Genomic DNA, 113470 nt, shown 5'->3' with positions numbered 1-113470 from the left:
CGCGACAGGCGGTGCCACGACGGTGCCATCCTCCGCCGCCTGCGCTTCGAACGTCCACCCGGCGCCTGCGGGTACGGCGCCCGTGATGTCGGACCCCGTCGTGGTCGCAGGAACGATCTGCTTCACCACCGACAGGGTCCCGGTGCATCCGGCGAGGGCGAGCTGCCCGAGCTGCGCAGCGGCCGATGCATAGTCAGCCGTCTGGAAGTAGTCGGCCGAGGCGACGTTGGTGCCGTCGAAGGCCGTCTGCCCGGAGATCGCGGCGAGGTTGAGCGAGCTGATGCCCTCCACGCCCGATCCGATACCGAACGACACGACCCGCGTCCCCTTCGCCTTGATCGTGTTGGCCGAGAACACGGCGGCCTCCACGTCGGTGAAGTGCGTGTTGGAACCGTCGCCATGCGTGGCACCCCATCGGTCCGGATTCCCATCGGTGAGGACCACGACGACGTCGTACTGCTCGGGAGAGCCGGCGACCTGCTGCAGCGCCTGGTCCCAGTTCGTGCCCGACCCCAGCCCCCACGACGCGTAGTGAGAAGTGAACGCGTCGGCACCCGCCTGAGTGGACAGTGAGATCAGCCCTGGACGGTTCTCGCTGACCTGACCCGTCGCCGCCTCCACGCTCGGCGACTGACGGGAGAAGCTGAACACCGCCCCGCGCGACGGGGTGCCCACCAGCGCGTTCGCGAAAGCGTCCGCGGCCTGCTTCAACTGCGGCAACGCGGAACCCACCGAAGCGGAGAGGTCCATGACGATCGCCACGTCCGAACCGCATTGCGCATCCAGGGAGGGGTTGACGCGGGACTGCTGCCAGACGCCGTTCGATCGCGTCGGCAGCGAGTTCGACGAGGAGATCATGAACTCGCTCGTGGACCGATAGGTCTGCCCCGCTTGTACAGCAGGTGTCTGGAACCGGTACGCCGAAGCGACCGATTCGGATCCGCTCGCCCGCCCCGTCCGCAGCGTGGGGTTGGCGTACCAACCGGCCGGGACATCCACCTGCCCGACCCAGTACGACGAGCCGAGGAGAGGGTCCGCGAGGACGAAACTGCAGTCCCCATCTGTGTCGGAGGTGCACAGTGCGACCGGAACCGTATCGGTCTCGGAGGTGAACAGACCGAGTTGCACGCCGGCGAGACCGGCGACTTGCGTGTCGCTCACCCGGTCCCCGCCCGTGCGGACTGTCACCACGGCTGATCCCGCATCAGGCACCGGCACCGCCGCCACCGCAGCCGCGGGAACCGACCCCAGGACGAGCGCGCACAGAGCACTGACTATCCCCACCACCCGCTTGGACATGGTTAGACGGTAGACGAGACCCGCGCGTGCGGTCCACCCTGCTTCTGACTAGCGCCACGATCAGGAACCTCGACGTCTGGCCACCACGGGACGACGTCGGACACCCGCGTCGCGGATCGCGCTCCGGTCTTCGATCACGATGAGTGCTCTCCACCGCCATCCGGAATGCACACCGAACGGGCGGCTTCCTCGGGGTCAGCTGGCGAGCTCGTCGATCCAGCTCGAACGCATTCGCAGGGCTCGCTCCGTGCTGCCGAGGACAGCGGCGAGACCGACGAGCAGATTGAGCGGGAGCGGGAGTCGGATAGGAGACGTGAAGGTGCCGATCGAGTCGGCGATCAGGGGGATCTTCGAGAGAGCCTCGATGATCTGAGGGACCTCGACTGTGAGGCCGGCCACGACGAACACGACGGAGACGATGCCGATCACGCGGCTCACTCCGGGATGCCGCTCGTGCAGGCGAGCGCGACGCCCTTCGGCGGATCGAGAATCGGGCGACAGCTGCTGTTCCACACCGTCTGCCCGCACATAGTGGCACCGTTTGAGCCCGAACCCGGTGATCGCCACCTCGATGTGTCCGCCGGGCACCGCGAAGCGCGTGGGCATCTTCGCGTAGGACTGCAAGGCTCCATCGATGTAGAGACGGGCACGGATCTCGCCGTCGGTCATATCCCCGGCGTGACGGACGTCGATCGTGTACGTCGATGTCGTGCCGGCCGCTGAGCGCAGCGTGATCGATCGGAGAGACCTGCCGAACATCTGCCACCAGCGATAGCGGCGCAGCGGTTCGCCGGAGCCGACGCGGACTCGACGGTTGCGCCAGTTCTTTCTCGCCATCATCTCGACCTCCAGAAATCTAATACAGTGTGATAGCCGACGACGGGCTAAACTAGCACACCGTTATAGACGGGCGGCTATGAGGGAAAATGGACGAAGCATCGAAGGAACCGGGAACGCGGGAGAAGATCCTCATCGCTGCGGCAACCATGTTGGGCGAGAACCCCACCGCACGTCTGAGTGTGAGAGCAGTGGCGGCCCGCGCTCAGGTGAGCACGGGCTCGCTCCGCCACTTCTTCCCGACACAGCGGGAACTCATCGACACGGTGGTGGCCGCGATGTACGACTTGGAGCTCCCCGACGATCCGATCAATGATCATTCGTCGACGGCGGAGGAACGGCTCATCGCATGCTTGCAGCTGATCCTCCGTCAGGTCGGCGTGGGTGAGAGCGCGCGGAAGCAGTGGGGGGCGCTCTACGAGGCATATGTGGCCACGGCTCCATCCGAAGACGAGGCAGCGACCTACATCGCCCTGGACCGCATGGGGCGGCATCGCATCGCGCAGTGGCTGACCACCTTGATCGACGAGGGCGCGATCCCCGGCGGTCGGGTCGAGGAGCGGGCGCGGTTCCTCTCGACTGTTCTGACGGGGATCATGACCGAACGCGCGCTGCCCTCCGATGCCGTGGGCGTCGACGCCGAGGTGGCGAGTCTGCGGCTCGCCGTCCACGCGGTCATGAGCCAATGGCCCGCCGCGTGACCTCGCTGCCCACGAAAGTGCAGGGCGTCGTCCTCGCGCCCACCAGGGCGTTCGGCGGTGCGTGACGACATGCGCCGAAGTCCGGCCTTCAGCCTCTGCTGCCTTCTCGCCGGCTTCGCGCTCGCGGGGTGCGTGGGGTCACCCCCGCCTGCCGCCGAATCTGCCCCGGCATCTCCGACGGCCCGTGCGACCGCAACGGACCTCGACGAGCTCGTGGCCGACGAGCTCGCAGGCCTCGAACGGGAGTACGACGCGACTGTCGGTGTCATGGCGGTCGATACCGGAACCGGCGAATCCGTCGCGTACGGCGAGAACCGCCGCTTCGGCTTCGCCTCCACCATAAAGGCCTTCGCCGCGGCCGTCTTCCTCCAGTCCGCGTCGGGCGCAGCCCGCGATGAGAGCGTGCGGTGGACGGCGGAAGAAGCCGCCGCCGCCGGCCACGCGCCCGTGACCTCGCAGCACGTCGAGGACGGCCTCACCTACGCGCAGCTCGCCGAAGCGGCCGTCCGCGTCAGCGACAACGCCGCTCTCAACCTCATCCTCGACCGGATCGGTGGCCCCGCAGCCCTCGACGATGCACTCGCCGAGTTGGGAGATGCCACCACGGAGGTCGTGAATGACGAGCCGGGTCTCAACACGATCGAATCGGACAGCACGGAGGACACCACCACCGCTGCCGCCTTCACGGCCTCACTCGCGAGGCTCCTGGACGGCTCCACGTTGTCCCCTGCGGACACGGCGTTGCTCGTCGACTGGATGAGCGACAACCGCACCGGAGACGCCCTCATCCGCGCCGGGGCACCCGCCGGCTGGACGGTCGCCGACAAATCGGGAGGCGCAGGTCCGATCCGGAACGACATCGCCGTCGTCACGCGACCCGGGCACGATCCCATCATCATCACGGTGCTGACGTCGCGGAACGAGCCACATGCAGACTTCGACGACACGCTTGTGGCGAGTGCTGCGTCCATCACCCTGCACGCGCTCGACCACAGCAACTCATGACCGCCGTCCTCACACGTCCGGCGGCGATCTTCGGCATCACGGTCGTGGCATCGAGCTGGCTCGCGATCGCACTCAGGCACTAAAGGCCACGACGAGCAGATCACCTGGGGGATCACGCACCCGACGCGCCCCGCGCTCTCTCGCTCGCCGCCGCCTACCCGAACCTCGGTCCCCGGCCCGCGACCCTCTAGCACGCTGTGCTACTTTGAAACCTCTCGTAATTATTACGCTGTACTAGTACTGAAGAGGAATCACCCATGACCGACACCTCGCCGAACTGGCTCCTCCAGTCGGACGACCCCGTCCCGACCCCTCGGGTCCCGTCTGGCGTCGAATACCACCGCGTCTACTCCGGTGAGAAGCGCCGCCTCCTCCGCGGCATCCTCGCGATCGTGCTGGTGGTCGTCGGGATGGTCGTCTTCGCGCAGTCGTTCGTGCTCGGGGCGCGCTATCTCGACACCGAGCTCCTGGGGCGCTCGGGCTTCACGCCGCTCCAGCAGGCTGCGGGTGCACTGTCGCTCGCCCTGCTCATCCCCTACTGCATGCTGTTGCAGCGCCTGCTCTACGGGGTCCCCTTCCGGTCGATGCACTCCGTAGCCGGACGCTTCCGATACGGCGTGCTCGGACGAGCGCTGCTCGCCTTCGGCCCGGTGCTGCTCCTCGTCGTCGCCTTCGGCTTCCTCCTGGCGCCCGTCGATCAGGTGCCCTGGTCGGCATTCGACCTCGTCGCCTATTTCGTGATCGGCATGGTGCTCACTCCACTCGCGGCAGCAGGCGAAGAGTACGGCTTCCGCGGGTTCATGTTCCGCATCGTCGGCGGATGGACGAGAGGCGCGCGCCTCGGCGCGGTGATCGGCATTGTCATCCCCACGGTCCTCTTCTCGCTCTTCCACGGCTCGATCGACCCGTACATCCTCACCTCCTACCTCGTGCTGTTCGGATCCTTGGCGATCGTCACCTGGCGCACCGGGGGGCTCGAGACCGCGATCGTCCTCCACGTGGTCTACAACGTGTCGGCCCTCGTGCTCAGCACGACGCTGCACGTCGACCTCGGCGGCGCGCTCAACAGCCGAGGAGAGATCGCCGGGTCCGTCGCCACCCTCATCCCCGGCGCAGTACTGATCCTGATCACCGCTGCCGTCTGGTGGATCACGCGGAGGACCGGCCCTGCACGCACCCCGGCGTTGCACAGCTGAAGCACCTCACACCGCGGCCCCACCGAACCGACGAGGGGCAAGCATGACGAAGGCCCCGCCTCCCAGTGTTTCGACGGGAGTCGGGGCCTTCGTGGTGGCGGTGACGGTGGGATTTGAACCCACGGTAGGGGGTTACCCTACACAACTTTTCGAGAGTTGCACCTTCGGCCGCTCGGACACGTCACCGCGGAACAGCTTACGCGACGCGGGGCGTCCACGCGAATCGAGAGCGCAGCCCACCAGGCGCGGATCACCAGGCGCTGGCGACCTCGGCATGGGTACGCAGGATGCCCTCGGTCGATCCGGCGGGTGCGCGCCCGATCCCGCACTCGGTCGCCACCCCGAAGCCGGGGACGAACGGAGCAGCTGCGGCGATGCGACGCGCAGCGCCCTCGACCCCGTCCTCGCGATGCACGAGTCCCAGGTACAGCTCGCCGACCGGCGCGAGATCGGCGAGCGGGGCGAAGTACGCCGCGTCGTCATGGCCGATCGGCACAGGAAGGTGCAGCCACGTGAGCGGGCGGGCGGATGCGGCCATCACGGCATTCGCGTAGCGGACCAGGTTCGCCGCGTCGCGCGGTTCGAAGAAGTGCTTCTCCCCCGCGTCGCCATAGCAGAGGTGCACGCCCACCTCGACGTCGGCAGGCACGGCGTCGACCAGGGATGCCAGTCGTGCGACCAGTCCGTCGAACGGGTCGCCGGGCCACCAGGCCTCCATCACCGCTCCGTACCCGGCCGCGCGCTCGATGATGCCCATCTCACTGGCGACGTCCCACTGCACCGCGAGGTCCTCGTGCGGGATGGCCTGCAGGATCTCGTCGAGCTCGCGCAGGATCGCAGCGGTGTAGACGGGCTCGATGGCGCCGCGGTCATCGCCGTGGAAGAACGAGGCGATCACGGCGAGCGGCGTGGGCAACGACACCTGGAACCGAATCCCGGCGGGAACCGCACCCTCGGCGCGCAGTCGCTCGAACACCGCATACGACTCGATGGCGGCGGCGGCGTACCCCAGCGGCGGCAGCTCGATGGCCGCGGCATCCACCCCCTCGCCGATGCGCAGACCCCGGGCGTCGATGCCGGCGGGGAAAGGGATGGGTTCATCGCCGATGCGCTCGATGCCCTCGGCCTGACCGATCACGTCGGGCTGGAACATGATCCAGTGGAACCGCTTGCCGACCTCGCCGTCCGGGATGCGGCGGAGCCGAGTGCCGAGCAGCTCCGAGGCGGTGCGGATCGTGGTCTCGGCGTCGTCGTAGTTCACGCTGCCCACGAGGAGGGCACCCTGCGGCTGAGTCATGCCCCCAGAATATCGGCGGGCGACCGGCTTTCCCCGGTGCCGGCTCCGCCAGGACAGGGGCGATCGAGTTAGGATGGCCTTACAACCCGCCGCCTGTGGGGGCAGCGATGACGGGAAGGTTCCATCATGGGCTTCATCACGTCTGAGGCACTGGCCGACACCGGCTACGTCGTGCTCGACGACCACACCTCCGCCACCGATCCCGCCGAATGGCTGGACCTCGAGTACGTCGGATGGCGCTCCTCCGGCATCACCCGCTTCGCTCCGCTCACCAGCTATGCCGGCGACGTCGACTGCAACGGCTTCTGGAACCACACCCCGCCGCGCACCGACAAGGACGGCGTCTGGGTCGACTCGCAGGTCGCGATCGCTCCGACGCTCCAGCGCCGAGCACAGGAACCGGGCGCGGGCATCGGCCGGTGCCGCGTGATCGAGCTGCAGCCCAACGAGTACGCCGACGCGATCTACAACCTGCACCAGGACGACAACAACCGCCTCAACGAAGAGGGCACCGGCTGGGTGGTCCGCGGGTTCTTCAACCTCTCCGACGACACCGAGTCGATGCTGATCCTGCGCTCCGACCGCTTCGATCCGGCGACCGAGATCCGCCTGCCGCTGCGCGCCGGCTCCCGCATCATCGTCGACACGCAGCGCTTCTGGCACGCGGTCTGGCACCGAGGCACGGCACCGCGCTACGCGCTCATCACGTCCTGGACGAGCGGTCCCGAGCTCGACGCATACATCGCCGCGCATCACGGCGACCCGCACCCCCGCACGGTGGACCTCGATCCGGAGTTCGTCGACGCCGCCCAGGTCGAGATGCACCGCCGCATCGAGGAGCGTCGCCGCGCGTTCGAAGCCCAGGGCATCGTGATGGAACCGCCCGTCGACATGAACGTCTGAGACGTCGGCCCGCGGGTCTCCCCGCACGGACCCATCGGTGTCAGGCCGTGCGGCCGTCGTGGATTCGCACCACGCGGTCGACCGTCCCCGCGGGCGGTGCCACATGCGAGATCAGCAGCACCGACTGCTCCCCCGCGGCTTGCAGCAGATCGCGCAACAGGGCATCCGATGCCTCCGGATCGACCCCCGCCGTCGGCTCGTCGAGCACCAGCACGGGGAACCCCCGCAGCAGCGCCCTGGCGAGTGAGATCCGTTGTGCCTGACCGCCGGACACCAGCGCGCCGCGGTCACCCACCCGCGCATCGAGTCCCCCGCGCTCCCGCACCCAGTCACCGAGTCCGACCCGGTCGAGCACCGCCAGCAGTTCCTCATCCGAGGCGGAGTCCCGCGCGAAGAGCAGGTTCTGGCGGATGTCCTCGTCGAACAGCTGAGGACTCTGCTCGCACAGCCCGATCACGCGTCGCAGCGCCGGGCCCGAGAGCTCTGCGGAATCACGACCACCGACCCGGTACTCACCCTCCACGCGCAGGAAGCCGACCAGGGTCGCCGCGAGCGAGCTCTTCCCCGCCCCGCTCGGCCCCGCGACCAGCACGCGCTCACCGGCGCGGAGGTCGAGGTCGACCCCCTTCAGAGCGGGCGTGCCGCCCGGCCAGGTCGCCCTGACGCCGCGCAGACGCAACTCGGGAGTGTGTGAGAACTCCGCGTCATCCCCCACGTCGGAACGCAGCTCATCCGGCATCCGCTCTGGCAGCACGTCGACGATGCGCCCGGCGCTCGCTCGCACGCTCCGCCACGATGCCGCAGCGATCGGCACCGCTCCGAACACCTCGAAGACCACCATCGGAACGAGCACCGCCACGGCCAGCCACGGTCCGTCGATCGAGCCGTCCGCGAGACCCGGAGCCGCCGCGGCGAGCGCCCAGACGGATGCCGCCCCCGCCACCGCGGACACGACCCCCGCCGCAACTGCCTGAGCGAGCGATGCGCGGTCGACCACGCGACGCAGAGCAGCGTCCGCGGCGGTGATCCGCGCCCGCGCCTGTTCCTCGGCCCCGTAGGCGATGAGCACGTCGAGGCTGCCGAAGTAGTCGACGAGAGCTGCCGAGAGCTCTGCCCGGCGCTCCGAGACCAGCGCTTCGGCGCGAGAGCCGAACACCCAGCCCAGACCGATCGCGGCAGCCGCGGCGACCAGGAGACAGACCGCGAGGGCGAGGGCCGCAGGGGGCGAGACGAACGCGAGGAAGCCGACCGCTCCGACCGCGACGAGCGCTGCCACACCGAGCGGCTGCACCACACGCAGCGGGAGGTTCTGCAGGTTCTCGACATCGTCCACGAGAGCTGCAAGCACCTGACCGCGGTCCGTCGAGCCGAGTCCCGCCGGCGACAGAGGGATCAGGCGGCGCACCATGTCGGCACGGGTGGAGGCGAGCTGACGCAGCGCGGCATCGTGTCCACTCAGGCGCTCCAGATAGCGGGTGACCGCGCGCGAGACGGCGAAGAAGCGCACACCGACGACGGCGATCGACAGCGGCACGAGCGAGTCGACGATCGACGCGCTCACGATCAGCCACCCGCTGACGGCGAGCAGACTCACGGCGGCGGCGGCCGAGAGCAGACCCCAGATCAGTCCCGGTACGAAGCGGCCGAGTGGCGGCTGCGCGAGTCGCAGGATGGCGCCGACCCGGTGACCGCGGGAATGCGCGGCGTCGGTTGTGCGGGGTGAAGTCATGCGTTCACCCCCAGCGCCACGATCTGATCCGCGATCTCCCGCGCGCTCCGACGGTGGGAGACGAGCAGGATCGTCGCCCCGGCATCCGCCTTCGCGCGCAGCGACCGCCACAGTCGGTCCTCGGTCTCGGGGTCGAGCGCACTCGACGGCTCATCGAGTGCGAGCACACGTCCGGATGCCGACGCCTGGCGATACAGCGCTCGGGCGACGGCCACCCGCTGCGCCTGCCCGCCCGACAGTCCCGCCCCCTGCACGCCGAGTTCCAGCGCGGGGTCGATGCCGTCCGCGCAGGCATCGTCGAGCGCAGCGCGCACCCGGCCGTCGTCCGGCTCAGGATCTCCGAGGGCGACATTCGCCTCCACGCTGCCGCGTGTGAGGCCAGGTGCCTGTCCGGCCCAGGCGAGCCACACCGCCGGCGCGAGCCCCCGTAGATCCTTGCCGCCGTAGGAGGCCGTCCCCTCGAAGTCGACCGCGCCCCGGAGTGCAGCCAACAGCGATGACTTCCCCGACCCGCTCGGCCCCTCGATGACGGTGATGCTCCCCGGCCCGGCTGTGAACGACACGGGCGGCAGATCACGAACCCGCAGCCCCTCGACCACAAGGCTTCCGCCCTTCGCCGGTTCCACGGTGGTGTCCACATGCATGACCGGTTCCCGGATGCCGGGGGTTTCGGCGGCGATTCCTCCGACATCCGTCGAAAGCTCCTGCATCCGCGCGCGCTCCCCCGCCGCATCGAGCACCTCGAAGACGTCCTCCGTCGCCGCGACCCCCTCGGCCGCCGCGTGGAACTGCACCCCCACCTGCCGGATGGGCAGGAACGCCTCGGGAGCGAGCAGCAGCACGAACAGCCCCACCTCGAGCGTGAGGTCTCCCGACAGCAGCCGGAATCCGACCGAGACCGCGATGAGGGCCACTGCGATCGAAGCGAGCAGCTCCATCGCGAAGCCGGACAGGAACGAGAACCGCAGCACCTTCATGGTCTCGCGGCGGTACTCGTCGGCGGTGACCTCGATGCGGTCAGCCGCACGCCGGTCGCGTCCGAACAGTCGCAGCGTCGACAGCCCCTGCACCGTGTCGGCGAAGCGTGCCGCGAGGCGCTGCAGCGTCTGCCACTGCCGGGTCTGCACGGTGCGGGTCGCCATGCCGATCAGGATGAGGAACAACGGGATCAGCGGCAGCGTGATCACTGCGGTGAGTCCGCTCGGCCAGTCCTGCCACCACATGACCGCGACGAGCACCGGCGTCGCGATCACGGTCAGCACGAGCTGCGGGATGTACCGGGCGAAGTAGGCGTCGAGAGCTTCGAGCCCGTGACCGGCCGTGACCGCGAGCGCCGTCTGATTGCGCTGCGCGAGCCACCCTGGCCCGAGCCTCCCGACCGCAGCCACGAGCGCCGTGCGCAGCTGCATCCCCGTCTTGGCTGCCGCCCGTGTGCCCGCGGCATCCGAGGCCGCGATGAGCAGGCCGCGCAGCAGAGCCGTCAGCAGCAGCCAGAGCAGCGACGAGGTGACGTCGCGCCCCGCGAGCGCCCCCGTGATCGCATCGGTCAGCAGCCACGCGAAGGCGATCGTGACCGCCGTCTGGACGACGCCGATCAACGCGGATGCCGCGAGGAAACCCCTCGCGGCACCCGCGTATCGCAGCAGTCTCGGATCGACGGGTTTCACGCGTGCGCCGGAGCCCCCTCGATGGATTTCCGGGTGACGCGCTTGCGGAACACCCAGTAGGTCCACGCCTGGTACGCGAGCACGAGCGGCATCGCGATCAGGGCCGTCCAGCTCATGATCTGCAGCGTGTACGGGGTGCTCGAGGCGTTGGCGATCGTGAGGCTGTAGGCCGGGTCGATCGTCGACGGCATCACGTACGGGAACAGGGCGGAGAACAGCATGACCACCGCGAACATGACCGTGAGCATGCCGGAGAAGAAGGCCCAGCCGTCGCGACGGACGAGCGAGAAGCCGACCGCCGCGATCAGAGTGACCGCCGCGAGCGCACCGGCGCCGATGACCAGCCAGAGCAGCGGAGCCTCGCGGCCCATCGCGATGGCGACCGTCCAGATCACCGTCGCGGCTGCGACGAGGATCGTCGGGATGGCGGCCTTCTTCGCGAGCTTCTGCGCGTCCTCATGCACCTGACCGTCGGTCTTGAGCGCCACGAACAGCACCCCGTGCAGGAAGAAGAGCAGCAGCGTGGTGACGCCGACCAGCAGTGCGTAGGGGTTCAGCAGGGAGAAGAAGCCGCCGACGAAGATGTGGTTCTCGTCGATCGCGACGCCCTGCACGATGTTGCCGAACGCCACGCCCCACAGCAGTGCGGGCACGACCGAGCCGATCACGATCATCCGGTCGAAGCCGGCCTTCCACTTCGCGCTGTCGCGCTGGTGCCGGTACTCGAACGAGACACCGCGCAGGATCAGCGCGAGCAGGATCAGCAGCAGCGGCAGGTAGAAGCCGCTGAACAGCGTGGCGTACCACTCGGGGAACGACGCGAACAGCACGGCGCCGGCCACGATGACCCAGGTCTCGTTGAGATCCCAGACCGGGCCGATCGTGTTGATGACCTGTCGGCGCGAGACGTCGTTCTTGCCGAGGAACGGCAGGGACATGCCGACCCCGAAGTCGAAGCCGTCGAGCACGAAGTAGCCCACGAAGAAGAAGGCGACGATGAAGAACCAGAGTGTTGCGAGATCCATGATGCTCCTCCCTCTCAGTAGACGACCGACGGCAGCTGGGCCGTCTCGTCATGCGGCTTCTCTTCGGTGTCAGGGCCCTTCTGCGCGGCCCGGATGATGAGGCGGATCTCCACGACGGCGAGCGCCGCATAGATCGCGGTGAAGGAGATGAGCGATATCAGCACCTCGAGCCCGCTGACGCCCGGCGAGACACCGTCCTGCGTCGTCATCAGCCCGAACACGATCCAGGGTTGCCTGCCCATCTCGGTGAAGACCCAGCCCATGATGTTGGCGGCCAGCGCGAGCGGGAACGACCAGATGGCGACCTTCCACATCCACGGTGCGACCGGCTTCTTGGCACCCTTGCGGGTGACCCAGAGGCCCGCGACGGCGACGAGCGCTGCGGCGATGCCCAGGCCGATCATCCAGCGGAATGCCCAGTACGTGATCCACAGCACCGGTGCGAAGTCGGTCAGACCGGTGGCGGCGTAGGTCTGGGCGTACTCGGCGTTCAGATCGTTGATGCCGTGCACGCACGCATCGAGGGTGTGCGTCGACAGCAGCGAGAGCAGATACGGCACGCGGATGGAGAACAGTTCGGAGCTGCCGTCCGGAGTGCCGAGCGTGAAGATGCTGAACGAGGCATCGGGACCGCAGACCGTGTTGAACGTGGCCTCGGCCGCTGCCATCTTCATGGGCTGCGCGGCGTACATCGCGAGTCCCAGCTGGTCGCCCGTGAGCACGACACCCGCCGTGGACACGATCATGGCCCACAGCCCGAACTTGAGCGAGATGCGCATGGTGTCGAAGTGCTGGCCGCGCGAGAGGTGCCAGGCCGAGACCGAGATCACGACACCGGCGGCGAACATGAACGCACCGAAGATCGTGTGCGGGAACGCGGCGAGCGCGACGGGGTTGGTCAGCAGTGCCCAGAAGTCGGTCAGCTCGGCGCGGTTGGTCGCCTCGTTGAACGTGTACCCGACGGGGTTCTGCATGAAGGCGTTGGCGGCGATGATGAAGTACGCCGACAGGATGCTGCCGATCGAGACGCACCAGATCGTGGCGAGGTGCAGCTTCTGCGGGAGCTTGTCCCAGCCGAAGATCCAGAGGCCGATGAAGGTCGCCTCGAAGAAGAAGGCCAGCAGGCCCTCGAAGGCGAGCGGGGCGCCGAACACGTCACCGACGAAGCGGGAGTAGTCGGACCAGTTCATGCCGAACTGGAACTCCTGCACGATGCCGGTGACCACGCCCATGGCGAAGTTGATCAGGAAGATCTTCCCGAAGAAGCGGGTCAGGTGCAGGTACTGCACCTTGCCGGTGCGCACCCACGCGGTCTGGAAGATCGCGGAGACCAGCGCCATGCCGATCGTGAGCGGCACGAAGAGGTAGTGGTAGACGGTCGTCAGGCCGAATTGCCATCGGGCCAGAGCGAGCGGATCAAGCCATTCCATGCACGACTCCTGTTCTGTGGTGCCGCTGCTTCGTGCGGTGACGCAGCGTTCCCTCGACCAGCGGCGCGGTGGTGTCGCGCAGCTGCACGGTGCAGTCCGACGGGAGGACAGCGTCGCGCACGCACTCGGCTTCGAGTGGTCCGCCTGCCTCGTTCAGGACGCCTTGCATGAGTTCCAGGTGCACGCGGCACAGCATCGGGCGGTCTTCCGACCGTCCGGCTGCGTGCGGGCACGGGCTGAGGTCGACCGTGAGACTACGGTCGTCGAGCACGGGTTCGAAGCCGCTCTCCTCCAGGTGCTCCACGAGCGCATCGAGCTGATAGGTGGCTTCGCGACCGAGTCCGGATGCCGCGTCGGGGAGCATGCTCCGCATCAGGTCACCGCGACGGGCGGCCGCCTTCGCCTTGTCCCTGGCCACGGGGCTGGAGGCCCCTGGCGCTCCGGTCGCCGCGCTGTACAGAGTGCGCGGCCGTCCCCGCGTGGTGCGGTGCTCGATCGTCGGGATCACGTAGCCACCCTCGATCAGGCGCTGCAGGTGCTCACGGATCGTGTTGGGGTGCAGACCGGTGGCGTCGCACAGCTCGGTGATGGAGAGCTCGCCCCGGGTCTGCGAACTGCCCGCTTCGAAGAGCAAGTGCAGGATCTGCACCCGGGAGTAGCTCGAGATCGGCCCGCAGACGGGCCCGCCGTTGGCCATGAACCCAGTATCCCGCGACACTGCGAGTTTGCCGAGAGGATCGGCCGTGAATAAACACCTGGCCGATAGGGATGTCTGATGCCGGCGATAGCCTGGGGGCATGGCCACCCGGAAACCCGCTCCTCCTGCGTACGTGTGCACGGAATGCGGGTGGACCACCGCCAAATGGGTCGGGCGCTGCGGCGAGTGCCAACAGTGGGGAACCGTGCAGGAGCAGGCCGCGCAGACCGGCATCCTCCGTCGGGTCGGGCCGGTCGCGCCGACCGCCGACCGTGCCGCGCGGCCCATCACGCAGATCACCACGCAGGATGCACCGCGCCGTTCGAGCGGCGTGGGCGAGTTCGACCGCGTCCTCGGCGGCGGCATCGTGCCGGGGGCCGCGATCCTGCTCAGCGGCGAACCCGGCGTCGGCAAGTCCACCCTGCTGCTCGAGGTGGCCGCTCAAGCAGCCCGCGGCGGACGCCGTGTGCTCTACGCGAGCGCCGAGGAGTCCCCCGGTCAGGTCCGCCTGCGCGCCGAGCGCACGGGCGCGCTCCACGACGAGCTGTATCTCGCGAGCGAGACCGATCTGGCCACCATCCTCGGCCACATCGACGAGGTCAAGCCGCAGCTCGTGATCGTCGACTCGGTGCAGACCGTCTCCTCGTCCCTGATCGACGGCGCCGCCGGACAGCCCAGCCAGGTGCGAGAGGTGGCTGCCACGCTGATCCGCATCGCGAAGGATCGTGACCTGCCGATCATCATCGTCGGCCACGTGACCAAAGACGGTCAGGTCGCCGGGCCCCGTGTGCTCGAGCACCTCGTCGACGTCGTGTGCCACTTCGAGGGCGACAGGCAGACCTCGCTGCGCTTCGTCCGTGCACTCAAGAACCGCTTCGGCCCGACCGACGAGGTGGGCTGCTTCGAGATGACCGGCGACGGCATCGCCGAGGTGCCCGACCCGTCCGGCCTCTTCCTCTCGCAGGGGGCGACCGAGCCAGGCACGTGCGTGGCGATCTCGCTCGAGGGTCGACGCGCCCTCCCTGTCGAGGTGCAGGCGCTCACGGTGCCGAGCAACGCCCCGAACCCGCGCCGCATCGTGCACGGCGTCGACTCCTCGCGGGTCGCCATGGTGCTGGCCATCCTCGAGAAGAGAGCCGGCATCGCGACCGGCAGCCTCGACGTCTACGTGTCCACGGTCGGCGGTGTGCGCTTCACCGAACCCGCGGCAGACCTCGCGATCGCCATCGCCGTGGCGGGTTCCATCCAGCAGATCTCGGTGCCGCGCACGGTCGCGGCGGTGGGAGAGCTGAGCCTCGCCGGAGAGATCAGGCCGGTCACGCAGGCGGCCCAGCGACGCTCCGAGGCCGCACGCCTCGGCTACGAGCAGGTGGTCGACGATCGCTCGAAGACGCTCCGTGCCGCGCTGGGCGATGTGCGCGCGCGCAACACCTCACGCCGGTCCGACCGCGACATCCCCCCGTTCTGACGCTCGCGCTTCCACGTGGGGGGGGGTCAGGCGTCGGGCATCAGGCGTCGAGTGCCTTGAGCAGCTCGACGGGATCGGCCTGCATCGGGTGGGGACCCGCGATGTCGAGGAACACCGTCGTGATCGGGTGGGCCGCGAGGAACTTCCGCAGCCAGTCGGCGCTGTAGATACCCACGCCGGGTGGCAGGTTCGCCGGCTTGTTCTTGGCGTCGCTGAACAGCAGCAGGGCGAGGTCACCGGTGTTCGGATCGCGATACGTCCACACCTCGCCGCTGTCGAGAGGGTTGTCCCGAGCGCCGGGCTTGATGAGCGGGATGACCGTGGTGCCGTGCCGCAGGGCGAGCGCGACCGCAGCGACATCCTGCTTCTCCAGGGCCTGCGCCAGCGCGTCCGAACGGAAATCCTCGGGTGCCGGCTTGTTCTTTCCGGCCTTCGCCTTCTTCGCTGCCATGCATCCAGCATATTCACGGCGCCGGGCGCAGAGCGCCGATCCGGCCGTGGATACGATTGGGGCCCTCTCGAGTCCCACATTGGGGACTGGGGTACTCGAGAGGGCCCTCGGACTCTCGTGCGGCGATGTCGAAGCGCTGGGGACGCTGTAGTTCGACGCCACTGGGGATGGCTTGTTGCCGCAGATGCGGAGAGTCGCTTCTATGGTATCCCAAAGAGCGGGGGATGTCAGCATCGTGCCCCTCAGGCGCACGACATCCCCTCATTTCGTGTGATCTCGATCGAACCGCGACGGTTTTCGAAGGTGTCTTCCGAGATCGCTTCGAAAGTCAGCGAGACGAGACACAGCGAGGCTCTGTCCTCGGCGCGGCGAGGTTCAGTAGAGCAGGATCTGCGCGCTCGAGGGGCTCGTGAACCCGCCGATGGAGACCTCCACGTGGTACGAGGCTCCTCCTCCAGGCGCTCGCTGTCGGTTCTCCTGCGCGCAGGTCTCGACGCTCGATCGGGTGCGGTCCCAGGTGACAGGGTCCTTGCTCGTGACCGTGGTGCCTGCCGTGAGCGTGGCGATCATGCTGCTCGGGTTCTCCTGGCAGTCGGTCGAACGCCACCAGATATCGGCACCGCTGGAGATCGTGAACACCTGAGTGGTCGACCCCACGTCGATCGTGCAGTCCTTCGAACCCTTGTTCGTCAGCGAGATCGAGAGCTTCGGCATCACGCCGGGCCCATAGGTCTCGGCATCCGTCACAGCGGCGACCTCGATGTCCGCGGCCTCGCAGGCGACGATCGCCGGGGTCTGCTCCGCGGACGGATCAGGAGAAGGCGACTGCCCGTCGGTGGTGGCATCCGCGGAGGGTGACGGCGACGTGGAGGGGGCCGACGTCGGCGTCGATGCGGTGTCGGCGGAGGCCCACGGACGGGCGATCAGCAGCCAGGCGCCGATGCCGATCGCAGCGACGGCCAGGATGAGACCGAGGATGACGACCAGTCGCCGACGACGGTAGACGGCGGCAGAGCGACGGGGCATGACTCCAGGCTAAGCGATCCGCCGCGCTCAGCCTGGGAGGCCCCACGGCACGCGCGGAGGTCGGTCGAAAGTCAGAGCACCTTGAGCATGCGAGTGTTGCCGAGCGTGTTCGGTTTGACGTGGGCGAGGTCGAGGAACTCCTCAACACCCGCGTCACCACTGCGCAACAGCTGCGAGTACACGTCGGAGTCGACCACCTGCTCGCCGATCGGGGTGTACCCGCGCCGCCCGAAGAAGTCGACCTCGAACGTGAGGCAGAACAGCCGGGTCAGCCCGAGCGTCTTGGCGTTCTTCTCCAGGCGGTCGACGATCGCGCGCCCGACGCCGTGGTGCAGCCAGTCGTCGCGCACGAGGAGAGTGCGCACCTCGCCGAGGTCTTCCCAGAACACGTGCAGCGCTCCACATCCGATCAGCACGCCATCGGCCTCTGCGACGACGAACTCCTGCACCGCGCCGTACAGCACCGCCAGGTCTTTGCCGAGCAGGATGCGCTGCTCCACGAGCGGCTGCAGCAGGTCACGGATGCCGACGATGTCGGCGCTGCGCGCCGGCCGGACGATGTACTCGCTCACACCACAAGCCTAGAACCCACCCCTGAGCATGTCCCTCAGCCCGGGTCGGCATGCCAAAACCCAGACCACCTGATGCGCTCACGGCGCGTCAGACCGGGACACGCCGAGGCGGGGCGGCATGGTCTGGGTTTTCGCACGAAGGGAGCGCAGAATCGGGGACGCAAGAAGGGGCGGATGCCGCAGCATCCGCCCCTTCTCGTGGTTCCGGGAGGTCACTCCCCGCTGGCGACCGCCAGGTCGGGGGTGCCGGAGATCGCGCCACCGCCGGTGTTCACACCGACTGCGACCGGACCGCCATCGCGGGGGCCGTGCTCGAACAGGAACTTCCCGTCCTTCGCATCGACCTTCACGTGGTCTCCGGAGTTGAGCTCGCCGTGCAGGATCTTCTCCGACAGACGATCCTCGACCTCGTGCTGCATCGCGCGGCGCAGCGGTCGGGCACCCAGGGCCGGGTCGAAGCCGATCTCGATCAGACGCTCCTTGGCGGCCTGCGACAGCTCGATCGTCATGTCGCGGTCCAGCAGACGCTCGCCGAGGCGCTTGGTGAACAGATCGACGATCTGCACCAGCTCCTCCTTCGACAGCTGCGGGAACACGATGATGTCGTCGACACGGTTGAGGAACTCGGGCTTGAAGTGCCGCTTGAGCTCTTCGTTCACCTTGCCCTTCATCCGGTCGTAGCTGGTCGAGTCGTTGCCCTCGATCTGGAAGCCGACGGGTCCGCCGGCGATGTCGCGGGCACCGAGGTTGGTGGTCATGATGATGACCGTGTTCTTGAAGTCCACGATCCGACCCTGACCGTCGGTGAGACGACCCTCTTCCAGGATCTGCAGCAGCGAGTTGAAGATGTCCGGGTGCGCCTTCTCGATCTCGTCGAAGAGGACCACGCTGAACGGCTTGCGCCGCACCTTCTCGGTGAGCTGGCCACCCTCTTCGAATCCGACGAACCCGGGAGGGGCACCGAACAGACGCGAGACGGTGTGCTTCTCGCCGAACTCGCTCATGTCGAGGGAGATCAGCGCGGCCTCGTCGTCGAACAGGAACTCGGCGAGAGCCTTGGCCAGCTCGGTCTTTCCGACACCCGTGGGGCCGGCGAAGATGAACGAGCCGGAGGGACGCTTCGGGTCCTTGAGGCCGGCACGCTGACGACGGATGGTCTTGGAGAGGGCGGCGATGGCCTCCTCCTGACCGATGACGCGCTGGTGCAGCGCCTTCTCCATGAAGACGAGCCGGCTGGACTCCTCCTCGGTCAGCTTGAACACGGGGATGCCGGTCGCCTGGGCGAGCACCTCGGCGATCAGGCCCTCGTCGACGACCGCCTGGGTCGCGACGTCGCCCGCACGCCACTGCTTCTCGAGACGCAGACGCTCGGCGAGGAGGCTCTTCTCCTCATCGCGCAGCGAGGCGGCCTTCTCGAAGTCCTGTTCCTCGGAGGCGATCTCCTTCTGCTCGCGCACGGCGGCGATCTTCTCGTCGAACTCGCGCAGCTCGGGCGGGCTGGACAGGATCGACAGACGCAGACGTGCGCCCGCCTCGTCGATCAGGTCGATGGCCTTGTCCGGGAGGAAGCGGTCGGAGACGTAGCGGTCGGCGAGGTTCGCCGCGGCCACGATCGCGCCGTCCGTGATCTGCACCTTGTGGTGCGCCTCGTAGCGGTCGCGCAGACCCTTGAGGATGTTGATCGCGTGCGGCAGCGTCGGCTCGTTCACCTGCACCGGCTGGAAGCGGCGCTCGAGCGCGGCGTCCTTCTCGAAGTGCTTGCGGTACTCGTCGAGCGTGGTGGCACCGATCGTCTGCAGCTCACCGCGGGCGAGCAGCGGCTTCAGGATGCTGGCCGCGTCGATCGCGCCCTCGGCGGCACCCGCACCCACGAGGGTGTGGATCTCGTCGATGAAGACGATGATGTCGCCGCGCGTGCGGATCTCCTTGGTGACCTTCTTCAGGCGCTCCTCGAAGTCACCGCGGTAGCGGGAACCGGCGATGAGCGAGCCGAGGTCGAGCGAGTAGAGCTGCTTGTCCTTGAGCGTCTCGGGCACGTCGCCCTTGACGATCGCCTGGGCCAGCCCCTCGACGACGGCGGTCTTGCCGACGCCGGGCTCGCCGATCAGGACGGGGTTGTTCTTGGAACGGCGGGAGAGGATCTGCATGACCCGCTCCGCCTCCTTCTCGCGCCCGATCACCGGGTCGAGCTTGTTGTCGCGTGCGGCCTGGGTGAGGTTGCGACCGAACTGGTCGAGCACGGCCGAACCGCCCTGAGCGCCCGCCTGCGAGTCGTTGGTCTGCGCACCGACGGACGCCGGCTCGCGGCCGGGAGCACCGGAGAGCAGCTGGATGACCTGCTGGCGCACCTTGTTGAGGTCGGCGCCGAGCTTGACGAGCACCTGAGCGGCCACGCCCTCACCCTCGCGGATGAGGCCGAGCAGGATGTGCTCGGTGCCGATGTAGTTGTGGCCGAGCTGGAGAGCCTCTCGGAGGCTGAGCTCGAGCACCTTCTTGGCGCGCGGGGTGAACGGGATGTGCCCGGTCGGCTGCTGCTGACCCTGGCCGATGATGTCCTGTACCTGCTCGCGCACGGCGTCGAGGGAGATGCCGAGCGACTCGAGCGCCTTGGCAGCGACACCTTCACCCTCGTGGATGAGACCGAGCAGGATGTGCTCGGTTCCGATGTAGTTGTGGTTGAGCATCTTCGCCTCTTCTTGGGCGAGGACGACCACTCGACGGGCTCGGTCCGTGAATCTCTCGAACATGCTGTGACTCCTTATTCGCACGGGGCGAAGCGCTGACACCTATGGCGTTCTCTGCGCCTGTACATCGAGAGTAACCACCACGAACGGCACGTATGCCCGTGTTCGCCGTGGGCATACCGGAGGTTGACGGGGTTATCGACTGTCGTTATGTTAACGACAGTCGATAACAACGAGTCCGGACCGGACCACGGAGAAGGAGGCGCCATGACCGATGCACCGACCGCGAACAGAGCGGCGAGCCTGGTGGAGAAGACCGTGCTGGGTGTCATCGCCGGAGCCGCAGGAGCCATCGCGATCGTCGATCTGATCGGCGCCGGCGTCCGCACTGTCGTCCTGATGACGAGCGAGTCCGTCACCGTCCCGTCGATGCCGCTGAGCACGGCCGAGGCGCCCGCAGTGCTCGCGGCGTCCTCGAGCATCTCCGATGCGCAGTACGACACCATCACGCTCACCACCTCCGGCCTCAGCCTCTCTCCCCGTCTCCTGCTCGCGATCGCCGATGCTCTCGCGGTCCTGGGCCCGATCGTGCTGTGCCTCGCGGTCGCCTGGCTGTGCATCCGCCTCTTGATCGGTCGCCCCTTCGGCAGCGCGGCCACCTGGGGCATCGCCGTCGCTGCGCTCGCCGTCATGGCGGGCGGTCTGATGAGCCAGGCGATGCGCGCGAACGCGTTCAGCGAGATCACCTCCGAGCTGAACCTCGCCTCCGCAGGCGTTCCGGCGTTCGAGATGTCGATCGACCTCGCCCCGTTCGGGTGGGGCTTCGCGCTCGTGGTCGTCGCGGGCGCGTTCGAGATCGGTCAACGTCTGCAGCGCGACACGGAAGGACTCGTCTGATGAACACCGCCACAGCGGCCGGGGCGACCCGCTCCGAGACGGCGGACGCGATCACCGTGATTCTCTACGCTGCCGCGGCTCTGGTCACGGTGGCGTTCGCCACGATCCTGCGCATCGGCAGCACCTTCCGCGACTCCGGGATCGCGTGGTCGATCCCGATCGACGAGCAGCCGATCTCGGCGACCACCGACTCCGGCGCGATCTCCGTCGAGGGGATCGCCCAGGACGCGATGGTCTTCGCCACCGAGGTGAACGCGGTATCGGTCGCGGCGATCATCGCTGCCATCAGCCTGTGGGCGCTCGCGGCCCTGCTGGTGATCGGGTCGGTCACGCTGGTGGCGTGGAACTTCCTGCGCGGACGCTTCTTCGTACGCGGCAACGCCCGCGCGTTCGATGTGATCGGCTGGACTCTGGTGGTCGCGCCGATCCTGATCGTCATGCTCGAGACCATGGGCCGCAACGGCGTCACCTCGGCACTCGGTCTCGGTGAGGGAGAGCCTGCGCATCCGATCGAGTTCTGGAGCGTCGCCCCGATCTTCGCGACCGGCGTGACCGTCGGCCTGATCGCCGTCGCCTTCCGCCGCGGTATCCGCCTGCAGAACGAGAAGCTCGCGCTCGAGAAGGACACGGAGGGACTCGTCTGATGATCAGCTTCGGTTCGGACGAGTTGTGGCCTTCCCTCCTCAACATCGGGATCGCGCTCGCGGTGATCGCCGTCATCCTCGGACTGGTCGTGTGGAACGGGCGGCGACGAGGGCGCCGCACGATCGCGCTCGATGCCGCTCTCGTGATCTCCGGATGGTGGATCCTGCTGTCCGCGGTCGGCGCGGTGATCATCGTCATCAAGGCCTTCACCGTCTCCTGGGCCGAGCTCGACGGAGAGACCCACGTCTTCGTCGAGTGGCCTCGCGATCTGCCGTGCTCCGAGTTCGGCGACAGCGCGACGACGATGCTGACGTGCAACGGGGAGCCGCTGACCACGTTCGTCGTGGGGCAGGCCTCTCTCGGACTCCGACTCCTGGCCGCGAGCGCACAGCTGAGCACGCTGGCGCTGACCACGATGCCCGCCGTCATCGTCGGCGTCATCTGCTTCTCCACGCTGCGCGGGCGTGCGTTCTCGACCACGGTGACGCGAGCACTGGTGGGCGGGGCCGTCGCGGTGCTGGTCTTCGGTGTGGCCGCCGACCTCCTGAGCGGCATCGCCGCCACGACCGGCCTGCGTGAGGTGTTCCCGCCGGACAGCGAGTGGTACCCGCCCTTCTACCAGCTGACCGTGACGCCCCTCCCGTTCGTGAGCGCGCTCGGGCTCCTCGCCCTCGCCGCTGTGTTCCGCCAGGGCACACGCCTCGAACAGGACAGAGCGCACCTGCAGCAGGAGACCGCGCGTTTGCAGAAGGACACGGAGGGGCTGGTGTGACCCCGGCGGAGAGCGACGACGAGTTCACCGGCATCCACTGCCGCCTCGATGAGCTCCTCGCGGAACGAGGCATGACGCTCACGGAGCTGAGCGCCGCGGTCGGGGTGAGCATCGTGAACCTGTCGGTGCTCAAGAACGACCGCGCCCGCGCCATCCGCTACTCGACACTGCGCGCGATCTGCGAGGCGCTCGATTGCGCGCCCGGCGACCTGCTGGTGCTCGCCCCTCGCTGAGTCGGCACTCCCGTCGCACTTTCTGTCGGTATCGGGCTGCCATACCGACAGAAAGTACGACGGGAGCGGGAGCGAGCGAGCGCGAGCGAGGGAGCCCAGGAGCGTCATCCTTCGTCATATGCACCCAGGGAATTCTCAGGGAGTCATAGCGTTGGGCACCATGGCGCGCACTCGGCGTGCCACGATTCTGGAGTCCCCACCCCATGAGCACCACCGCACGCGCCCAGAAGGCGCCTGACACCCGCGGACCTGTCCGGAAGCTGCTGACGTCGTTCGGCTTCCAGATCCTGGCCGCCCTCGTCCTCGGCGTCGCCGCCGGTCTGATCGGTCGCCAGCTCGGCGCCACCGCGGAGAACCCGAACGGCCTGTCGGCGACACTCGACACGATCGGCAACTCCTACGTGACGCTGCTGCGGGCAGCTGTCGTCCCGCTGATCTTCACTGCCATCGTCGCCAGCATCTCGAACCTCCGCCGCGTGCAGAACGCCGCACGCCTGGCCGGCCAGACGATCCTGTGGTTCGCGATCACCGCTTTCGTCGCCGTGATCATCGGCATCGTGCTCGGCCTCGTGATCCAGCCGGGTAACCGGGCCGGCGAGGGTCTCGAGACCGGCGACCCGTACACGGTCGGCACGTGGTGGAACTTCCTGCTGGGTCTGATCCCGCAGAACTTCCTCGGGCTCACGGTGAGCACCAACCCCGGCGCTGCCGAGGGCACCTTCAGCTCCAGCGTGGGCTTCAACATCCTGCAGGTCATCGTGGTCGCGGCCGTCGTCGGCATCGCGGCGCTCAAGGCCGGCAAGAAGGCGGAGCCGTTCCTCGTCTTCACCGAGTCCCTGCTCAAGGTCATCCAGCGCGTGCTGTGGTGGATCATCCGCATCGCCCCGCTCGGCACGTTCGGCCTCATCGGCTCCGCCGTCATCAAGTACGGCTGGGAGAAGCTGGCGTCGCTCGGCTGGTTCGCCGCCGCGGTCTACATCGGCCTCGCGCTCGTGCTGTTCGTCGTCTACCCGATCCTCGTCAAGACGCACGGTCTGTCGATCAAGCAGTACTTCTCCGGTGTGTGGCCTGCCGTGCAGCTGGCCTTCGTCAGCCGTTCCTCGATCGGCACGCTGCCCCTCACCGAGCGCGTGACCGAGCGCAACCTCGGCGTGCCCCGCTCCTACGCCTCGTTCGCCGTGCCGCTGGGCGCGACCACGAAGATGGACGGCTGCGCCGCGATCTACCCGGCCATCGCCGCGATCTTCGTCGCGCAGTTCTTCGGCATCGAGCTGAACTTCGTGCAGTACCTGCTGATCGTGATCGTCTCGGTCGTCGGTTCCGCCGCCACCGCCGGAACCACGGGCGCGGTCGTCATGCTCACGCTCACGCTGTCGACGCTCGGTCTGCCACTCGAGGGCGTCGGACTGCTGCTCGCGATCGACCCGATCCTCGACATGGGCCGTACCGCGGTCAACGTCGCGGGTCAGGCGCTGATCCCGACCATCGTCGCCAAGCGCGAGGGCATCCTGAACGAGGAGCTGTACAACGCACCGCGCGAGGGTCTGCCCTTCGCCGACGACTCCGGCGACGACGACGCTCCCGAGTCGGACGCGTCTGCCGACAAGGAGCCGGTCAGCGCTCGCTGACCCCCTCGCTCCGCCCCCTCTCCTCCTCGCTCCGCCGAGACCCACGCGCGTCGTCGAGGCCCACGGTCGCAGACGTCTCAGACGATGGGTCTGGGCGACGACGATGGGTCTCGGCGGAGGCGAGGGCGAGGGAGAGGGAGAGGGAGAGCTAGAGCGTCAGGCGCGGCTCTGTTGACGGGTGGCGCCGCGCGTGTCGAGCGCCAGCTCCTCGGCATCCATGGCGGCGATGAGCTCCCGCATCACCTCTTCGTCGAGATTGCCGGCGTCGCGCTCGGCGAGGAGGATGTCGCGGCGCACCTGCAACCACCCCCTGGACAGCGCGACGAGGTCGTCGTAGGAGGGCCGGGTCACGGCGTCCTCGACCTTCTGCGCCTCGTCGGTGTCCTTCTCGACCCGGGTCATGCGCTTCGTGAACGCGTCGAACACGCTCAGATCGACCTCGCCGTACTTCGCCTCCCACTCCACGCGCTTCTCGGCGAGATAGGCCTTGCCGGCTTCGCGGCTCTTCTCCCGCACTTCCGCGAGAGCGGCCTCGTCCTCCGCCTCATCCGCGTCGCGCTCGATGCCGAGACCACGGATCAACATGGGCAGCGTGAGCCCCTGCAGCAGCAGCGTGCCCACCGTGACGATGAACGCCACCACCACAATCGCGTGGGATGCCTCGGTGTCGAGGGTCGCGAGGTCGGCCGCCGCCACCGCGATCGCCAGCGTCACCACCCCGCGCATACCGGCCCAGGAGATGACGGCGCTGTCCTTCCACGTGAGGGTGAGCCCCGCCATCTGCTCCCGCACGATGTGGCTGCGCAGTTCGTCCGCCGTGTAGTTCCCCCAGCGACGCGAGGTGCGATGACGTTTCTCGAACTCCCCGGATTCCACGCCGCGATCCCAGCGTTCGAGACGCTTGCGGTCCTGGAAGTTCGACCACGCACTGGTCGGGTAGATGTACAGCGGTCGCACGATGACCACCACGAGCAGCACTGCGCCGGAGAGCAGCAGGATCTGTCCGACGGACTCGCTGCCGAGGTCGCTGAGCACCCGGGGGAACTGCAGCCCGATGTAGGCGAACACGAAGCTCTCCAGGAGCAGATCGGCCGAGAGCCACAGCGGCTTCTCCTGTTGGCGCGTCGTGTAGTCGGTGCGCGGCGAGTTGTAGCCGACGTAGAGTCCCATCGCCACGACGGCGAGGACCCCGGATCCGAGCAGGTGCTCGGCAATCGCGTAGGCGCCGAACGGGGCGAGCAGCCCGAAGGTGCCGATGACGACCGGATCGCTGATGCGCATGCGCAGCTGGTGCAGGATGATCCCGAAGACGAGTCCGACGGCCACGCCGACGCCGACAGCCAGCAGGAACTGCCCCACACCGCCCCACACCGAGACCGTCGCCCCGGCGAGGATCGCCGCGAACACCCGGTACAGGGTGAGCGAGGTCGCGTCGTTGATGAGGCTCTCGCCCGAGAGCACGGTCATGATGCGTCGGGGCAGTCCGAGCCGACGACCGATCGCCGCGGCGGACACCGCGTCGGGAGGAGCGACGATCGCGCCCAGCAGCAGTGCGCCGGGAAGCGTGAGCGAGGGCAGGATCCACCACGCGACGAACCCGACCGCGAGTGCTGTGAGCAGCACGAGCCAGATACCGAGGCGGCGGATCTGCGGCAGGCTGCGCTTGAACCCCACGAAAGAGACATCGAGCGCGGCCGAATACAGCAGCGGCGGCAGCACGAGGCTCAGGAGCACATGCCCGTCGATGTCGAGATCGGGCACGAACGGGAGGAACGACGCAGCGAGCGCGACCACCGTCACCAGCAGTGGGGCAGGCCATCCGCGCCACCGCGCGAAGGCGGCGACCGCGACCGAGCCGACGAGGACGTAGAAGATGCCTGCTTCCATGCCTCAACGGTAGTGGTCGGGTCCGATGGACGGCCGGCCACTTCGCCTCGTCGATCAGTCGGTGGAGCGGCGACCTCTCCCGCGCTGAGCATCGAGAGCCTCGCGGAGCTGCTCGTTGCGCACCTGCAGGTCGTCGTTCGCGTCCTGCAGATCGAGCATCCGGGCGATCCCGGCGATGTTCACGCCGTCTTCGCGCAGTGAGGCCGCTCGCCGCAGCCGTTCGATGTCGTCATCGCTGTAGCGGCGGGTTCCGCCTTCGCTGCGGGCGGGGGTGAGCAGGCCCTTGCTCTCGAACAGGCGGAGCGTCGCCTCGGGGAGCTCGACCAGCTGCGCTGCGACGGCGATGCCGTAGAGCGGCGTCCGGCTGTCACGATGCGGCATATGGTCACCCCTGAGGTCGGCAGGATTCGGAGTTGCAAACCTAACACGAGTTGTCGTATAAAAAATCTATAGCCATGGTGCAGATCCGCTGCACCACAGATTCGCCCGTCAGGGCAGCACGAAAGGAGAACCTCATGGCACTGACCTTCGATCCCTTCAGCCAGCTCGATCGCTTCGCCGCGAGCGTGCTGGACTCCGTTCGCGCTCCCCGGCCGATGCCGGTGGACCTGTTCCGCGACGGAGACCGCTATGTGCTCCACGCCGACCTTCCAGGAGCCGATCCTGGCTCGATCGACGTCGACCTCGACGGCGGTCAGCTCACGATCCGCGCGCAGCGCACCCCCGACACCCGTGACGGTGTGCGCTGGCTCGCCCGGGAACGCGGATCCGGCTCCTTCCTGCGGCAGTTCTCGCTCGGCGAGGGCGTCGACCTCGACGGCATCAGCGCCTCGTATGAGAGCGGTGTACTGTCCGTGATCATCCCGGTGAGCGAGCGCGCGAAGCCGCGCAAGATCACAGTGGAGTCCGCTGATCAGCGCGAGGCGATCAACGCCTGACGCACCGATCATGGCCTGACGAACGGTGGGGGGCGGCGCGGCCGTCGCCCTCCACCCCGCCGGGCACTGAACACGACCGGGCGAACCGGGTGAGACAGGGAATGACGACGCCTGCGGACGCGTTGGAACAGGGGATGCCCGATACAGCTCTCTCCGTCCTCGACCTCGTCCCGGTTCGCACCGGCCAGACCAGCGCAGAGGCCGTCGCCGCCTCGCTCGCTCTCGCGGAGGTCGCCGACCGCCTCGGCTATCGCCGCTACTGGTTCGCCGAGCACCACAACATGCCGTCGGTCGCGTCGACCACTCCCCCGGTGCTGATCGCCGCCGCAGCCACCCGCACCTCGCGCGTGCGCCTGGGCTCGGGAGGCGTGATGCTGCCCAACCACGCGCCGCTCATCGTCGCAGAACAGTTCGCGGCGCTCGAGGCGATCGCGCCGGGACGCATCGACCTGGGCCTCGGCCGCGCCCCGGGAAGCGACCCGGTGATCACGCAGCTGCTCCGCGGCTCGGGGACCACGAGCGACGTGGAACAGTTCCCGCGCCATGTGCAGGACATCGCCGCTCTCCTCTCCAGCGAGGGAGCCGCCCTGCGCTTCACCTCCGGCGGGGAGTACACGGTGCGCGCCACGCCGGCCGCGACCGGAACCCCCGAGGTCTGGCTGCTCGGATCGAGCGACTACTCGGCCCAGCTCGCCGCATCGCACGGACTCCCCTACGTCTTCGCGAACCACTTCTCGGGGCAGGGCCTCGAACGCGCGCTCGACCTCTACCGCACGGGATACCGTCCCAGCGAAGAGCACCCGGAGCCGCGCACCTTCCTCACGGTGAACGCCGTGGCGGCGCCGACCGCGGAAGAGGCCGAGGCCCGTGCGCTGCCGCAGCTGCGGATGATGGCGCGCCTGCGGCTCAACCAACCCCTCGCCGCGCTCGAGACCGTCGAGCAGGCAGTGTCTGACGTGACCGATCCCGCGACCGACGAGGTCGTGCAGGCCGCCCGCTCTCGCTGGTTCGTCGGCACCGGTGCGAGTGTCGCGACCGAGGTGCGCGCCTTCGCCGAGCGTCACGGCGTCGACGAGGTCATGCTGTCCCCCGTGGCCGGTGCGTACGACGCCGAGCCGAAGGACGTACCGACCGGACGCGCGCAGACCCTGGAGCTCATCGCCGCCGCTCTCTGAATCGACGATGGCGGGCGCTTGTCAAGCCCTGGCCTTCCGGGGCGGGCAGGCGTAGCCTCGGCGGCAGAGAGAGGGGTTCGACGATGAGCACGACGAAGACACTCGCACTCTGGGTGGCCTACGGACGCAACGGCGTCGTGGGCAGCATTCGCCACGACGAGGACGGCTATACGGTCACGATGGTCGGGGCCGACGCGACGACGGGCACCTACCCGAGCCTCGCCTCGGCGAAGGGTGCGCTGCATTCGCACATGACACCGGGCAGCGACTGGCCGCGCTTCCAGGAGCATTGAGCGGCTCGACGACCTGACGGACGGGGAGTCAGGACTCCGGTTCGCCGGAGAGGATCCCACGGAGCCAATCGCGCGCCTCGACGAACACGTCGTCCGAGTAGCGGTCCGGGTACTGCACGATCTGACGGTCCGCGCGCGGGTACGACCCGAGGAACACGACGCGGGGGCTGAACCGGCGGATGCCGAGCAGCGCATCGGCCATGCGCTCGTGCTCGATGTGGCCGTCGGCGTCGATCACGAACCGGTAGCGACCCAGCTCATCGCCGATGGGCCGCGACTCGATGAGCGACAGGTTGATGCCGCGAGTCGAGAACTGCTCGAGCATCTCGAGGAGCGATCCGGGGTGGTCGTGCGGGAGCTCGACGATCAGGGACGTCTTGTCGGCCCCGGTCGGTTCCGGCGAACGAGTGGTGCGTGTGACGAGGACGAAGCGGGTCACGGCCTGCGCGTTGTCGCCGATGCCCTCCGCCAGCACATCGACGTCGTAGTGGTTCACGATGCCGGGCGCCGCGATGGCCGCCTGCGCGGGAAGTGTGCCGTCGAGGACTCCGATCGCGGAGGCGACGTTGCTCGATGCGGGCACGTGCGAGTGCGATGGCAGGTGCGCGCCGAGCCAGCCGTGGCACTGCGCGTAGGCGACGGGGTGCGCCGCGATGACCTCGACCTGGTCGAGCGTCGTGCCACGCGGGGCGACCAGCACGAAGTTCACCCGCACCAGGTACTCCCCGATGATGCGCAGACCGGGGAGGGTAGCCAGAGCGTCCTGCGTGGTGGACACCCCGCCCTCGATCGAGTTCTCGATCGCGATCATCGCGGCATCGCTGCGCCCCTCGAGCACATCGGCGAGGGCCTCGCCCACGTTGTGCACAGGGCGCCAGTCCTGACCGCGGGCCTCCGCCACCTGATCGAGTGCCGCCTCCGTGAAGGTGCCGGCAGGGCCGAGATAGCTGTAGGTGCGGCGTTCAGTCACGGGTTTCACCTTAGGGGACTTGCCGGTGCATGCGGACCCTGATGAACGTCAGCGCCTCTCTGAGAGCTCTCGGGAGAGATCGAGCTCACGAAGAACGTACGACTGGGCGACCGACTCGGTGAGGTAGTAGGCGTAGAAGATCGCGGCGGCCTCGTCAGCGGTGAACACCTCATTCGAGAACACACGCACGGCACGCGTGGTGTTGATCGGGATCAGCACCGTCGTCCCGTCGGGGGCTTCCCGACGGCCCACCGAGTAGAGGTGCCCCTGCCCATCCGCTCCTGGGAGCCGCACCTCGACCGTGATCCCGTCCATGGAACCCGCGGCTTGGATGAACGAGTCGCCGGCGTGGTCTCGGAAACCGACGATGCTCTCCGGATCGGCTCCCCGCCAAATGCTGTAGGTATGTCGCTTCACCCCATCCAGCATCCCCAGTATCCGCCGCAGCTGGTCGGGAACTGGACGCCGTTGGTCAGACAGCCAGCTCATCTGGACACCATCGTGCTGCTGAGCAAATGGACCGTACTTCGTCATGACAGAACCTCTACTTCTACGCGTGTGATGACGATTTCCTCACCGTCGAGAATGCCGCGAGCACGAGTGCCGCTGTTGATGGCCTCATCGAACTCTCGCTGCGGGCTGTCCGGCCGGAGATAGTCCTTCAGGCGGGAATCGAACAGGATCACGATTCCGGTGTAGGTGTTCTCGCCGTCGTCGTTCTTCATGAGCCCCGAGAACACGCGACTGCCGTACGGCGGATCTTCATCTTCGCGCGCGTGCGACAGGATTTCCGGAGCGATGCTGCCGTTGTCCCTCAACCGGTCTTCGCTCCGCCGCGATCGTGAAGGGGGAGTCATGTCTCTTCTTCGCCCTCGGGTTGCGGCCAGCTCATGTCGAGCTCGCGCAGGACATACGGCTGAGCGACCCTGTCGGTGAGGAAGTACGTGTAGAACACCACAGCGGCCTCGTCGGCGGTGAACACCTCGTTCGGGTACACCCTCGTGCTGTGGCGACCGTCGTCCCAGTGGATCACCTCGGTCGGCTCCCGCTCGTAGTCACCCCCGGGCCTGCCGATCGTGTACTGATGAGGAGTGCCATCGGGATCGAGAGAGCGGACCTCGATCGTGAGGGCTTCCGCCGTCCCCGCGCACTGCATGTACTCGTCGTTGAACGGGATGCTGTCCAGGAGGTCAGAGCCCTCGGGCGCACGCCAGAGACTGTAGGCCCAGAACGACGAGGCATTCATGCCGTTCAACGTGGCCCGGAGTTGTTCTGCGTAGGGACGGACATAGTCCACGAAAGGCCCGCGGCTCTCCCCATTGATCTGGTCGATGTGTGTAGGGGTGTTCATTTCACTGTCTCCAAGATCACTCGGACAATACGGATCTTCTCACCGTTGAGGATTGCGGTGGCCGGTCGTTCCGGGCTGACCGTGCTATCGAAACTCGCTTGAGCCGCGCTGCGACTACCGGTTCCTCCCTTGATCTCGATGGCGGTGTACGTGCCGTCGGCGTTGCGGAACAGACCGTCGAAGTATCGAGACTGGTCGAAGGCGGCACCAGGCCGCCGAAGCCCCTCGATCGTCGCGCGAACTTTGTCTCGGATGACTTCGACGCGACGCCTTTCTGCAACCCGGTCGAGTCCGATCTTCTCCGCATCGACCCAGGGTCGCTGACCATCGCCGTTGTACTCGCCGCGTACGTTGCGCCCGCCATATATCGGATGCGGTGCACGCGCGGAGGCGTCCGCCGCGGTCTCGCTCATCCATCGGCCGGCGGCGAGACCGGCCGCGGTGAGGCCGGCTGCGGCGACTCCCGCACCGGCCCAGGCCAGACCACCGCCGGGCACGGTGCCGACGCCCGTGACGGCGAGGGCACCCCCGCTGCCGAACATGATGCCGCCGCCGACCACCATGGCGACGCCACCGAGCATCTCGAGGATGATGTCGGGGTGCTCCCACAGGGTCTGCCCGGCGACCTGGAGCGCCTCCCACGTCGCTCGGAAGGGCTGCACCACGGCGACATCGATCGCGGCCAGCGCGAGGGTCTGCCTCATCTCCTCGCCGGCCTCTTCCTCGGTCAACGGCATCCGCGCCGCATCCGCCGCTTCGTCCAACCGATCCGCGCACTCGCGGGCGAAGACGTCCAACGTCATCCGCGCGTTGAACAGCACGTCCTGCGCCTCGTCATGCGCGGCCGCTGACGGATCCACGAACGGCACATCCGCCTCGGCGCCCCGCAGCCCGAGGCCGATGCGCAGCTCCCGCACGTGTGCCTGATGCGCGGCCAGCGCCGTGGCCGCCTGCTGCTCGGCCTCGTTCCACAGGGCGATCGCCCTGGCCGCCTCGTCCTGCGCCCACTCCAACGCGTCCGCCCAGGTGAACAACGCGCGCGCACCGGCGCCCAACCACTCGCCCGCGTCTTTCCAATGCAGCAGCTGACGCTCGAATCGCTCCAGATACGCGGAGTAGGCGTCACCCCGCCAGGTACCGCCATCGTCGACCGTGGACAGCCCATCGCGCACCCGATCAGCCGCCGCGCCACGCGCCTTCCACTGTTCCGCCGTGGTCCGCACCGACGCCACGGATCCCGGCACGAGGTCCACCGCCGACTGCGTCTGGCCCAGCTCCATCACAGGCCCCAGATCATCGCGTCGAGCTCCGCCTTGGCAGCGTCGTCACCGTCGTCGAACACCCGCGCGGTCTGATCGATGCGGTCTGCGAAGTCGTGCGAGTCGGTCGCCCGCGCCGACAGGCCGCGCGACCACGCAGAACGGAAGTCGGAGCCCGCGGCGATGACGCCGTCGTGTCCGGCACGCGTGGGCGCTTCCATGTCGAGCGGCGCGAGGTCGCGTATCACACGACGCACCTTCTGCGCCATCGCCCGCAATACGTCGGTGTCGACGTCGAAACCCTGGGACACGGTGCCTCCTCCGCGAAGAACGAACGTCATTGACTTCGTCTGTGCAAGGTTACGCCACACATGAGGACACATGCAGTATTCTGCTGCGTGCTCCTCTCTCGCCGGAGAGATGACTTCCCGGATGCGGTCGCGTCCAACAGGGGGCAGACTGAGAGGATGAGCAGCCGTGCCGGCCTCCCCGCGGAGGAAAGTGACCTGATCGATGTCGACGAGCTGATCGCCGCGTACTACGACCGCACACCGAACCCCGACGTGGCGGCGGAGCGCGTGGTGTTCGGCACCAGCGGCCATCGCGGATCCTCGCTGTCGAACAGCTTCAACGAGAACCACATCCTCGCCACGACACAGGCGATCGTGGACTACCGCGACGCGCAGGGGATCACCGGTCCACTGTTCCTCGGACGCGACACGCACGCGCTCTCTCTCCCCGCGGAGCGCAGCGCTATCGAGGTACTGCTCGCGAACGGCATCGATGTGCGCGTGGACTCCCGCGACTCATGGGTGCCGACCCCGGCGCTCAGCCACGCGATCCTCACCTACAACCGCGGCAAGGCGGCGGACGACCCCGGTCGAGCCGACGGCATCGTCGTCACCCCCTCGCACAACCCTCCGCGTGACGGTGGATTCAAGTACAACCCCCCGCACGGCGGGCCCGCAGACACCGACGCCACGAGCTGGATCGCCGACCGGGCGAACGCGCTGATCGCGGCAGGGCTCGAGGGCGTGAAGCTGGAGCGCTTCGCCGACATCGACTGGGATTCGCTCACCGGCTACGACTTCCGTGACGCCTACGTGCGCGACCTGCCCTCGATCATCGACATCGACTCGATCCGCAGCGCCGGTGTCAGCATCGGCGCCGACCCGCTGGGCGGGGCCTCCGTCGAATACTGGTCGCTGATCGCCGAGATGCACGACCTCGACCTCACCGTCGTCAACCCCGAGGTCGACCCGACGTGGCGCTTCATGACGCTCGACTGGGACGAGAAGATCCGGATGGATCCGTCGTCTCCCTCGGCGATGGCGTCACTGGTCGCGAAGAAGGGCTCCTACGACGTCCTCACCGGGAACGACGCCGATGCCGACCGTCATGGGATCGTGACTCCGGATGCCGGACTGATGAATCCGAACCACTACCTCGCGGTCGCCATCGACTACCTGTTCTCGCACCGGGAGGGGTGGCCCCGCGACGCCGCGATCGGCAAGACGCTGGTCTCGTCCATGATCATCGACCGCGTCGCCGAGTCGCTCGGAAGGCGCCTGCTGGAGGTGCCGGTCGGATTCAAGTGGTTCGTCCCCGGCCTGCTCGACGGCTCCGTCGCGTTCGGCGGAGAGGAGTCGGCCGGTGCCTCGTTCCTCCGCAAGGACGGCTCGGTCTGGTCGACCGACAAGGACGGCATCCTGCTGTGCCTGCTGGCCGCCGAGATCATCGCCGTCACGGGGAAGACTCCCTCGGAGCGGTACCGCGAACTGGAGACCGCCTTCGGAGCCTCGGCGTATCAGCGCGTCGATGCGCCGGCCACTCCGGAGCAGAAGGCGACCCTCGGCAAGCTCGCCCCCGAGGCGGTGACGGCGACCGCGCTCGCCGGCGAGGACATCACGGCGAAGCTGTCGCACGCTCCGGGCAACGGCGCGGCGATCGGCGGCCTCAAGGTGCAGACCGAACACGCCTGGTTCGCCGCTCGCCCCTCGGGCACGGAGGACGTCTACAAGCTCTACGCCGAGAGCCTGCGCGGCCCCGAGCACCTCGCCGAGGTGCAGGCCGAAGCACGCGCCGTGGTCTCCGCCGCGCTCGGCGACTGACCAGACCTGACCGTCGGTCTCGCGCCGGCGGTCAGGACGAGTCGCCGGCCGCTGCGGCGCGACCTGCGGCGGTACGCGCCGGCGCGGCATGGGCCAGGATCGCACCGGCTGCACGCAGCCAGCGGGCCGGTTCGGCGAGCGCCGCCTCGGACGATCCCGCGAGCTCGGTGAGAGACGCGAACCGGACGAACGACGAGGTGTCGGCGTCGTCAGTGACCCGCCCCGCCGCGAGCATCGCCACAGCCCCCGCCTCGGCTGCGAGTGCCGCGAGGAACGACGGCACCTTGCCGTCTCCGGATTGGCCGTCGTACGAGCCCTCCCCCGTGATGATCACGTCGGCGTCGGAGAGCGCGTCGGCGAGACCGATGAGCTCGGCGACCTCCGCGGCGCCGGGAGCGAGCACGCCGCCCCACGCGACGAGGGCCGCCCCCGTTCCGCCGGCCGCGCCGTATCCTCGCCCTTGGGGATCGATTGCGAGCAGCTCGGCGAGACGACCGAGGCCGTCGTCGACGAGAGCGATGTCATCGTCCGATCGCAGCCCCTTCTGGGGGCCGAACACCGCTGCCGCACCGCGCGGGCCGGTGAGCGGATTCGTGACGTCGGTGAGCACCCGCACATCGGGGGCAGCGCGCAGCGCGGTCAGATCGACGGACGCGATGTCGCTGACGCCCCGAGCCCCGCGAGCGACCGGAACGCCCGCGGAGTCGAGGAACCGCGCCCCGAGAGCCGAGAGCATTCCGATGCCTCCGTCTGTGGACGCACTGGAGCCGATGCCGACGACGAGGCGCGACACACCGTGGTCGATCGCTGCGGTCAGGGCTTGACCGAGGCCGGTCGTATCCGCATCCCAGGGGCGCAGCTCGTGCAGCAGTTCGATGCCGGAGGTCGACGCGAGGTCGATGACCCCTGTCCCACCGGGAGCGTCCTCCGTCGGAGGCAGCAGCAGCCAGAACGTGTCGATCCGCTCCCCGGCAGGCCCGTCGACGGTGAGGGGCATACGCACGGCGCCGGGCACTGCCGCTTCGAAAGCCGCCACGGTGCCCTCGCCCCCGTCCGCCATCGGTCGATGCACGAACTCGGCCTCGGGTTCGACCGAAGCCCAGCCTTCTGCGAGCGCGATGGCCGCGTCCACCGCCGTGATCGTGCCCTTGAAGCTGTCCGGAGCCAGCACGACCCTGGTCACGAGCCGACCACCGGGGTGCTCGCGCGCACGATGACCTCGAGCGGCAGCGGGGCCTGCTCCCACTCGATGTCGACCGTGGCACGGAACGCCTGATACCCGACGTCGCTCAGCGGCACACGCACCGTCGTCAATGTCGGGGAGACGTCGCTGCTCGCGGGGACGTCGTCGAACCCGCAGACTGCGATGTCAGGCCCGATCTCGCGCCCTGCGTCGCGGATCGCGGACATCGCCCCGAGTGCCACCACGTCGCTGATCGCGAACACGAGTGTGCCGGCTGCGACGCCGTCGGCGAGCGCCGCCCTCATCCCCGCAGCCCCGGACTCCCGACGGAAGTCGCCGCGGTGCACGCTCTCGACCGCGCCGCCCGCACTCTCGAAGCCGGCACGGAAGCCGGCGAGACGGTCGTCCGAGGTTCGCACCCCGTCGGCCGCACCGAGCACGACCGCTCGGCGGTATCCGCGCTCTGCCATCAGGCGACCCAACGCCTCGGCACCGGAGCGGTTGTCGATCTCGATGCGGCGCTCTCCCTCGCCGTCGGGCCCGAATGCCACGACGCGGCCGCCCTGGCGCACGAACTCCGCGAGCTCGTGCGCGGTCTCGGCCTCGGTGGCCTCCTGTGTGCGGGAGGCGGCGAGGATCAGCCCTCGGGGTCGCTGCCCGCGCAGGGCCCGCACGATCCTCGCCTCACGCGCCTGGTCCCGCTCGGTGATCGCGATCGTCACGACCAGACCCTCCTCATCCGCTCCCCTGGCCACGCCAGAGGCGATCAGTCCGAAATAGGGGTCCGCGATGTCGGCGACGAGCAGCGCGATGACCGGCGAGGTACCTTTCGCGATCGACTGGGCCGACACATTGGCGGTGTACCCCAGCTTCCCGGCCGCGGACTCCACCCGCTCCCGGAACGACTCGGCGACCTTGCGCTCGGAGCCGTTCAGCACGCGCGATGCGGTCGCCAGCGACACCCCTGCCTCGCGTGCGACGTCGTGCAGGGTGGGTGCGGGTCCTCGCGCATGACGCGGAGACCGCGCTGGCCGCTCCGCGGACGTTGCGGGCTTGGTCATGCCCCAGATCCTACTTGCCACCGTCCCGCCACAGCATCTCCCCGACGGACGGCACGGCGCCGACGACCGGACATCCTCACCCCAGGTGCGGGGAGATCGCCTCGGCGAACGTCTCGGCGGTCCGCCGCACGACGTTCTCCGGATCATCCGCCCAGATGTCGGCGTGGAAGATCTCGACCTCGATGTCGCGGTCGTACCCGGTCGCGACCACGGCGCGGGTGAGCGAGGCGAAGTCGATCACCCCCTCGCCGGTGTAGTGCCGCGAGAGCAGCACATCAGCCGCGAGGGGTGTCATCCAGTCGCACACCTGGTACGTGGCGATGCGTCCCTCCCGGCCGGCGCGTGCGATCTGCTCGAGCACCTGCGGATCCCACCAGATGTGGAACGTGTCGACGGCCGCGCCCACCACATCGGGCTCGAAGTCGCCCGCGATGTCGAGCGCCTGCCCGAGCGTCGAGACGACGGCACGATCGGAGGCGTACATCGGATGCAGCGGCTCGATCGCGAGCGTCACACCCGCAGCCTTCGCGTCGGGGGTCAGCGCGCCGATGGCATCGCGCACGCGCTCACGCGCTCCGACCAGATCGCGCGACCCCGCAGGCAGACCGCCGGCGACGAGCACCAGCACAGCGGTGGATCCTTCGGCACCCGCGGCCGCGAGCGTCGCGGTCTCCTCGATCGCACGGCGGTTGTCGTCGAGCGCCGCTTCCCTCTCCGCCCCGTCCGGCAGCGTGAAGAATCCGCCCCGGCAGTGGGTGGAGAACCGGAGCCCCGAGTCGGAGAGCATCCGCGCCGCGACGTCGAGACCGACCTCGTTCACGGGCTCACGCCAGAGTCCGATCGACTGCACACCGGCAGCGGCCGTGACGCGCAGAGCCGTCGCGAGGTCGGCATGCTTGATGGTCGCCTGATTGATCGACAGTCGTGGATCGGGAGTCTGCGCATCGCGGCTCATGCGTCCACTCCGTTCACTCGCAACATGCTGTGCCACCGTTCACGGGCGAGCTCGGGCTGCTCGAGCGCGAGCGAGTCGTTCGCGAGTTCGACGATGCGGCTCAGATGCGGCAGGCTGCGCGCGGAATGCAGCCCGCCGACCATCTGGAACCCGGGCTGGTGCCCGTTCAACCACGCCAGGAACGCCACACCGGTCTTGTAGTAGAAGGTGGGCGCGGCGAACACCTGCCTGCTGAGCGCCTCGGTCGGACCGAGGATCCGCCGGTACTCCGCGGCATCACCCGCGTCGAGCGCCTGGATCGCCGCCGACGCGACAGGGGTGATCGCGGCGAAGGCTCCCAGCAGCGCGTCGGAGTGGGCGCGGTCAGCGGCGCCGCCGATCAGGTCCACGTAGTTGAAGTCGTCGCCGGTGAACATCCTGACGCCTTCGGGGAGGCGCGAACGCACCGCGATCTCGGACTCGGCGTTCAACAGGCTCATCTTGACGCCCGCGACCTTGCCCGGGCTCTCGGCGATGATCTGCAGCAGCACCTCGGACGCCGTCTGCCAGTCCGCAGCACCGAAGTAGCCGGCGAGCTCGGGATCGAACGCCGTGCCCAGCCAGTGCAGCACCACGGGTGTCGTCGCGCGCGACAGCACCTCCCGGTACACGCGACGATAGTCGGCGGCATCCGTGGTCACGCGGGCGAGGTGGCGCGAGGCCATCAGCACGGGCCCGGCCCCCTGCTCCTCGGTGAAGTGCAGCTGCTCGGTGTAGGCCGCGATCACCTGTTCGAGGGAGATGCGCGTCTCGGCGACGTGGTCGGTGTTGACGCCGACCACGACCGAGCCGCCCTCCTCGCGCGCGACCTGGGCGCTGCGGGCGATCAGCTCGCGGGTGGCTGCGGCATCGAGACCCATGTTCCGCTGAGCCGTGTCCATCGCGTCCGCGACGCCGAGGCCCCAGGAGTACACATTGCGGCGGAACGCGAGGGTGGCATCCCAGTCGATGTCCGCCGGCTGCCCCGGAGTGTTGTCGGCATGCACCTTCGGCACGACGTGTGCCGCGGCGTAGGCGACGCGGCTCTGCAGCGGCGTCGTCGGGCGGGTGTATGCGCCCGAGTCGTTGAGGGCGGCGGCGAACGTCTCACCGCTGGGGCGGAGAAGGCGCAGAGTGCTCATGCGCGCCTCAGCCCAGGGTCAGCGGCGACAGGGCGACCTTGCGGCCCTCGGCGCTGGAAGTCAGTCCGGCCTCGGCGAACTGCACACCACGCGCACCGGCGAGCAGGTCGAACGGGTAGTCGGTGCCCTCGACGTAGGAGACCAGGTACTCCTGCCACTGCTGACGGAAGCCGTTGAGGAACACGTCGTTGGTCGGCACGTTCTGCCAATCGGCGTCGTAGTCGCGCGTGTCTTCGAGGTCGGGGTTCCACACGGGCTTCGGGGTGGCGTTGCGGGGCTGGATCTTCGCGCCGAAGAGTCCGACCACGGCGGATCCGTGGGTGCCGTCGACCTGGAACTCCACGAGCTCGTCGCGGTTGACGCGCACGGTCCACGAGGAGTTGATCTCGGCGATCACGCCGCCCTCGATCTCGAAGATGCCGTATGCGGCGTCCTCCGCGGTGGCGGTGTAATGCTCGCCCTTCTCGTCCCAGCGGTCGGCGATGTGCACGGCGGCCTGCGCGTAGACGCTCTTGACCTCGCCGAACAGGTTCTCCAGCACGTAGTTCCAGTGCGGGAACATGTCGGTGATGATGCCGCCGCCGTCCTCGGTGCGGTAGTTCCAGCTCGGACGCTGCGCGGGCTGCCAGTCGCCCTCGAACACCCAGTAGCCGAACTCGCCGCGCACGGAGAGGATGCGGCCGAAGAAGCCGGAGTCGATCAGGCGCTTGAGCTTCTGCAGGCCAGGGAGATACAGCTTGTCGTGCACGACGCCGGTCTTGACGCCCGCCTCGTCCGCCAGGCGCGCGAGCTCGAGTGCCTCCTCGAGCGACTCCGCAGTGGGCTTCTCGGTGTAGATCGCCTTGCCGGCGGCGATGGCCTTGCGGATCGCGGAGGCGCGCGCCTTGGTCACGAGGAAGTCCGCGTAGATCTCCCACTGCGGGTCGGCGAGCGCCGCATCGAGGTCGGTCGTCCAGTCCTCGATGCCGTGCTTCGCGGCGAGTTCGGCCAGCTTGGCCTCGCTGCGTCCCACCAGGATCGGCTTCACCGTGATGCGGGAGCCGTCGGCGAGTTCGATGCCGCCCTCCTCGCGGATCGCGAGGATCGAGCGCACCAGGTGCTGCCGGTAGCCCATGCGCCCGGAGACGCCGTTCATGATGATCCCGATCTCGCGGGTGTTCGCCTGTGCCATGGTGTTCCGTTTCTGTCGCAGGAGGCCGTCGGTGCGCTCCCCGGTAGCTGGACCATTCACTGGGCCCGAGACGATGGGAAAACGCTTTCCGGCATCATGGCACGAGATCGAGGCGAACTGCAACAGCAACGTTCGGTGGGTGCGATCGTCAGCGCGATGCCGTGCTGGCGCGCTCGACCAGACCCGTCTCCACGACCGAGACCTCGAGGGTCTCCACATCCCCCTCGATGGCGTCGATCAACGACGACACCGCTCGCTGAGCGAGGGCCGGGAAGTCCTGCCGGATGGTGGTCAGCGGCGGACGGTAGTTCGCCGCATCCGGCACGTCGTCGAAGCCGATCACGCTGACATCCTCGGGCACGCGTCGGCCCGCATCGGAGAGAGCTCGCACCAGGCCGAGCGCCATCTGATCATTGGCACAGAAGACCGCGGTGCTCGCCGACAGCGCCGCCGCCGCCGCATGGCCCGAATCGGCGCTCCAGTCGCCCCGGACGATGGAGGGAGCATCGACGCCGACGGATGCGAGGGTCTCCCGCCAACCCCGTTCCCGCTCGGCGGCGGCGAAGGAGCCCTCAGGGCCGGCGAGGTGATGGACCGTGCGGTGCCCGAGCTCCAGGAGCCGTGCAGTGGCGGTGGCCGCACCACCGGCGTGATCGCTGTGCACCGAGGTGAACCCGGCCTCGGCAGGGGCGTCGACGACCACGAGCCGGAGCCCGGTCGGGCGCCCCGCATCCGAGAGCAGGGCCGATGCCTCATTCAGGACGATCGCCCCGTCGACCTCCTGTTCGGCGAGGCGATCGAAGGCTTCGGCGACACCCCGGGCGGCGGTCACCAGCGTGAGCGCGTATCCGCGCTGCGCGGCCGCCTCCGCCGTGGCCTGCAGCATGCGCGAGTTGCCCACCGTGGAGAGCGTGGTGACGACGAGTCCGATGGTCTGCGATCGCCCCGTCCGCAGGGCGCGGGCTGCGCGGTGCGGACGGTATCCGAGCTCCGCCATCGCGCTTTCGACGCGGACGCGAGTGTCGGGATCGACTCGGGGACTGCCGTTGACGACACGGGAGACGGTCTGACCCGAGACCCCGGCACGCTCGGCGACCATGGCCATGGAAACGCGCCCTGACGACGGGCGCCGGCGACCGGCACCGGGCACGTCGACATGTTCGCCACCGCTCCCGCGAGTTCGCATCCAATCTCCGTCCCGTGGACCGCCGAGAGCGACCCTTTCGTGTTGACGTTATCACGGCGCTGTGCATACCATGTTGACGTGAACACGCCTGATCTTCCCGCATCGCGCACGGAGTCGCTTGGCGCCGGCGTCGTCAAACGCGCCACCACGCTCGCCGACGGCCGCGAGCTGATCTATTACGACGACCCGGACACGACGCTCGCCGCGGAGCGCTCCGTGGACGCCCGCGTCCTCGACCCGCGGTCCGACACCGCCACCATGCGGCTCGACGTGCTCACGGGCGACTGGATAACGGTGGCCGCGAACCGGCAGAACCGCGTGATGATGCCGGGGGCGGATGCTGATCCCCTGGCTCCGCAGACGCCGAGCAACCCCTCGGAGGTGCCGTCCCGCTACGACGTCGCGGTGTTCGAGAACCGCTCCCCCGCATTCGGTCCCGCTCTGGCCGAGGCGGTGGGCGCCGCCCCGCAGGCCTCGAACGCCCCCCGCGGACTCGACGACCTCACCGCTCTCGGTCTCGGCCGCACGCGCACCTCGGTCGGGCGCTGCGAGGTCGTCTGCTTCAGCCCCGAGCACGCCGGCTCCTTCGGCACGCAGTCGGTCACCCGGGCGCGCACCGTGATCGAGGCGTGGGCCGACCGCACAGCCGCACTCTCCCGACTGCCCGGCATCGAGCAGATCTTCCCGTTCGAGAACCGCGGCGAGGCGATCGGCGTGACCCTGCCCCACCCGCACGGCCAGATCTACGCCTACCCATACGTGACCCCGCGCACCACCCGCGTGCTGGAGTCGATCGACCGGACGGCGCCCGATCTCTTCCAGCGCATCCTCGATTCCGAGCGGGCATCCGAACGCGTCGTGCTCCAGGGCGAGCACTGGACGGCGTTCGTGCCGTTCGCCGCACGCTGGCCGCTCGAGGTGCACCTGATGCCGCACCGACACGTGCCAGACTTCGCGGAGACCACCGGGGCCGAGCGGGACGAACTCGCTCCGCTCTACCTGCGCCTGCTGCGCGGCGTCGACGCCCTGTACGACTCCCCGACCCCGTACATCGCCGCCTGGCATCAGGCACCGGTGCACGTGGGGCGCGACACCGTGCGCCTGCACCTGCAGCTGACGAGCCCGCGCCGTGCGGCCGACAAGCTGAAGTTCCTCGCCGGCTCCGAAGCAGCGATGTGGGCATGGGCTGCCGAGGTGCCGCCGGAGGTCGGAGCCGCACGACTCCGCGAGGCCGTGGAGCGCGCAGCAGCCGACGAGACCGATCCCGGAGCATCCGCATGACCGCCGCGCACGACGCCGGAACCCTGTTCGCCCAGCTCACCGGACGTGGACCGGACGGACTCTGGTCCGCGCCCGGACGCGTGAACCTCATCGGCGAGCACACCGACTACAACGACGGATTCGTGCTGCCCTTCGCGATCCCGCAGCGCACGGTGGCCGCCGTCGGCCTGCGCGACGACCACCGGCTCCGTGTCGCCTCCACCTTCGCCGAGGAGCCGGTCGAGGTCGGCATAGACGACCTCGACCTCCTCTTCCCCACCGCCCCCGGCGCACATCCCGCCGTTCCCGAATGGGCCGCATACCCACTCGGAGTCGCCTGGGCGATGCGTCAGGCAGCGACCGAGAGCACCCCCTTCGCGGGATTCGACATCGCGATCGCGTCCGATGTGCCCGTCGGTGCGGGGCTGTCCTCATCAGCCGCGATCGAGGGCGCCACGTCATCCGCCCTGAACGAGCTGTGGAGAACCGGCTTCGACGGCACGCACCTCGCTCGCATCGGACGCCGCGCCGAGAACGAGGCCGTGGGCGCACCCACCGGCATCATGGACCAGATGGCGTCGATGCTGGGGCGACCCGACACCGCGATCTTCCTCGACTGCCGGTCGCTGGAGACCCAGCTCGTCCCGCTCGCCGTGGCCGAAGCCGGCCTTGCGATCCTCGTGATCGACACGCGCGTGAAGCACGCCCACTCCACGGGCGGCTATCGCGAGAGGCGCGCTTCGTGCGAGCTCGGCGCCTCGATCCTGGGCGTGCCCGCACTCCGCGACGTCACGGTCGACGACCTGCCCCGTGCGCGAGCGACGATGGACGACGTGACCTTCCGCCGGGTGCGCCACATCGTGACCGAGAACCAGCGGGTGCTCGACACGGTGCGGGTGCTGCGCGAGCAGGGCGTGCGGGCGATCGGCGAGCTCCTGGTCGCCTCGCACGCATCGATGCGGGACGACTTCGAGATCTCGACGCCCGAGCTCGATGCCGCCGTCGACACCGCGCTGGCAGAAGGCGCCCTGGGGGCGCGGATGACCGGCGGCGGTTTCGGCGGTGCGGCGATCGCCCTGGTCGAAGAGGCGGCCGTCGCCTCGGTCGCAGAGGCCGTGCGTGCTGCTTTCGCGGCGCGGAGGTTCGCGGAGCCTCTGCTGTTCGCCGTCGCACCATCCGCCGGCCCCCGGCGCGACGCCTGAGAGAATGACCTATCGGGCCGCGACGACTCCGCGGCGGGAGAGGAAGCAATGTCCTGGATCGTCACCGGCGGGGCCGGCTACATCGGCTCCCACGTCGTGCGTGCGCTCGCGGACGCCGGGCTCACGCCTGTCGTGCTCGACGACCTCTCCAGCGGTGTGGCGTCTTTCGTGCCGGAAGGCGTGGAGTTCGTGCGGGGCAGCATCCTCGACCGCGAGCTCGTCGAGAAGACGCTGCGCGACTATGACGCCGAAGGGGTGATCCACGTCGCCGGCTTCAAGTACGCCGGCGTCTCCGTGCAGCGCCCCCTGCACACCTACGCACAGAACGTCGACGGCACCCGCGTGATCCTCGAGGCGATGGAGGCCACCGGCGTCGCGAACATCGTGTTCTCCTCGTCGGCCGCGGTGTTCGGCACCCCCGACGTCGCGCTCGTCGTCGAGGACACCGCCAAGAAGCCGGCCAGCCCGTACGGCGAGTCGAAGCTCATCGGAGAGTGGTTGCTGCGCGACCAGGCGATCGCGACGGCGCACTCGGAGCGCCCACTGCGGCACACCTCGCTGCGGTACTTCAACGTCGTGGGTTCCGCCGATCCGTCGGTCTACGACGTCAGCCCGCACAATCTGTTCCCCATCGTCTTCGAGGCTCTGCTCGCCGGGAAGACGCCGCGCATCAACGGCGACGACTACGACACCGAGGACGGGACCAACGTGCGCGACTACGTGCACGTCGGCGATATCGCGGCAGCCCACGTCGCTGCGGCGCAGCGCCTGTCCGACGGACGCCCGATCGAGGCCGCGTACAACCTCGGCTCCGGCGACGGCCTCAGCGTGAAGCAGATCATGGACGCCGTCGCCCGCGTGACGGGCATCGACTTCACCCCGGAGGTCGGCCCTCGGCGCCCCGGAGACCCCGACCGCATCGTGGCGACGGGCGAGCTCGCCGCACGCGACCTCGACTGGACCATGCGTCACTCCGTCGACGAGATGGTGCGCACGGGGTGGGAGGCACGGCAGGCGGCCCGCCCCTGACGGTCAGACGTCGCGGGTGCGGATCGGGTACATCCAGAAGCACAGCCAGGCGAGGGCGGTGAACACGAGCGGGATCACGGCCAGCATCAGGCGGATGCCTCCGTCGACGCCGTCCGGCTGTGCGTCGCCGAGTGTGGCATCGAACCCGGCCGCATTCAGCACCACCGCCGCGACGATCGCCTGCAGCACGACCGAACCGCGGACGACGAACCCGTTCACCCCGAAGTAGGCGCCTTCTCGACGGCGCCCGGTGCGGGTCGCGTCGTCGTCGATGATCTGCGCGAGCATGACTTCGAGCAGTTGCAGCAGACCCCCGACGCCCACGCCGACGGCCACGCCGACGACTGCAGCGCCGAGCACGGTCGAGGGCACGAGGTAGGCGAGCACCGCGACCCCGAACACCGCGACGCTCCACAGCATGGCCGTGCGGGGAGAGGTGCGGCGGACGACCGCGCTCCACAACACGATCGAGGGGATCGCGGTGACGAAGATCGCTCCGAGCAGGAGGCTGCCCTCTCCCTCGGGCGCGTGCAGCGAGTAGCGCACGTAGAAGGGGACGGCTGCCAGGATCACGGCGATCGACGTCTGCACGAACAGCGAGCCGAGCACGTACGGCACGAAGGCGCGGTTGCGGAACGTGTAGGTCAGCTGATCGCGCCAGCGCATGGCCACCGTCGCCGTCGAGGGGTCCGAGGACGCGTCCGCCGATGGCTCAGGGGTGCGGCGCTCGATCATGCCCCCGAGGAACGACCACACGAGCAGCACGAGGCAGACGGCCCCGAGCACCAGGGCCATACCAGGCCAGCCGATCGCGCCGTAGAGGGCGGGGGCACCGGCCGTGCCGAGCACGATGCCGAGGATCGCGAAGATCTGACGGGGCACGTTGCCACGAGCGCGTTCCTCGGTGGTGCGGAAGATCTCCGGGAACAGAGCCGAGATGTTCAGCACGACCACCACGAAGGCCACGTCGTACACCGCCACGACGACGAGGAACCAGACGATGAGCCCCGTGACCGGGAGCTCCGGCGGCATCCAGACCAGCGCGAAGGCGACGACGAGTGGAACGATGCCCAGTCCGATCCAGGGGATGCGTCGACCCCAGGGCGTGCGCAGCCGGTCGGAGATCGTCCCCACGACGGGGTTCAGCACGGCGTTCAGCACGCCATGGGCGATCATGGCGATCGCCACGGCCGTCGCCGGGACCGCGAGGTGCGAGACGTAGAAGTAGACGACGAAGGCCGAGAAGGTCTGCGTCATCAGCTGCGTCGGGAACCCGGATGCGCCGAAGGCGATCGTCTGCGCTCTGGTCGGCGCCGCATCCAGCCGTCGGTCCCGCACGCGCTCGCGCAGAGAGGTCACCGCGCGCTCCTCCTCTGCAGGTCGCGCAGGTCGCGCCAGCCGATGCGCACGAGCGACTCGTCCTCGACGGCCTGCAGCACGACCGGATCGCTCAGCAGTCGCAGCTCGTAGCCGCGCTTGGCCGCACTGAAGTCGACGGCAGCGCGGAGCTCGTCGTCGTCGACCATCGGATGCAGGTAGATCTCGGTGACTCCTGCGGGCACGGCGCGCAACAACGCGATGAAGCCGTCCCGCACCTCCTCGTAGGTCTCCTCATCCGGCGACCCCTCACGGAGGAGCTCGAAGCGATGCGACCAGAGACGATCGATGATCTCGACGCCGAACGCATCGGCGGTCGCTGCGGCGCGATCGAGCTGAGCCTGCAGGGCGGGGTTCTCGCCCACTCCGTCCATGCTGCGCGGCAGCCGGAACGGGAGGCCGTGCTGCGCAGCGAGCTCGAAGACCGGTCGAAGGAAGTCCCGCCCCGTCACGAGCCCGTAGACCGAACCCATGTGGTTATCGAGGTGGGTCACGTCCACGCCCGCGTCGAGTGCGGCCTGCAGCTGGGCCGCGAGCTCTGCGGCGACATCCTCGTCGGATGCGTTCTGTTCGACGGACAGCACGTCGGTCGGGAAGAAGCCCGCGGCGTCGACCAGGCTCGTGCCTGTTCCCCCACTGCCCGTGCCCGTGAGCGGACGCCACCGGTAGCGCGTCCATTCGCTCGTGAGCACGAGGTGCACGCCGACGTCGAGGTCGGGCCGGGAGGCGGCGAAGGCGAGCGCTTCGGGCGACCACGAGCACGGGACCATCACGGTGGTCGAATCGATGCGCGTGGTCGTGAGCAGGTCGACGATGGCGGTGTTCGCCGCATGACACATGCCGAAGTCATCCGCGTTGAGGATGATGGCCCGTGCTCCGGGGGCGAGTCCGAGGCGGTCGGCGAGATCGGAGGGTGCGGTCATCGGATGATCCTGTCGGTGTTCGAGCGGCGCTGCTCGGAGGTGGGGTGCCGGTGGATGGGCTTCGAGTGCGGGGTCGGGGTCGTCAGCGACCGCCCTTGGGGGCAGGTGTGAGGATGCGGTTGAAGAGGTGGCTGCGGAGCGCGGCGGCGGCTTGGTCGACCGCACCGATGAGCGGTGCCTCGGTGCCGAACGACGAGACCAGGAACCGGAGCGGGAGCTGCGCCTCGTACTCGGCGGCGATGCGCTCGATCGCGGCGACGAGTGCGGGGTGAGCCGCCTTGCCGCTGAGGATGAAGGCCTCAGGGTCGAGCACCAGCCCGACGGTGCCTGCCACGAGGACGATGCGGCGGGCGATCTCTGACACGATCTGGAGTGCCGCCTCGTCTCCGAGCTCGGCCGCTTCCAGATGATCGGCGAGCGACGCATCGGGGTCGCGTCCGACGCCGAGAGCCAGGTCTCCGACCACCGCATCGCCGGCGAGGGGCGCCCCGATCGGGATGGGCGTCTGCGGCAGGTACATGACCTCGCCTGCGACGCCGGAGAACCCGCGGTGGAGTTCGCCGTCGATGACGATGCCCGCCCCGAGCCCGTCGTCGAGGAGCAGCAGCGCGAAGCTCGCGAGAGTGCCTCCTTCGCCACCGGTGAGTTCGGCAAGGGCGGCGAGGTTGACGTCGTTCTCGACGCGGACCGGACACTCGAGCGCCGCGGAGAGCGCCGAGCGGAAGGCCCCTCCGTCGGGGCCGAGGTCATCACGGATGCCCCCGTCTGCCGTGACGATGCCGGGGACTCCGACGACTGCGAGGTGCAGGGCTGTCTTCGCCGCGTTGACCGAGCGTCGGCAGCGGTCGACGAGCCCGACGATGTGCGCCGTTCGGTCTCCCGCTTCGGAGAAGGGAGCGTGCTCCTCGGCCTGCACCGCTCCGGTCGCATCGACGAGCACGACATGGGCGGCATGGTGATCGACATGCACCGCCACGGCGAAGCCGAGCCGGGGATGCAGGGCGACGCGTCCTGCGGCGGGCCCCCTCGTGTCGCGGTCGATGCCCGCGGGGGCGACGGCACCGGCGTTCTCCAGCATCCGCAGCACCTGGGTCACGGCCGTCCGCGAGAGGCCGGTGGTCGACATCAGCTCCGAGCGGGTCTGCGGACCGCTGCGGGCGAGTGCCTCCAGGATTGCCCGGCCGTTGAGCGTACGGAGCAGGCCCTGCGGTCCCGCGAGTGGTCTGGACATAGGTGTTCCGGAATCGCCTCTCGTCGTCACGGAGGGCGCCGCGGTCGGTTCCGGGCGCAGTGCCCGCAAGCATGCCACATCGTGTCGCACCAGTCGACACCCCGGCCCGATTCCGTCGGACCGCATGCGTGCAGACACCGGCACAGGCACAATCGCAGACACCGGCACAGGGCCACCTCCTCCACCGTCACCTCCACCGCCGCCGGGTTTCATGTCCGCAACAGCTCCTTGCGTCGAACTGCCGCCCCCGAGCCAGCAGCACTGGTCGGTCGTGGTGTTCGCCATCGCCGACTCGGATCCCACCACGCAGGGCCGCGGAGGGAGGGGGTGCCATGTCGCATCCGGATCTCCCATCCACTGGTGGGGAGCGTTCGGTGGTGGTGCCAGCACAGTGCCACACCGTTGTCGGTATGGGTCGCTCCCCCGTGGGCGTGCTCGTGGACGTGATGGATCTCGCACCAGGCTGCGGGCACGTGGCAGCCGGGAATGAGCACTCGCGGTCGCGGAGAGTGATCGCTCGGCGTTGATGGGCGTTGAAGACGCGATCGGAGGTGTGGATTCCGATGATGCGCCCAGCCGGGTCGAACAGGACCCGCTGCACGCCGCCTCCGCACGCGGTGTGCGCGGCGACTCTGCTGGACACGGGGGTGTCGATCCCGTCGACGTGAGCCCATCCGGAACCGGTGGCATAGTCCTCGGCGGCGATCGAGACGACCAGCGTCGGCGCCGCACCTCCCAACCGGGGCATCTCATCGTGACGAGCGGCGATGGAGAGCACGGCCGCGAACGTGTCGTGCTGCTTCTGCGCGCGCGTCCGGGTGTCGATCGTCCGCACCGGGTCCTCGGATGGCAGGAAGCCATCACCCGCCCCCTCGATCTCCGGCGAAGAGGTGTGCGCCGTGTCAGAGGGCCGGAAAGCGACACCAGGTCGCGGCGGGCCTTCGACCTTCGGGTTCAAGTAGGCGTCGAAGAGGCGTTGCAGCTGACCAGCGACCTCAGGGAGCAGCCCGCCCCGCACCGGGATCACCCCGTCCTTGACCCGGCCGAGGGTGATCCCCCGCGCCCGCATGGCGATCTCCTCCGCCGGCTCGGCTCCGTCCGGGTCGAGATACTGCACGATCGCCTGCGCCAGCATCCGGAGATCTTCCGGAGTCGCCGGAGGAGCGGCCTCGTCATCGGCCCTCGCCTCCGCACCGCCTTGGTCATCCGCGCGCTTCTCGGCGACCGGAAGCCCGCGCGCATACGCCGCCAACTCCGCATCGGCACGCAACCTGTCCGCCGTTCCCACCCTGGCACCGGCCCGTTCGATCGGACCGATCGCCGCCAGAACTCCGTCGACCCCCACCGTCCCGTCGAGCAGAGACGCTCGCAATGCCGGCCACCGTGCCGGCAACCACCCGCCCGACGTCAGTTCGATGTCTCGCCGCACCGCCCTCGCGGCCTTCACGACCCGGGTGGCACCTGTCGCGTCCACTCGCAGCACCCGCTGCAGGAGCTCGCCGACCGTTCGGCACCCGAACAGACCGCAGAACGCGAGGTCGCCAGAGCCCGCCGGGCGTGACTCCACCGACGCGACGACCTCCACCACCACAGCCTCCACGCGCCGCTGCGCCTCGCCTGCGACCCGCAGCAACTCCATCTTCGACGCATCGGACAACCCCGCCACCGCCTCGGAGCGCAGCACCACATCGAGATCGGCGACGATCTGACGGAGCGCGTCCACGGGAGAGTTCATACCCGAAGTCAACGCGGGGCCACGGACATTCATCGCCGAATTATCCCTGTTCAGAGTAATATTCCAGAACACGAGATGCGGCCTCGATCACTCCACAGGACGGGCGGATCGCGGGTTCTCCACAGCCGCCGCGCACCACGGAGCCGCCATGCCGCGAGCAGCCCGCACACGACGCAGAATCGATGCACCTCCTGGCGTCACGTTCTCGGCGGACATTCATAGATGACCGAGCACGGAGACCGCTCACCGGTGGGACGCGTCCGATCTCGATTTGACGCTCGCGAGTTCACGGCCTAAATTACAGATCGGTAACGGTGGCATCCGGGGGGATCGACCGCCGCGTACATCTGCCCTCCCGGAAGGAACCCGTCACGAATTCCCTGCCCCCCGAGCGCGCTCACGAAGCCTCGGAAGCTCCGACAGAAGTCCCCGATTCGATCCGACCGCTTCTCCGTCGCGATCGTCGACGCCCTGCGACCGCAGACCTCACGACCGACGCAGACCTCGCGGGCAACGTCGCCCCCTCACTCAGGTCGTCGCGCGCACGCCGCACGCTCCCGGCAGGTCACACGGCGACCGAAGCCGCGGACTCGCCCCGACAGCAGACCGACCTTCCCTCCGAAGCAACAGGGACTCAAGTAAGGCCCCAGACGAAGCCGGCTCCAGCGACCGAGCCGCGCGCAACGCAGACCCAGGCGACGCAGGCTCAGGCAACGCAGCCCCAGCTCGAGGCGACACAGGCACAGCCCAAGGCAGCACAGACCCCGCGTTCCTGGGATCCTCGCCTGCGCCCTCGGCACATGGCTCCCCGCGCGGCGTCCACCCCTCAGACCCGGGTCCGTCGCACGAAGCGCACATGGGCGAAGTCCAAGGCACTCGGCGCGACGTTGGCGATCGGGGTCCTGATCACCGGAGCCGCGCTCCCCGCACTCAACCCCACCAGCGGTCCCGCAGCGGCCGCCAGTGCTCCCGTCTCGACCCTCGCCGAAGGAATGTCCCAGTCCTACACGTCGAAGAACGAGATCCGGGCGGAGATCGCTCCCCGTGGGAACTTCTCCGCGACGACGCCCGAGGAGATCAAGGAGACGCGTTCCCGTGCTGCGGCTGCGGCGATCGCGGCAGGCATGCCTCTGGGAAGCGCGCTGGACATTCCGCTCGCCGGACGCATCGTGATGCCGATGGCCGACGGCACCTACACCTTCACAGACGGCTTCGGCGCTTCACGACCCGGTCGATCGCACCTCGGACAAGACTTCGCCGCGCCGGTCGGCACTCCGATCAACGCCGCCATGAAGGGCTGCGTCTCCCGGTCGACCGAGAGCTACCAGGGCTACGGTGTGACGATCCAGATCGAGAGCATCGTCGACGGACAGGCCGTGAGCACCGTCTACTCGCACATGACCTATGGCAGCCGGGCGGTCGAGGTCGGCGACTGCGTCGATGAAGGCCAGTACATCGGAGACGTCGGATCGACCGGGTACGTGTTCGGGTCCTGCCTGCACTTCGAGGTCCACATCAACACCGTCGCCGTGGATCCGCTGCCCTGGCTCAAGAAGAACGTGAGCTGAGCCGCACCGTCCGTCCCCCGCATCTGCAGCGGCGATCACCGTAGGCTGATCGGATGACCCCGCTGGTGATCCGCGACGCCCGCGCGGACGATGCCGACCGCATCGCCGAGGTGCACGTCCGTTCGTGGCAGGCGGCCTATCGCGGGCTCATCGATCAGTCCGTGCTCGATGAGCTCTCCGTCGACGAGCGAGCCGAGGGCTGGCGGCGCATCATCGCAGAGCCTCTGCCCACGGGCCTCGGAACCCTCGTCGCCGTGCGTGACGATCACCTCATCGGCTGGGCATCGCTCGGCTCCGGCCGCGACCCCGACGGTCTCGCCGACGGTGAGGTCTACGGCATCTACACCGACCCCGCCGCGTGGTCGACCGGGGCCGGCCACGCCCTGCTCGAGTCCGCGGAGAAGCGGATCGCCGAGGCCGGATACGAACGTGCCTACCTGTGGGTGCTCGACGGGAACGAGCGCGCGGACGCCTTCTACGCACGGCACGGCTGGGACGAGGACGGCGCGATCAAGATCGAGGAACGACCCCGACTCACCCTGCGTGAGCACCGTCGCGTGAAGCTGCTCAGCCCCTGATCACTGGGCCGAGGCGAACAGCCAGCGACCGCACTCGGCGGCTCACTCGGACGAGGGTCGCGCTGCAGCCAGCGCACGATCCAACTGGGCATCGAGTGCCCGCCAAGCGCCGAGCTCGAACGACAGCACGATCGCTATCGGCGAGATCACGATGGTGAGCAGGCACAGCCACAAGGGCGACCCCACGGCCGCCAGCACGATCGCGAGAACAGGCAAGACGAGAACGGTGATCTGCAGCGGCGAGTTCTTGGGGAACTCGGACACCAACCACGCGTGCAGCAGATACAGGGTGACCATGAACGCCAGCACCGGCACGGCGATGGACGAGATCGCCGTGAGGGTGCTCACGTGATAGTGCTCGTCGTACACGTAGCCGATGACGTGCAGGCCCGCACCCACCGCGGCGATCGCCGCGAACAGCACCACATGTCCATACCCCCAGAGGAAGGCCTTGGAACGACGAACCGCGAGGATGGGCGCGCTCGGCACGAGGAAGTAGACCCACCAGAGCGCGAAGGCCATGACGATGCCGAGGCCGATCACCATGATCGAGGAGAACGACCAGCCCTCCGCGACGGTCACCTCCTGTGCCGCGGCGAGCGTGCCGAACACGGTCTCACCGAGCGCGATGATCGCCAGCAGGGAGTATCGCTCGGCGATGTGGTGCGGATGCCACGGCGTGGAGCCGCCGGTGCGGTGTCCCTTGCGCTCGGCCACGACGGGACCCGACCATTCGATGGCCGAGACGAGGATCGCGCCGACGAGGAACCCCAGCGGGTCGAGCGGCAGGAAGAGCAGCGTCACCCAGCCGATCTGCGCGATGCCGATGCTCAGCGCGTAGGTCTTCGCGGCAGTGAGATACCGCGGGTTGCCGTGGGCGGCGCGCAACCACTGCGCGATCGCCGCGATCCTCATCACGACGTAGCCGGCGACCATCACCTCGTTCGCCACCGGCTGCCCGCGCTCGAGCGACTCGAACATCGGCGGAAGCCCGATCGCCAGCACGACCACACCGGCCATCTGCACCATGGTCAGGACGCGGAACAGCCAGTCGTCGGTGTCGAACGCCGAAGCGAACCACGAATAGTTGATCCACGCCCACACGATCGCGACCATCGCGAAGCAGAAGCCGCCTATGCCGGCAGCGAGGTCGCCGTGCGCGATCGCGGATGCTAGCTGGTTGGCAGCAACCCCGAACGCGGCGACGAACGTCAGGTCGAACAGCAGCTCGAGCGGTGTGGCCGCGCGATGTTCCTGGGCCGCGTCACGGCCTCTCATCGGGCGCAGGCCATGACGGAAATAGGTTGGCGTCGACAAACAGTCCCCCAGAGTCGCCGAACAGAACGGTCCCCACCGCGGAGACCACCCTAGTCGAGCGCACTCATCACGTGCTTGATGCGGGTGTAGTCGTCGAAGCCGTACTGGGAGAGGTCCTTGCCGTACCCGGAGTGCTTGAACCCGCCGTGGGGCATGTCCGACACGAACGGGATGTGCGTGTTGATCCACACGCACCCGAAGTCGAGGTCGCGCGAGAAACGCATCGCACACGCATGATCGGTCGTCCACACCGAGGCGGCGAGCGCGTACGGCACGTCATTGGCCATCTCCAGCGCCTCGGCATCCTCCGTGAAGGCCTGCACCGTGAGGACCGGTCCGAAGATCTCACCCTGCACGACCTCGTCGTCTTGATGCACACCCGAGATGATGGTGGGCTCCCAGAAGTAGCCGCGATCACCCTGACGGCGTCCACCGGTCTCGATCGTCGCGTGGGCGGGCAGGCGGTCGATGAAACCCTGCACCTGCGCGAGCTGGGCCGCACTGCTCAGCGGCCCGTAGAGCACACCCTCCTCATGCGGTGCTCCGGTGCGGGCGTGCGTCTTCGCCCTCGCGACCAGCGCGGCGACCAGTTCATCGTGGAGTGAGGCGTGCACCAGCACCCTGGTCGCAGCGGTGCAGTCCTGCCCGCCGTTGAAGAAGGCGCCGGTGGTGATGCCCTCGACGGCCTTCTCGATCGATGCGTCGGCGAACACGATCGCCGGTGCCTTGCCGCCGAGTTCGAGGTGCACCCGCTTGACGTCGTTCGCCGCCGAGCGCGCGACGGCCATGCCCGCCCGCACCGAACCGGTGATCGCGACCATCTGCGGTGCGGGGTGCTCCACCAGTGCGACGCCGGTGTCGCGATCGCCGAGCACCACGTTGAGGGTGCCCGCCGGCGTGTGCAGAGCGACGATCTCGGCGAGCAGCAACGTGGTGAGCGGCGTGGACTCGGCCGGCTTCAGCACCACCGTGTTGCCGGCGGCGAGCGCGGGGGCGATCTTCCACACCGCCATGTTCAGCGGATAGTTCCAGGGGGTCACCTGACCGATCACACCGACCGGCTCGCGACGCACGAACGAGGTGTGCCCGGCGAGGTATTCGCCCGCGGCCCTGCCCTCGAGGCTGCGCGCGGCGCCGGCGAAGAAACGCAGCTGGTCGACCGACTGCATGATCTCGTCGGCGACCAGGCTGGCGCGCGGCTTGCCGGTGTCCTGCGATTCGAGGTCGGCGAACTCTTCGGCACGCGATTCCATCTCGTCGGCGATGCGGAAGAGCGCCAGCTGCCGTTCGGCGGGCGTGGTGTCGCGCCAGACCGGGAAGGCGGCGGCCGCGGCAGCGTAGGCGGCGTCCACGTCGCTCGCATCCGACACCGGCAGTTCCCCGTAGGCGTCTTCGGTGACAGGATCGAGAAGCGTCATCCGACCGCTGCCGTTCGCGGGCACGTACCGGCCGCCGATGAAGTTCTGCAACGGTGCTGAATCCTTCAGAAGGTGAGTCGACATGGCGTCATGCTATCGAGATCGGTACGGAATCTGAAGATCCCTACGAGAAATTCGACTGAATCAGTTGCATGGCCGGTTCCCAACTGACAATATCGACACATGAGCGCGAAGCACTCCCAGCCTGCCCTTGATGACATCTCGAAGCGCATCGTCGAACTGCTGCAGGAGGACGGCCGCCGCCCCTACGCCGAGATCGCCCGGGAGGTCGGACTGAGCGAAGCCGCCGCGCGTCAGCGCGTGCAGCGCATGACCGAGGCGGGCATCATCCAGATCGTGGCCGTCACCGATCCGATGCAGCTCGGCTTCCACCGCATGTCGATGATCGGCATCCGGGTCTCCGGGAACCCCCGCGAGATCGCGCAGGAGCTCACCACGATCCCGGAGCTGGCCTACGTGGTCGTGACACTCGGCACCTTTGACATCCTCGTCGAGGCGGTGTGCGAGAACGACGAGCACCTCATCGAGCTCATCGCCACTCGCATCCGCACCATCCCCGGTATCACGCACACCGAGAGCCTGCTCTACGCCGGTCTGTACAAAGACCTCTACAACTGGGGCACGCGCTGAGGCGCGCCTCCGACGAAACGGAGAGAACGATGGGCACCACCGTCTTCGAACGCCAACGGCCTTCCGCGAGCGTCATCGATGCCTCGCTGCGCGACACCGACCTGCGGGTGTTCTGGCTCGACGACGTCGAGCGGCCGACGCACCCGCCGCTGAACGGCACTGTCCGTGCCGACCTCGCCATCGTCGGCGGAGGATACGCCGGACTGTGGACCGCGGTGCGCGCCAAGGAGCGTGACCCCGAGCGCCGCGTCGTCCTGCTCGAAGCGTCGCGCATCGCCTGGGCCGCCTCCGGTCGCAACGGCGGATTCTGCGAGTCGAGCCTGACGCACGGCCATGAGAACGGCGTCAACCGATGGCCGGAGGAGATCGACCGGCTCGAGGAGCTGGGCCATGCGAACCTCGACGCGATCGGCGAGACGGTCGAGCGGTACGGCATGGACGCGGAGTTCGAGCGCACGGGGCAGCTGGCGGTCGCCGTCGAGCCGCATCAGGTGGACTGGTACCGCGAAGAGCCCGGCTTCCTCGATCGCGAAGCCGTGCAGGCCGAGGTGCACTCGGAGACCTTCCTCGCCGGGGACTGGGATCGCGACGGCTGCGCCATGGTGCACCCCGCCAAGCTCGGCGTCGAGCTGGCACGGGTGGCCGCAGAGCTCGGTGTCGAGATCTACGAGCACAGCATCGTCCGCGCGATCGAGGGCGACGGATCCGGTCCGATCACCCTGGTCACCCCGAACGGCCGCGTGGTCGCGGACGCCGTGGCTCTCGGCACCAACGTCTTCCCCTCGCTCCTCAAGCGCAACCGCCTGATGACCGTGCCGGTGTACGACTACGTGCTGATGACCGAGCCGCTCACGCCCGAGCAGTTGGCATCCATCGGCTGGTCGAACCGTCAGGGCCTCGCAGACAGCGCCAACCAGTTCCACTACTACCGGCTCACCGGGGACAACCGCATCCTGTTCGGCGGCTACGACGCGATCTACCACTTCGGCGGCAAGGTGCGCCCGGAGTACGAGGACCGCATCGAGAGCCACCGCAAGCTCGCCTCCCACTTCTTCACGACCTTCCCGCAACTGGAGGGTCTGCGCTTCACTCACCGCTGGGCGGGAGCCATCGACTCGTCGAGCCGCTTCTGCGCGTTCTTCGGCACTGCCCGCAAGGGACGCGTGGCCTACGCGACCGGCTTCACGGGCCTGGGCGTGGGCGCGGCACGATTCGCCGCCGACGTCATGCTCGACAAGCTGTCCGGCGAGCAGACCGAGCGCACCGAGCTGCGGATGGTGCGCGAGAAGCCCATCCCGTTCCCGCCGGAACCCGCAGCATCGATCGGGGTCAATCTCGTGCGCGCGGCCATGAACCAGGCCGACCACAACCAGGGCAGACGGAACCTGTTCCTCAAGGCGCTCGACGCCGTGGGCATGGGCTTCGACTCGTGAACGGCCTCGCCGCGGGGAGTGCGGTGGATGTCAACTCCCTGCCCCTCGACCATGAGCCGCTTCCCGCCGCGGAGGTGCTCGCCGGCGCTCCGACGGCCGCTGTCCGCGAGCTTGCGACACTGGGCGGCACCGAGATCGGTGTCTGGGAGATGACACCGGGCACCGCGACAGACACCGAGTCCGACGAAGTGTTCGTGGTGCTGTCAGGCCGCGCCACGATCGCCTTCGCCTCGTCCGGACTGCCCGATCTGGAGGTCGGGCCCGGCTCTGTCGTGCGTCTCGCCGAGGGCATGCGCACGACCTGGACCGTCACCGAGACCCTCCGCAAGATCTACATCGCCTGACCCGGCGGACGCTTTCGGCGGGTCAGGCGGCCGGGACCGGAACGGAGTCGATGAGCAGCCGCGTGTAAGGGTGCCGGGGATCGACGAGCAGCTGCTCGGTCGGACCCGCCTCGACGATCTCACCGCGCCGCATCACGATGGTCTCGGCGCAGACCTTGCGCACGACGGCGAGGTCGTGACTGATGAAGAGCAGCGTGAGGCCCTGATCTCGTCGGATGCCGGCGACGAGATCGAGCACCTGTGCCTGCACCGACACGTCGAGTGCGCTCGTCGCCTCGTCCATGACCAACAGCTGCGGTTCGACCGCGAGCGCACGAGCGATCGCGACCCGCTGCCGCTGGCCGCCGGAGAGCGTGCGCGGCCGGGCGGTGAGGTGCTCCTCACGCAGCCCCACCGCGGTGAGCAGCTCGAGCGCTCTGGCCGCGGCCGCCGTCCCGGTCCTGCCGGTGTGCAGCTTCAGCACGTCTTCGATCGCACGTCCGGCGGGAATCCGAGGGTCCAGAGACAGATACGGGTCCTGGAACACCATCTGCACGCTCTTCGCGCGCTCCAGCCGCTCGGCACGGGAGCGTGGAGCGGACAGCGCGCGATCGTCGATGCGGATCTCACCCGCGTCCGGCTCCTCGAGCCCCACGATCATGCGCGCGAGGGTCGACTTGCCCGACCCCGATTCCCCCACGACGGCGAGCGATCCTCCGCGTGGGATGACCAGCGACGCATCGGAGACCGCGACGACCGGTGCCCTCCCCCGCCGATGGTAGGTCTTCCCGACTCCGGACACGGAGAGCTGGACATCGACTCCGGTCGCACCACCCGCGACAGTACCGCCGGCGACATTGCGGTCCGCGACAGCGCCGCCCGTGATGCGCGGCGTCGCCGCCACCAGCCGACGCGTGTACTCGGCGGCCGGCTCCCTGAGCACGGCAGGGGCGGGCCCCTCTTCCACCACGGCACCGTCCTTCATGACCACGAGCCGATCGCACAGCGAGCCGGCGAGGTTGAGGTCGTGGGTGATGAACAGCATGCCCATGCCGGTCTGCGCGCAGAGGTCTCGCAGCACCTGCACGATCTCGGCCTGCGTGGTGACGTCGAGCGCGGTCGTCGGCTCGTCGCACACCAGCAGCCGCGGCGAGGCGCTCAGGGCTCCCGCGATCATGACGCGCTGCAGCATGCCTCCCGAGAGCTCATGCGGGTGCTGACCGAGGTGATCCTCCGGGGCGGGCAGCCGCACCGATGTCAGGAGATCGACGGCGCGCGCTCGCGCGGCCTGCTTCGACCACCCCTCGCACAGGCGGAGCGCTTCGGTGACGTGATCGCCGATCGTGCGCATCGGGTTGATACCGGCCCGTGGATCCTGGAAGACCATCGAGGCCCTGTGGCGGCGGATCTCCTGACGCTGCTGCCCCGCCCGGAGGGGTGATGTCCCCTCGACCTCGACCGCCCCTCCCACCACAGCCCGGTCAGGCAACAGGCCGAGCACGGAGCGGGCGGTCAGCGACTTGCCGGAACCCGACTCGCCGACCAGCCCCACTGTCTCCCCCGCCGCGACCCTGAGCGTGATGCCGTGCAGCAGCCGGCGCCCGTTCGGGAGGTCGAGGGTGAGGTCGCGGATGTCGAGCAGCGGCGCATCGACCGCCCGCCGGGTGTGCGAAGTCATGCGGAAACCTCTCCTCCGATGCGGTCGGACAGTTCCTCTCCGATGATGTTCACGGCCACCACGACGATGACCACGACGACGGCCGGGGCGATCGCCGGGAGGAACTGCCCAGAGGCGATGCCCGACTGCGCCTCGTTGATCATGGCGCCCCAGTCGGCCGTCGGGGGCTGCACACCGAGGCCGAGGAAGGACAGCCCGGCGAGTTCGGCCAGCACGTAGCCGAAGTTGAGCGTCGACTGAGCCCCGACGATCGGTGTCACGTTCGGCAGCACCCGCCGCAGGGCGATCCATGCTCCACCGAAGCCCTGCACGCGGTAAGCGGAGACATAGGGACGGGTGCGCTCGGCCGCCACGAGCGACCGGGTCAGCCGGGCGACGAACGGCGCGTAGGCGATGCTCATCGCGATGACGGGAGCGAGGAGACCTTTGCCGAACAGTGCGACCGCCATGATCGCGATCAGCAGCGACGGGAAGGCGAACAGCACGTCGAACACGCGGCCGAGCACCGCATCGATCCAGCCGCCCCGCCACCCCGCGAGCAACCCGAGGAGGATGCCCAGCACGGTGGAGAAGATCACCACGGCCAGCGGGCCGATCAGCGCCGTGCGGCCGCCCCAGATGATGCGGCTCAGGGTGTCGCGACCCAGCGAGTCGGTGCCCAGCCAGTGCGCGGCGGAGGGCGGGGCGTAGAAGGCCGCGAAGTCCACGGCGTCGGGATCGTACGGCGCGATCCACGGCGCGAAGATCGCAGCGAGCGTCACGACAGCCAGCACGATGGCACTCAGGGCGAACAGGAAGGGTGGGCGGGGGATCCGCGGTGCACGCAGCACGCGGACGGCCAGCGTGGGGGTCGGGGTCGTCATCGGGCACCAGCTCCGGCAGCGGATCGGGGATCGATCCAGGGTTCGAGGATGTCGACGACCGCGTTGATGGCGACGAAGGCCGTCACCACGAGCAGCACGATCGCCTGGACGACCGGGAAGTCCAGTCGGTCCACGGATTGCACGAGCAGCGAGCCGACGCCGGCGAGACCGAAGGCGGCCTCGACGATCGAGCTCGCGACGATGAGACCGGCCACCAACACGCCGCTGACGGTGAGGATCGGACCGAGCGCGTTGCGCAGCACATGCCGACGCACGACGACCGTCCGCTTCACGCCGCGACTGATCGACACCTCGACATGCTCGCGCCCGAGCTGCTCGACCATCGCCGAGCGCGTCACCTTCCCGACCAGCACGATGAACACGATGGCCAGCGCGATGGACGGCAGCACCAGGTGGTAGAGCATGTCGACGAAGCCGTCGCCCGATCCGAACGACGGGAACCATCCGAGCTGCACAGAGAACACGGCGATCAGCACGATGGACCCGACGAACGAGGGAATGGCTCCGAGCACCGTGAGGCCGATCAGCACGACCCGGTCGAGCATCCGGCCGCGGTTGAGCGCCGCGACGGCACCGAACACCAGACCGACGACCGCGATGATCGTGCCGGCCATGACGACGAGCATCAGCGTGAGGGGCAGCCGCTCCCCCAGGACGACGCTCACATCCTGGCGGAACTGCAGCGACCGACCGAAGTCACCCTGGAGCACGCCCCCGATCCACCGCAGGTACTGCTCCCACGGAGGCTTGTCGAGCCCGTACTGGGCGGTCACCTGCGCGACCGCCTCCGCGCTGGGCTTGCGCCCGCGGAGCAGGAAGCTCACAGGATCTCCCGGCACCAGGAACCGCGAGAAGAAGACGAGCAGCGACGCCAGGAACAGCGTCAGCAGCAGACCGCCGAGCTTCCCGGCGACGCGTCGTGCGGCACTCATCGGGTGGCCTCCTTCGGGGGTGTGATCGCCGTTCGAATCGCGCACATGGCTGCATCCGAAGCCGAGAGAGGACCATGTGCGCGATTCGAGCGGTCAGCCACGGTCAGCGGGCGCCGATCTCTGCGGCCCACGGGTAGTACAGGAACGCCATCGACGGGGAGACGCCGGTGATGCGCTCGCCTTGGAACACGGACAGGGGTCCGGTGTAGAGCGGAAGCCAGGGCAGCTCGGCGTTCGCGATCTGCTGCGCCTTCGCCGTCAGCTCGCTCCGCGCCGCCGGGTCGTCCGTGGCGATCGCCTGGTTCACGACCTCGTCGAACTCCGGGTCGCTCCATCCGCCGTAGTTGCTGAACTCGCCCGTGCGCAGCACCGAGTACATCTCCAGCGCGTCGGGACTGGAGAGGTACCAGCTCGTGTAGAAGAGGTCGACTCCTTCCCTGGCACTGGGGTCGGAGAACAGCGCCGTGTACGCCGCTGGACTCACCGACTGGATGTCGACCTTCAACCCGATGGACTGGGCGGCCGCGGCGACGGCCTGCGAGATGACGGCGAAGTCGTTGCCGATCGGCGCGGTCACATACGTCAGCTCGGCACCCTCCGCACCCGCCTCGGCGATGAGCTTCTTCGCGTCCTCCAGATTCCGGTCGTAGTGCGTGATGTCGTCGAAGGCCGCAGTGCGTGCATCGTCGGAGGCCTCGCGCCACACCGTCTCGGTCGTGAACACGTCTGTGACCTCGCCGATCCCGCGCACGGCCGCCTGCAGCATGCCTTCGCGGTCCATCGCGAGCAGCAGTGCTTTGCGCACCCGCAGGTCGCCGAGCGGGCCTTCGAGGTCGCTGATCACGACGTTGCCGACCGCGGTCGACGGTCCGAACAGCGCATCACCCTTGCCCGACGCCTCCAGCTGCGGCACGGCCTCGAGCGGGATCATCCAGCCGCCGTCGACGCTGCCCGACTTCAACGCGTTGACCCGCGCGGTCGCATCGCCCATGAAGACGAACTTCACCTCGCCGGAGCGCGCCCTCAACGCGTCGTCCCAGTAGTCGTCGTAGCGGGTCAGGGTGATCGACTCCCCCGATTCCCACCCCGTGAACGAGAACGGACCGGTGCAGTTCACACCGCCGGTCGAGTTGCCGTAATCGGCTCCCTTCTCGGCGAGCGTCGCCGCTGACTCGACCACTCCCGCGGATCCGCCCATCGAGAGGTTGAACTGCGAGTCGGGACCCGACATCGTCACGGTCACCTGACTATCGCCGGTCTGCGCGATGTCGACCACGTTCTGATACACCGAGAACCACGACGAGCCGACCGCGGGATCGAGGTGCCGCGACATCGAGGCCACGACGTCGGCCGCCGTCAACGGCGTGCCGTCGTGGAACGTCACGCCCTGCCGGATGTTGTACACCCACGTCTCCGGAGTCGGATGCTCGAAGGACTCGGCCAGCGCGGGGGTGAGCGAGAAGTCGGGGTTCAGCCGCAGCAGCGACTCGCACACGTTGGCGAGCACCTGGTTGTCGGCGTAGTCGAAGGCGTACGCGTAGTCGAGGGAATAGGGCTCGGCGTAGCTCGCGAACGTGAACGAGTCGATGTCGCCACGGGGCGCAGCCGTCTTCTCGGTGATGGACCAGTCGATCGATGCCCCGTCGCCGCCACCGCCGGTCGAGCCCGCGGGGCTGCACGCCGCGAGCGCGGCGACGGTCGCGATGCCGGTGATCAGGACGGCGCCGGTGCGGACGCTGGTGCGGGGATGGACGATGGTGCGGGAACGGAGCGAGCGGTGCATCAGGACTCCTTACGGGTGGGGGCGGGATGAGCGGCACGGGAGGCGGCCGCCGCGGTGTAGACCGGCTTCCCCTCGATCCAGGTCGAGGTGACCCGCGTGCGATGGATGTCGGCCTCATCCACGTCGAACGGGTTCGGGTCGAGCACGACGAGGTTGGCGAGGTATCCCTCTCGGATCCTGCCGGTGTCGTCATCGCGCCGATTCACGTAGGCGCTGCCCGATGTGTACGCGGCGAGCGCGGTCTCGAGATCGAGGCGCTGGTGGTGTCCGCCGAGCGGTTCGCGGGTGGATCCCGGGTACGCCCTGTTGACCGCGATGTGGATGGCGGCGATCGGGTCGGCACTCGACACCGGCCAGTCGCTACCTGCGGCGAAGCGCACACCAGCGCGGGCGAAGTCGCCGAACGGATACTGCCGCGCCTCCTGCCCCTCCTGCAGGAACGGCAGGGTGAGCTCGTCGAGCTGATCCTCGTGGGTGGCCCAGAGTGCCTGCAGGTTGGCGATCGCCCCGAGGTCGGCGAACCGCGGGATGTCGGCTTCCGCCACGATCTGAAGGTGTGCGAGGTGATGCCGGCCATCCGTGGCACCGTTGGCCTCGTGCGCGACGTCGAGAGCGTCCAGCGCCTCGCGCACTGCCCGGTCGCCGAGGGCGTGCATGTGCACCTGCTGGCCCGCGGCGTCGAGGGCGACCACGTAGTCGCGCAGCTTCGCCGGCTCGATGAAGCTGAGCCCGTGGTTGCAGGTGTCGTGTCCGGTCTCGTCACGGTAGGGGGTGAGCATCGCGGCGGTCTGGTTCTCGGCGACACCGTCGACCATGATCTTGGTCGTCCCGAGGTCGAGTCGACGGTCCGGTCGCGACTCCGCAGCCCGTTCACGCCGCTCGACCATCCGCTCGACCTGCTCGATGCCACCGTCGCGCACCCACCACTGGGCTCCGACCACGTGCACGGCGAGCGTCCCCTCCTGGAGCGCGCGTTCATAGGCGGCGAGCGGGTCGGAGATCCCGGCCACGTTCGCGGCGACCATCGCGTCCTGCCAGCCGGTGATCCCGAGGGCGATGAGTTCCTGCTGGGCACGGAGCAGGCCCTGGTAGGCGAGCTCGTCGGAGGTCGTGGGGCGCACGTGAGCGAACAGGTCACCCGCTCCCTCATGGAAGGTACCCGCCGGGAAGCCGTCGGCTTCGCGGACGATGCGCCCGTCGGCCGGGTCCGGGGTGTCAGCGGTGATGCCCGCTCTCTCGATCGCCGCGGTGCTCGCCCAGGTGCTGTGATGATCCCTGCTCTGCAGCAGTACAGGACGGCCACCCGCTGCCTCGTCGAGAAGGTCGCGGGGCGGGTTCCCTCCGGGGAAGTGGTCCATGCTCCATCCCCCGCCGAGGATCCACTCCTCCTGCGGGTTCGCGTCGGCGTACGCTCGCACCAGCCGGGCCGCATCGGCGGCGCTCGTGGACTCCGACAGGTTGCACTGGAGAAGCTCGATGCCGCCGCCCACCGGGTGGATGTGCGCGTCCTGGAACCCCGGGCTGAGCAGTGCTCCCCCCAGATCGATCCGCTGCGCGTCGTCGGAGGCGGCGTCGTCCAGCTCGTGTTCGGGCACGACAGCGGCGATGCGCCCCTCGCGCACGATCACGGCGTGCTGCTCGAGCGGAGCACCGCTGCCGGTGAACACGGGACCACCGTGGAAGATCAGTTCGCGCGCCATCGTGCGCCTTTCTTCGTCGTCGAAGTTGCGGGATGGCGATAAAGCTATCCGGCGTCATCATTCATGTCAACACTGTTGTCACATGTGTGGTGAACTTCTATCCTGCTATCAGCGATCGCGTCCGCTCATGGCACGATGGAGCGAGAAGACCGGAGAGACGATGGCGAACAGCAAGGCCCCCACCCGCGTGCGGCTGGACACCGCGATGATCATCGAGGCCGGGAAGGAACTCGCCGCCACCGGCACGTCCTCCCTCTCGGTGCGCGACCTCGGCACCCGTCTCGGCGCGGACCCCACAGCGATCTACCGCCACTTCGCGAGCAAGGACGCACTGATGGGCGCACTGCTCGACGAACTCAACGGCGAGGCCGCTGCGGCGGTCGATCTTCCCCTCGACGACTGGCGAGGACGCCTGCGCATGCTGGCCGAGTCCACGCTGGAGTTGTTCACCCGATACCCGGCGATCGGCGCGGAAGCGACCACCCTCACGACCCACGGACCCGGAGAGCTCGCCGCCATCGAACTCATGCTCGATGCCTTCCACCGCGCCGGCCTGCGCGGGCAGGACCTCGTGCGTCACTACGCCCTGCTCGCCTCCCACGTGCTCTCCGGCGCAGCCGGCATCGCCCGCGCACGCGCCGACCGCGACGTCGACGCCGGCGACAGCCCATGGATCGATGCGCCTCTGCTGGCAGACCCCCGACAGTTCCCGCTGATCGCCGAGAACAGCGTGCGGCTCGCCGAGCTGCAGGACCGCGAGCTGTTCCTGCTCGGGGTGGATGTGATCATCGACGCCGCTGCGCGCACGGCCGAGCGCCACTGAGCGTCGAGCTCTTGCGCTCCAGATAGTTTTGTTGCAAAACTACTCCTCGCCGCCGACGACGCGGCGCGAGGGAGAGATCGATGAAGATCATCATCATCGGCGCGGGCATAGGCGGACTCGCCGCAGCCCTCAGTCTGCACGACGCCGGATTCCGCGACATCACCGTCTATGAACGCAGCAGTCGCATCCGCGGCCTCGGGGTGGGCATCAACCTGCTCCCCCATGCGCTGCGGGAGCTGAGCGAGCTCGGCGTCGCCGACGACATTGCCGCGCTCGGTGTCGCCCCCACCACGCTCAGCTACTTCACCCGCCGCGGCCAGCCGATCTGGAGTGAGCCCCGGGGACTGGCCGCCGGGTACCGCTGGCCGCAGCTTTCGGTGCACCGAGGCCGCCTGCAGCTCACGTTGCGCGACCTCGTCGAAGAACGCCTGGTCGAGCCGATCCGCCTCGGTCATCGCCTCATCGGGATCGCCTCGAACGCCGACGGCACCGAGACGGCACGCTTCGCGACGGCAGACGGCGACCACGAGGTCACGGCCGACGTGATCGTCGGCGCGGACGGCATCCACTCCGCATCGCGCGCCCTCCGGTACCCCGACGAAGGGTCCCCGCCCTGGAGCGGGCTGACGCTCTGGCGAGGAGTGACGCGCATTCCGGCATTCCTCGACGGGCGCACCATGATCATGGCCGGCGACGGCGACCAGAAGTTCGTGGCGTACCCGCTCGCGGAGCCGTCGCCGGATGGACGGATGCAGGTGAACTTCATCGCCGAGCGGCGTATGCCGGGGTCCGGCGACGCCGACTGGAACCGTGCGGTCGATCCTTCGCCGATCGCCGAGATGTTCCGTGGTTGGACGTTCGACTGGCTCGACATCCCCGTCGCGATCGATGCAGCGGACGAGATCCTCGAGTACCCGATGGTCGACCGTGATCCGCTGCCGCGATGGTCGTTCGGAGGTACGACCCTCCTCGGAGACGCCGCGCACGCGATGTATCCCAACGGCTCGAACGGGGGTTCCCAGGCCATCATCGACGCGCGCACGCTGGCATTCCACCTGGCGACGGCCGATACCGTGGAGCAGGCACTCACCCGCTACGAGGAGGCACGCCGCCCCGCGATGACGGCTCTGCTCGCGGGCACCAGGGCCACCGGACCCGAGCGGGTGATGCAGCTCGCCGCGGAACGGGCACCGGAGGGCTTCGACGACATCGACGATGTGATCCCCCTCGAGGAGCGCGAACGCATCGCCGCCGACTACAAGACCGCTGCCGGCTTCCTGCCAGAAGCGCTGAACGAGCGCCCGTCGCTGAGCGTGCGCGCATGACCGCGTCCGACTCCGCGCAGGTACGCGCCAGCGGGCTCGACACCGGTTTCGATGCCGCGCGTCTCGCCGCCGTGATCTCGCCGCTGCGGCGGACGCTGCTGGCGGCGACACGGGCGGAAGCCGGGCTTCCCGAACTCGCCGAAGCACAGATCGACGTGCTGCGTACGCTGCCCCGCGGTACGAGTCGGGGTCCGGCTGACATCGCCGCTCAGCTGCGCCTGAGCCGGCCGACCGTGAGCAACCTGCTCGGCACCATGCAGACGGAGGGCCTGATCGAGCGCGACCTCGACCCCTCGGACGGTCGCCGCGTCGTGGTGCGCGCCTCGGCACGGGCCCTGGGGCTGTTCGACCGATTCGACGCCGTGCACTCGGCCGTGGTCGCACGGGCGAGCCGCGAGCTCGACGACAGGGACCGTGCGGCCCTCGACGCGGCGCTTCCCGCCCTCGAACGTCTGTGCGCCGTGCTCACGGCGCCTCGAGAGCACTCCTCCTCGACCCCTTCGGACGCCACATGACCACCTTTCACGATCACCTTCCCGTTCCCGCGCTCGAGTCCGCCTTCGACGTCTCGGTCGATCTCGGCCCGCTGGAGGATCACGGCATCACCAGCACCGGCCATCGCCGGGTCGTCCCGATCCTCGGCGGGTGCATCACCGGCATCGTCGAGGCCGAGATCCTCCGCGGCGGAGCCGATTGGCAGCTCGTCCGCCCCGACGGCACGATCGAGATCGACGGCCGCTACTCCGCGCGCACCGCGTCCGGTGACCTGCTCCTGCTGCATGCGAAGGGGGTGCGCGCGGGCTCGGCACCCGTGCTCGAGCTGCTCGGACGGGGAGCGGATGTGGATCCCACCGCCTATTACTTCCGCACGACGGTCACGATCGAGACGGCGGCGCCCTCCCTCGTCGACCTCCAGCGACAGCTCTTCGTCGCGGCCGCCCAGCGACGCAGCAACGCCGTGCACTACCGCGCCTATCGCGTCAGCTGATCCCGCGGACGCTTTCGAATCGCGCGAATGGTTCCATCCCTCCAGGGAATGGAACCATTCGCGCGATTCGAACCCGGGTCAGGTCGCTCGCAGCAGCGGACGCACGGACGCGTAGGCGTCGGGGACGTCGCGCGTGGGTACGTCGTAGACCCGGGCGATGCCCGCGGCACCCCGATGGCGCGGCCACCCGGGGTCCCCTCCCTCGATGAACGCGACGGCCGCTCCGTGCACCTCGTCGGCCAGCTCCTGCGGAGGGTTCGGTCCGGCGAGCGGCTCCATGGCAGGGCCGTCGAGGCAGTCGAAGAAGAACGGCACATCGAGGCAGTGCTCGGCGAAGCCGAAGTGCCCTGATGGCCAGGAGAACCGGTACAGCCAGGTGGGTGCCGAGCCGCGGTCGGCGAGCACGTTCAGCAGCGCCGTCCGGAACATCCGGTCGGTCAGCAGGCGCCCGCCCAGGCGCGCTTTGCCGAGACCCGCGATGTCGGCGTTCGCCGCGAGGTACTCCCTCCGCACGGCTTTCGGCAGTCCCAGCTTGTTCAGCAGGAGCGACCTCGGCACCCAGCGCAGTTTCTTCTCGGCCCCGGAGAGGACCATCGTGAACTCGTCGTCCGTCGCCCCGAGGACCAGCGGCTTGTCCGCGCCGACGCCGGCCCGCAGAGCCTCGCGCGTGGAGCGCGGCAGCAGATCGCCGTCGACCGTCGGACCGAGCGGGAGCCCCTCGTCGATCACGCTGCCCACGGAAGAGGGCCCGAGCTCCGTGGCCTTCTTCTGCAGTTCGAGGATGCGCTCTTCGCGCAGCGACGAGAACCCTGCCACGGTCGGCTCGACCCCTGCCGCCGCGGCGAGCGCACGCCCGAAGGCCTCCGACCGTGCGGCGCTCACATCGGCGAGCGCGCCCGAGATCGCATAGACCCCGTGGAACAGGTGCTGCGCCTGCTCCATGCCGAGCAGGGTGAGCACCGCGCCTCCGCCCGCGGACTGTCCGGCGATCGTGACGCGCGAGGGATCCCCGCCGAACTCCGCGATGTTCTGCTGCACCCATTCGAGGGCGAGCAGCCAGTCGCGCACACCACGGTTCGAGGGCGCATCCTCGATCCAGCCGAAGCCGTCGAAGCCCAGCCGGTAGGAGAGCGAGACCGTGACGACGCCGTCGCGGTTGAAGTTGCGCCCGTCGTACCAGGGGCTGGCAGGCGAGCCCGCGAAGTAGCCGCCACCGTGGATCCACACGAGTACCGGGAGCCCACTCCCCTGCTCCGCTCGGCTCGGGTTCGGGGTGAACACGTTCACGTTGAGCGTGGCGTCACCCTCGATGCTCGGCTCGGGGATGAGCGTGACGCCGGGGTCTCCGCGCTGCGCGGTCGCCGCGAACTCGAGCGCATCGCGCACGCCCTCCCATGGCGCCTTCGGCACGGGTGCCTGGAAGCGCAGTGCACCGACCGGTGCTTCGGCGAACGGGATGCCGAGGAAAGCCGCCGATCGGGGATTGCCCCGCCCTCCCGTGGTCGGACGCCAGCGGCCACGCACTCGTCCCGCGGCCGTGGCCACCTCGACGAAGTCGGCGGTCGTCTCGGAATCGGTATCGGTCATGACAGTATTCTCCCGGTCGTTCCCGGTCATCAGCGCACTCCTCTGATCGGCGCGGTCGCCGCGGCGGCGAGGATCACGAACACGATCGCGAAGACGAACAGCATCGCGTAGCCTCCGAGCGCCGTGATGATGACGCCGCCGATCGCGGGGCTCAGGGCCTGCGGAACGTTGGTCGCCACGTTCAGGATGCCGAGGTCCTTTCCCGCGGAGACGCCCTCGTTCGGCAGGACCTCGGTCATGAGCGCGGCGTCCACCGACATGTACAGCCCGAACCCGACACCGTTGATGATGCTCATCAGGATCATGCCCGTCATGTTCGGCTGCAGCAGCGGCATCGCCAGCCCCGCCACCATCACGACGGACGCGGCATAGATGAACACCTTGCGGCGACCGACCCGGTCGCTCCACCACCCGGAGAGACCGATGGCGACCAGGGTTGGGATGAAGGCCACGAGGGTGAGCGTGACGACGGCGCCCTGGGCCTCCGCCAGGGGCAGCCCGATGTAGTCCGTGAGCATGTACAGCTGGTACGAGCTGACGACGAAGTAGCCGAGGATCAGCAGGAACCGCGCCCCGAACGCCCAGGCGAAGTCGGGGTGACGGCGCGGATCGATCCAGAAGCCCCGGAAGAAGGCGCCCCATCGGAACGGGTCCACCGCGGCGTGCCTCGACGACCAGTCTCGGTTCACCACGGCGAACAGCAGTGCCGCCACGATCACCGCACCACCGAACGCCGCGTAGCCGATGCCGATCCGCGCGGCGAAGGCGCCGGCGAGCATGATGCCCACCGTCATGCCGACCTGCGTGCCGATACCGATCATCGCGCTCGCGCCGCCGCGCTTCGATCGCGGGAACCTGTCGGCGGTGATGGCCGTCAGCGGAGCCTGGAAGAAGTTCAGCGCCACCTGGATGATGACCCAGAACACCGTGATCCAGAGGATGTCGTTCAACGAGCCCATGCCGAACAGGAAGATGCCGCCGACGATCGCGCCGAGCACCATCCACGGCACTCGCCGTCCGAACCGCGAGCGCGTGCGATCGCTCAACGCCCCGACGATCGGCTGCGCGAACAGCGTGAAGACGAAGGAGATCGTGGTCACGACAGCGAGGTTGCCGACCTTGTTCGCCTCGTCGATCATCAGCACCTGGCTGGGCAGCAGGATGGCGATGAGTCCGCCGTACGTGGCGAACAGGGTCAGCGAGGCGATCAGCAGACTGGGCAGCAGCCGCCGATTCGCGGGCGGGCTCGCCGCCGGTTCCCCCGCGGCGGGCGGAACGGCGCGGATGCTGCCGGTCGGGGCGATTTCAGCGGCGGGGTCGAGCGGGGACACGGACATGTCGGCTCCTCGTTGAGCGTGATCGATTCGTTGAGCGTGATCGGGTCAATACCAAACAGTGTTTGGTATTCGTCGGACATGTTGACAGATCGTCGACTCTCCGCGCAAGCGTTTCACGAACGTTGTTTGGTTTTTGTGATCCGACCGTGACGGTTACCCTGGAGCGATGGCTACACGGGGGGCATACGCGAAGGGCGTGGCCAAGCGCGAGGAGATCCTCGAGGCCGCGCTCGCCGTCGTGGCCGAGCACGGTTACCGCAAGGCGTCGGTCCGGGAGATCGCGGACGCCGCCGGACTCAGCCCGGCGGGCCTGCTGCACTACTTCGGCAGCAAGGAGGAGCTGTTCGTCGCGATCCTCCGCGCCAGAGACGACCGCGACGAGCAGCAGTACGCCGGCGAAGACGCCTCGGCCGCGTTCCTCGCGGTCATCCGTCACAACGCATCCGTCCCCGGTCTCGTGCAGCTCTACGCGCAGCTGGCCGCCGAAGCCGGAGATCCTGCCCACCCCGCCCACGCCTACTTCCGTGAGCGCACCGAACGCATCGAGACCTTCACCCGCGCTCAGCTCGTCATCGACCAGGAACAGGGGCGGATCCGCGCCGACCTCGACCCGGCATGGGTCGTCCGCACCCTGCATGCCTTGGCCGATGGGCTGCAGGCTGCGTGGATGCTCGACCCCTCGCTCGACATGGCCGCGGAGATCGAGCGGTTCCTCGTGCTGCTCCGCCCCTCCTGACGAGCGGTCGCGGCTACTCCGGCCGGGTGTGGTTCAGCGAGGCGATGTCACCTCGGCGTGCGGCATCCGCGTCTTCATGATCCTGACGGCCTCGGGGTTGTCGTCGACCAGCACGGCGTCGCGTCCGAGCGCCGAGGCCACCGCCCCCGTCGTCCCACTGCCCGCGAAGAGGTCGAGCACACGGTCGCCAGGACGACTCGACGCCGTGACGATGCGCCGCAGGATCCCCTCGGGCTTCTGCGTGGGATAGCCGGTCTTCTCCCGACCGGTGGTGGGCACGATCGTGTGCCACCACACGTCGGTCGGCAGCTTGCCGCGTGCCGCCTTCTCGGCGGTGACGAGCCCAGGGGCCATGTAGGGCTCGCGGTCGACCTCGTCGGAGTTGAACACGTACCCTCGCGGGTTCTTCACATACACCAGGATCGTGTCGTGCTTGGTGGGCCAGCGACTGCGCGACTTGGCGCCGTAGTCGTACGCCCAGATCAGCTCGTTGAGGAAGCAGTCCCGGCCGAACACCGCGTCGAGCATGACCTTCGCGTAGTGCGCCTCCCGATAGTCGAGGTGGAGGTACAGGGTCCCGTCGTCGGCGAGCAGCCGCCATGCCTCTTCGAGCCGTGGCATCAGGAAGGAGCCGTAGTCGTCGAAACGGTCGTCGTAGGCGCGCAGCATCCCGCGCACCCGCTCGTAGGCGTGGCCGTGGAAGCCGTGCCGCACCTCCACCGCGAGGTCGGTCTCGGCCGCCGCCTGTCCGGAACTCAGGAGTACCGGCGCCGTGTCGCCCGCCTCAAGGGCCGGAGTGCCCGGTTCGGGGTCTTCGTCCTGAGTCGTGGGCCTGCGATGAGCGGTGACCACCTGTCGCTCGCGCGTGCGGCCGGTGTTGAACGGCGGGTCCAGGTAGACGAGCGTGAACGAACCGGAAGGCAGGGTCGCGGCGACGGCGAGGTTGTCACCCTCGACGATGGTCACCGCGCCCGGCAGGATGACCGGCGCCGTCACGGCACCCGATGCAGCCATGCCTCGGTGGCGAACTTCGACTCGACGAGCGCCTCGGCGTCGGCGTACTCGTCGGCCGAGATCGATCCGGTCTCGGCGTCGGTCAGCGAGCGGAAGGTGTCCTTGAACCGTTCGATGATCTCGGCCCGCTCGAGGCCGGTCTGGCTGCGCAGCGGGTCAACGCGCTTGGCGGCAGAGGCGGTGCCCTTGTCGCTGAGCTTCTCGCGGCCGATGCGCAGCACCTCGGTCATCACCTGACCGTCGATGTCGTACGACAGGGTCGCGTGGTGGAGCACTCCCCCGTTCGCAAGCCGCTTCTGAGCGGCCCCGCCGATCTTGCCGGTGGGGCTCGCGATGTCGTTGAGCGGCTGGTAGACCGCGTCGATACCGAGCGAACGGAGCGCCTGCAGCACCCAGTCGTCGAGGAAGGCGTAGGAGTCGGCGAAGGTCATCCCCGCCACGAGCGAAGCCGGCACGTACAGCGAGTAGGTGATGATCTGCCCTGCGGCCATGAGCATCGCCCCGCCGCCGGAGATGCGCCGAACGACGTCGAATCCGTGCTTCGCAGCGCCCTCGGGGTCGACCTCGTTGCGGTAGGACTGGAACGATCCGATCACGACGGCCGACTCGTTCCACTCCCAGATGCGCAGGGTGGGACGGCGACGCCCCTCACCCACGCGGGAGGTGAGCACCTCGTCGAGCGCGAGATTCATGCGCGGCGACGCAGCCTTCTCGTGCACGATCTCCCAGTCGAAGTCGCGCCACCCGGGGGCGGTCACGAGAGCACGACGCACCGCCGTGCCGACCGCCTCGGGCGTGAAGCCGAGCAGCTGTGCCCCCTCGGGCAGCGCGGCACGGACGGCCGCGGCGATCGTGCTCGCGTCCGACTCCACGGGCAGACCGTCGACCGCGGCGTTGATGTCGTCCAACGCCGAGTCCGGCTCGAGGAAGAAGTCCCCGGCGAGCCGGAAGCGGGAGATCCGGTCGCCCTCGACCTCGAGGTCGACGACGACGAGCTTTCCACCTGGGACCTTGTATTCACCGTGCACGGTTACAGCTTAAGGCGCGCGGCCCCTGCTCCGGCGGGTCAGCCTCCGAGCACGACGACGCGCTCACCCGCGCGGATCGGCGTCGAGTAGCGGTTGCCTGCGGGTGGGAGCGGGCATACGAACTGATCGGAGAATGCACACGGCGGCAGATAGGCGCGGTTGAAGTCGATCACGGCCGTGCCGTCCGCGGCGGGTTCATCGACCGGCAGGAACCGGAAGCGGTAGGTCTCGAGCCCGTTCGTCCCGTCGGCGAATACGGCGCTCAGTGCGCCCTGGCTGCTCCTGGTCACGGTGAGCGTCTGCGGTGCCCCTGCCAGCTCGAAGCGCAGTCGCCCGGCGACGGGGGTCTCCCGCGCGTCGCCGTCGACCGACGTGATCACGATCCGCTCACCCGGGGTCTCCTCGAGGACCGCCGGCAGGCGCCAGCGCTCGTCGGGGGCATAGGCGTCGATCGCGGTGAACCACTCGCGCTGCGGACGCGCCGGATTCAACACCCGCAACGCGATCGTGCCGTGGCGTTCGAACACGCGCAGTTCACGGCGCCCGAACCGGATGCTCTCCGTGCCCCGCAGCGTGACGGTGGAGCCCGCCTGCCCGAGTTCGCTGCCGCGGATGCCGCCGTCGCCGGTGAGCGCCCAGAGTCCGGGGATCCCCTCGACCGCCGCCGCCTCCGTGATGAGCCAGTTCGTCGACTCGAGCGCCGACGGACCGTACTCCGAGCCTGCATACCGCTCGCGGGACGCGTGCCAGTCCTGCCAGTCCTTCACGAAGCTCATCGGAGCGCTCCCTCCCGTGCGGGGTGCCGCTGTTCGGGCCACCCCACGCTCATGCGCGGAACATTGCCCCGAATCTACGGTGACCCCGCAGCGCGCGGGACGCCCGTGTCACACGCCTTCACCGCGCGTCATGCCGCGTCACATCCGCACCTCGCGGGAACATCTCGCCCCCACATCCTCGCCCCCAGACCCACGCTCACCGCCGAGACCCACTGTGGCCAGCGGTCGCCACAGTGGGTCTCGGCGAAGAGCATGGGTTTCGGCGGAGGAGCCGGGAGCTCAGCGAGCAGGTGAGCCGGGAGCTCAGCGAGCGGGGATGTGCGTGTCGAGCCAGGCGAGCACGTCGGCGCGCACCTCGTCCTGCTGCAGCTCCGCGAAGATCTCGTGGCGCGCGTCGGGGTAGACGAGCGTGGTGACGTCGGTGAGACCCGAACGGTTGCGGTATTCGTCGGCGAGCTTGTGCACGCTGCGCGGTCCGCCCACCGGATCATCTCGCCCGACCAGCAGGAGCATCGGGATGTCATGCCCCCTGTCCTTGGCCGGACGACCGTAGAGCTTCGCCGCCTCGATCGGGCCGAACAGCTTGAGCAGCGGCACGTCGGTGGTCAGCGGATCCTCGTCGAACGCGGCCCACACGGCGGGGTCGCGGCTGAGCCATTCCAGCCCGGTCGCACCCTCACCCGCCCAGCGCGCATTCAGCGGAGCGGCGTTCAGCGAGCCCGGCATGCGCAGTGCCGAGCCGGACAGGATCACCGCGTCCCACGCATCGGGGTGCTCGTTGACGAGCATCTGTGCGAGGAACGATCCCCACGAGTGCCCGAGCAGCACGAGCGGCAGATCGGGGTTCTCCTCGCGGATGATGCCCGTCAGCTGCCAGACGGCTTCCACAGCCGCACGCAGTCCGCCCTTGCCCAGACGGCCGAGCTTCTCCGGGCCGCCGTGCTGGCGGATGCCGGTGCGGCCATGACCGCGGTGGTCGTCGGCGTAGACGTGGAATCCGGCAGCCGTGAGCGCGGTGATCAGCGCCCCGTACCTCCCCGCATGCTCTCCGACGCCGTGCAACAGCTGCACCACACCGCGTGGGGTTCCCTCGGCGGGATGGACGTCGTAGACGATGTCGACACCATAGGCATCGGTGAACTCGCGGGTATCCATCACGGTGCGAGCCTACCCATCACCGGAAGAGGCGGCTACCGCGCGAGGGCGTCGCGGATCGCGAAGGCGGTGTCTCGATCGGTGACCTCGTAGCCGCCGACCCCGTCGGAGGCGGAGCCCATCCGCACCCCGCCGTCTTCGGTCACGGCGCGCTTCGCGGAGAAGTGGATGGCATCCACTCCGGCCGCCGCGAGCACAGGAGCACTGGTCACGTCGACACCGCTGCCCGCCATGATCTCGATCTCACCCTCGGCCGCTGCGACGAGCGCGCGCAGGGTGTCGATGCCGTCGATCGCGGCCGAGGCCCCTCCGGAGGTGAGCACCCGACGCAGACCCAGCTCGCGGGCGCTCTGCAGCGTCGCGACCGGGTCGGCCGTCACATCGATCGCTCGGTGCAGCGTCGCGGGGGCGCCGCCTGCCGCATCGCGAAGGCGCGCCATGGCGAACAGGTCGAGGCGACCCTCGGCGTCGAGGGCGCCGATGACGACGCCCGCGGCACCGGCGGCGATCGCGCGGCGCACGTCGAGCTCGGCCACGGCGAGTTCGTCATCGTCGTAGTGGAAGCCGCCTGCGCGGGGGCGGATCAGCACGTGCACCTCGGGGCCATCCGCGCCGGACGCCTCGACGGCGAGCTCGAGTGTCGCGGACGACGGAGTCAGTCCACCGAGGGCGAGGGCCGTTGCGAGCTCGACGCGTGCGGCGCCGACCTCCTTCGCGATGCGCACTCCGGCGGGATCCTGCACGGCGATTTCCAGGGCGAGGGTTCGGGTCACCCGTCCATTGTGCCCGCTGCCGAGCCCCCATCCGGAAAATTAGATAGGCTATCTAAGTAATGTCTGCGTCTGATGAATCCCTCCACCTCACCGCCACAGACCTTCGCCTGGCCACCTTCCGGCTGGCCCGCCGCCTCCGTTGCGTGCGCGCCGCCGACTCGATGAGCGATGCGCAGCTGGCAGTGCTCGCCGACCTGCGCATGAACGGGCGTCGCACGGTCTCGACGCTCGCCGAGCGCGAACGTGTGACCGCGCCATCGATGACGAGCACGATCAACGGCCTCGAAGAGCTGGGCTTCGTCGTGCGCACCCCCGACGAGGACGACCGACGACGCGTGCAGGTCGACATCACCCCGGCCGGTACCGAGATCGTGGTCGAGACCATCCGCCGTCGCGACGAGCTGCTGGCCGACATGCTGCGCGAGGTCGACTACACCGAGGCCGAGCTGACCACACTGCGCGAAGCCAGCGCCCTGATGCGGCGGGTGGTCGAACGATGAGCGCCATGTTCCGCTCGTTCGCGAACATCAACTATCGGATCTGGTTCGCGGGCGCCCTGATCTCCAACGTCGGCGGGTGGATGCAGGCCACCGCGCAAGACTGGGTGGTGCTCACCGAGCTCACCGACAACGACGCCACGGCGATGGGCGTCACCATGGCCCTGCAGTTCGGGCCTCCCCTCGTGCTCGTGAGCATGACCGGGTGGGTGGCCGACCGCTTCGACCGCCGGCATATCCTGTTCGCCACCCAGTCGGCACTGCTGGCCCTGGCCATCGCGGTCGGTGTGCTGCTGCTCAACGACCTCATGACGCTGCCGATGATGTTCGGGTTCGCCCTCGGATTCGGCATCGTGAACGCCTTCGACGCCCCGGCGAGGCAGGCGTTCGTCTCGGACATGGTCTCCTCCGGCGACACCTCGAACGCGGTGGCCCTCAACTCGGCGTCGTTCAACCTCGCACGGATGGTGGGTCCGGCCGTCGGAGGCCTGCTGATCGTGGCGATCGGCTCGGGCTGGGTGTTCATCGTGAACGCGGCGACCTTCCTGGCGATGCTCCTCGCGCTCATGCTGATGCGGCGCAGCCTGCTCGCGCCTCGGCTGAAGAACCGCAGCCGCGGTGGCCTCGCTGCAGGATTCCGCTACGTGTGGGGACGCAGTGACCTGAAGGTCGTGTTCGTCACGGTGTTCCTGATCGGCGCGTTCGGCATGAACTTCCCGATCTTCGCCTCGACCATGGCACTCGAGTTCGGGGCGGGAGCCGACGGGTACGGCGTGCTCAGCTCGGTGCTGGCCATCGGCTCGCTGATCGGCGCCCTGCTGGCCGCGCGTCGAGACCGGGCCCGCGTGCGCGTGGTGATCCTGGCGGCCGGCGGGTTCGGGATCGCCGCCTTCGTGTCGTCCGTGATGCCCAGCTACGCGTCGTACGCCGTGACCCTGACGTTCACCGGCTTCATGATCGTGACGCTGCTCACCACCGCCAACGGCTACGTGCAGATCACGACCGACCCCGCACTGCGAGGCCGCGTGCTCGCGCTGTACATGGCGGTGATCATGGGCTCGACCCCGGTGGGGGCTCCGATCGCGGGGTGGGTCGCCGACACGTTCGGGCCGCGCGCTGCGATCATGCTCGGCGGCACGGCCGGATTCGTCGCCTGTGCGATCGGCGTGATCTGGGTGGCGACGTCCGGGCGCCTGCGACGCGACGAGAACCGCCGGTTCCTGCTGACGCTCGACGAGACCCGCCCGCTCCGTGTGATCGAGGTCGATCCGATCGAGTTCAGCGATGAGGCCGCCGTCACCACGCCGATCCGCGCCGCGAAGAGGCGCGACCCCGACGAATGACCCTCCTCGGCGTGTTTGTCAACGCCCTCTGCGACGGACCGCCCCCGACGTAGCGTCGTCGCATGGACGAGAACACGGAACGCACCCCCCACCCGCAGGACCCGGCAGAGGGCGCGCCCGGAGTCGGAGCACCGGACGAGGACTCCGGCCAGGGCGACGGCACCGGCGGGGCCATCCAGGGCGACGCCTCGCGCGGCGAGTCCACCGGAGGAGCCATCCAGGGCGACGCCGGCCAGGGCCATCGTGCGGCCCTCGGCGGCGACGAGAACACCGAGGATCAGCTCGACGCCGACAACGCCGCCGAAGAGGACACCCTCAAGACGCTCGACCCGGATTCCCCACCGGCCTGAGCGACGACGACAGCAGCGTCGCCGACGGCCGTCGCCTCCCCGGCGACGGCCGTTCCTGCGGCGCTCTCGGTGTGCCGATGGCCGGCTAGGCGCCCAGCACCAGCTTGAGCTGCTCCACCGCCCAGTCGAGTTCGGTCGCCCGGATGACGAGCGGCGGCGCGATGCGCACGGTCTGCCCGTGCGTGTCCTTCACGAGCACGCCGCGCTCGAGCAGCTTCTCGGCGATCTCCCGCCCCGTGCCCTTCGCGGGGTCGATGTCGACGCCGGCCCAGAGTCCCGCGATGCGCACGGCGGTGACGCCGTGGCCGATCAGCGGCTGCAGTGCCTGGTCCAGATGAGCACCCAGCGCACGGGCGCGCTCCTGGAACTCCCCCGTCTGCAGCATCTCGACCACGCGCAGGCCCACGGCTGCGGCGAGCGGGTTGCCGCCGAACGTCGAGCCGTGCTCGCCAGGACGGATGACTCCGAGCACGTCGGAGTCGCCGACCACGGCGGAGACCGGGAGGATGCCGCCGCCGAGAGCCTTGCCGAGCAGATACAGGTCGGGGACGACGCCCTCGCGGTCGCACGCGAACGTCTCGCCCACTCGACCGAGGCCTGCCTGGATCTCGTCGGCGATGAACAGCACGTTCTTCTCGTCGCAGATCTCGCGGATGCGGCGCAGATACCCCTCCGGCGGGATCACGACCCCGGCCTCGCCCTGGATCGGCTCCACGAGCACGGCAGCCGTGTCATCGGTGATGGCTGCGGCGATGGCGTCCGCGTCACCGTACGGCACGACGTCGAAGCCGGGCGTGTAGGGCCCGAAGTCGTCGCGCGCCTGCTCGTCGTCGCTGAAGCTGACGATCGTGGTCGTACGCCCATGGAAGTTCCCGGCAGCGACGATGATGCGCGCCCTGCCCTCGGTGATGCCCTTCACGCGGTAGCCCCACGCGCGGGCGACCTTGATGCCGGTCTCGACGGCTTCGGCGCCGGTGTTCATCGGCAGCACGAGGTCTTTGCCGGCGAGCTCGGCCAGCGCCGCGGCGAACGGTTCGAGGCGGTCGCTCTGGAAAGCACGGCTGACGAGTGTGACCCGCCCGAGCTGCTCGGTGAGCGCGGCCACGAGCGCCGGGTGCCGGTGGCCGAAGTTCACAGCCGAATACGCGGCGAGCAGATCGAGGTAGCGCTTGCCCTCGACGTCGGTCACCCAGGCACCCTCAGCGCGGGCGATGTTCACCGGAAGCGGGTGGTAGTTGTGCGCGACGTGCGGCTCGGTGTTCACAGCCGCGCCGGTCTCGACCGCAGTCACTTCGCGTCCCGGAGCTCGAGCGTGCAGCACTTGATGCCGCCGCCGCCGAGCAGCAGCTCGGAGAGGTCGATCATGATCGGGTTGTAGCCGCGCTCGCGCAGCTGCTTCTCGAAGCCCTTCGCGCGCGGGGAGATGATCACGTTGTAGCCGTCGCTCGCCGAGTTGAGGCCGAACACCGAGCCGTCCTCGTCCGACACCAGGATCGCGTCGGGGAACCGCTTCTCGAGCTCCGCGCGACTCGCGTCGTCGAAGGCACCGGGGAGGTAGGCGATGTTCGCGCGCTCCGGACCGCCGTTCTCCACGCCCTGCACCGGATCGAGCACGGCGATCGCGGTGTCGAGGTGGTAGAAGCGCGGGTCGACCAGGTTGAGCGAGACGACCTCGCGCCCGAAGACCTCGCCGACCTCACGGTGGCTGTCTCCGGTGGAGCGGAACCCGGTGCCGGCGAGGATCACGTCGCCGACGAGCAGGAAGTCGCCCTCGCCCTCGTTGACCTCCTTGGGCATCACCGTGTCGTAGCCCGCAGCGCGGAACCAGTCGGCGAAGGCAGGAGCCTCCCCCTGACGCTCGACGAAGCGGAACTCGGGCACGTAGGCGCGGCCGTCGATGAGGAACCCGCCGTTGGCCGTGTAGACCATGTCGGGATAGCCGGCGAGCGGCTCGATGAGCTCGACCTCGTGGCCCAGCTCGATGTACAGGTCGTGGAGCTTCTGCCACTGCGCGACGGCGTTCGCGGTGTCCGTGGGCTTCGACGGCTCCATCCACGGGTTGATGGAGTAGTTGACGGTGAAGTGCTCCGGCTTGCACATGAGGTAGTGGCGGCGGTGCGCCGTGCGGGCGGGGGCGGTGGAGACGGCGGCTTCAGGCGTCGACATGGGTGCTCTCCTCGGAGGACGGGCGCGGCGGACGCTGTCCAGGGGCCCGGCGGTCCTTCAACCCTTCGCTCAGTCGAGCGGGCGTCGGGGAAGATGCGACTCGGGCACGCCGGGGTCCATTCTGTCACCCGTCCCCTGTGCGCCGCCAGAGCAGGGTCGGTGCACCGCCACGGCACTGGTCCTGCTCAGACCGCGCTGCCTGCGACGACGAGTTTGCCCACGGTGTGGCCGGCTTCCAGGCGGGAGAGAGCTGTTGACGCATCGGCGAAGGGGTACTCGCGCTCGATCACGGGGACCACGCGTCCTTCGGCCACGAGGTCGAGCAGCTTCGCCAGCACTTCCGGGCGCGGAGTCGCCGCCAGGGGGCGGATGCTCCGCGAGCCGATCGACAGGAACACGGCGCGCAGCATCCGCGGGAGGGGACCGAGCACATGACCGCCGTCGCCCGTCACCAGCACGACCCTGCCTCCGGGGATCACGAGACGCTTCAGCTCGCGCAACGGCATCCCTCCGGCGATGTCGACGATCGCGTCGAAGCGGCCGTCCGGCAGGGCGCTCAAGGGCGACACCCGGTGGTCGAAGGTGCGCACGGCACCCAGCTGCTCGACCAGACGGGCATTCCGATCACGGCACGTCGCCCAGACCTCCGCACCGCGGAGGGCCGCGAGCTGCACCGCGAACGTGCCGACTCCACCCGAGGCGCCGATGATCAGCACCCGCGGGGTGGTGCCGCCCTCCGACAGGCGGCCTCCCGACAGGCCGGCTCGCGACAGACCGGTACGCGACAGGCCGATCCGAGCCAGGTCGAGCGCCTGCCACGCGGTCCCGCCGGCGACGGGGAGGCATGATGCGGCTTCCGGCGTGACGCCCGTGGGGATCGGCACCAGCCGCGAGGCCGGGACGCTCACGTACTCGCCGAGCCCTCCCCCGCCGACGAGTTCGCCGACCACTTCCTCCCCGATCTCCGCACCGACGACATCCGGCCCGAGGGCGACGACGGTGGCCGCGACCTCCATTCCGCGCACCGGATGCTTCGGACGGGTCAGCCCGAACACCGGCCGGACGAGCAGTGGGTCGCCGAGCAGGAGACGCACGTCGCCCGCGTTCAGCGCCGTCGCTCGCACCCGCAGGAGCACCTCGCCACGGGCGGGCACCGGGACGGGGATACGTTCGAGCGTCACTCCGTCGGCGGGTCCGTACGTCTCCCGCCGCCACGCCTTCATCGACCGGCTCATGATCCTGCTCCTGACACTTCGGGGTATTCGAAGACGTCGTCGAGGCTCACCCCGAAGGCGCGGGCGATCTGGAAGGCGAGTTCGAGCGTCGGGGAGTACTTCTGCTGTTCGATCGCGATGAGCGTCTGGCGCGTCACACCCACCGTGCGCGCGAGTTCGGCCTGGGTGAGTCCCGCCCGTTCGCGATGAGCGCGGATGGTGTTGGAGACGAGAGTGGGCTTGACCATCACACGAGACCCCGTCGGTAGGCGATCACCCGGGCGACCCCGCCGACGAGCGCGGCCACCGCGAAGCCGGCGAACATGGTGTTCGCGATCCAGAAGACGTCCGCTCCGACAGCACACAGCGCGATGACCCCGAGCCCGGCGATCACGACGAAGGCCTGCTCGACTCGGCTGCCCATACGGCTGATGTCGCGGTCGCGGATGTCGGAGCGCCCGACGCCGTCAGGATCGCTCATCCCGGCGATGATGCCCCAGACCACGCTGAGCAGGATCGTCGCGACGATGCCCCCGCCGATCACCCACAGCATGAGCGGGAACCAGTCGACGGCCGTGAGCGGCCCGCCCCCGGCTTGCTGGAGGACCAGCACGACGTACACGACCATGACGATCGGGCTCACGATGAGACCCGCCCAGGCATTGCGTTCTTCGTAGACCATGACGCCTCCATGTAAAAGATTCTTGACACGCTCAGCGTAGGGCGCCCCTCATCGAAATGTCAAGAATTCTTTACACACCCTGGTGCTCCCGTCGCACTTTCTGTCGCTTCCCCGCCGGCATTGCGACAGAAAGTGCGACGGGAACATGCAGCAGGGAGTCCCGCGTCAGATCACGTGGCTGCTCCACGGGTCGAGGTTGCCGTAGCGGTGAGCGGTGATCGAGATCGACTGCTCGTGCACGAAGGGCAGCAGCTCGATGCGGGCGGCCGCCGTCACCTCGCCGTCGTACACCGCGAGGTCGGGATCCCCCGCGGAGGCCGCAGCCAGCTTCGCACGAAGGGCCGCGACGCCCTCGCGACCGCCCACCAGTCGCACCCGATCGCTCGCCGGGAGCGCGGCACCCTCGACGGCGTCTTCCTGGCGGAGCTGCCGCTGCAGCCACTGGTCATCGTTCTCCATGAACACCGGGGCGTCGAGGTCGCCGAGCGCTCGGCGCACGTCGCCGGGCAATCCGACGGGGGTCGAGATCACGAACTTCGCCCCCGAGCGCACCCCCGCGATCACGACGCGCAGCAGGTCGTGCAGAGCCGCATCATCGGTCGCGCGGACCTCGACCGGGACGGGACGATACCGGAACAGGTTTCGCTCGACACCGAGACGCGAGACGTCGCGCACCTGGCCGAACTCCCGATCCCAGGCCAGCGCATCCGAGAGAGCCGAACGCCGCAGCCACTCGAACGACTCGTACGCGAGCGATGACTGCGCCGCCTCGATGACCGCGGTGATGCGCGAGTCGAGTCCGCGCAGGTGCAGGGTGCTCGAGGCCGGCCCTCCCGGCTGCGAACGCCACGATCCGAGCCCGATGAGGTAGTTCGGTCCGCCCGCCTTCGCCCCGGGGCCGACCGAAGAGCGCTTCCATCCGCCGAACGGCTGGCGCTGCACGATCGCGCCGGTGATGCCGCGGTTCACATAGAGGTTGCCTGCCTGCACCCGGGCCAGCCAGTACGACAGCTCCTCCGGATCCTGGGTGTGCAGCCCGGCGGTGAGGCCGTAGGCGACGGCGTTCTGCATCTCGACGGCGCGCGCGAGGGTCGGGGCGTGCATCACCCCGAGCACCGGTCCGAAGAACTCCTCGGTGTGGAAGCGCGATCCCGGCTGCACGCCCACACGCACGCCGGGACTCCACAGCCGCCCGCTGCCGTCGTCCGCCGCGGAGAGAGCAGGCTCGATCAGCCACTGCTCGTCGCCCTCGAGCTCACTGAGCGCCCAGGCGAGCTTGCCCTGCGGCTGCTCGATCACCGGCCCCACTTCGGCCAGTGGATCCGTGGGCTGTCCGACGTGCAGCGAGCGCACGGCGTCGGCGAGCTGGCGCGCGAACCGTGCCGACCGTCCGACCGGTCCGACGAGGATCGCCAGCGACGCCGCGGAGCACTTCTGTCCGGCATGCCCGAACGCGCTTTTCACGAGATCGGCGACAGCGAGGTCGAGATCGGCGGAAGGGGTGATGATCATGGCGTTCTTGCCGCTGGTCTCCGCGAGCAGGGGCAGATCGGGGCGCCAGGAGCGGAACAGCGCGGCCGTGTCCCACGCGCCGGTGAGGATCACCCGGTCGACGGCCTCGTGCGTGATCAGCTCACGGCCGAGCGCACCCTCTTCGACGTCGACGAGTGCCAGCAGGTCGCGCGGAATCCCGGCCTCCCACAGCGTCTCGGCGATCACGGCCGCACAGCGCCTGGCCTGCGGTGCGGGCTTGAAGATCACCCCGGAGCCTGCGGCGAGCGCGGCGAGCACCCCTCCGGCGGGAATGGCTATGGGGAAGTTCCAGGGCGGCGTGACGACCGTGATGGATGCCGGGACGAACACGGCGCCGGCGATCGCGTCGAGCTCCCTGGCCTTGGCCGCGTAGTAGCGCGCGAAGTCGACGGCCTCGCTCACCTCGATGTCGGCTTCGGCGAAGACCTTGCCGGTCTCGGAGGCGGCGACTTCGATGAGGTCTCCCCGGCGGGCCTCGAGTGCAGCGGCGGCACGCAGGAGCACCTCGGCACGCTCGGCGGCGGGCCGCCCGCCCCAGGCCGGGGCGGCACGATGCACACCGTGCACGACCCGTTCGAGCTCGTCCGGCTGGGACAGGTGCGCCGCCCCGATCGTGGCGGAGCCCAGGTCAGAGGTCGCGATGCGCTCGCGCACCTCGCGCGCCCATTCGCGGTTGGCGGGGAGCGCGGGGTCGCTGTCGACCGTGTTCGAGAAGCCGGGGGCTCCACCGGTGTCCTGCTCCAGCTCCCGGGCGGAATAGACGGCGGTCTCCAGGAACGCCTCCCGACCGCCGTCGTCCGAACCGCGGGAGATGCCGAGCACCGCTTTGGTCAGGTCGGTCTCCGGCACGGGAGCGACAGGTGCCGGGCGCAGCGACTCGTGCACGGGAGCGAGACGGTCCTGCGTGCGACGGGGTCCGATGCGCAGCGTCGGGTCGCCCGTCCTGTCGAGCGCGTCGAGGAAGCGATCCCGCTCGCGGGCGAACAGCGACTCGTCCTCGCCGAGCCGGAACGCGGCGGAGAGGAAGTTGTCCGGTGAGGCGTTCTCCTCGAGCCGGCGCACCAGGTAGCTGATGGCCACGTCGAACTCCGCAGGCTCCACGACCGGCACATACAGCAGTACCGGCCCGACCTCGCGCGACACGGCCCGCACCTGCCCCTGCGCCATGCCGAGCAGCATCTCGAACTCCACGGCCTCCCGCACACCCCGCTCCCCCGCGAGCAGCCAGGCGTAGGCGATGCCGAAGAGGTTGTGCCCCGCGACGCCGATCTTCACGGCGGCCGTGTGCTCGGGCTGCAGCGCCCAGTCGAGGCAGCGGAGGTAGTTCGCGTCGGTGTCGAGCTTGGTGTCGTAGGTCGCGGGCGTCCACCCGTGCATCCGCGCCTCGACGTGCTCCATCGCGAGGTTCGCCCCCTTGACGAGACGCACCTTGATGCGGGCGCCGCCGTGCGCCACGCGCTCCTGCGCCCACGCGGTGAGCTCCTGCAGGGCCGGAAGCGCGTCGGGCAGATACGCCTGCAGCACGATCCCGGCTTCGAGGCCTGCCAGACGCGGGTCCTCGAGGATGCGCGTGAAAACCGCGATGGTGAGATCGAGGTCGCGGTACTCCTCCATGTCCAGGTTGATGAAGGTGCCGTCGGCGGCCGCCGCGAGATACAGCGGAAGGAGCCGCTCGACCACCTCGTCGACGACCTCGTCGAAAGCCCACATCGACAGGTGGCTGATGATCGCCGAGACCTTCACCGAGACGTAGTCCACGTCCGGACGGCGGACGAGCGCGTGGATGCCGTCGAGCCGCCGTCGGGCCTCCGCCTCGCCGAGCACGGCCTCTCCGAGCAGGTTGAGGTTGAGCCGGGAGCCGTCGGCGCGGATCCGCTCGATCGCGGCGCCGAGCTTGGCAGGGCGCGCATCGACGACGAGGTGCCCGACCATGTCGCGGAGCACGCGGCGCGCGAGCGGCACCACGGGCGTCGGGAGGATCTGCGCGACGCCGCCTCCGAGGCGCACCGCCGAACGCAGGTACCAGGGCAGGAACTCCGGCACGATCGGCGCGATGCGGTGCAGCTGCGATGCGGCGGCGGACAGGCTCTCCGGACGCATGACGCCGTCGACGAAACCCAGGGTGAACGGCAGCCCGTTCGCGTCCTGCAGCACGCCGGCGAGTCGTGCAGCCGCGGGGTCGGGTTCGGTCGCCGCTGCCTCGATCGTCCACCTTCGAGCCAGCTCGACGGCACGGTCTGCGAGGGGTGCGGATGCCACGGCGTCCGGCGGGAGGTCTGCCATGGATTTCAGCCTAGGTCTGGACACCCGATTTCCCCGGCTGAACCTTTCGAATCGCGCAACTGGTCGCGTTTCGCGCCCGGATGGAACCAGTTGCGCGATTCGAAACGGTTCCGGACTCAGCTCCAGACGCTCGGGGCCTTCTCCCGCACGGGGGGAAGCGCCGAGGCCGCCGCCCAGTCGTGCACCCACGCGTCGATCTCCGGCACACCCTCGGGCTTGCCGACGGCCGCGAACAGCTCTTCGTTGCTGACGGTCCCTCCGGTGCGGCGAAGCATCCTGGCCCGCACGATCGCCCGCGCGTAGACCTCGCCGTTCACGACAGCGCGATGCTCCATGAAGAGCGCCTTGTCGTCATGGCCGATGAAACGCGACTGCACCTCGAACCGCTGCCACAGCTGCAGCGACTTCCTGAAGGTGATCGTCTCGCTGGACACGACCGCGTACCAGCCCCGCTCCTTCATCGCGTCGAACAGCCCGCTGCGGATGAGCTGGTCCCATCGACCGAGGTCGAACAGCGACAGGTAACGGCCGTTGTTCATGTGCCGAAGGATGTCGAGGTCGGTCGGGAGCGTGGTGACCGTGATGCTGCCGACCGACGTCGGATCGAGGGTCTTGCCCCGTCGCACGCGGCGGCGAGCGCCGAGGATCACCAGGAGGGTCCGCCAGATCACGTTCACGAGCAACGATCGTAGCCAGGAGTGCACGATCGGCGAACATCGTTGTGCGAAACCTCCATCACTGTGTCGTGGGTGTCATCGAACATCTCCCCGATTTCGCCTTCGCGGACGCCGCGCGTAGAGTCACGAACATGAGCGCCGAAGCCCAGCCTGAAGTCATCGTCCGCCCGGTCCGTGATGTGGATGCGGAAGCCCTCGGTCGCGTGCATGCGCAGTGCTGGCACGAGACCTACGACCACCTGATCAGCAAGGCGGCGCTGGAGAAGGTCTCGCCTCGCCGCATGGCCGAGCTCTGGACGCACTGGGCCTCGCAGGGCCCCGAGTTCAAGATGAACGCCGCACTCGTCGACGGGGAGATCGTGGGATTCGTCGGCTCCGGCCCGGCCCGCGACAAGGACGCTCCCGCGTTCCGCGAGCTCTACTTCATCTACCTGCTCGATGCGTACCACTCCACCGGCATCGGTCAGAAGCTGTTCGACGCCGCCGTGGAGAAGGACGAGCCGCTGTACCTCTGGGTCGCCGAGGACAACCCCCGCGCGCACCGGTTCTACACCCGCAACGGATTCCACCTCGACGGCGCATCGCACACCGAGCCGTTCCTGGGCGAGACGCTGACCGAAGTGCGCTTCGTCCGCCCCTGATCCTCTGATCACGCACAGAGCGGGCCGTCTCCTCCGGGAGGCGGCCCGCTCTGTCGCTGTCGTGACCCTGATCCTCAGAGGCGCTCGACGATGGTCACGTTCGCGACCCCGCCGCCCTCGCACATGGCCTGCAACCCGTAGCGTCCGCCGGTGCGTTCGAGCTCGTTGAGCATCGTGGTCATGAGCCTGGTGCCGGTCGCACCGATGGGGTGACCGAGCGCGATGGCTCCGCCGTTGACGTTGACCTTCTCGTGCGGAGCATCGAGCTCCCGCATCCAGGCGAGCACCACGGGCGCGAAGGCCTCGTTCACCTCGAACAGGTCGATGTCGGAGACCCGCATGCCCGCCCGCTCGAGCGCGAGCTCGGTGGCCGGGATCGGGGCGGTGAGCATGAGAATCGGGCTGTCGCCGCGCACCGTCATCTGATGGATACGTGCGCGGGGTTCGAGCCCGTGGTCGCGCACGGCACGCTCGCTCGCGACCAGTACGGCGCTGGATGCATCACTGATCTGCGACGACACGGCGGCTGTGATCCGACCACCCTCCCGCAACGGTGCGAGTCCCGCCATCCGCTCCAGGGTCGTGTCACGGCGCACGCCCTCGTCGTGGTCGAGACCGTTCAGCGGCGCGATCTCACGGATGAAGCGGCCCTCGTCCTGCGCCAGCGCGGCCCGACGGTGACTCTCCAGGGCGAACTGCTCCATCTGCTCGCGGGAGATGTCCCACTTCTCGGCGATCAGCTCGGCTCCGGCGAACTGCGAGATCTCCTGATCGCCGTAACGGTCGGTCCACGCGGGCGACTGCGCACACGGGGTCGTGAATCCGTAGGACTCCCCCACGGTGGCGGCGGCGGTCAGCGGGATCTGCGACATGTTCTGCAGTCCGCCGGCTATCACGAGGTCGCTCGTGCCGCTCATCACGGCCTGCGCGGCGAAGTGCACGGCCTGCTGGCTCGACCCGCACTGCCGATCGATGGTCACCCCTGGAACGTGCTCCGGGAAGCCGGCGGCGAGCAGGGCCGTCCTCGCCACGTTGCCAGACTGGCCGCCGATGGCATCGATGACGCCGAGGATCACGTCGTCCACCGCGCCGGGATCGATCCCCGTCCGGTCGACGAGCGCGCGAAGGCTGTGGGCGCCGAGGTCGACCGGGTGGACATCCGCGAGCGAGCCGCCGCGCCGGCCGACCGGCGATCGGACCGCATCGACGATGTATGCCTCAGCCATGATCGTGCCTCTCCTCCAGCCCAGGGGACTCGCTACTCCGGGAACACCAGCCGGAAGCGTTCGCACAGCACCGGCATGTCGGGTTCATAGCCGCGCGAGTTCTCGGAGTGGGTGCGCCAGTAGCGCTCGTGCACCTCGCGCCAGTGCGCCAGGGTGCGGTCCCCCTCCCCCTCGGCGAAGGCGTGCGCCTCGTCGACCTCGTCGAAAGGCACGATGTCGATGGCCGTGGTCTCGATCACGGCACGCGGGGCACCGGTGCCGTCCAGGATGATGCTGAGCTCGCCCACCACAGGGAGGGGATCGCCGGTCGCGTCGTAGTCCCAGAGGGACGACGCGGTGCCGACCTTGATGCCGTCGAGCACGAGTGCCAGCAGCTCGTCTGCGTGCTCGGGCGTCGCCCCGAACCCCCACGCCTCCGGTCGCGACTCCGGCAGGTGCGGCTGGGCAGCTCGCACGGTGCGCCAGTACTCTGCGATGACCTCGTCGCTCATCTGCTCACCGCCCCGAGACCTTGCCGAACGCCTTCGCGATCGGCGCGAGCACGAGCGGACGCGCCGCCACCCATCCGACGGCGATCACCACGAGCGACAGGATGAACACCCAGAACCCGGTCCACGTCACCGCGTCCTGCGACGCGAACATATGGTTCAGGTTGCGCAGGAACCCGGTCAGCATGACGAGCGCCACGTGCGCGATGATGAACGCCACGAAGTACAGCATGATCGGGAAGTGCAGCGCCCGCGCCCACTCGACCGGGTACGCCTTCGACAGCTTCTCGGCGTTCTTCGGCCACAGCCCCGACATGCGGAAGCCGGTGATCGCGGCGAGCGGCGCCGCGATGAACACGGTGGCGAAGTAGGCGAGCTGCTGCAGGCTGTTGTAGTTGTTCCAGCCGTTCTCGTGCGGCCAGTCGAACGAGATGTACTGCAGTGCCGCCGACAGGGCGTTCGGGAACACCTCCCAGCTCGTCGGCACGATGCGCACCCAGTGCCCTGTGGCGAACAGCAGCACCACGAAGATCACGCCGTTGACGAGCCACAGGATGTCGAGCGACTGGTGGAACCACAGGTTGAGACTGATCTTGCCCTTGGCGTTGTTGCGGGGAGTCCAGAAGACGGTCGGGCGCTTCTCGGTGCGCACCTGCAACCCCGAACGGATGATCAGCACCATCAGGAACATGTTGAAGAAGTGCTGCCATCCGACCCATGGCGCGAACCCCGGTTCGACAGCGACCGCCGGTTCGTACTCTCCGGGGAAAGCGGCCAGGAAGTCCTGCATGAACGGGAAGCTCAGCAGGGCGCGCACGAACGCGATGGCGGCTCCGGCGAGCACCCCGAGCGCAGCTGCTCCGAACAACACGCCGATCGCCTGAGTCCAGGTCGGACGGGGACGGGCGGTCGTCGGGGCGGGCATCGGGTCGAGGTGTCGGGGCGCTCGCCCGTTCCACACGGTCTGCGTCCACGGGAGCGGGGTCGAGACGTCGGCGAGCACGGGCGACGATCCGGCGGCGACGACCCGAGCTGCGGCAGCAGAGACGGGAGCGACGGTGCCCGATGCCACGGGCTCGGATGCGACAGGCTCGGCAGCGGCGACAGGCTCGGCAGCAGCGACAGGCTCGGACGGAGCGGCCGAAGAAAGAGGAACGGTCTCTGCCGGCGGCCACGGGTCTCCGCCGACGACGCGAGGCAGACCGCGTCGCACACCGGCACCGGCGGCCGCGGCTACGGCAACGGCGGCGGCGGCAGAGGTTCCTGCCGCGGCGGTCGGCACGGAGGCCGACGCAGCCGGCGCGGGGGCTGACGCCGCTGCCTCCGGGGAGGGAGCGGCCGCGGCGGCGGCGGGTTCGGGCACCTGGGCGAGAGGAGCGGCAGCGGTCGTCGACGGCGGCCAGGGCTCCCCGCCCGGCACACGCGGCAGGCCGCGACGGATCGACGGTGCTCCACCGGCCGCTGCAGCAGCGGACGCTGTCGAAGCCGCCGCTGCGGGAGCGGACGGTGCCGAGCCAGCGGCGCCGTCGTGCTCGACGGGCACCGCGGCCTCCGAAGCCGTGGGCTCGACCGGCACCGCGCCGGCTTCCCCCGCCCGATCCTCCACCGCGGCATCCGCGGCCACCGCATCGGCAGGAGGCCAGGGGTCTCCCCCCGGCACGCGCGGCAGACCGCGTCGCAGCATCCGCGTCGCCATGACTACTTCTTCCGCGCCTCGAGCGCCGCGATCACCTGCGGCACCACGGCGAACACATCGCCGACGATGCCGAAGTCCGCGACGTCGAAGATCGGCGCATCCGCGTCCTTGTTGATGGCGACGATGTTCTTCGATGTCTGCATACCGGCACGGTGCTGGATCGCGCCCGATATGCCGAGAGCGACATACAGCTGCGGCGACACCGAGACGCCGGTCTGGCCGACCTGATGCGACTGCGGGATGTAACCGGCGTCGACGGCGGCGCGCGAGGCTCCGACAGCCGCGCCGAGCGCATCGGCGAGCTCTTCGACGAGCACGAACTTCTCCTTCGACGCGAGACCACGACCGCCGGAGACCACCTTCGTGGCTCCCCGCAGCTCGGGGCGCGAAGAGGCGACCTCGACGGCTTCCACCTGTCCCGCCGTGGCCGCGACGGCCCCGGACGGAGTGACGTCGAGCACCTCGACCGAGTGTGACGCGACGGCCTCGGCGCGGGCGTCGACCGCGCCCTGACGCAGCGTGATCACCGGGGTTCCGAACGTGGGAGCCGAATCGACCAGATACGCCCCGCCGTAGACCGAGTGATGGGCCACGACGCCCTCGTCATCGCGCGAGACACCGACCGCATCGACCGACAGCGCGCTCTTCGTGCGCACCGCGAAGCGTCCGGCGACATCGCGCCCGGAGATCGAGTTCGAGATGAGCACGGCATCGGGTCGCACCTGGGCGGCGGCGGCCTGCAGCGCATCGACGATCGGAACCGTGAGCGCGGAGGGATCCCCGTCTGCGGTCAGCACGACGGAGGCCCCTGCTGCCGCCGCCTGGTCCACGGCCGCAGGGCTGCCGCCGACGATCAGGGCCACGGGCGAGCCGATCGTGGAGGCGGCACCGATGAGGGCTGCCGTGCTGGTGGCGACGTAGCCGGAGGGATCGATGTCGACGAGGACGAGGATCGGGTTCTCGGAAGTGGTCATCTCACACCAGCCTGTTCTGCACGAGGTAGTCGACGAGCTTGTCGGCGGCGTCGCCCTCGTCGATGATCTTCACTCCCGCCGCGCGCGGGGGCTTCTCCGACACCGAGGTCATGATGGTGCGCGGGGCGACGGAGGGATCGGCCGAGACGTCGAGGTCGGCGAGCGACAGCACCTCGAGCGGCTTCTTCTTCGCCGCCATGATGCCCTTGAAGTTGGGGAACCGTGCGTCGGGGAGCGCCTCGGTGATGGAGATCACGGCGGGCAACGGCGCCGAGACCGGCTGGCTCCCGGCGTCTGCGCCTCGGACTCCGGAGACGCCGTCCGGGGTGATCTCGACAGAGGTGAGCGCGGTGGCCTGGGCGAAGCCGAGGTGCTCGGCGAGCATGGCGGGGATCACACCGCCGGAGCCGTCCGTCGACAGGTTGCCGGTGATGACGAGGTCGGGGGCGCCGCGGCGGATGGCGGCGGCCAGCACCTCGGCCGTGAGTCCGAGGTCGGCGCCGGCGAGCTGCTCGTCGGCGATGTGGACGGCAGATCCGGCACCGATCGCGAGAGCCCTGCGCACCGACGCGGTGGAGCTCTCCGGGGCCATGGAGACGGCCACCACCTCGGTGCCGTCGTTCTTGTCGGCATAGCTGAGCGCGACCTCGAGGGCCCGCTCGGTGATCTCGTCGAGCACGACGTCGCCCGCCGCACGATCGGCGAGTCCGGTCTCGAGATTCAGCTTGCGATCGCCATAGGTGTCCGGCACCTCTTTGACCAGGACGAAGATCTTCATCGATTGCTCCTCACGACTGCTGCAATTCTAGACCGCGATACTGAGTTCCAACCCACCTGCGACTGAGAGTCAGGCTCACCGACATCGGGTGCGTCGCGCGCCGTGACCGCACCCCGACCTCGCGCCACTACCGTAGAGAGATGGCCCGACCCCGCCCGCTCCCCATCGACCCGCTCGCCGAGGCGAAGCGGCAGTGGCTCGCGCACGGCTGGACGGAGGCCGCCGACGGCATGGCCCTGGTCACCTCGGTGATGCGAGCACAGCAGCTGCTGCTCGCACGCGTCGACGCGGCGCTCAAGCCGTTCGCGCTGAGCTTCGCCCGCTACGAGGTGCTGCGATTGCTGGCGTTCAGCCGCGCAGGCAGCCTTCCGCTGTCGAGCGTGGTCGCCCGCCTGCAGGTGCACCCGACCACGGTCACGAGCACGGCCGAGCGTCTGGTCCGCGATGGTCTGATCGCGCGTGAGCCGCACCCGCACGACGGACGCGCCGCACTCCTCGTGCTGACCGAATCCGGTCGGGAGCTCGTGGAACGTGCCACCCGCGCCCTCAACGCCGATGTGTTCGCCGAACCCGGCCTGAGCCGTGACGATGCCGCAGAGCTGGTCGCGATCGTCGCCAGACTGCGCAAGGACGCGGGAGACTTCGCCGACCCCCGTCCGCAGCCCGAGGCTCTCTGACATGGTGCGGTTCGCGCTCGAGACGGTCATCGGTGCGACGCCCGCCGAGGTGTTCGCCGCCTCGCTCGATCCCGACCTGCACGTGAAGAGCATGGCCCGATTCGACGAGACGATGCTCGAAGCACCGGCCGGCGGCGTGTTCACCGAGGGGACCACAGCGACCTGGCGGGCACGCCACTTCGGCATCCCGTTTCGACTGCGCTCGATCGTGTTCGACATCGATCCGCCGCACGGCTTCTCGGATCGGCAGATCGCCGGCCCCTTCGCCGCCTTCCTGCACGAGCATCGGTTCGACGCGCATCCGGACGGCACGCTCATGCGCGACACCGTGACGTTCCGCTCGCCGTTCGGCCCGCTCGGACGTCTGGTCGATGCGCTGATCCTCGGCAGGTACATGCGCCGCCTGATCTCGGAGCGCAACGCGATTCTCGCCGCCGAATTCGGGGAGCCCGGGCGTACTCTTTCGGCATGAGCGAACTGCGCCTGCACACCGTCCTCACCGGCCGCGGCCCCGCTGCGGCGATCCTGCTCACGGATGACCAGGTCGCATCCCTCGGCGCAGGCAAGGCGTTCCCCGTGGCCGTGACGATCGGCGGACGCACCGCGCGGCTGAGGCTGGCGCGCATGGGCAGCGAGAACATGATCGGCTTCAGCAAGGCCGTGCGCGCCGACCTCGGGCTCGACATCGGCCAGGAGATCGACGCCGTGATCCGGGTCGATTCGGCCGAGCGCACGGTCGACGTTCCACCCGAGCTCGCCGCCGTGCTCGATGCCGACCCGGCGCTGCGCTCCGCCTTCGACGCGCTCTCGTACTCGGTGCGCAAGGAGCACGCGCGAAGTGTGGCCGAGGCGAAGCAGGAGGCCACCCGCGAACGCCGGATCGCGAAGATCGTCGACGCACTCCGCAGCTGAGGGTGTGACCGACTCCGCACGACCGCTCATCCGGCACCGCGCAGGACGCCGCCTCCGGCGTCCTGCCCTCGTTCCTGCGAAGTCGTTCACGAGCAGCTAGCGGTTCTGGAAGTCCGGTGACCGCTTCTCGCGGAAGGCCGACATGCCCTCCTTCTGATCCGCGGTGTCGAACAGCGCGGCGAAGGCCTGCTTCTCATGCGCGAGGCCTTCGGCAAGGGTCGTCTCCATCGCCGCGTCGAGCGCGGCCTTCGCGGCATAGACCGAGGGCAGCGACTTGGAGGCGATCGTGTCGGCCAGCTTCGTCGCCTCGGCGAGGAGGTCGGCGGTCGGCACGACGCGGGACACGAGGCCGGAGCGCTCAGCCTCCTCCGCCCCCATGAAGCGTCCGGAGAGCACGAGCTCGGCCGCCTTGTAGTACCCGACTGCGCGGATGAGACGCTGCGTGCCGCCCATGCCGGGGATCACACCGAGGTTGATCTCGGGCTGCCCGAACGTGGCGTTGTCGGCCGCGAGGATGATGTCGCACATCATCGCCAGCTCGCACCCGCCGCCCAGGGCGAATCCGGAGACGGCCGCGATCACGGGAGTGCGCACCGCGGCGAACTCATGCCAGACACCGAAGTGGTCGGTCTCGAGCATCTGCGCCGCCGTCATGCCCTCCATCTCCTTGATGTCGGCTCCGGCGGCGAACGCCTTCTCCGATCCGGTGAGCACGATCGCGCCGACACCCTCGTCCGCATCGAACGCCAGCGCCGCGGCGGTCACCTCCTCGGCGAGTCGGCTGTTCAACGCGTTCAGCGCCTCCGGCCGGTTCAGGGTGATCCACCCCACCCGTCCGCGCTGCTCGACCAGGATCGTCTCGTACTCGGTCATGTCGCCCTCTCCGTCGTGGTTCGTTCCACCTTCACGCCTGCGTTCCAATCGCGCAAATGGTGGCTTCACGCGCCCGATGGAACCATTCGCGCGATTCGAACGGCCGCCATCACACGCGGTCGTCGCGGATGTCGGTGATGATGCCCGAGAAGTCTCGGCCCGCCCCGTCGCCGGCAGCGAACGTCGCGTAGATCTCCTGGGCGAGCCGGCCCATCCGTGCATCCGTCGACGTCTGCTCGATCGCCTGCAGGGCGAGCCCGAGGTCTTTGGCCATGAGCGCCCCCGCGAAGCCGGGCTGGTAGTCACGGTTCGCCGGGCTGGTGGGCACCGGTCCGGGCACGGGGCAGTTCGTCGTGATCGACCAGCACTGCCCCGACGCCTGGGACACGACATCGAACAGCGCCTGGTGCTCGAGCCCGAGCCGCTCCCCCAGCACGAACGCTTCCGCGACGGCGATCTGCGAGACCGCGAGCACCATGTTGTTGCAGACCTTGGCCGCCTGTCCGAGCCCTGATCCGCCGCAGTGCACGATGCGCTTGCCCATGACCTCCAGCAACGGAAGCGCCGCGGCGAAGTCCTCGTCCGACCCGCCCACCATGAACGCGAGAGTGCCGTTCTCCGCGCCGACCACTCCCCCTGACACTGGGGCATCGACGTTGCGGTGTCCGGCAGCGAGGGCCAGGGCGTGCGCGGCGCGGGCCTCATCGACGGCGATGGTGGACGACTCGATGAAGAGCGTGCCCGGCCGTGCCGCCGCGAGCAGCTCGGTGCGATACGCCTCGATCACGTGCTTTCCCGCGGGGAACATCGTGATGACGACATCCGCGTCCGCCACGGCCTCCGCCCCGCTCGCCGCCACCGCGATGCCGACCGCCCGTGCTGCCTCGACCGCCGCCGGAACCAGGTCGAAGCCGTGCACCTCATGACCGGCAGCGACGAGGTTCTTCGCCATCGGCTGTCCCATGTGCCCGAGCCCGAGGAAAGCCACGACCGCTTTCGACGAAGACACGGTCATGATGCGCTCCGAGTCTGGTCTGCGCCGCGCTGGAGGGATGCCGACCCGGCCGGTCGCAGGATCTCGCGCCCGACGATCAGGCGCATGATCTCGTTCGTGCCCTCCAGGATCTGATGCACCCGCAGGTCACGGACCACCTTCTCGATCCCGTAATCCTGCAGGTATCCGTAGCCACCGTGCAGCTGCAGGGCCCGGTTGGCGACGTCGAAGCCGGCGTCGGTCGCGAACCGTTTGGCCATCGCGCAGCGCATCGTGGCGTCGGGCGCGTGCTCGTCGACGGCCAGCGCTCCGTCGCGGACCATCAGACGCGCGGCGTGCAGGTCGGTGCGCATGTCGGCGATCGCGAACAGGATCGACTGCTTCTCGGCCAGCGGCTCGCCGAAGGCCATCCGCTCGTGCACGTACTGCACGGCCTTGTCGAGCGCCCACTGCGCGCCGCCCAGCGAGCACGCCGCGATGTTGAGGCGACCGCCGTTGAGCGCCGACATCGCGATCGCGAACCCGCGTCCCTCGTCGCCGAGCATGGCGGATGCCGGGACCCGGACGCCGTCGAGGATCACCTGACGGGTGGGCTGCGCATGCCAGCCCATCTTCTTCTCCGGTGCACCGAAGCTGAGGGATTCGGAGTCTCCTGGCACGAGGAACGCACTGATTCCGCGTGCTCCCGGCTCGCCCGTGCGCGCCATCACGACGTACACGGCGGCCTCGCCCGCCCCGGAGATGAACTGCTTCACGCCCGTGAGCACGTAGTCGTCACCGTCGCGGACCGCACTGGTCGCGACGTTCGCGGCATCCGACCCCACTCCCGGCTCGGTGAGGCAGTAGCCGCCGAAGTCCGACATCGCGGTCAGCCGGGGCAGCCACGTCGAGCGCTGGCTGTCATCGCCGTAGGTGTCGATCATCCACACGACCATGTTGTGGATGGAGATGTACGCCGCGACCGCCGGGTCGCCCTTCGCGAGCTCCTCGAAGATGGCGACGGTGTCGAGCCGGCTGAGGCCACTGCCCCCGAACTCCTCGTCGACGTAGATGCCGCCGAGTCCGAGCTCTCCCGCGCGGTTCAGCGACTCCCGGGGGAACAGGTGCTTCTCGTCGCGCTCCGCGGCGTAGGGCGCGAGCTCGGTCTCGGCGAATTCGCGGACGGCGCCGATGATCGCCTCACGTTCCTCGGCGGTGGTGGTGACGGTGGTCATGGTCATCGCTTTTCCTTGTGGGAGTTTCCGGATCAGTGCATGGTGGGGATGACGAAGCTGGCGCCCTCGCGGATCCCCGACGGCCAGCGGCTCGTCACGGTCTTGGTCTTCGTGTAGAAGCGGAAGGCGTCGGCGCCGTGCTGGTTGAGGTCGCCGAAACCGCTGCGCTTCCAACCGCCGAACGTGTAGTAGGCGATCGGCACGGGGATCGGCACGTTCACCCCGACCATCCCGACCTCGACGCGGGCGGCGAAGTCACGAGCCGCGTCGCCGTCGCGGGTGAAGATGGCGACCCCGTTGCCGTACTCGTGCTCCGAGGCCATGCGCAGCGCCTCCTCGTAATCGGCGGCGCGGGCGATCACGAGCACGGGGCCGAAGATCTCCTCGCGGTAGATCGCCATGTCGGTCGTGACGTGGTCGAACAGCGTCGGTCCGAGATAGAAGCCCTCTTCGTGCCCTTCGACCGTGAAGCCGCGACCGTCGGCGAGCAGCGTCGCACCCTCGTCGATCCCCTGCTGGATGTAGCCCTCGACCCGGTCGACGGCCGCCCGCGTGACCAGCGGCCCGTAGTCGACGTCCGCGGCGAGGGACGGCCCGACCCGCAGCTGGGCGACACGTTCGGTGAGCTTGGCGGCGAGGGCATCAGCGGTCTCCTCACCGACCGGAACAGCGACGGAGATGGCCATGCACCGCTCCCCCGCGGAGCCGTAGCCGGCGCCGATGAGGGCGTCGACGGCCTGGTCGAGGTCGGCGTCGGGCATCACGATCATGTGGTTCTTGGCACCGCCGAAGCACTGCGCCCGCTTGCCGTGAGCGGCCGCGGTGGCGTAGATGTACTCCGCGATGGGCGTGGACCCGACGAAGCCGACCGCGCGGATCCGGTCGTCGGTGAGCAGCGTGTCGACCGCCTCCTTGTCGCCGTGCACCACGTTGAGGACGCCGGCGGGCAGCCCCGCTTCGAGGAACAGCTCGGCGAGGCGCACCGGCACCGAGGGGTCGCGCTCGCTGGGCTTGAGCACCACCGCGTTGCCGGCGGCGAGCGCGGGACCGGCCTTCCACAGCGGGATCATGGCGGGGAAGTTGAAGGGCGTGATCGCGGCGACAACCCCGAGCGGCTGCCGCATCGAGTACACGTCGATGCCCGCCCCGGCCCCGGTGGAGTACTCGCCCTTGAGCAGGTGCGGGGCTCCGGCGGAGAACTCGATGACCTCGAGCCCGCGCTGGATGTCGCCCTTGGCGTCGTCGACGGTCTTGCCGTGCTCGCTCGCGAGGAGTTCGGCGAGCGAGGTCATCTCCTGCTGCACGAGGTCGAGGAACCGCAGGAGGACGCGGGCGCGCTTCTGCGGGTTGGTCGCTGCCCACGCCACCTGGGCCTCTTCGGCGTTCGCGATCACTTGGCGCACCTCATCCGCCGAGGCGAGCGGAACCCGAGCCTGGACAGCGCCGGAGCTCGGATCGAACACGTCGGCGAAGCGGCCCGAGTCGGGAGTGAGAAGCGATCCGCCCACGAAGTGCGGGATAGTACGAGTCATTGTGTGACGTCCCTCCGTGCCGTCGTTGGCACAATGGGGAGTTTACTCGGAGGACCGGATATTTACTAGGACATCCTTGCATCTCCTCGCTTCGCCTCTCCGGCAGCGGCCGAGGGTGTTCGCCCCGCGTTCACCGGCCGGTCATCTCCGCCGAGTACAACTGCAGATGCGCGGACAGAGACTCAGACCGGATCGGGTGTCACGTCTACCGCGCGCACGGTGAGCGTTCTCGCTCCCGGCGCGGCTCCCACGCCGCGAGACCCCCGCCGAATCGGGTCGGCGGGGGTCCTCTCTGTATCGGGGCAGACCGACCTTCGAATCGCGCAAATGGTTGCTTTCGGGGCCGAGATGGAACCATCTGCGCGATTCGAAACCAAAAGCTCCGGCTCCCGCAACCGAATTAGAATCGACGGTGCGCCGTCACCCTGGCGCATCCGCTTCGGCGCCCTCACCCCTGGCGCCCGTTCCCCGAGGACCGCACCATGTCCGAACCCCTCACCGTGTCCATCCGCCGCGAAGTCGACCCCGAGCGCATCGTCGAGGCGACCGCCTGGGTGCAGACGGGGGTGAACCTCGCGACGAAGTATCCGGGCTTCCTCGGCTCGGGATGGGTGCGCGCCGGCGAGGACTCGCAGGTCTGGCACATGCTCTACCGCTTCGCGAGCGAGGACTCCCTCACCGCCTGGGAGCAGTCGGCCGAGCGGGCATGGTGGCTGTCGATGGGTGAAGGTTTCGTGCGCAGCGAGCGCTCCAAGCGCCGCACCGGGATCGAGGGCTGGTTCGACGAGCCGACCACCGGGACGATCACGCTCCCCTCGACCGACGGCACCACCGAGACGGTCACAGTCGCACCTGCTCCGCCGCGCTGGAAGCAGGCGACGTCGATCTGGTTGGGCTTCTTCCCCGTGAATCTCGCCTTCACCTACGCCATGAGCCCGGTCCCGGGATGGAACGAGCTGCCGATCTGGCTCCGGGTGCTCGTCACGACTCTCGTGCTCACGCCGATCATGGCGTACTGGGTGCTTCCGTTCGTGACCCGGTCGCTGCGGAGCTGGCTGGCCCGCTGACGCCCCGTCCCCTCGGCACCCGTCACACCACGACGGCCCGGAGTGCCCGATCGATCTCAGCCACCGCTTCGGTGAGCGGACCCGGCCGGCGCACCAGGTAGAGGGTGTTGATCGGCGGATCGTCGGTCTCGCGCAGAACGACCAGCCGACCGTCGGCGAGCTCCTCGGTGATCAGATAGGTCGGCAGCACCGTGATGCCCGCTCCGGCGACGGCTGCGGCGGCGAGCGCCCGGAGGTCGGACACGATCAGGGTGGGCTCGCGCTCGAGCCGAATGCCGAACGCATGCCGCCAGTACCGCCGCAGGATCGGCACGTCGTGGGCGTAGGCGAGAAGGGGGACGGTGTCGAGGTCGCCCGGTGCGAGCGCGGACGAAGGAGCCAGACCGAGGGAAGGGGCCGCGACGAGCACGAAGTCCTCATCGACGAGGGCCGCAGAAGGGAGGGCGCGGCCCTTCGGTCGGACGGCGGAGATCACGAGGTCGAGGCTTCCAGCACGGAGCTGATCGAGCAGGTCTTCCGCGAGCCCGGCGGCGACCGTGATCCGTTGCCCCTCCGCGATCATCGGCGCCAGCGCGGGCATCAGCACCCGCTCGACGAACTCTGCTGCACCGCCGATGCGCACCGGGGGAGCCTCGGTCGGCGACGGGCTTCCGAGGGCGAGAGCGAGGGCGTCGAGCGGACCGGACAGGCGCGCAGCCAGGTCATCGGCGCGAGGCGTCGGGAGGATCCCGCGCGCGTGACGGACGAAGAGAGGTTCCCCGATGCTCCGCTCCAGAGCCTGCAGCTGCGTCGTCACCGAGGACTGGGCGACCCCCAGCGTGCGTGCCGCCGCCGACACGGACCCGGAGCGGTGGGCGGCGAGGAAGGTGCGCCACAGGGCGAGGTCACGCAATCCATCGATATTCCGATCGCTCATATCGGAAATCTATCGGAATCGGATGCGAGAGTTGTCCGTTGTCCTCGATATCGCATCCGCACGGCGTCTGCCGTCTGACCCCTCTGGAGCACGCATGTCCTCTGTTCTCTTCGTCGTCACCGCCGCCCGCACCTGGACCCTCACCGACGGCACCGCGCACCCGACCGGTTACTGGGCCGAGGAGCTGCTCACTCCCTATCGCGCGTTGCGCGATGCGGGTCACTCGGTGTCGTTCGCGACCCCGGGCGGTGTCGCCCCCGTCGCCGATGCGTCCAGCCTCTCCGAGGGCGACGCCGAAGCGATAGCCACGATCGATCAGCTCGCCGCCCCGCTGGTCCTGGCCGACGTCGATCCCGCGGACTACGACGCCGTCTACTACCCCGGTGGGCACGGTCCGATGCAGGACCTCGCGGTCGACGAGGACTCGGCCGCGCTGATCACGGCGACGCTCGCCGCCGGCCGCCCGCTCGCGGCCGTCTGCCACGGATTGGCCGCCCTGCTTCCCGCCCGCACCGCGGCCGGAGAATCGATCGTGGCCGGTCGCCGCATCACCGGGTTCACCGACGAGGAGGAGCGCATCGGCGGCCTCGCCGACCGCGCCCCCTTCCTGCTCGAGAGCGAACTGCGTGCCCGCGGCGCCGAGCTCGACATCGCAGCCCCGTGGAGCGATCACACCGTGATCGACGGACAGCTCATCACCGGTCAGAACCCGCAGTCCTCGGCATCCGCAGCTCGGGCGCTCGTGGCCGCGCTCGCCTGATGAGCACGACCGGCGCCGCGACACTCGCCGCGCCGGTCGGGCGGTGCCCCTACGCGCGGCTCGCCTTCCCCTTCTTCTCCTTCTCGACCAGCGAGAGCGGATCCGCGATGTCCTCCAGCGACTTGCCCGCAGCGCTCACCCCGAAGACGCCGCAGACGATGCCGCCGAACATCATGATCGACGCACCGAGCACGTAGCCCCAGAAGAGCGGGCCGCGGTCGCCGCTCTCGGCGCTCTGCCCGATCAGGGCACCGTAGAGCACCGGAGCGATCGCGCCGACGAGCTGTCCGATCGAGAAGATGTAGGAGATGACCTGGCTGCGCAACTCCAGCGGGAAGATCTCGCTGACCGTCAGGTAGGCCGCCGATGCTCCGGCCGACGCGAAGAAGAACGAGGCACACCAGAACGCCGTGTGCGTCGCCGCGTTCAGCACTCCCGCGTTGAACAGGAAGGCGCTGACCAGCAGGATCAGTCCGGCGAGCATGTAGGTGCCGAACAGCATGCGACGGCGACCCCAGGTGTCGAAGAAGTGGCCGAGGATGAGCGCCCCCGCGAGGTTCCCGACCGCGAACACGATGAAGTACTGCGACGCCGAGGCCGGCGGGGTGTCGTAGAAGTTCTCCAGCACGAGCGCGTACGTGAAGAAGATCGCGTTGTACAGGAAGGACTGCGTCACCATCATCGTGATGCCCACCAGCGTGCGCCGCGGGTACTTCTTGAACAACACCTTCGCGATCACGAGGAACGGCACGCGGCCGTACTCCTTGACCGTGATGGCCTTGCTCTCGTCGACGGGCGGGATCGTCTTGCCCTCCTTGCGGATGCGCTCCTCGATCTCGTCGACGTTGCGCTCGGCGGCCTCTTCGCGCCCGTGGGTCATCTGCCAGCGCGGGCTCTCCGGGATGTGCCGGCGCATGTAGATGAGCAGCAGCCCGAGGATGGGCCCGAGGAAGAAGCTGAGCCTCCACCCGATGTCCTCGGGGAGGATGTCGGTGTTCAGGAAGAACACGTTCGCCACGGCACCCAGCGCCGCACCGCCCCAGTAGGTGCCGTTGATCGCGATGTCGACACGTCCGCGGTAACGGGCCGGGATGATCTCGTCGATCGCCGAGTTGATGGCCGCGTACTCGCCGCCGATGCCGGCACCGGCCACGAACCGCCAGATGTAGAAGAACCACGGCGCGAAGGCCAGTCCGGCGACCGCTGACCCCACGAGGTACACGGCGAGCGAGACGAGGAAGAGCTTCTTACGTCCGAGACGGTCGGTGAGGCGACCGAAGAAGAGCGCGCCGAAGACCTGACCGAGCAGGTAGCACGTGCCGGCGAGCCCCACCTCGGCTGGCCCCATCCCGAGGGTCGCGGCATAGCCGTTCGCGGCGACGATCTGCACCTCGAGGCCGTCGAGGATCCACGAGAAGCCGAGCCCGACGACGATCAACCAGTGGAATCGCGACCATGGCAGCCGGTCCATGCGTGCGGGGACGAGCGACCTGACCTCCTTGACGGCGGTGTCGGATGCGGACATGAACCCTCCTTCGTGCGGGACGTGCTTCCGTCCCCGGTCTGTCCTACTCCCGTCGCCGAGTTCGCCGCACCTACCTTGACCGAGGGGCCTCCGGGGCGCTACACGGTCGAATCGCGCAAATGGTTCCATCCCGGGCGGAGATGGAACCAGTTGCGCGATTCGAAGGGCGGTGTGTCAGCCGACGTGCCGCTCGTCCGGGCCGTCGTAGAAGGACAGGGGGCGGATCAGGGCGTTCGATCCGGCCTGCTCGATGACGTGGGCCGTCCACCCGGTCACGCGTGCCGCGACGAACAGCGGCGTGAAGGTGAGCGTGTCGAATCCGATCAGGTTGTAGGCAGGGCCGGAGGGGTAGTCGAGGTTCGGGTAGATACCCTTGCGCTCGACGAACTCCGACTCGAGCGCGTCGTACAGAGCCGCGACCTCCGGGCGGTCGTAGTGCTCCACCAGGGTGTCGAGCGCGGCCTTCATGGTCGGCACGCGGGAGTCGCCCTTCTTGTAGACGCGGTGCCCGAAGCCCATGATCTTGCGCTTCTCGGCGAGGGCCTTGTCGAGCCACGCCTCCACCGCGTCCGCCGATCCGATCTCGTCGAAGATGTGCAGCACGGCCTCGTTGGCCCCGCCGTGCAGCGGACCCTTGAGTGCGCCGATGGCACCGACCACGGCCGAGTAGATGTCGCTCAGCGTCGAGGTGATCACTCGGGCGGTGAAGGTCGAGGCGTTGAAGGAGTGCTCGGCGTACAGGATCATCGACCGGTTGAATGCGTCGACCACGACGTCGTCGGCCTCTTCCCCGAACGTCATCCAGAGGAAGTTCGCCGAGTAGTCGAGGTCGTCGCGCGGAGCGATGAGCTCCTGGCCACGACGGCGACGCTGACCGTAGGCGACGATGGCCGGCAGCGCGGCGAACAGCCGGATGCTGCGCGCCAGATTCTGCTCGGGGCTGCCACCGGCGTCGAGCACGGAACCGCCGGCCTCGGGGTCCGATGCGCCGATCAGGCTCACCGCGGTGCGCACCTCGTCCATCGGATGCGCCTCGAGCGGCACGAGGTCGATCGCGGCCTTGACGTTGTCGGCCAGGGCGCGGTGCTTCCGCTCCTCCAGCCGGAACGCGGCGAGCTCTTCCGGCGTCGGCAGCTCGCCGTTCCACAGCAGATAGGCGACGGCCTCGAACGGCTGCGTGTCAGCCAGCTCCTGCACCGGATAGCCGCGGTACAGGAGGCTGTTCGTCTCGGGGTTGACCTTCGAGATCGCCGTCGTGTCGACGACGACCCCCGCGAGGCCCTTCTTGATGTCCGGCTCGGTCATGGTCACTCCTTCGTGATGGTGAAGTTGAAGACGCCCGAGTCGAAGTGGTTGTACGACTCGTAGTCGATCAGCTCGTAGAGGTCGGCGCGGTGCTGCATCTCGCCGAGCTTCGAGGTCAGGTGCCCCTCGTCGTTCAGCGTATCGAGCGCACGGCCCGCCGCCCCCATCGCGATCCGGAGCAGCGACACGGGCCAGATGACCATGCGCACCCCGGCATCGCGGAGAGCGTCGACGGAGAACAGCTCGCTCTTGCCGAACTCGGTCATGTTCGCCAGGATCGGCACGTCCAGCGCCTCGGCCATGGCTTCGAACTCGCCGATCGTGCGCATGGCCTCGGGGAAGATCGCATCGGCTCCCGCGTCGACGAGCGCCTTGGCCCGGTCGATCGCGGCGTCCAGTCCCTCGACCGCCCGGATGTCGGTGCGCGCCATGATCAGGAAGTTCTCGTCACGGCGGGCATCGGCGGCCGCGCGGATGCGCTTGATCGCGGTGTCCTCGTCCACGACGGACTTGCCGTCGAGGTGGCCGCAGCGCTTGGGGTTGATCTGGTCCTCGATGTGCGTTCCCGCGAGGCCGGCGTCCTCCAGCTCCTGGATCGTGCGCGCGACGTTCATCGGCTCGCCGAAGCCGGTGTCGGCGTCGACGATCGCGGGGAGCTCGGTCATGCGGGCGATCTGCTTCGCCCGCCCGGCGACCTCGGTCAGCGTGGTGAGGCCGATGTCGGGCAGGCCGAGGTCGGCGGAGAGCACGGCGCCCGAGATGTAGACGCCCTCGAAGCCCTTCTGCTCGATCAGTCGGGCGCTCAGCGGGTTGAACGCGCCGGGGAAGCGCAGCAGCTCCCCGGAGGCGAGCCGTTCGCGGAACAGGCGCCGCTTCTCGGCGGGCGTCGTGGAGGAGTACAGCATCAGAACAGTCCCTTGGGGGCGTCGGCGTCGTCGAGCAGGCCGGGCTTTGCGACGATCGACAGCTCTCCGACCTCGGCGGCCGTGAGCTCGGGCAGACGCTGCACCAGGGCGAGGAACCGCTCGATCTCGGCGGGCTCGAGCACGGGCTCCGCGAGCAGGCGGAACTTCGCGATGTAGTTCTCCCGCGCGAACGGGCGCGCGCCGAGCGGGTGCGCGTCGGCGACGGCGATCTCGTCCACCACGGTCGACCCGTCGGTGAGGCGGATCTCGACGCGGCCGCCGAAGGCCTTCTCGTCCGGGTCCTCCGAGTGGTAGCGGCGCGTCCATTCCGCGTCCTCGGCCGTGGTGATCTTGTGCCACAGCGCGACCGTGTCGGCGCGACCGGCACGCTCGGGAGCATAGGAGTCGACGTGGTGCCAGCCGCCGTCCTGCAGGGCCACCGCGAAGATGTACGGCACCGAGTGGTCGAGGGTCTCGCGCGACGCGGTGGGGTCGTACTTCTGCGGGTCGTTCGCGCCGGAGCCGATCACGTTGTGCGTGTGGTGGCTGGTGTGGATGACGATGGACTCGATGTTCGCGGGGTCCCGCAGCGCGGGGTTCTGGAGACCGAGCTTGCGGGCGAGGTCGATCAGCGCCTGGGCCTGGTACTCGGCGGAGTGCTCCTTCGTGTACGAGTCCAGGATCGCGCGCTTGGGCTCGCCGGCGGCGGGCAGCGGCACGTCGTACGAGGCGTCCTTGCCGTCGAGCATCCACGCGATCACGCCGTCCTCGCCTTCGTAGATCGGCGCGGGGCTCGTCTGTCCGCGCATCGCCCGGTCGACTGCCTCGACGGCCATCTTCCCGGCGAAGGCCGGGGCGTGCGCCTTCCAGGTGGAGATCTCGCCCTTGCGGCTCTGGCGCGTGGCGGTCGTGGTGTGCAGCGCCTGGCCGACCGCCTGGTAGATCGTCTCGACGTCGAGGCCGAGGAGGGTGCCGATACCGGCGGCGGCGGACGGGCCGAGGTGGGCGACATGGTCGATCTTGTGCTTGTGCAGGCAGATCGCGCGCACCAGGTCCATCTGGATCTCGTAGCCGGTGGCGATGCCGCGCACGAGCGCCCGGCCGTCCTTGCCGGTGTGCTGCGCGACCGCGAGGATCGGCGGGATGTTGTCGCCAGGGTGCGAGTACTCGGCGGCGAGGAAGGTGTCGTGGTAGTCGAGCTCGCGTACGGCCACGCCGTTGGCCCAGGCCGCCCACTCGGGGCTGGTGCGGTGATCGAGCGCAGCGCCGAAGAGGTTGGCGCCGACGCCGCCGGTCGAGACGGGGTGGCTGAACGCCTGGGCACGGGCCGCGTTGATGGGCGCTCGGGTGAGGGATGCCGCAGCCACCGAGGCGTTGTCGATGATGCGGTTGATGATCATGTCGACGACGGGCTGCTCGACCTCGACCTCGTCGACCGCGACCTCGGCGATCTTCCAGGCGAGCTGATCCTCGCGGACGAGGTTCTCATCGCTGCGGTGCACACGGACGTGGTGGCTGACGGTCATTTCTTATCCTTCGCTGTTGCTGGAGCTGAGAGAGTCGAGGATGCCCGTGAGCGCATTGTGCAAGTGCACGTGCGTGGCGTGGGCGGCGAGGTCGCCGTCGCGGGCGGCGAGCGCTTCGGCGATGGTGCGGTGCTCGGCGGCGGAAGCGGCGAGCCGGGCGGGCTTGTCCCTGGCCATCCGGCGCACGCGCACGAGGTGGGTGCGCACGGTGCGCAGCGCGGAGGCGATGTAGTCGTTGGCGACGGCCGCGTCGAGGGCCGCGTCGAAGCGGGCGATCAGCGCATAGTAGGCATCGCGACCCTCGACGGCATCGAGATCGACGTGCGCGAACTCGTCGGCGAGGGAGGCGAAGAGACCGGCGTCGCCCCTGGCTGCGGCGAGGCGTGCCGAGGTCTCCTCGAGCGCGCGACGGATCTCGAAGAGGGAGCGGATGTCATCCGCATCCAGGTCTGCCACGACGGTGACGCGTGCCGACTGCTGCACCACGAGACCGTCGGCGATCAGGCGACGCAACGCCTCGCGCATCGGCGTGCGGCTCACCCCCAGGCGCTCGGCCTGCTCGACCTCGCCGAGCACGAAGCCTGCGGGCAGGGCTCCGGACTGGATGCCGTCGAGCAGCGCCGCATACGCGCGGTCACCCGCAGAGGTGCGTTCAGCGACGAAGCTCATCGCTTCAGTGTATACATAAAAAGGCTCTCGCGAGTTATGCATCCCCCGGGGAGGGCTTCTCGTATACATTCTCCGCAGCAGGGATCGGTTCGATGAACTCCGGAGGGACGGGCTCGCCGAGCTTGACCACCACGACACCCACGAGCACGAGGACCCCACCGAGGGCCTGCAGCAGATCGGGGAGCTGCCCGAGGAGCAACCACCCGAACAGGAGCGCGGCCACGACCTCGGCCAGCGCGACGAACGAGGCGAGCCGAGACCCCAGCATCCGCGTCGAGGCGATGCCGAGCAGGTAGGCCAGGGCCGTCGCCACCACCCCCATCGCCAGCACCGGGACGAACCAGGGCACACTGCCGAAGCGGTACGCGATGTCATCGGTCGTCCATGCGATCGGCAGCACGCCGAGAGCACCGGCCGCGGTGAGCCCGAGCGCACCGAGAAGCAATCCGCTGCCGGCGAGCGCGAGGGGCGGGAGTCCCGTGTCAGCCTTGGCCGAGAGCACGAAGTAGGTCGCAGCCCCCACCATGGCTCCGAGGGCCCACAGGATGCCGGCCACGTTGACATCCGCTCCCGTGACGATGTCGAGCATCAGCACGAGCCCGACGAAGGCGACGGCCGCGCCGATGAGACTCTTGCGGCTCGGCCGCTCTCCTCGCCGAAGCCAGAGCCACAGCAGCACTGCGACCGGGGCGGTGTACTCGATGAGCAGGGCCAGCCCGACGTCCATGACCGCGACGGCCTGGAAGTAGAAGAGCTGGGTCGCGGTGACCGCGAGCAGCCCGTACGCGAGGATCATGCCCGCATTGCAACGGAGCAGCCCCCACCGCCCCCGCAGCGACAGGATCGTGGGGATGAGCAGCACGAGAGCGGCGACCCAGATGCGGGCAGTGACGGCAGCGCCGGGACTCCACCCCGCATCGATGAGCCCCCTCGCCCATCCGCCCGACATGCCGAAGGCGAAGGCCGCGGCCAGGGCGAGCGGCAGCCCCAGACGCATCCGGCTCGCGGTGTCCACGGCCGCGTCATTGCTCACCTTGCTCATGGTCGATGACGCTACTCCCGCGCGATGTAACATGTCAATATGATCTTCACCGATGACACGGAAGAGGCTCTGCGCTCTGCGGTCTGGCTCGTGAACTCGGCGGAGCAGCCGGACACGCTCACCGACGTCGACGACGAAGATGCATTCCTCCGCGAGTTCCCCTACACCGGCCGCCTGGACCGAGACGAGGCGGAGGTCGATTCCCTTCGCAGCCTGCGCCCCCGACTCCGCGCGATGCTGCTGGCGCCGCGCGACGAGATGGCTGCGCACGTCAACGACGCCCTTGCGGAGTCCCGGCTCACCCCCGCGCTGCGTCGCCACGACGGCATCGACTGGCACCTGCACGCCGTCGCCGACGAGCACCCGTTCGCCGAACGCATCCTGATCGAGACCGCGATGGCCCTGATCGACGTGATCCGCACCGACGAGGGCTCGCGCCTCAGCGTCTGCGAGGACGACACGTGCGAGGCCATCGCCCTCGACCTCTCCCGCAACCGCTCGAAGCGGTACTGCTCCACCACGTGCGCGAACCGCAACGCCGTCGCCGCCTACCGCGCGCGTCGCGCCGAGGCCTGAGCCTGATCCGGCGCAGGAGCTTCCGCCGACTCGTCCACGCCGACACCCGCCATTCGCGGACGGGAGTGCTTCCGCCAGGCCAGCGGTGAACGACCGAAGCGCCGGCGGAAGGCTCGCGAGAACGCCGCCTCGGATTCGAACCCGACCGCGTGCGCGACGGCGCCGACCGCCATCGCCGTGGTCTCGAGAAGATTCGAGGCCGCTCGCATCCGACGCTCCGCGACGTAGGCGGCAGGCGACTGACCGACGACGGCGGTGAACCGATGGGCGAAGGCAGACCGTGACTGGTGCGTCAGGGCTGCGAGGTCGTCGACCGTCCACGGACGCTCGGGGTTCCGGTGGATCGCCGCCAGGGCCGGCGCGAGGGTCTGGTCGAGCGCTGTGGCCAGCCACCCCGGCTCGACCTTGTCGGAGGCCGACCACTGCCGCAGGGCATGGATGAAGACCAGGTCCAGGATGCGCGAGATCATGATGCACGCGCCGGGTCGGCGCTGTCCGAGCTCATCGAGCAGGAGTCGCAGGCTCAGCGCCAGCCATTCATTCCCCGGCCGGGCGGCCGATATGTGCACCACCGGGGGCAGAGCAGCCATCGAAGGACCGCCCAGCTCGCTCTGCGCGCGGAACTCGCCGGTGACCCAGCCCGGCGCCGCCACCGCGCCGGTGCTGCGGTCGGACTCGGCCAGACCGCGGGCGGGAACCGTCGAATCGGCGGTGGCGATGCTGTGCGCCAACCCCTGACGGACCAGCACGAAATCGCGGGGCTCGAGCACGATCGGCATCTCCTGACCATCGACCCGGACGATCAGCCGCGCGTCGACGGCGAAGTGCACTCGGGTGACGCCTGAGGGGATGGCCACGTGGAACGGAACGGGCGGCGCGTAGAGCATCGCATCCCGTCCGTCCAGGCGAGCGTGCAGCAGTGCTTCTGAGAGCGCGTCCACAGCATGATCAGAAGTCGATGCAGGATCGGCATGTTTTCGCAGGTCGTCAGTCATGGTTTTTGCCCCAGAGTCCAGCCTACTCTCTTGTTGGTTCCAGACCAGGAACCATCCGGAGGTCGCGCGCGCACGCACGAGCGACCGAGAAGACAGGAGACGAACATGTCCGACAAGCCCGCCATCGTCCTGGTCCACGGCTTCTGGGGAGGCGCAGCGCACTGGGGCCCCCTGATCCTCGAGCTCCGTCGCCGCGGCTACGACGACCTGCACGCGGTCGAGAACCCGCTCACCTCCCTCGCCGACGACGCGGAGCGCACACAGAAGATGGTCCGCCAGATCGACGGTCCCGTCCTGCTCGTCGGGCACTCCTACGGCGGCGCCGTCATCACGGAGGCCGGCGACCTGCCCAACGTCGTGGGCCTCGTCTACGTGGCGGCGTTCGCCCCCGATGCCGGCGAGAGCGCCGGACAGATCACTGAGGAGAACCCGCCCGCCGCGGTCGACGCCATCGCTCCCGACTCGGATGGCTACCTCTGGATCGCCCAGGACCGCTTCCACGAGAGCTTCGCCCAGGACCTCTCCGCCGACGACGCGCTGGTCATGGCCGTCACCCAGAAGGCCCCCCTGGGGTCGACGTTCGGTGACACCGTGACGGCGCCCGCGTGGAAGGCGAAGCCCACCTGGTACCAGGTCTCGACCGCCGACCGGATGATCCACCCCGACAACGAACGACGCATGGCGGCGCGCATGAACCCGCGTCAGATCGTCGAACTCGACGCGAGCCACGCCTCCCTCGCGTCGCAGCCGGCCGCGATCGCCGACCTCATCGACGTCGCGGTCTCGGAGTCGACCGCGAGCTGATGCGAGCGTAGGGCGGGTCGCGCCGAGGCCCCTCACTTTCGAATCGCGCGAATGGTCGTATCCGACGCTCTGATCCAACCATTCGCGCGATTCGAAGGGCCGGCCCCTCTGGACGCAACCTGTCATAACAGGTAGGGTGAACCTGTCATTACAGGTTGCGCAGCGCCGCAGCGCCCGTTACGAGGAGCACCGATGCCCGAGTTCCACACCCCGCCGATCTCTCCCCTGGCGATCGCCTTCGATGCCGAGAAGCTGACTCTCTCTCCCGAAGGACCGACCCTCACCCGGCGGATGTCCGACCTCGAGGGGCTGTTCCTCGACGCAGAGGCCTGGGCCGCGGCATCGACCGGCGAGAACCCCGTGGTCTACACCGTGGTCAGCTCCCCCGTGCCCGAGATCGATCGCGAGCTGCCCCAGTCGATCACCACGATCATGCCCGGCGACACGAGCGGTGAGCTCTGGATGACCAAGGGGCACCAGCACCCGAACCACCAGGGCGAGATCTACCTGGCTCTGAAAGGTCGGGGCGGTCTGCTGATGTTCGACGGCGAGCGCACCGAATGGCTCGACATGCTGCCCGGCACGATCGGCTACATCCCCCCGGGGTGGGCGCACCGCTCGGTGAACACCGGCGACGAGCCGTACTCCTTCCTCGCCGTGTACCCGGGCGGGGCTGGTCACGACTACGGCTGGGTGCTGGAGCACGGCATGGGCTCGCGTGCGTATCGCTCGCCCGAGGGCGTCGAGCTGCGCCCCTACGGGGAATAGGCGCCGCCGTGATCATCGCGCACGACCTGGGCACGACCGGGAACAAGGCGTCCCTGCACCACGACGATGGCCGGATCGTCGCCTCGGTGACCGTCGCCTACCCCGCGCACTTCGCCGCGGGCGGCGTGGCCGAGCAGAACCCGGACGACTGGTGGGACGCGGTCGTCGCCGCCACACGCGACCTGATCGCCCGCACCGGCACGGCGACGACCGACGTCGCCGGACTGGTGGTGAGCGGGCAGATGATGGGCGCCGTCCTCCTCGATGCCGAGGGCGAGCCCGCCCGTCCGGCGATCATCTGGGCCGACACGAGAGCAGGGGCGCAGCAGCGCGAGCTCGAGGAGGCGATCGGCGCCGAGCGCGCATACGGAATCCTGGGGCACCGCCTCAACCCCACGTACTCGGTCGAGAAGATCATGTGGGTGCGCGACAACGAGCCGGACACCTGGGCACGCGTACGCCGGGTGTGCGTCGCGAAGGACTTCATCGTGCTGCGCCTCACCGGGCGGCTGGCGACCGACCGGTCCGACGCGTCCGGCACCAACGCCTACGACCAGGCCGCCGGCACGTGGTCGGACGAGGTGCTCAGCGCCGCGCGTCTCGACCGTGCACTGTTCCCCGAGATCCTGGAGTCGACGCAGATCGCGGGATCGCTGACCGACGCCGCCGCCAGCGCCCTCGGGCTGCACACGGGCGTGCGTGTGGTCATGGGCGGCGGTGACGGTCCGCTCGCGGCAGTCGGATCGGGCGTGGTCGCACCGGAGGACGGCGCCTACGTGTGCCTCGGCACCTCGTCGTGGATCTCGTTCGCGGCGGATGCTCCGCTGCACGACCCGGGGATGCGCACCTTCACGTTCGACAACGTCGTGCCCGGATCGTTCGTGCCCACGGCGACCATGCAGGCCGGCGGGGCCTCCGTGCAGTGGATCGCCGAAGCCCTCTCCCCCGACCCCGCGCATCCGGAGACCGGACGACTGACGGCCGAGGCCTCCGCCGACGTCGACACCGACGACCTCTACTTCCTCCCGTACCTGCTCGGTGAGCGCTCCCCGCTGTGGGACCCGGATGCCCGTGGCGCGTTCGTCGGTCTCTCGCGGCACCACGGCCGGGCCCACCTCGTTCGCGCCGTGCTGGAGGGCACCGCGTTCAACCTGCTCAGCTGCATCCAGGCATTCCGCGCCTCGGGCGCCGTGATCGACCGCATCGATGCGGTGGGCGGTGGAGCGCAGAGCGACGTGTACCTCTCGGCGCTCGCCGACGTCTGGGGAGTTCCCGTTCGTCGCCGCACGATCGTCGAGGAGGCGAACAGCCTGGGAGCTGCCGTGACCGCCGCGGTCGGACTCGGGATCACCGACTTCTCGGCAGCCCGCGCGCTCAGCGAGGTCACCGCCGAGTTCACCCCGGATACCGGCCGCCATGCCGTGTACACCGAACGGCACGCGCGGTTCACGGATGCCTACGCGGCCCTCGCGCCGTGGTTCGCGGGACGGCCGCGCTGATGGCTGTGATCCTCGTCACCAGCCGATCCTTCTCGGACGGCGACCTCGATCTGGTGGAGCGGGCAGCGCAATCCGGACACCGCATCCTCCGCGGGCCCGCGCACCACGACATGGACGAGCTGCGGTCACTGCTGCACGGCGCCGATGCCTGGATCGCGGGAACCGGCGCCATCACCGATGCGCACCTCGCCGCAGCCCCGAAGCTCAAGATCGTCGCCCGCTACGGAGTGGGCACCGAGTCGGTCGACCTCGCTGCCGCGCGCGATCGCGGAATCCCCGTGACGAACACCCCCGGCGCGAACGCCGACGCCGTGGCCGATCATGCGGTCGGTCTCATGCTGGCCGCGCTGCGGTTCGTGCCGGACGGCGACCGCCGGGTGCGCGCGGGCGACTGGGGCGTGCGGCGCGGACGGGAGCTCGGCGCCGCCACGGTGGGCATCGTCGGCTTCGGCCGAATCGGCCAGGGTGTCGCCGCGCGCCTGAGCGGCTTCGGCCCGCGCGTGCTCGCCGCCGATCCGTTCGTGCCCGACGACGCAGTGCGGGCGCGGGGGGCGGAACCCGCCTCGGTCGACGATCTGTTCCGCACGGCCGACGTCATCACGCTGCACGCCCCCGGGGGCCAGCGACTCGTCGATGCGGAGCGCCTCGTCGGCATGCGGCCGGGGACCGTGCTGGTCAACACCGCCCGCGGCGACCTGATCGACGAGGCAGCGGTGGCGCAGGCACTGCATGACGGCACGCTCGCCGGCTACGCGGCAGACACCCTCGACGGAGACACCGCCGCGCACGAGAGTCCCCTGCTCGCGCCGGAGCTCGCCGACCGGGTCATCGTCACCCCGCACCTCGGCGCACAGACCACCCAGGCGGTCGACAACATGGGCTCCCTCTCGCTCGCCGACGTGATCGCCGTCCTCTCGGGCAGCGAGCCCGCCCACCC

At 69.1% G+C, this 113470-nt stretch carries 109 protein-coding genes and 1 tRNA gene (1 of these 110 cut by a window edge); 41 read left to right on the top strand and 69 right to left on the bottom strand.

Features of this window, described 5'->3' with window-relative positions; translation table 11 throughout:
* Positions 1 to 1299: the 5' portion of a vWA domain-containing protein gene (locus RN51_RS13040; RefSeq protein ID WP_156149183.1), read on the bottom strand. It extends 777 nt beyond the left edge of the window; the window shows 1299 of its 2076 coding nt (coding positions 1-1299); its start codon is at positions 1297 to 1299; the stop codon falls past the left edge of the window.
* 195 nt (positions 1300 to 1494) lie between these two features.
* The gene (locus RN51_RS13035; protein WP_045264491.1) at positions 1495 to 2139 is read right to left on the bottom strand and encodes a hypothetical protein; all 645 of its coding nucleotides are present in this window, start codon (positions 2137 to 2139) and stop codon (positions 1495 to 1497) included.
* Positions 2140 to 2225: 86 nt separating this feature from the next.
* Between RN51_RS13035 and RN51_RS13030 the strand changes: the two genes are divergently transcribed.
* The 3 genes from RN51_RS13030 (at position 2226) to RN51_RS13020 (ending at position 5038) form a co-directional block, all read left to right on the top strand.
* Complete coding sequence (locus tag RN51_RS13030) at positions 2226 to 2837, top strand: TetR/AcrR family transcriptional regulator (protein ID WP_045264490.1); 612 nt, start codon at positions 2226 to 2228, stop codon at positions 2835 to 2837.
* 69 nt (positions 2838 to 2906) lie between these two features.
* On the top strand, positions 2907 to 3842 hold the full coding sequence (gene bla / locus RN51_RS13025) for a class A beta-lactamase (RefSeq protein ID WP_045264489.1): 936 nt from the start codon (positions 2907 to 2909) through the stop codon (positions 3840 to 3842).
* A gap of 257 nt (positions 3843 to 4099) precedes the next feature.
* Positions 4100 to 5038, top strand: a complete 939-nt coding sequence (locus RN51_RS13020; protein WP_045264488.1) for a CPBP family intramembrane glutamic endopeptidase — start codon at positions 4100 to 4102, stop codon at positions 5036 to 5038.
* 95 nt (positions 5039 to 5133) lie between these two features.
* Here RN51_RS13020 and RN51_RS13015 read toward each other — a convergent pair.
* Together RN51_RS13015 and RN51_RS13010 are read right to left on the bottom strand one after the other, a co-directional pair.
* Positions 5134 to 5224: transfer RNA gene (locus RN51_RS13015), tRNA-Ser, on the bottom strand.
* Between the two features lie 64 nt (positions 5225 to 5288).
* Positions 5289 to 6335 carry a hypothetical protein gene (locus RN51_RS13010; protein WP_045264487.1) on the bottom strand — a complete coding sequence of 349 codons (1047 nt, stop codon included), beginning with the start codon at positions 6333 to 6335 and terminating at the stop codon, positions 5289 to 5291.
* Positions 6336 to 6461: 126 nt separating this feature from the next.
* Here RN51_RS13010 and RN51_RS13005 point away from each other — a divergent pair, with 126 nt between their 5' ends.
* Positions 6462 to 7238, top strand: coding sequence for a hypothetical protein (locus tag RN51_RS13005; protein WP_045264486.1), 777 nt, complete (start codon positions 6462 to 6464; stop codon positions 7236 to 7238).
* Positions 7239 to 7278: 40 nt separating this feature from the next.
* On the opposite strand, the gene cydC is transcribed toward RN51_RS13005, so the two are convergent.
* The 5 genes from cydC to RN51_RS12980 are packed head-to-tail and all read right to left on the bottom strand — an operon-like array spanning position 7279 to position 13786.
* On the bottom strand, positions 7279 to 8967 hold the full coding sequence (cydC, locus tag RN51_RS13000; RefSeq protein ID WP_045264485.1) for a thiol reductant ABC exporter subunit CydC: 1689 nt from the start codon (positions 8965 to 8967) through the stop codon (positions 7279 to 7281).
* Positions 8964 to 10634 (bottom strand): thiol reductant ABC exporter subunit CydD, encoded by a 1671-nt coding sequence (gene cydD / locus RN51_RS12995; RefSeq protein ID WP_045264484.1) that lies wholly within the window; start codon positions 10632 to 10634, stop codon positions 8964 to 8966. Before cydD ends, cydC begins: the two co-directional genes overlap by 4 nt.
* Entirely contained in the window at positions 10631 to 11659 is a 1029-nt protein-coding gene (gene cydB, locus RN51_RS12990) for a cytochrome d ubiquinol oxidase subunit II (protein ID WP_045264483.1), read from the bottom strand. Before cydB ends, cydD begins: the two co-directional genes overlap by 4 nt.
* Before the next feature lie 14 nt (positions 11660 to 11673).
* Complete coding sequence (locus tag RN51_RS12985; RefSeq protein ID WP_045264482.1) at positions 11674 to 13089, bottom strand: cytochrome ubiquinol oxidase subunit I; 1416 nt, start codon at positions 13087 to 13089, stop codon at positions 11674 to 11676.
* Entirely contained in the window at positions 13076 to 13786 is a 711-nt protein-coding gene (locus tag RN51_RS12980; protein ID WP_045264481.1) for a helix-turn-helix transcriptional regulator, read from the bottom strand. Before RN51_RS12980 ends, RN51_RS12985 begins: the two co-directional genes overlap by 14 nt.
* 100 nt (positions 13787 to 13886) lie before the next feature.
* On the opposite strand from RN51_RS12980, the gene radA reads away from it, so the two are divergent.
* Positions 13887 to 15254 (top strand): DNA repair protein RadA, encoded by a 1368-nt coding sequence (gene radA, locus RN51_RS12975; protein ID WP_045264480.1) that lies wholly within the window; start codon positions 13887 to 13889, stop codon positions 15252 to 15254.
* Positions 15255 to 15294: 40 nt separating this feature from the next.
* On the opposite strand, the gene RN51_RS12970 is transcribed toward radA, so the two are convergent.
* From RN51_RS12970 to RN51_RS12955, 4 genes are all read right to left on the bottom strand, one after another.
* On the bottom strand, positions 15295 to 15705 hold the full coding sequence (locus RN51_RS12970; RefSeq protein ID WP_045264479.1) for a hypothetical protein: 411 nt from the start codon (positions 15703 to 15705) through the stop codon (positions 15295 to 15297).
* A 375-nt stretch (positions 15706 to 16080) separates the two neighbouring features.
* Positions 16081 to 16731, bottom strand: a complete 651-nt coding sequence (locus RN51_RS12965) for a hypothetical protein (protein ID WP_045264478.1) — start codon at positions 16729 to 16731, stop codon at positions 16081 to 16083.
* 71 nt (positions 16732 to 16802) lie between these two features.
* Positions 16803 to 17303, bottom strand: coding sequence for an amino-acid N-acetyltransferase (locus tag RN51_RS12960; protein ID WP_045264477.1), 501 nt, complete (start codon positions 17301 to 17303; stop codon positions 16803 to 16805).
* A gap of 212 nt (positions 17304 to 17515) precedes the next feature.
* Entirely contained in the window at positions 17516 to 20050 is a 2535-nt protein-coding gene (locus RN51_RS12955; RefSeq protein ID WP_045264476.1) for an ATP-dependent Clp protease ATP-binding subunit, read from the bottom strand.
* 204 nt (positions 20051 to 20254) lie between these two features.
* On the opposite strand from RN51_RS12955, the gene RN51_RS12950 reads away from it, so the two are divergent.
* The 5 genes from RN51_RS12950 (at position 20255) to RN51_RS12930 (ending at position 24162) form a co-directional block, all read left to right on the top strand.
* Positions 20255 to 20884, top strand: a complete 630-nt coding sequence (locus tag RN51_RS12950; protein WP_045264475.1) for a hypothetical protein — start codon at positions 20255 to 20257, stop codon at positions 20882 to 20884.
* Positions 20884 to 21528 carry a hypothetical protein gene (locus tag RN51_RS12945; RefSeq protein WP_045264474.1) on the top strand — a complete coding sequence of 215 codons (645 nt, stop codon included), beginning with the start codon at positions 20884 to 20886 and terminating at the stop codon, positions 21526 to 21528. Before RN51_RS12950 ends, RN51_RS12945 begins: the two co-directional genes overlap by 1 nt.
* Positions 21528 to 22301: a hypothetical protein gene (locus RN51_RS12940; RefSeq protein WP_045264473.1), complete on the top strand. Its 774-nt coding sequence runs from the start codon at positions 21528 to 21530 to the stop codon at positions 22299 to 22301. Before RN51_RS12945 ends, RN51_RS12940 begins: the two co-directional genes overlap by 1 nt.
* On the top strand, positions 22298 to 22534 hold the full coding sequence (locus tag RN51_RS12935) for a helix-turn-helix domain-containing protein (protein WP_045264472.1): 237 nt from the start codon (positions 22298 to 22300) through the stop codon (positions 22532 to 22534). The genes RN51_RS12940 and RN51_RS12935 overlap by 4 nt, the downstream gene beginning before the upstream one ends.
* Positions 22535 to 22737: 203 nt before the next feature.
* On the top strand, positions 22738 to 24162 hold the full coding sequence (locus RN51_RS12930; RefSeq protein ID WP_082066588.1) for a dicarboxylate/amino acid:cation symporter: 1425 nt from the start codon (positions 22738 to 22740) through the stop codon (positions 24160 to 24162).
* Positions 24163 to 24318: 156 nt separating this feature from the next.
* Here RN51_RS12930 and RN51_RS12925 read toward each other — a convergent pair whose 3' ends face one another.
* Both RN51_RS12925 and RN51_RS12920 read right to left on the bottom strand, forming a co-directional pair.
* Positions 24319 to 26049 carry a cation:proton antiporter gene (locus RN51_RS12925; protein WP_045264471.1) on the bottom strand — a complete coding sequence of 577 codons (1731 nt, stop codon included), beginning with the start codon at positions 26047 to 26049 and terminating at the stop codon, positions 24319 to 24321.
* A 54-nt stretch (positions 26050 to 26103) separates the two neighbouring features.
* Positions 26104 to 26430 carry a MerR family transcriptional regulator gene (locus tag RN51_RS12920; RefSeq protein ID WP_045264470.1) on the bottom strand — a complete coding sequence of 109 codons (327 nt, stop codon included), beginning with the start codon at positions 26428 to 26430 and terminating at the stop codon, positions 26104 to 26106.
* A 134-nt stretch (positions 26431 to 26564) separates the two neighbouring features.
* Between RN51_RS12920 and RN51_RS12915 the strand changes: the two genes are divergently transcribed.
* From RN51_RS12915 to RN51_RS12905, 3 genes are all read left to right on the top strand, one after another.
* A complete protein-coding gene (locus tag RN51_RS12915; protein WP_045264469.1) occupies positions 26565 to 26987 on the top strand; it encodes an Hsp20/alpha crystallin family protein in 423 nt (140 codons plus the stop codon).
* Between the two features lie 134 nt (positions 26988 to 27121).
* The gene (locus tag RN51_RS12910; protein WP_045264468.1) at positions 27122 to 28162 is read left to right on the top strand and encodes an LLM class flavin-dependent oxidoreductase; all 1041 of its coding nucleotides are present in this window, start codon (positions 27122 to 27124) and stop codon (positions 28160 to 28162) included.
* Positions 28163 to 28245: 83 nt separating this feature from the next.
* Positions 28246 to 28455: a hypothetical protein gene (locus RN51_RS12905; RefSeq protein WP_045264467.1), complete on the top strand. Its 210-nt coding sequence runs from the start codon at positions 28246 to 28248 to the stop codon at positions 28453 to 28455.
* Between the two features lie 28 nt (positions 28456 to 28483).
* Here RN51_RS12905 and pheA read toward each other — a convergent pair whose 3' ends face one another.
* The 6 genes from pheA to RN51_RS12875 are packed head-to-tail and all read right to left on the bottom strand — an operon-like array spanning position 28484 to position 32346.
* Positions 28484 to 29434 (bottom strand): prephenate dehydratase, encoded by a 951-nt coding sequence (pheA, locus tag RN51_RS12900; protein WP_045264466.1) that lies wholly within the window; start codon positions 29432 to 29434, stop codon positions 28484 to 28486.
* Between the two features lie 39 nt (positions 29435 to 29473).
* A complete protein-coding gene (locus tag RN51_RS18050; protein ID WP_197073254.1) occupies positions 29474 to 29914 on the bottom strand; it encodes a hypothetical protein in 441 nt (146 codons plus the stop codon).
* Positions 29915 to 29955: 41 nt separating this feature from the next.
* A complete protein-coding gene (locus RN51_RS12890) occupies positions 29956 to 30282 on the bottom strand; it encodes a hypothetical protein (protein ID WP_156149181.1) in 327 nt (108 codons plus the stop codon).
* Positions 30279 to 30776, bottom strand: coding sequence for a hypothetical protein (locus RN51_RS12885; RefSeq protein WP_045264464.1), 498 nt, complete (start codon positions 30774 to 30776; stop codon positions 30279 to 30281). The genes RN51_RS12890 and RN51_RS12885 overlap by 4 nt, the downstream gene beginning before the upstream one ends.
* Complete coding sequence (locus RN51_RS12880) at positions 30773 to 32056, bottom strand: putative T7SS-secreted protein (RefSeq protein ID WP_045264463.1); 1284 nt, start codon at positions 32054 to 32056, stop codon at positions 30773 to 30775. The genes RN51_RS12885 and RN51_RS12880 overlap by 4 nt, the downstream gene beginning before the upstream one ends.
* Positions 32056 to 32346, bottom strand: coding sequence for a hypothetical protein (locus RN51_RS12875; protein WP_156149179.1), 291 nt, complete (start codon positions 32344 to 32346; stop codon positions 32056 to 32058). Before RN51_RS12875 ends, RN51_RS12880 begins: the two co-directional genes overlap by 1 nt.
* A gap of 156 nt (positions 32347 to 32502) precedes the next feature.
* Between RN51_RS12875 and pgm the strand changes: the two genes are divergently transcribed.
* The gene (pgm, locus tag RN51_RS12870; protein ID WP_045264461.1) at positions 32503 to 34146 is read left to right on the top strand and encodes a phosphoglucomutase (alpha-D-glucose-1,6-bisphosphate-dependent); all 1644 of its coding nucleotides are present in this window, start codon (positions 32503 to 32505) and stop codon (positions 34144 to 34146) included.
* 31 nt (positions 34147 to 34177) lie between these two features.
* Here pgm and RN51_RS12865 read toward each other — a convergent pair whose 3' ends face one another.
* From RN51_RS12865 to RN51_RS12840, 6 genes are all read right to left on the bottom strand, one after another.
* Positions 34178 to 35329 carry a glycerate kinase gene (locus RN51_RS12865; protein ID WP_045264460.1) on the bottom strand — a complete coding sequence of 384 codons (1152 nt, stop codon included), beginning with the start codon at positions 35327 to 35329 and terminating at the stop codon, positions 34178 to 34180.
* A complete protein-coding gene (locus tag RN51_RS12860; RefSeq protein WP_082066587.1) occupies positions 35326 to 36390 on the bottom strand; it encodes a LacI family DNA-binding transcriptional regulator in 1065 nt (354 codons plus the stop codon). Before RN51_RS12860 ends, RN51_RS12865 begins: the two co-directional genes overlap by 4 nt.
* A 76-nt stretch (positions 36391 to 36466) precedes the next feature.
* The gene (locus RN51_RS12855) at positions 36467 to 37345 is read right to left on the bottom strand and encodes a sugar phosphate isomerase/epimerase family protein (RefSeq protein WP_045264459.1); all 879 of its coding nucleotides are present in this window, start codon (positions 37343 to 37345) and stop codon (positions 36467 to 36469) included.
* Entirely contained in the window at positions 37342 to 38505 is a 1164-nt protein-coding gene (locus RN51_RS12850; protein ID WP_045264458.1) for a dihydrodipicolinate synthase family protein, read from the bottom strand. Before RN51_RS12850 ends, RN51_RS12855 begins: the two co-directional genes overlap by 4 nt.
* A 7-nt stretch (positions 38506 to 38512) precedes the next feature.
* Positions 38513 to 39676, bottom strand: a complete 1164-nt coding sequence (locus RN51_RS12845) for a Gfo/Idh/MocA family protein (protein ID WP_045264457.1) — start codon at positions 39674 to 39676, stop codon at positions 38513 to 38515.
* Between the two features lie 148 nt (positions 39677 to 39824).
* Positions 39825 to 40781 (bottom strand): LacI family DNA-binding transcriptional regulator, encoded by a 957-nt coding sequence (locus tag RN51_RS12840; RefSeq protein ID WP_045264456.1) that lies wholly within the window; start codon positions 40779 to 40781, stop codon positions 39825 to 39827.
* Between the two features lie 159 nt (positions 40782 to 40940).
* Between RN51_RS12840 and galT the strand changes: the two genes are divergently transcribed.
* The 3 genes from galT to galE are packed head-to-tail and all read left to right on the top strand — an operon-like array spanning position 40941 to position 44353.
* A complete protein-coding gene (galT, locus tag RN51_RS12835; protein ID WP_045264455.1) occupies positions 40941 to 42143 on the top strand; it encodes a galactose-1-phosphate uridylyltransferase in 1203 nt (400 codons plus the stop codon).
* A complete protein-coding gene (galK, locus tag RN51_RS12830; RefSeq protein WP_045264454.1) occupies positions 42140 to 43324 on the top strand; it encodes a galactokinase in 1185 nt (394 codons plus the stop codon). Before galT ends, galK begins: the two co-directional genes overlap by 4 nt.
* Before the next feature lie 48 nt (positions 43325 to 43372).
* Positions 43373 to 44353, top strand: coding sequence for a UDP-glucose 4-epimerase GalE (gene galE / locus RN51_RS12825; protein ID WP_045264453.1), 981 nt, complete (start codon positions 43373 to 43375; stop codon positions 44351 to 44353).
* Between the two features lie 3 nt (positions 44354 to 44356).
* On the opposite strand, the gene RN51_RS12820 is transcribed toward galE, so the two are convergent.
* From RN51_RS12820 to RN51_RS18045, 4 genes are all read right to left on the bottom strand, one after another.
* A complete protein-coding gene (locus RN51_RS12820) occupies positions 44357 to 45712 on the bottom strand; it encodes an MFS transporter (RefSeq protein ID WP_045264452.1) in 1356 nt (451 codons plus the stop codon).
* Positions 45709 to 46653, bottom strand: a complete 945-nt coding sequence (locus RN51_RS12815) for a polysaccharide deacetylase family protein (RefSeq protein ID WP_045264451.1) — start codon at positions 46651 to 46653, stop codon at positions 45709 to 45711. Before RN51_RS12815 ends, RN51_RS12820 begins: the two co-directional genes overlap by 4 nt.
* An 82-nt stretch (positions 46654 to 46735) precedes the next feature.
* Positions 46736 to 47884: an ROK family transcriptional regulator gene (locus RN51_RS12810; protein ID WP_045264450.1), complete on the bottom strand. Its 1149-nt coding sequence runs from the start codon at positions 47882 to 47884 to the stop codon at positions 46736 to 46738.
* A 187-nt stretch (positions 47885 to 48071) separates the two neighbouring features.
* On the bottom strand, positions 48072 to 49619 hold the full coding sequence (locus RN51_RS18045) for a DUF222 domain-containing protein (protein WP_052674716.1): 1548 nt from the start codon (positions 49617 to 49619) through the stop codon (positions 48072 to 48074).
* 800 nt (positions 49620 to 50419) lie between these two features.
* Here RN51_RS18045 and RN51_RS12800 point away from each other — a divergent pair.
* A complete protein-coding gene (locus RN51_RS12800) occupies positions 50420 to 51187 on the top strand; it encodes a M23 family metallopeptidase (protein ID WP_045264449.1) in 768 nt (255 codons plus the stop codon).
* 53 nt (positions 51188 to 51240) lie between these two features.
* Positions 51241 to 51765, top strand: coding sequence for a GNAT family N-acetyltransferase (locus RN51_RS12795; RefSeq protein ID WP_045264448.1), 525 nt, complete (start codon positions 51241 to 51243; stop codon positions 51763 to 51765).
* Between the two features lie 42 nt (positions 51766 to 51807).
* Here the strand turns inward: RN51_RS12795 and RN51_RS12790 are convergent, their stop codons facing one another.
* On the bottom strand, positions 51808 to 53043 hold the full coding sequence (locus RN51_RS12790) for a low temperature requirement protein A (protein WP_052674715.1): 1236 nt from the start codon (positions 53041 to 53043) through the stop codon (positions 51808 to 51810).
* A gap of 89 nt (positions 53044 to 53132) precedes the next feature.
* Positions 53133 to 54584 carry a gamma-aminobutyraldehyde dehydrogenase gene (locus RN51_RS12785; protein ID WP_045264447.1) on the bottom strand — a complete coding sequence of 484 codons (1452 nt, stop codon included), beginning with the start codon at positions 54582 to 54584 and terminating at the stop codon, positions 53133 to 53135.
* Positions 54585 to 54683: 99 nt separating this feature from the next.
* Here RN51_RS12785 and RN51_RS12780 point away from each other — a divergent pair, with 99 nt between their 5' ends.
* The 3 genes from RN51_RS12780 to RN51_RS12770 are packed head-to-tail and all read left to right on the top strand — an operon-like array spanning position 54684 to position 56928.
* Complete coding sequence (locus RN51_RS12780; RefSeq protein WP_045264446.1) at positions 54684 to 55151, top strand: Lrp/AsnC family transcriptional regulator; 468 nt, start codon at positions 54684 to 54686, stop codon at positions 55149 to 55151.
* Positions 55152 to 55180: 29 nt separating this feature from the next.
* On the top strand, positions 55181 to 56584 hold the full coding sequence (locus tag RN51_RS12775) for an NAD(P)/FAD-dependent oxidoreductase (RefSeq protein WP_045264445.1): 1404 nt from the start codon (positions 55181 to 55183) through the stop codon (positions 56582 to 56584).
* Complete coding sequence (locus RN51_RS12770; protein ID WP_045264444.1) at positions 56581 to 56928, top strand: cupin domain-containing protein; 348 nt, start codon at positions 56581 to 56583, stop codon at positions 56926 to 56928. The genes RN51_RS12775 and RN51_RS12770 overlap by 4 nt, the downstream gene beginning before the upstream one ends.
* Before the next feature lie 22 nt (positions 56929 to 56950).
* Here RN51_RS12770 and RN51_RS12765 read toward each other — a convergent pair whose 3' ends face one another.
* The 5 genes from RN51_RS12765 to RN51_RS12745 all read right to left on the bottom strand — a co-directional run bounded on the left by RN51_RS12765 (position 56951) and on the right by RN51_RS12745 (position 63884).
* A complete protein-coding gene (locus RN51_RS12765) occupies positions 56951 to 58585 on the bottom strand; it encodes a dipeptide ABC transporter ATP-binding protein (protein WP_045264443.1) in 1635 nt (544 codons plus the stop codon).
* Positions 58582 to 59448 (bottom strand): ABC transporter permease, encoded by an 867-nt coding sequence (locus RN51_RS12760; protein WP_045264442.1) that lies wholly within the window; start codon positions 59446 to 59448, stop codon positions 58582 to 58584. The genes RN51_RS12765 and RN51_RS12760 overlap by 4 nt, the downstream gene beginning before the upstream one ends.
* Positions 59445 to 60401 carry an ABC transporter permease gene (locus RN51_RS12755; RefSeq protein ID WP_045264441.1) on the bottom strand — a complete coding sequence of 319 codons (957 nt, stop codon included), beginning with the start codon at positions 60399 to 60401 and terminating at the stop codon, positions 59445 to 59447. Before RN51_RS12755 ends, RN51_RS12760 begins: the two co-directional genes overlap by 4 nt.
* A gap of 103 nt (positions 60402 to 60504) precedes the next feature.
* Positions 60505 to 62184, bottom strand: coding sequence for an ABC transporter substrate-binding protein (locus RN51_RS12750; RefSeq protein WP_045264440.1), 1680 nt, complete (start codon positions 62182 to 62184; stop codon positions 60505 to 60507).
* Positions 62184 to 63884: an amidohydrolase gene (locus RN51_RS12745; RefSeq protein ID WP_045264439.1), complete on the bottom strand. Its 1701-nt coding sequence runs from the start codon at positions 63882 to 63884 to the stop codon at positions 62184 to 62186. The genes RN51_RS12750 and RN51_RS12745 overlap by 1 nt, the downstream gene beginning before the upstream one ends.
* Positions 63885 to 64011: 127 nt before the next feature.
* Here RN51_RS12745 and RN51_RS12740 point away from each other — a divergent pair, with 127 nt between their 5' ends.
* The 4 genes from RN51_RS12740 to RN51_RS12725 all read left to right on the top strand — a co-directional run bounded on the left by RN51_RS12740 (position 64012) and on the right by RN51_RS12725 (position 67020).
* The gene (locus RN51_RS12740; protein ID WP_045264438.1) at positions 64012 to 64707 is read left to right on the top strand and encodes a TetR/AcrR family transcriptional regulator; all 696 of its coding nucleotides are present in this window, start codon (positions 64012 to 64014) and stop codon (positions 64705 to 64707) included.
* Between the two features lie 80 nt (positions 64708 to 64787).
* Positions 64788 to 66032, top strand: coding sequence for a flavin-dependent oxidoreductase (locus RN51_RS12735; RefSeq protein ID WP_045264437.1), 1245 nt, complete (start codon positions 64788 to 64790; stop codon positions 66030 to 66032).
* Positions 66029 to 66547 carry a MarR family winged helix-turn-helix transcriptional regulator gene (locus RN51_RS12730; protein ID WP_045264436.1) on the top strand — a complete coding sequence of 173 codons (519 nt, stop codon included), beginning with the start codon at positions 66029 to 66031 and terminating at the stop codon, positions 66545 to 66547. The genes RN51_RS12735 and RN51_RS12730 overlap by 4 nt, the downstream gene beginning before the upstream one ends.
* Positions 66544 to 67020 carry a DUF3237 domain-containing protein gene (locus RN51_RS12725; protein ID WP_045264435.1) on the top strand — a complete coding sequence of 159 codons (477 nt, stop codon included), beginning with the start codon at positions 66544 to 66546 and terminating at the stop codon, positions 67018 to 67020. Before RN51_RS12730 ends, RN51_RS12725 begins: the two co-directional genes overlap by 4 nt.
* Before the next feature lie 78 nt (positions 67021 to 67098).
* On the opposite strand, the gene RN51_RS12720 is transcribed toward RN51_RS12725, so the two are convergent.
* Together RN51_RS12720 and RN51_RS12715 are read right to left on the bottom strand one after the other, a co-directional pair.
* Positions 67099 to 68607, bottom strand: a complete 1509-nt coding sequence (locus RN51_RS12720; RefSeq protein WP_045264713.1) for a carboxylesterase/lipase family protein — start codon at positions 68605 to 68607, stop codon at positions 67099 to 67101.
* A 29-nt stretch (positions 68608 to 68636) separates the two neighbouring features.
* Positions 68637 to 69944: an MFS transporter gene (locus tag RN51_RS12715; RefSeq protein ID WP_045264434.1), complete on the bottom strand. Its 1308-nt coding sequence runs from the start codon at positions 69942 to 69944 to the stop codon at positions 68637 to 68639.
* A 166-nt stretch (positions 69945 to 70110) separates the two neighbouring features.
* Here RN51_RS12715 and RN51_RS12710 point away from each other — a divergent pair, with 166 nt between their 5' ends.
* The gene (locus RN51_RS12710; RefSeq protein ID WP_082066584.1) at positions 70111 to 70680 is read left to right on the top strand and encodes a TetR/AcrR family transcriptional regulator; all 570 of its coding nucleotides are present in this window, start codon (positions 70111 to 70113) and stop codon (positions 70678 to 70680) included.
* 33 nt (positions 70681 to 70713) lie between these two features.
* On the opposite strand, the gene RN51_RS12705 is transcribed toward RN51_RS12710, so the two are convergent.
* The 5 genes from RN51_RS12705 to RN51_RS12685 all read right to left on the bottom strand — a co-directional run bounded on the left by RN51_RS12705 (position 70714) and on the right by RN51_RS12685 (position 75426).
* A complete protein-coding gene (locus RN51_RS12705) occupies positions 70714 to 71694 on the bottom strand; it encodes a DNA-methyltransferase (RefSeq protein WP_045264432.1) in 981 nt (326 codons plus the stop codon).
* Positions 71673 to 72722, bottom strand: a complete 1050-nt coding sequence (locus tag RN51_RS12700) for a lipoate--protein ligase family protein (RefSeq protein ID WP_045264431.1) — start codon at positions 72720 to 72722, stop codon at positions 71673 to 71675. The genes RN51_RS12705 and RN51_RS12700 overlap by 22 nt, the downstream gene beginning before the upstream one ends.
* Positions 72723 to 72760: 38 nt before the next feature.
* Complete coding sequence (locus tag RN51_RS12695; protein ID WP_045264430.1) at positions 72761 to 73498, bottom strand: DUF1684 domain-containing protein; 738 nt, start codon at positions 73496 to 73498, stop codon at positions 72761 to 72763.
* 303 nt (positions 73499 to 73801) lie between these two features.
* Positions 73802 to 74653, bottom strand: a complete 852-nt coding sequence (locus RN51_RS12690; RefSeq protein WP_045264429.1) for an alpha/beta fold hydrolase — start codon at positions 74651 to 74653, stop codon at positions 73802 to 73804.
* 35 nt (positions 74654 to 74688) lie between these two features.
* A complete protein-coding gene (locus tag RN51_RS12685) occupies positions 74689 to 75426 on the bottom strand; it encodes a copper homeostasis protein CutC (protein WP_045264428.1) in 738 nt (245 codons plus the stop codon).
* 59 nt (positions 75427 to 75485) lie between these two features.
* On the opposite strand from RN51_RS12685, the gene RN51_RS12680 reads away from it, so the two are divergent.
* The 3 genes from RN51_RS12680 to RN51_RS12670 all read left to right on the top strand — a co-directional run bounded on the left by RN51_RS12680 (position 75486) and on the right by RN51_RS12670 (position 77616).
* A complete protein-coding gene (locus RN51_RS12680; protein ID WP_045264427.1) occupies positions 75486 to 75926 on the top strand; it encodes a MarR family winged helix-turn-helix transcriptional regulator in 441 nt (146 codons plus the stop codon).
* A 5-nt stretch (positions 75927 to 75931) separates the two neighbouring features.
* Positions 75932 to 77266 carry an MFS transporter gene (locus RN51_RS12675; RefSeq protein WP_045264426.1) on the top strand — a complete coding sequence of 445 codons (1335 nt, stop codon included), beginning with the start codon at positions 75932 to 75934 and terminating at the stop codon, positions 77264 to 77266.
* Between the two features lie 62 nt (positions 77267 to 77328).
* Positions 77329 to 77616 carry a hypothetical protein gene (locus tag RN51_RS12670; RefSeq protein WP_045264425.1) on the top strand — a complete coding sequence of 96 codons (288 nt, stop codon included), beginning with the start codon at positions 77329 to 77331 and terminating at the stop codon, positions 77614 to 77616.
* Positions 77617 to 77701: 85 nt separating this feature from the next.
* On the opposite strand, the gene rocD is transcribed toward RN51_RS12670, so the two are convergent.
* The 7 genes from rocD to RN51_RS12635 all read right to left on the bottom strand — a co-directional run bounded on the left by rocD (position 77702) and on the right by RN51_RS12635 (position 86171).
* Positions 77702 to 78907 carry an ornithine--oxo-acid transaminase gene (gene rocD, locus RN51_RS12665; RefSeq protein WP_045264424.1) on the bottom strand — a complete coding sequence of 402 codons (1206 nt, stop codon included), beginning with the start codon at positions 78905 to 78907 and terminating at the stop codon, positions 77702 to 77704.
* Complete coding sequence (gene ddaH / locus RN51_RS12660; RefSeq protein ID WP_045264423.1) at positions 78904 to 79782, bottom strand: dimethylargininase; 879 nt, start codon at positions 79780 to 79782, stop codon at positions 78904 to 78906. Before ddaH ends, rocD begins: the two co-directional genes overlap by 4 nt.
* Positions 79783 to 79967: 185 nt before the next feature.
* A complete protein-coding gene (locus RN51_RS12655; RefSeq protein ID WP_045264422.1) occupies positions 79968 to 81017 on the bottom strand; it encodes an NAD(P)-dependent alcohol dehydrogenase in 1050 nt (349 codons plus the stop codon).
* The gene (locus RN51_RS12650) at positions 81014 to 81244 is read right to left on the bottom strand and encodes a helix-turn-helix transcriptional regulator (protein ID WP_045264421.1); all 231 of its coding nucleotides are present in this window, start codon (positions 81242 to 81244) and stop codon (positions 81014 to 81016) included. Before RN51_RS12650 ends, RN51_RS12655 begins: the two co-directional genes overlap by 4 nt.
* A complete protein-coding gene (locus RN51_RS12645) occupies positions 81244 to 81678 on the bottom strand; it encodes a hypothetical protein (RefSeq protein ID WP_045264420.1) in 435 nt (144 codons plus the stop codon). Before RN51_RS12645 ends, RN51_RS12650 begins: the two co-directional genes overlap by 1 nt.
* Before the next feature lie 165 nt (positions 81679 to 81843).
* A complete protein-coding gene (locus tag RN51_RS12640; protein ID WP_045264419.1) occupies positions 81844 to 85494 on the bottom strand; it encodes a proline dehydrogenase family protein in 3651 nt (1216 codons plus the stop codon).
* A gap of 116 nt (positions 85495 to 85610) precedes the next feature.
* Positions 85611 to 86171, bottom strand: coding sequence for an acyl-CoA thioesterase (locus tag RN51_RS12635; protein WP_045264418.1), 561 nt, complete (start codon positions 86169 to 86171; stop codon positions 85611 to 85613).
* Positions 86172 to 86302: 131 nt separating this feature from the next.
* On the opposite strand from RN51_RS12635, the gene RN51_RS12630 reads away from it, so the two are divergent.
* Positions 86303 to 86812, top strand: coding sequence for a GNAT family N-acetyltransferase (locus RN51_RS12630; protein ID WP_045264712.1), 510 nt, complete (start codon positions 86303 to 86305; stop codon positions 86810 to 86812).
* Between the two features lie 74 nt (positions 86813 to 86886).
* Here RN51_RS12630 and RN51_RS12625 read toward each other — a convergent pair whose 3' ends face one another.
* The 5 genes from RN51_RS12625 to RN51_RS12605 are packed head-to-tail and all read right to left on the bottom strand — an operon-like array spanning position 86887 to position 91974.
* Positions 86887 to 88038, bottom strand: coding sequence for an acetyl-CoA C-acetyltransferase (locus RN51_RS12625; protein ID WP_045264417.1), 1152 nt, complete (start codon positions 88036 to 88038; stop codon positions 86887 to 86889).
* Between the two features lie 32 nt (positions 88039 to 88070).
* Entirely contained in the window at positions 88071 to 88529 is a 459-nt protein-coding gene (locus tag RN51_RS12620) for an ASCH domain-containing protein (RefSeq protein WP_045264416.1), read from the bottom strand.
* Positions 88530 to 88533: 4 nt separating this feature from the next.
* Complete coding sequence (locus tag RN51_RS12615) at positions 88534 to 90222, bottom strand: cytochrome b/b6 domain-containing protein (RefSeq protein WP_045264415.1); 1689 nt, start codon at positions 90220 to 90222, stop codon at positions 88534 to 88536.
* Positions 90223 to 90224: 2 nt separating this feature from the next.
* Positions 90225 to 91196: an electron transfer flavoprotein subunit alpha/FixB family protein gene (locus tag RN51_RS12610; protein ID WP_045264414.1), complete on the bottom strand. Its 972-nt coding sequence runs from the start codon at positions 91194 to 91196 to the stop codon at positions 90225 to 90227.
* Position 91197: 1 nt separating this feature from the next.
* Positions 91198 to 91974, bottom strand: coding sequence for an electron transfer flavoprotein subunit beta/FixA family protein (locus RN51_RS12605; RefSeq protein ID WP_045264413.1), 777 nt, complete (start codon positions 91972 to 91974; stop codon positions 91198 to 91200).
* 140 nt (positions 91975 to 92114) lie between these two features.
* Between RN51_RS12605 and RN51_RS12600 the strand changes: the two genes are divergently transcribed.
* Genes RN51_RS12600 through RN51_RS12590 form a run of 3 tightly spaced genes read left to right on the top strand, consistent with a single transcriptional unit; the run spans position 92115 to position 93563 of the window.
* Complete coding sequence (locus RN51_RS12600) at positions 92115 to 92651, top strand: MarR family winged helix-turn-helix transcriptional regulator (RefSeq protein WP_045264412.1); 537 nt, start codon at positions 92115 to 92117, stop codon at positions 92649 to 92651.
* 1 nt (position 92652) lies between these two features.
* Positions 92653 to 93123 carry an SRPBCC family protein gene (locus RN51_RS12595; protein WP_045264411.1) on the top strand — a complete coding sequence of 157 codons (471 nt, stop codon included), beginning with the start codon at positions 92653 to 92655 and terminating at the stop codon, positions 93121 to 93123.
* On the top strand, positions 93120 to 93563 hold the full coding sequence (locus RN51_RS12590) for a YdeI/OmpD-associated family protein (RefSeq protein WP_045264410.1): 444 nt from the start codon (positions 93120 to 93122) through the stop codon (positions 93561 to 93563). The genes RN51_RS12595 and RN51_RS12590 overlap by 4 nt, the downstream gene beginning before the upstream one ends.
* Positions 93564 to 93659: 96 nt before the next feature.
* On the opposite strand, the gene RN51_RS12585 is transcribed toward RN51_RS12590, so the two are convergent.
* The 4 genes from RN51_RS12585 to RN51_RS12570 all read right to left on the bottom strand — a co-directional run bounded on the left by RN51_RS12585 (position 93660) and on the right by RN51_RS12570 (position 98176).
* Positions 93660 to 94436: an enoyl-CoA hydratase-related protein gene (locus RN51_RS12585; RefSeq protein ID WP_045264409.1), complete on the bottom strand. Its 777-nt coding sequence runs from the start codon at positions 94434 to 94436 to the stop codon at positions 93660 to 93662.
* Positions 94437 to 94545: 109 nt separating this feature from the next.
* On the bottom strand, positions 94546 to 95451 hold the full coding sequence (mmsB, locus tag RN51_RS12580; RefSeq protein WP_045264408.1) for a 3-hydroxyisobutyrate dehydrogenase: 906 nt from the start codon (positions 95449 to 95451) through the stop codon (positions 94546 to 94548).
* Positions 95448 to 96650, bottom strand: coding sequence for an acyl-CoA dehydrogenase family protein (locus tag RN51_RS12575; RefSeq protein ID WP_045264407.1), 1203 nt, complete (start codon positions 96648 to 96650; stop codon positions 95448 to 95450). The genes mmsB and RN51_RS12575 overlap by 4 nt, the downstream gene beginning before the upstream one ends.
* A gap of 26 nt (positions 96651 to 96676) precedes the next feature.
* Positions 96677 to 98176 carry a CoA-acylating methylmalonate-semialdehyde dehydrogenase gene (locus tag RN51_RS12570; protein ID WP_045264406.1) on the bottom strand — a complete coding sequence of 500 codons (1500 nt, stop codon included), beginning with the start codon at positions 98174 to 98176 and terminating at the stop codon, positions 96677 to 96679.
* A 482-nt stretch (positions 98177 to 98658) separates the two neighbouring features.
* Here RN51_RS12570 and RN51_RS12565 point away from each other — a divergent pair, with 482 nt between their 5' ends.
* Positions 98659 to 99243, top strand: a complete 585-nt coding sequence (locus RN51_RS12565; RefSeq protein ID WP_045264405.1) for an antibiotic biosynthesis monooxygenase — start codon at positions 98659 to 98661, stop codon at positions 99241 to 99243.
* 22 nt (positions 99244 to 99265) lie between these two features.
* Here the strand turns inward: RN51_RS12565 and RN51_RS12560 are convergent, their stop codons facing one another.
* Entirely contained in the window at positions 99266 to 100159 is an 894-nt protein-coding gene (locus tag RN51_RS12560) for a LysR family transcriptional regulator (RefSeq protein ID WP_045264404.1), read from the bottom strand.
* 94 nt (positions 100160 to 100253) lie between these two features.
* Here RN51_RS12560 and RN51_RS12555 point away from each other — a divergent pair, with 94 nt between their 5' ends.
* Entirely contained in the window at positions 100254 to 100919 is a 666-nt protein-coding gene (locus RN51_RS12555) for a type 1 glutamine amidotransferase domain-containing protein (RefSeq protein ID WP_045264403.1), read from the top strand.
* A 49-nt stretch (positions 100920 to 100968) separates the two neighbouring features.
* Here RN51_RS12555 and RN51_RS12550 read toward each other — a convergent pair whose 3' ends face one another.
* From RN51_RS12550 to RN51_RS12525, 6 genes are all read right to left on the bottom strand, one after another.
* Positions 100969 to 102444, bottom strand: coding sequence for an MFS transporter (locus tag RN51_RS12550; protein WP_045264402.1), 1476 nt, complete (start codon positions 102442 to 102444; stop codon positions 100969 to 100971).
* A gap of 174 nt (positions 102445 to 102618) precedes the next feature.
* Positions 102619 to 103749: a bifunctional 2-methylcitrate synthase/citrate synthase gene (locus RN51_RS12545; RefSeq protein WP_045264401.1), complete on the bottom strand. Its 1131-nt coding sequence runs from the start codon at positions 103747 to 103749 to the stop codon at positions 102619 to 102621.
* Between the two features lie 2 nt (positions 103750 to 103751).
* Positions 103752 to 104654, bottom strand: a complete 903-nt coding sequence (gene prpB, locus RN51_RS12540; RefSeq protein ID WP_045264400.1) for a methylisocitrate lyase — start codon at positions 104652 to 104654, stop codon at positions 103752 to 103754.
* Positions 104654 to 106180, bottom strand: coding sequence for an MmgE/PrpD family protein (locus tag RN51_RS12535; protein WP_045264399.1), 1527 nt, complete (start codon positions 106178 to 106180; stop codon positions 104654 to 104656). The genes prpB and RN51_RS12535 overlap by 1 nt, the downstream gene beginning before the upstream one ends.
* 3 nt (positions 106181 to 106183) lie before the next feature.
* The gene (locus RN51_RS12530) at positions 106184 to 106849 is read right to left on the bottom strand and encodes a GntR family transcriptional regulator (protein ID WP_045264398.1); all 666 of its coding nucleotides are present in this window, start codon (positions 106847 to 106849) and stop codon (positions 106184 to 106186) included.
* Between the two features lie 34 nt (positions 106850 to 106883).
* Entirely contained in the window at positions 106884 to 107891 is a 1008-nt protein-coding gene (locus tag RN51_RS12525; protein WP_045264397.1) for an EamA family transporter, read from the bottom strand.
* A 39-nt stretch (positions 107892 to 107930) separates the two neighbouring features.
* On the opposite strand from RN51_RS12525, the gene RN51_RS12520 reads away from it, so the two are divergent.
* Positions 107931 to 108467 (top strand): CGNR zinc finger domain-containing protein, encoded by a 537-nt coding sequence (locus tag RN51_RS12520; RefSeq protein WP_045264396.1) that lies wholly within the window; start codon positions 107931 to 107933, stop codon positions 108465 to 108467.
* Here RN51_RS12520 and RN51_RS12515 read toward each other — a convergent pair.
* Complete coding sequence (locus RN51_RS12515; protein ID WP_052674714.1) at positions 108440 to 109408, bottom strand: AraC family transcriptional regulator; 969 nt, start codon at positions 109406 to 109408, stop codon at positions 108440 to 108442. The genes RN51_RS12520 and RN51_RS12515 overlap by 28 nt on opposite strands.
* Before the next feature lie 159 nt (positions 109409 to 109567).
* On the opposite strand from RN51_RS12515, the gene RN51_RS12510 reads away from it, so the two are divergent.
* The 4 genes from RN51_RS12510 to RN51_RS12495 form a co-directional block, all read left to right on the top strand.
* The gene (locus RN51_RS12510) at positions 109568 to 110266 is read left to right on the top strand and encodes an alpha/beta hydrolase (RefSeq protein ID WP_045264395.1); all 699 of its coding nucleotides are present in this window, start codon (positions 109568 to 109570) and stop codon (positions 110264 to 110266) included.
* 192 nt (positions 110267 to 110458) lie between these two features.
* On the top strand, positions 110459 to 111034 hold the full coding sequence (locus tag RN51_RS12505; RefSeq protein ID WP_045264394.1) for a glucose-6-phosphate isomerase family protein: 576 nt from the start codon (positions 110459 to 110461) through the stop codon (positions 111032 to 111034).
* Positions 111035 to 111042: 8 nt separating this feature from the next.
* Positions 111043 to 112533: a xylulokinase gene (gene xylB / locus RN51_RS12500; protein WP_045264393.1), complete on the top strand. Its 1491-nt coding sequence runs from the start codon at positions 111043 to 111045 to the stop codon at positions 112531 to 112533.
* Positions 112533 to 113470 (top strand): phosphoglycerate dehydrogenase (locus RN51_RS12495; protein ID WP_045264710.1); only part of this gene is annotated, 938 nt, incomplete at its 3' end. The genes xylB and RN51_RS12495, both read left to right, overlap by 1 nt.

Source organism: Microbacterium oxydans, from assembly GCF_000956405.1.
Lineage (GTDB): Bacteria > Actinomycetota > Actinomycetes > Actinomycetales > Microbacteriaceae > Microbacterium > Microbacterium oxydans_C.
Note: the sequence above shows the minus strand (reverse complement) of the source record. Positions and strands in the feature narration are given on the sequence as shown.

Coding starts and splice junctions, on each gene's coding strand:
- RN51_RS12740 (WP_045264438.1), top strand. CDS start 64,012: ATGGCACGATGGAGCGAGAAGACCGGAGAGACGATGGCGAACAGCAAG.
- RN51_RS12610 (WP_045264414.1), bottom strand. CDS start 91,196: ATGACCACTTCCGAGAACCCGATCCTCGTCCTCGTCGACATCGATCCC.
- RN51_RS12725 (WP_045264435.1), top strand. CDS start 66,544: ATGACCACCTTTCACGATCACCTTCCCGTTCCCGCGCTCGAGTCCGCC.
- RN51_RS12570 (WP_045264406.1), bottom strand. CDS start 98,176: ATGACTCGTACTATCCCGCACTTCGTGGGCGGATCGCTTCTCACTCCC.
- RN51_RS12625 (WP_045264417.1), bottom strand. CDS start 88,038: ATGGCTGAGGCATACATCGTCGATGCGGTCCGATCGCCGGTCGGCCGG.
- RN51_RS12505 (WP_045264394.1), top strand. CDS start 110,459: ATGCCCGAGTTCCACACCCCGCCGATCTCTCCCCTGGCGATCGCCTTC.
- RN51_RS12940 (WP_045264473.1), top strand. CDS start 21,528: ATGATCAGCTTCGGTTCGGACGAGTTGTGGCCTTCCCTCCTCAACATC.
- RN51_RS13030 (WP_045264490.1), top strand. CDS start 2,226: ATGGACGAAGCATCGAAGGAACCGGGAACGCGGGAGAAGATCCTCATC.
- RN51_RS12930 (WP_082066588.1), top strand. CDS start 22,738: ATGAGCACCACCGCACGCGCCCAGAAGGCGCCTGACACCCGCGGACCT.
- RN51_RS12950 (WP_045264475.1), top strand. CDS start 20,255: ATGACCGATGCACCGACCGCGAACAGAGCGGCGAGCCTGGTGGAGAAG.
- RN51_RS12845 (WP_045264457.1), bottom strand. CDS start 39,676: ATGGCACAGGCGAACACCCGCGAGATCGGGATCATCATGAACGGCGTC.
- RN51_RS12745 (WP_045264439.1), bottom strand. CDS start 63,884: ATGGCGCGCGAACTGATCTTCCACGGTGGTCCCGTGTTCACCGGCAGC.
- cydB (WP_045264483.1), bottom strand. CDS start 11,659: ATGGATCTCGCAACACTCTGGTTCTTCATCGTCGCCTTCTTCTTCGTG.
- galE (WP_045264453.1), top strand. CDS start 43,373: ATGTCCTGGATCGTCACCGGCGGGGCCGGCTACATCGGCTCCCACGTC.
- RN51_RS13010 (WP_045264487.1), bottom strand. CDS start 6,335: ATGACTCAGCCGCAGGGTGCCCTCCTCGTGGGCAGCGTGAACTACGAC.
- RN51_RS13020 (WP_045264488.1), top strand. CDS start 4,100: ATGACCGACACCTCGCCGAACTGGCTCCTCCAGTCGGACGACCCCGTC.
- RN51_RS12535 (WP_045264399.1), bottom strand. CDS start 106,180: ATGACCGTCAGCCACCACGTCCGTGTGCACCGCAGCGATGAGAACCTC.
- RN51_RS12595 (WP_045264411.1), top strand. CDS start 92,653: ATGGTGCGGTTCGCGCTCGAGACGGTCATCGGTGCGACGCCCGCCGAG.
- RN51_RS12855 (WP_045264459.1), bottom strand. CDS start 37,345: ATGAGCCGCGATGCGCAGACTCCCGATCCACGACTGTCGATCAATCAG.
- RN51_RS12525 (WP_045264397.1), bottom strand. CDS start 107,891: ATGAGCAAGGTGAGCAATGACGCGGCCGTGGACACCGCGAGCCGGATG.
- RN51_RS12815 (WP_045264451.1), bottom strand. CDS start 46,653: ATGACCGCACCCTCCGATCTCGCCGACCGCCTCGGACTCGCCCCCGGA.
- RN51_RS12810 (WP_045264450.1), bottom strand. CDS start 47,884: ATGTCCAGACCACTCGCGGGACCGCAGGGCCTGCTCCGTACGCTCAAC.
- RN51_RS12985 (WP_045264482.1), bottom strand. CDS start 13,089: ATGGAATGGCTTGATCCGCTCGCTCTGGCCCGATGGCAATTCGGCCTG.
- RN51_RS12980 (WP_045264481.1), bottom strand. CDS start 13,786: ATGGCCAACGGCGGGCCCGTCTGCGGGCCGATCTCGAGCTACTCCCGG.
- RN51_RS12945 (WP_045264474.1), top strand. CDS start 20,884: ATGAACACCGCCACAGCGGCCGGGGCGACCCGCTCCGAGACGGCGGAC.
- RN51_RS12550 (WP_045264402.1), bottom strand. CDS start 102,444: ATGTCCGCATCCGACACCGCCGTCAAGGAGGTCAGGTCGCTCGTCCCC.
- RN51_RS12605 (WP_045264413.1), bottom strand. CDS start 91,974: ATGAAGATCTTCGTCCTGGTCAAAGAGGTGCCGGACACCTATGGCGAT.
- RN51_RS12795 (WP_045264448.1), top strand. CDS start 51,241: ATGACCCCGCTGGTGATCCGCGACGCCCGCGCGGACGATGCCGACCGC.
- RN51_RS12620 (WP_045264416.1), bottom strand. CDS start 88,529: ATGAGCGACGAGGTCATCGCAGAGTACTGGCGCACCGTGCGAGCTGCC.
- RN51_RS12800 (WP_045264449.1), top strand. CDS start 50,420: ATGGCTCCCCGCGCGGCGTCCACCCCTCAGACCCGGGTCCGTCGCACG.
- RN51_RS12910 (WP_045264468.1), top strand. CDS start 27,122: ATGCCCGATACAGCTCTCTCCGTCCTCGACCTCGTCCCGGTTCGCACC.
- cydC (WP_045264485.1), bottom strand. CDS start 8,967: ATGACTTCACCCCGCACAACCGACGCCGCGCATTCCCGCGGTCACCGG.
- RN51_RS12880 (WP_045264463.1), bottom strand. CDS start 32,056: ATGGAGCTGGGCCAGACGCAGTCGGCGGTGGACCTCGTGCCGGGATCC.
- RN51_RS12780 (WP_045264446.1), top strand. CDS start 54,684: ATGAGCGCGAAGCACTCCCAGCCTGCCCTTGATGACATCTCGAAGCGC.
- ddaH (WP_045264423.1), bottom strand. CDS start 79,782: ATGTCGACGCCTGAAGCCGCCGTCTCCACCGCCCCCGCCCGCACGGCG.
- RN51_RS12885 (WP_045264464.1), bottom strand. CDS start 30,776: ATGAACACCCCTACACACATCGACCAGATCAATGGGGAGAGCCGCGGG.
- RN51_RS12735 (WP_045264437.1), top strand. CDS start 64,788: ATGAAGATCATCATCATCGGCGCGGGCATAGGCGGACTCGCCGCAGCC.
- galK (WP_045264454.1), top strand. CDS start 42,140: ATGACCGCCGCGCACGACGCCGGAACCCTGTTCGCCCAGCTCACCGGA.
- RN51_RS12565 (WP_045264405.1), top strand. CDS start 98,659: ATGTCCGAACCCCTCACCGTGTCCATCCGCCGCGAAGTCGACCCCGAG.
- RN51_RS12710 (WP_082066584.1), top strand. CDS start 70,111: ATGGCTACACGGGGGGCATACGCGAAGGGCGTGGCCAAGCGCGAGGAG.
- RN51_RS12765 (WP_045264443.1), bottom strand. CDS start 58,585: ATGACTTCGCACACCCGGCGGGCGGTCGATGCGCCGCTGCTCGACATC.
- RN51_RS12585 (WP_045264409.1), bottom strand. CDS start 94,436: ATGACCGAGTACGAGACGATCCTGGTCGAGCAGCGCGGACGGGTGGGG.
- RN51_RS18050 (WP_197073254.1), bottom strand. CDS start 29,914: ATGAGCTGGCTGTCTGACCAACGGCGTCCAGTTCCCGACCAGCTGCGG.
- RN51_RS12905 (WP_045264467.1), top strand. CDS start 28,246: ATGAGCACGACGAAGACACTCGCACTCTGGGTGGCCTACGGACGCAAC.
- RN51_RS12775 (WP_045264445.1), top strand. CDS start 55,181: ATGGGCACCACCGTCTTCGAACGCCAACGGCCTTCCGCGAGCGTCATC.
- RN51_RS12615 (WP_045264415.1), bottom strand. CDS start 90,222: ATGGCGACGCGGATGCTGCGACGCGGTCTGCCGCGCGTGCCGGGGGGA.
- RN51_RS12720 (WP_045264713.1), bottom strand. CDS start 68,607: ATGACCGATACCGATTCCGAGACGACCGCCGACTTCGTCGAGGTGGCC.
- radA (WP_045264480.1), top strand. CDS start 13,887: ATGGCCACCCGGAAACCCGCTCCTCCTGCGTACGTGTGCACGGAATGC.
- RN51_RS13035 (WP_045264491.1), bottom strand. CDS start 2,139: ATGATGGCGAGAAAGAACTGGCGCAACCGTCGAGTCCGCGTCGGCTCC.
- RN51_RS12785 (WP_045264447.1), bottom strand. CDS start 54,584: ATGTCGACTCACCTTCTGAAGGATTCAGCACCGTTGCAGAACTTCATC.
- RN51_RS12560 (WP_045264404.1), bottom strand. CDS start 100,159: ATGAGCGATCGGAATATCGATGGATTGCGTGACCTCGCCCTGTGGCGC.
- RN51_RS12955 (WP_045264476.1), bottom strand. CDS start 20,050: ATGTTCGAGAGATTCACGGACCGAGCCCGTCGAGTGGTCGTCCTCGCC.
- RN51_RS12970 (WP_045264479.1), bottom strand. CDS start 15,705: ATGGCAGCGAAGAAGGCGAAGGCCGGAAAGAACAAGCCGGCACCCGAG.
- RN51_RS12850 (WP_045264458.1), bottom strand. CDS start 38,505: ATGAGCACTCTGCGCCTTCTCCGCCCCAGCGGTGAGACGTTCGCCGCC.
- RN51_RS12890 (WP_156149181.1), bottom strand. CDS start 30,282: ATGACTCCCCCTTCACGATCGCGGCGGAGCGAAGACCGGTTGAGGGAC.
- RN51_RS12730 (WP_045264436.1), top strand. CDS start 66,029: ATGACCGCGTCCGACTCCGCGCAGGTACGCGCCAGCGGGCTCGACACC.
- RN51_RS12650 (WP_045264421.1), bottom strand. CDS start 81,244: ATGGTCAAGCCCACTCTCGTCTCCAACACCATCCGCGCTCATCGCGAA.
- RN51_RS12600 (WP_045264412.1), top strand. CDS start 92,115: ATGGCCCGACCCCGCCCGCTCCCCATCGACCCGCTCGCCGAGGCGAAG.
- prpB (WP_045264400.1), bottom strand. CDS start 104,654: ATGCTGTACTCCTCCACGACGCCCGCCGAGAAGCGGCGCCTGTTCCGC.
- RN51_RS12965 (WP_045264478.1), bottom strand. CDS start 16,731: ATGCCCCGTCGCTCTGCCGCCGTCTACCGTCGTCGGCGACTGGTCGTC.
- RN51_RS12530 (WP_045264398.1), bottom strand. CDS start 106,849: ATGAGCTTCGTCGCTGAACGCACCTCTGCGGGTGACCGCGCGTATGCG.
- RN51_RS12680 (WP_045264427.1), top strand. CDS start 75,486: ATGTCTGCGTCTGATGAATCCCTCCACCTCACCGCCACAGACCTTCGC.
- RN51_RS12520 (WP_045264396.1), top strand. CDS start 107,931: ATGATCTTCACCGATGACACGGAAGAGGCTCTGCGCTCTGCGGTCTGG.
- RN51_RS12750 (WP_045264440.1), bottom strand. CDS start 62,184: ATGCACCGCTCGCTCCGTTCCCGCACCATCGTCCATCCCCGCACCAGC.
- RN51_RS12760 (WP_045264442.1), bottom strand. CDS start 59,448: ATGACGACCCCGACCCCCACGCTGGCCGTCCGCGTGCTGCGTGCACCG.
- RN51_RS12640 (WP_045264419.1), bottom strand. CDS start 85,494: ATGGCAGACCTCCCGCCGGACGCCGTGGCATCCGCACCCCTCGCAGAC.
- RN51_RS12715 (WP_045264434.1), bottom strand. CDS start 69,944: ATGTCCGTGTCCCCGCTCGACCCCGCCGCTGAAATCGCCCCGACCGGC.
- RN51_RS12695 (WP_045264430.1), bottom strand. CDS start 73,498: ATGAGCTTCGTGAAGGACTGGCAGGACTGGCACGCGTCCCGCGAGCGG.
- RN51_RS12920 (WP_045264470.1), bottom strand. CDS start 26,430: ATGCCGCATCGTGACAGCCGGACGCCGCTCTACGGCATCGCCGTCGCA.
- RN51_RS12670 (WP_045264425.1), top strand. CDS start 77,329: ATGGACGAGAACACGGAACGCACCCCCCACCCGCAGGACCCGGCAGAG.
- RN51_RS12575 (WP_045264407.1), bottom strand. CDS start 96,650: ATGACCATGACCACCGTCACCACCACCGCCGAGGAACGTGAGGCGATC.
- RN51_RS13005 (WP_045264486.1), top strand. CDS start 6,462: ATGGGCTTCATCACGTCTGAGGCACTGGCCGACACCGGCTACGTCGTG.
- RN51_RS12630 (WP_045264712.1), top strand. CDS start 86,303: ATGAGCGCCGAAGCCCAGCCTGAAGTCATCGTCCGCCCGGTCCGTGAT.
- RN51_RS12705 (WP_045264432.1), bottom strand. CDS start 71,694: ATGGCTGCATCGGGTGCCGTGACGGCGCCGGTCATCCTGCCGGGCGCG.
- RN51_RS12645 (WP_045264420.1), bottom strand. CDS start 81,678: ATGGTCTACGAAGAACGCAATGCCTGGGCGGGTCTCATCGTGAGCCCG.
- RN51_RS18045 (WP_052674716.1), bottom strand. CDS start 49,619: ATGAACTCTCCCGTGGACGCGCTCCGTCAGATCGTCGCCGATCTCGAT.
- pgm (WP_045264461.1), top strand. CDS start 32,503: ATGAGCAGCCGTGCCGGCCTCCCCGCGGAGGAAAGTGACCTGATCGAT.
- RN51_RS12790 (WP_052674715.1), bottom strand. CDS start 53,043: ATGAGAGGCCGTGACGCGGCCCAGGAACATCGCGCGGCCACACCGCTC.
- mmsB (WP_045264408.1), bottom strand. CDS start 95,451: ATGACCGTGTCTTCGTCGAAAGCGGTCGTGGCTTTCCTCGGGCTCGGG.
- RN51_RS12925 (WP_045264471.1), bottom strand. CDS start 26,049: ATGGAAGCAGGCATCTTCTACGTCCTCGTCGGCTCGGTCGCGGTCGCC.
- bla (WP_045264489.1), top strand. CDS start 2,907: ATGCGCCGAAGTCCGGCCTTCAGCCTCTGCTGCCTTCTCGCCGGCTTC.
- RN51_RS12590 (WP_045264410.1), top strand. CDS start 93,120: ATGAGCGAACTGCGCCTGCACACCGTCCTCACCGGCCGCGGCCCCGCT.
- RN51_RS12545 (WP_045264401.1), bottom strand. CDS start 103,749: ATGACCGAGCCGGACATCAAGAAGGGCCTCGCGGGGGTCGTCGTCGAC.
- RN51_RS12755 (WP_045264441.1), bottom strand. CDS start 60,401: ATGAGTGCCGCACGACGCGTCGCCGGGAAGCTCGGCGGTCTGCTGCTG.
- RN51_RS12915 (WP_045264469.1), top strand. CDS start 26,565: ATGGCACTGACCTTCGATCCCTTCAGCCAGCTCGATCGCTTCGCCGCG.
- RN51_RS12860 (WP_082066587.1), bottom strand. CDS start 36,390: ATGACCAAGCCCGCAACGTCCGCGGAGCGGCCAGCGCGGTCTCCGCGT.
- RN51_RS12555 (WP_045264403.1), top strand. CDS start 100,254: ATGTCCTCTGTTCTCTTCGTCGTCACCGCCGCCCGCACCTGGACCCTC.
- RN51_RS12690 (WP_045264429.1), bottom strand. CDS start 74,653: ATGGATACCCGCGAGTTCACCGATGCCTATGGTGTCGACATCGTCTAC.
- RN51_RS12675 (WP_045264426.1), top strand. CDS start 75,932: ATGTTCCGCTCGTTCGCGAACATCAACTATCGGATCTGGTTCGCGGGC.
- RN51_RS12655 (WP_045264422.1), bottom strand. CDS start 81,017: ATGAGCCGGTCGATGAAGGCGTGGCGGCGGGAGACGTACGGACCCGCC.
- RN51_RS12840 (WP_045264456.1), bottom strand. CDS start 40,781: ATGGCCATGGTCGCCGAGCGTGCCGGGGTCTCGGGTCAGACCGTCTCC.
- RN51_RS12510 (WP_045264395.1), top strand. CDS start 109,568: ATGTCCGACAAGCCCGCCATCGTCCTGGTCCACGGCTTCTGGGGAGGC.